99 protein-coding genes, 3 tRNA genes and 1 riboswitch (2 of these 103 cut by a window edge) are annotated in these 111,846 nt (G+C 72.6%); of the genes, 43 read left to right on the top strand and 59 right to left on the bottom strand.

Annotation, left to right across the window (positions count from 1 at the left end; translation table 11 throughout):
- The 4 genes from ACZ3ZD_RS12175 to ACZ3ZD_RS12160 all read right to left on the bottom strand — a co-directional run.
- Window positions 1-942, bottom strand: the 5' portion of a protein-coding gene (locus ACZ3ZD_RS12175; protein ID WP_467395723.1) for an amino acid ABC transporter permease. The gene continues 42 nt to the left of window position 1, outside the view; 942 of the gene's 984 nt are visible here — the first part of the coding sequence; the start codon lies at window positions 940-942; its stop codon lies off the left edge, out of view.
- Window positions 943-1,114: 172 nt separating this feature from the next.
- On the bottom strand, window positions 1,115-1,264 hold the full coding sequence (locus ACZ3ZD_RS12170; RefSeq protein WP_161297854.1) for a hypothetical protein: 150 nt from the start codon (window positions 1,262-1,264) through the stop codon (window positions 1,115-1,117).
- Window positions 1,265-1,296: 32 nt separating this feature from the next.
- Window positions 1,297-1,407, bottom strand: a riboswitch (SAM riboswitch).
- A 77-nt stretch (window positions 1,408-1,484) separates the two neighbouring features.
- Window positions 1,485-2,372 carry a glutathione S-transferase C-terminal domain-containing protein gene (locus ACZ3ZD_RS12165; protein WP_467395720.1) on the bottom strand — a complete coding sequence of 296 codons (888 nt, stop codon included), beginning with the start codon at window positions 2,370-2,372 and terminating at the stop codon, window positions 1,485-1,487.
- A gap of 79 nt (window positions 2,373-2,451) precedes the next feature.
- A complete protein-coding gene (locus ACZ3ZD_RS12160; RefSeq protein ID WP_467395718.1) occupies window positions 2,452-2,574 on the bottom strand; it encodes a putative leader peptide in 123 nt (40 codons plus the stop codon).
- Window positions 2,575-2,715: 141 nt separating this feature from the next.
- On the opposite strand from ACZ3ZD_RS12160, the gene ACZ3ZD_RS12155 reads away from it, so the two are divergent.
- From ACZ3ZD_RS12155 to ACZ3ZD_RS12125, 7 genes are all read left to right on the top strand, one after another.
- The gene (locus ACZ3ZD_RS12155) at window positions 2,716-3,876 is read left to right on the top strand and encodes an NAD(P)/FAD-dependent oxidoreductase (RefSeq protein ID WP_467395716.1); all 1,161 of its coding nucleotides are present in this window, start codon (window positions 2,716-2,718) and stop codon (window positions 3,874-3,876) included.
- On the top strand, window positions 3,873-4,175 hold the full coding sequence (locus tag ACZ3ZD_RS12150) for a (2Fe-2S)-binding protein (protein WP_467395714.1): 303 nt from the start codon (window positions 3,873-3,875) through the stop codon (window positions 4,173-4,175). Before ACZ3ZD_RS12155 ends, ACZ3ZD_RS12150 begins: the two co-directional genes overlap by 4 nt.
- Window positions 4,168-5,727 (top strand): FAD-dependent oxidoreductase, encoded by a 1,560-nt coding sequence (locus ACZ3ZD_RS12145; RefSeq protein WP_467395712.1) that lies wholly within the window; start codon window positions 4,168-4,170, stop codon window positions 5,725-5,727. Before ACZ3ZD_RS12150 ends, ACZ3ZD_RS12145 begins: the two co-directional genes overlap by 8 nt.
- 293 nt (window positions 5,728-6,020) lie before the next feature.
- Entirely contained in the window at window positions 6,021-6,920 is a 900-nt protein-coding gene (locus ACZ3ZD_RS12140; RefSeq protein WP_467395710.1) for a dihydrodipicolinate synthase family protein, read from the top strand.
- A gap of 12 nt (window positions 6,921-6,932) precedes the next feature.
- Window positions 6,933-7,934, top strand: coding sequence for a proline racemase family protein (locus tag ACZ3ZD_RS12135; protein ID WP_467395708.1), 1,002 nt, complete (start codon window positions 6,933-6,935; stop codon window positions 7,932-7,934).
- Window positions 7,935-7,964: 30 nt separating this feature from the next.
- Window positions 7,965-8,663 (top strand): GntR family transcriptional regulator, encoded by a 699-nt coding sequence (locus ACZ3ZD_RS12130; RefSeq protein WP_467395706.1) that lies wholly within the window; start codon window positions 7,965-7,967, stop codon window positions 8,661-8,663.
- Window positions 8,664-8,816: 153 nt separating this feature from the next.
- Window positions 8,817-10,235, top strand: coding sequence for an amino acid permease (locus ACZ3ZD_RS12125; protein ID WP_467395704.1), 1,419 nt, complete (start codon window positions 8,817-8,819; stop codon window positions 10,233-10,235).
- 27 nt (window positions 10,236-10,262) lie between these two features.
- On the opposite strand, the gene ACZ3ZD_RS12120 is transcribed toward ACZ3ZD_RS12125, so the two are convergent.
- The 15 genes from ACZ3ZD_RS12120 to ACZ3ZD_RS12050 all read right to left on the bottom strand — a co-directional run bounded on the left by ACZ3ZD_RS12120 (window position 10,263) and on the right by ACZ3ZD_RS12050 (window position 33,107).
- Window positions 10,263-11,504, bottom strand: a complete 1,242-nt coding sequence (locus ACZ3ZD_RS12120; protein WP_467395702.1) for a sensor histidine kinase — start codon at window positions 11,502-11,504, stop codon at window positions 10,263-10,265.
- 25 nt (window positions 11,505-11,529) lie between these two features.
- On the bottom strand, window positions 11,530-13,284 hold the full coding sequence (locus tag ACZ3ZD_RS12115; protein WP_467395700.1) for a sodium/solute symporter: 1,755 nt from the start codon (window positions 13,282-13,284) through the stop codon (window positions 11,530-11,532).
- A gap of 52 nt (window positions 13,285-13,336) precedes the next feature.
- Window positions 13,337-13,705: a hypothetical protein gene (locus ACZ3ZD_RS12110; protein ID WP_467395699.1), complete on the bottom strand. Its 369-nt coding sequence runs from the start codon at window positions 13,703-13,705 to the stop codon at window positions 13,337-13,339.
- An 87-nt stretch (window positions 13,706-13,792) separates the two neighbouring features.
- Window positions 13,793-14,299 carry a flavin reductase family protein gene (locus ACZ3ZD_RS12105; protein WP_467395698.1) on the bottom strand — a complete coding sequence of 169 codons (507 nt, stop codon included), beginning with the start codon at window positions 14,297-14,299 and terminating at the stop codon, window positions 13,793-13,795.
- Window positions 14,300-14,390: 91 nt separating this feature from the next.
- Complete coding sequence (locus tag ACZ3ZD_RS12100; RefSeq protein ID WP_467395696.1) at window positions 14,391-16,814, bottom strand: non-ribosomal peptide synthetase; 2,424 nt, start codon at window positions 16,812-16,814, stop codon at window positions 14,391-14,393.
- On the bottom strand, window positions 16,811-18,226 hold the full coding sequence (locus ACZ3ZD_RS12095; protein ID WP_467395694.1) for a serine hydroxymethyltransferase: 1,416 nt from the start codon (window positions 18,224-18,226) through the stop codon (window positions 16,811-16,813). The genes ACZ3ZD_RS12100 and ACZ3ZD_RS12095 overlap by 4 nt, the downstream gene beginning before the upstream one ends.
- Complete coding sequence (locus tag ACZ3ZD_RS12090; protein WP_467395692.1) at window positions 18,223-18,915, bottom strand: thioesterase II family protein; 693 nt, start codon at window positions 18,913-18,915, stop codon at window positions 18,223-18,225. The genes ACZ3ZD_RS12095 and ACZ3ZD_RS12090 overlap by 4 nt, the downstream gene beginning before the upstream one ends.
- Complete coding sequence (locus ACZ3ZD_RS12085; RefSeq protein ID WP_467395690.1) at window positions 18,906-20,189, bottom strand: condensation domain-containing protein; 1,284 nt, start codon at window positions 20,187-20,189, stop codon at window positions 18,906-18,908. The genes ACZ3ZD_RS12090 and ACZ3ZD_RS12085 overlap by 10 nt, the downstream gene beginning before the upstream one ends.
- Window positions 20,190-20,194: 5 nt before the next feature.
- Window positions 20,195-21,043 (bottom strand): SDR family oxidoreductase, encoded by an 849-nt coding sequence (locus tag ACZ3ZD_RS12080; RefSeq protein ID WP_467395688.1) that lies wholly within the window; start codon window positions 21,041-21,043, stop codon window positions 20,195-20,197.
- On the bottom strand, window positions 21,040-22,365 hold the full coding sequence (locus tag ACZ3ZD_RS12075; protein WP_467395686.1) for an MFS transporter: 1,326 nt from the start codon (window positions 22,363-22,365) through the stop codon (window positions 21,040-21,042). The genes ACZ3ZD_RS12080 and ACZ3ZD_RS12075 overlap by 4 nt, the downstream gene beginning before the upstream one ends.
- Window positions 22,362-25,475, bottom strand: a complete 3,114-nt coding sequence (locus tag ACZ3ZD_RS12070) for a condensation domain-containing protein (protein ID WP_467395684.1) — start codon at window positions 25,473-25,475, stop codon at window positions 22,362-22,364. Before ACZ3ZD_RS12070 ends, ACZ3ZD_RS12075 begins: the two co-directional genes overlap by 4 nt.
- Window positions 25,472-26,593, bottom strand: a complete 1,122-nt coding sequence (locus ACZ3ZD_RS12065) for a MupA/Atu3671 family FMN-dependent luciferase-like monooxygenase (RefSeq protein WP_467395682.1) — start codon at window positions 26,591-26,593, stop codon at window positions 25,472-25,474. The genes ACZ3ZD_RS12070 and ACZ3ZD_RS12065 overlap by 4 nt, the downstream gene beginning before the upstream one ends.
- On the bottom strand, window positions 26,586-29,678 hold the full coding sequence (locus tag ACZ3ZD_RS12060; protein WP_467395680.1) for a type I polyketide synthase: 3,093 nt from the start codon (window positions 29,676-29,678) through the stop codon (window positions 26,586-26,588). The genes ACZ3ZD_RS12065 and ACZ3ZD_RS12060 overlap by 8 nt, the downstream gene beginning before the upstream one ends.
- The gene (locus ACZ3ZD_RS12055) at window positions 29,675-32,875 is read right to left on the bottom strand and encodes a non-ribosomal peptide synthetase (RefSeq protein ID WP_467395679.1); all 3,201 of its coding nucleotides are present in this window, start codon (window positions 32,873-32,875) and stop codon (window positions 29,675-29,677) included. The genes ACZ3ZD_RS12060 and ACZ3ZD_RS12055 overlap by 4 nt, the downstream gene beginning before the upstream one ends.
- A gap of 10 nt (window positions 32,876-32,885) precedes the next feature.
- Window positions 32,886-33,107, bottom strand: coding sequence for a phosphopantetheine-binding protein (locus ACZ3ZD_RS12050; RefSeq protein ID WP_467395677.1), 222 nt, complete (start codon window positions 33,105-33,107; stop codon window positions 32,886-32,888).
- 450 nt (window positions 33,108-33,557) lie between these two features.
- Here ACZ3ZD_RS12050 and ACZ3ZD_RS12045 point away from each other — a divergent pair, with 450 nt between their 5' ends.
- Window positions 33,558-36,710: a non-ribosomal peptide synthetase gene (locus ACZ3ZD_RS12045; RefSeq protein ID WP_467395675.1), complete on the top strand. Its 3,153-nt coding sequence runs from the start codon at window positions 33,558-33,560 to the stop codon at window positions 36,708-36,710.
- 34 nt (window positions 36,711-36,744) lie between these two features.
- The gene (locus tag ACZ3ZD_RS12040; RefSeq protein ID WP_467395674.1) at window positions 36,745-37,449 is read left to right on the top strand and encodes a thioesterase II family protein; all 705 of its coding nucleotides are present in this window, start codon (window positions 36,745-36,747) and stop codon (window positions 37,447-37,449) included.
- A 73-nt stretch (window positions 37,450-37,522) separates the two neighbouring features.
- Here the strand turns inward: ACZ3ZD_RS12040 and ACZ3ZD_RS12035 are convergent, their stop codons facing one another.
- From ACZ3ZD_RS12035 to ACZ3ZD_RS12020, 4 genes are all read right to left on the bottom strand, one after another.
- Window positions 37,523-39,094: an amino acid adenylation domain-containing protein gene (locus ACZ3ZD_RS12035; RefSeq protein WP_467395672.1), complete on the bottom strand. Its 1,572-nt coding sequence runs from the start codon at window positions 39,092-39,094 to the stop codon at window positions 37,523-37,525.
- Window positions 39,091-40,113: an NAD-dependent epimerase/dehydratase family protein gene (locus ACZ3ZD_RS12030; RefSeq protein WP_467395670.1), complete on the bottom strand. Its 1,023-nt coding sequence runs from the start codon at window positions 40,111-40,113 to the stop codon at window positions 39,091-39,093. The genes ACZ3ZD_RS12035 and ACZ3ZD_RS12030 overlap by 4 nt, the downstream gene beginning before the upstream one ends.
- 158 nt (window positions 40,114-40,271) lie before the next feature.
- Window positions 40,272-40,345, bottom strand: a tRNA-Pro gene (locus ACZ3ZD_RS12025).
- Between the two features lie 138 nt (window positions 40,346-40,483).
- The gene (locus tag ACZ3ZD_RS12020; protein ID WP_467395668.1) at window positions 40,484-41,002 is read right to left on the bottom strand and encodes a hypothetical protein; all 519 of its coding nucleotides are present in this window, start codon (window positions 41,000-41,002) and stop codon (window positions 40,484-40,486) included.
- A gap of 127 nt (window positions 41,003-41,129) precedes the next feature.
- Here ACZ3ZD_RS12020 and ACZ3ZD_RS12015 point away from each other — a divergent pair, with 127 nt between their 5' ends.
- A complete protein-coding gene (locus ACZ3ZD_RS12015) occupies window positions 41,130-41,474 on the top strand; it encodes a cupin domain-containing protein (RefSeq protein WP_467395666.1) in 345 nt (114 codons plus the stop codon).
- Here ACZ3ZD_RS12015 and ACZ3ZD_RS12010 read toward each other — a convergent pair.
- Window positions 41,464-42,471: a LacI family DNA-binding transcriptional regulator gene (locus ACZ3ZD_RS12010; RefSeq protein ID WP_467395664.1), complete on the bottom strand. Its 1,008-nt coding sequence runs from the start codon at window positions 42,469-42,471 to the stop codon at window positions 41,464-41,466. The genes ACZ3ZD_RS12015 and ACZ3ZD_RS12010 overlap by 11 nt on opposite strands.
- Window positions 42,472-42,589: 118 nt before the next feature.
- Here ACZ3ZD_RS12010 and ACZ3ZD_RS12005 point away from each other — a divergent pair, with 118 nt between their 5' ends.
- Window positions 42,590-43,741 (top strand): Gfo/Idh/MocA family protein, encoded by a 1,152-nt coding sequence (locus tag ACZ3ZD_RS12005; RefSeq protein ID WP_467395662.1) that lies wholly within the window; start codon window positions 42,590-42,592, stop codon window positions 43,739-43,741.
- On the opposite strand, the gene ACZ3ZD_RS12000 is transcribed toward ACZ3ZD_RS12005, so the two are convergent.
- Entirely contained in the window at window positions 43,716-44,753 is a 1,038-nt protein-coding gene (locus ACZ3ZD_RS12000; protein ID WP_467395661.1) for a LacI family DNA-binding transcriptional regulator, read from the bottom strand. The two genes, ACZ3ZD_RS12005 and ACZ3ZD_RS12000, sit on opposite strands and share 26 nt — an antisense overlap.
- Window positions 44,754-44,906: 153 nt before the next feature.
- On the opposite strand from ACZ3ZD_RS12000, the gene ACZ3ZD_RS11995 reads away from it, so the two are divergent.
- Window positions 44,907-45,911 (top strand): Gfo/Idh/MocA family protein, encoded by a 1,005-nt coding sequence (locus tag ACZ3ZD_RS11995; RefSeq protein WP_467395659.1) that lies wholly within the window; start codon window positions 44,907-44,909, stop codon window positions 45,909-45,911.
- Window positions 45,912-45,986: 75 nt separating this feature from the next.
- Here ACZ3ZD_RS11995 and ACZ3ZD_RS11990 read toward each other — a convergent pair whose 3' ends face one another.
- From ACZ3ZD_RS11990 to ACZ3ZD_RS11970, 5 genes are all read right to left on the bottom strand, one after another.
- Window positions 45,987-46,181: a hypothetical protein gene (locus ACZ3ZD_RS11990; RefSeq protein ID WP_467395658.1), complete on the bottom strand. Its 195-nt coding sequence runs from the start codon at window positions 46,179-46,181 to the stop codon at window positions 45,987-45,989.
- A gap of 171 nt (window positions 46,182-46,352) precedes the next feature.
- Window positions 46,353-47,261: a sugar phosphate isomerase/epimerase family protein gene (locus ACZ3ZD_RS11985; RefSeq protein ID WP_467395657.1), complete on the bottom strand. Its 909-nt coding sequence runs from the start codon at window positions 47,259-47,261 to the stop codon at window positions 46,353-46,355.
- A 2-nt stretch (window positions 47,262-47,263) separates the two neighbouring features.
- A complete protein-coding gene (locus ACZ3ZD_RS11980) occupies window positions 47,264-48,169 on the bottom strand; it encodes an ATP-binding cassette domain-containing protein (RefSeq protein ID WP_467395655.1) in 906 nt (301 codons plus the stop codon).
- A gap of 4 nt (window positions 48,170-48,173) precedes the next feature.
- A complete protein-coding gene (locus ACZ3ZD_RS11975) occupies window positions 48,174-49,250 on the bottom strand; it encodes an ABC transporter permease (protein ID WP_467395653.1) in 1,077 nt (358 codons plus the stop codon).
- Window positions 49,250-50,269 carry a sugar ABC transporter substrate-binding protein gene (locus tag ACZ3ZD_RS11970; protein WP_467395651.1) on the bottom strand — a complete coding sequence of 340 codons (1,020 nt, stop codon included), beginning with the start codon at window positions 50,267-50,269 and terminating at the stop codon, window positions 49,250-49,252. Before ACZ3ZD_RS11970 ends, ACZ3ZD_RS11975 begins: the two co-directional genes overlap by 1 nt.
- 422 nt (window positions 50,270-50,691) lie before the next feature.
- Here ACZ3ZD_RS11970 and ACZ3ZD_RS11965 point away from each other — a divergent pair, with 422 nt between their 5' ends.
- From ACZ3ZD_RS11965 to ACZ3ZD_RS11945, 5 genes are all read left to right on the top strand, one after another.
- Window positions 50,692-52,005, top strand: a complete 1,314-nt coding sequence (locus ACZ3ZD_RS11965; RefSeq protein WP_467395649.1) for an ABC transporter substrate-binding protein — start codon at window positions 50,692-50,694, stop codon at window positions 52,003-52,005.
- Between the two features lie 8 nt (window positions 52,006-52,013).
- Entirely contained in the window at window positions 52,014-52,991 is a 978-nt protein-coding gene (locus tag ACZ3ZD_RS11960; protein ID WP_467395646.1) for a carbohydrate ABC transporter permease, read from the top strand.
- On the top strand, window positions 52,988-53,875 hold the full coding sequence (locus ACZ3ZD_RS11955) for a carbohydrate ABC transporter permease (protein ID WP_467395644.1): 888 nt from the start codon (window positions 52,988-52,990) through the stop codon (window positions 53,873-53,875). Before ACZ3ZD_RS11960 ends, ACZ3ZD_RS11955 begins: the two co-directional genes overlap by 4 nt.
- A gap of 26 nt (window positions 53,876-53,901) precedes the next feature.
- On the top strand, window positions 53,902-55,917 hold the full coding sequence (locus ACZ3ZD_RS11950) for a beta-galactosidase (protein WP_467395642.1): 2,016 nt from the start codon (window positions 53,902-53,904) through the stop codon (window positions 55,915-55,917).
- A 151-nt stretch (window positions 55,918-56,068) separates the two neighbouring features.
- Window positions 56,069-57,448, top strand: coding sequence for a glycoside hydrolase family 5 protein (locus tag ACZ3ZD_RS11945; protein WP_467395830.1), 1,380 nt, complete (start codon window positions 56,069-56,071; stop codon window positions 57,446-57,448).
- Between the two features lie 198 nt (window positions 57,449-57,646).
- Here ACZ3ZD_RS11945 and ACZ3ZD_RS11940 read toward each other — a convergent pair whose 3' ends face one another.
- From ACZ3ZD_RS11940 to ACZ3ZD_RS11915, 6 genes are all read right to left on the bottom strand, one after another.
- Window positions 57,647-60,400, bottom strand: coding sequence for an alkaline phosphatase family protein (locus tag ACZ3ZD_RS11940; RefSeq protein ID WP_467395640.1), 2,754 nt, complete (start codon window positions 60,398-60,400; stop codon window positions 57,647-57,649).
- Window positions 60,401-60,413: 13 nt separating this feature from the next.
- Window positions 60,414-61,763 (bottom strand): ABC transporter permease, encoded by a 1,350-nt coding sequence (locus tag ACZ3ZD_RS11935; protein WP_467395639.1) that lies wholly within the window; start codon window positions 61,761-61,763, stop codon window positions 60,414-60,416.
- On the bottom strand, window positions 61,760-62,701 hold the full coding sequence (locus tag ACZ3ZD_RS11930) for an ABC transporter ATP-binding protein (RefSeq protein WP_467395638.1): 942 nt from the start codon (window positions 62,699-62,701) through the stop codon (window positions 61,760-61,762). Before ACZ3ZD_RS11930 ends, ACZ3ZD_RS11935 begins: the two co-directional genes overlap by 4 nt.
- Before the next feature lie 347 nt (window positions 62,702-63,048).
- A complete protein-coding gene (locus ACZ3ZD_RS11925; RefSeq protein ID WP_467395637.1) occupies window positions 63,049-63,849 on the bottom strand; it encodes a COG4705 family protein in 801 nt (266 codons plus the stop codon).
- A 335-nt stretch (window positions 63,850-64,184) separates the two neighbouring features.
- Window positions 64,185-65,399, bottom strand: coding sequence for an NAD(P)/FAD-dependent oxidoreductase (locus ACZ3ZD_RS11920; RefSeq protein WP_467395635.1), 1,215 nt, complete (start codon window positions 65,397-65,399; stop codon window positions 64,185-64,187).
- Window positions 65,400-65,407: 8 nt separating this feature from the next.
- On the bottom strand, window positions 65,408-65,596 hold the full coding sequence (locus ACZ3ZD_RS11915; RefSeq protein WP_467395633.1) for a ferredoxin: 189 nt from the start codon (window positions 65,594-65,596) through the stop codon (window positions 65,408-65,410).
- A 310-nt stretch (window positions 65,597-65,906) separates the two neighbouring features.
- Between ACZ3ZD_RS11915 and ACZ3ZD_RS11910 the strand changes: the two genes are divergently transcribed.
- From ACZ3ZD_RS11910 to ACZ3ZD_RS11860, 11 genes are all read left to right on the top strand, one after another.
- Window positions 65,907-66,482 carry a CGNR zinc finger domain-containing protein gene (locus ACZ3ZD_RS11910; RefSeq protein WP_467395632.1) on the top strand — a complete coding sequence of 192 codons (576 nt, stop codon included), beginning with the start codon at window positions 65,907-65,909 and terminating at the stop codon, window positions 66,480-66,482.
- 98 nt (window positions 66,483-66,580) lie between these two features.
- Entirely contained in the window at window positions 66,581-67,558 is a 978-nt protein-coding gene (locus ACZ3ZD_RS11905; protein WP_467395631.1) for a LuxR C-terminal-related transcriptional regulator, read from the top strand.
- Between the two features lie 67 nt (window positions 67,559-67,625).
- Entirely contained in the window at window positions 67,626-67,913 is a 288-nt protein-coding gene (locus ACZ3ZD_RS11900; RefSeq protein WP_467395629.1) for a hypothetical protein, read from the top strand.
- A gap of 386 nt (window positions 67,914-68,299) precedes the next feature.
- Window positions 68,300-69,586: a type III PLP-dependent enzyme domain-containing protein gene (locus ACZ3ZD_RS11895; protein WP_467395627.1), complete on the top strand. Its 1,287-nt coding sequence runs from the start codon at window positions 68,300-68,302 to the stop codon at window positions 69,584-69,586.
- Window positions 69,583-70,518, top strand: coding sequence for a 4'-phosphopantetheinyl transferase superfamily protein (locus tag ACZ3ZD_RS11890; RefSeq protein WP_467395625.1), 936 nt, complete (start codon window positions 69,583-69,585; stop codon window positions 70,516-70,518). The genes ACZ3ZD_RS11895 and ACZ3ZD_RS11890 overlap by 4 nt, the downstream gene beginning before the upstream one ends.
- Window positions 70,518-72,068 (top strand): class I adenylate-forming enzyme family protein, encoded by a 1,551-nt coding sequence (locus tag ACZ3ZD_RS11885; RefSeq protein WP_467395623.1) that lies wholly within the window; start codon window positions 70,518-70,520, stop codon window positions 72,066-72,068. The genes ACZ3ZD_RS11890 and ACZ3ZD_RS11885 overlap by 1 nt, the downstream gene beginning before the upstream one ends.
- Before the next feature lie 53 nt (window positions 72,069-72,121).
- A complete protein-coding gene (locus ACZ3ZD_RS11880) occupies window positions 72,122-72,385 on the top strand; it encodes an acyl carrier protein (protein ID WP_467395622.1) in 264 nt (87 codons plus the stop codon).
- Entirely contained in the window at window positions 72,382-73,644 is a 1,263-nt protein-coding gene (gene ectB / locus ACZ3ZD_RS11875; RefSeq protein ID WP_467395621.1) for a diaminobutyrate--2-oxoglutarate transaminase, read from the top strand. Before ACZ3ZD_RS11880 ends, ectB begins: the two co-directional genes overlap by 4 nt.
- Window positions 73,645-73,729: 85 nt before the next feature.
- Window positions 73,730-74,269 carry a diaminobutyrate acetyltransferase gene (gene ectA, locus ACZ3ZD_RS11870; RefSeq protein WP_467395620.1) on the top strand — a complete coding sequence of 180 codons (540 nt, stop codon included), beginning with the start codon at window positions 73,730-73,732 and terminating at the stop codon, window positions 74,267-74,269.
- A gap of 16 nt (window positions 74,270-74,285) precedes the next feature.
- Window positions 74,286-75,578: a cytochrome P450 gene (locus tag ACZ3ZD_RS11865; RefSeq protein ID WP_467395619.1), complete on the top strand. Its 1,293-nt coding sequence runs from the start codon at window positions 74,286-74,288 to the stop codon at window positions 75,576-75,578.
- Window positions 75,579-75,895: 317 nt separating this feature from the next.
- Window positions 75,896-76,519, top strand: coding sequence for a LysE family translocator (locus ACZ3ZD_RS11860; protein ID WP_467395618.1), 624 nt, complete (start codon window positions 75,896-75,898; stop codon window positions 76,517-76,519).
- A 109-nt stretch (window positions 76,520-76,628) separates the two neighbouring features.
- Here ACZ3ZD_RS11860 and ACZ3ZD_RS11855 read toward each other — a convergent pair whose 3' ends face one another.
- Complete coding sequence (locus tag ACZ3ZD_RS11855) at window positions 76,629-77,498, bottom strand: alpha/beta fold hydrolase (RefSeq protein ID WP_467395617.1); 870 nt, start codon at window positions 77,496-77,498, stop codon at window positions 76,629-76,631.
- A gap of 85 nt (window positions 77,499-77,583) precedes the next feature.
- On the opposite strand from ACZ3ZD_RS11855, the gene ACZ3ZD_RS11850 reads away from it, so the two are divergent.
- Entirely contained in the window at window positions 77,584-78,087 is a 504-nt protein-coding gene (locus ACZ3ZD_RS11850; protein WP_467395828.1) for a MarR family winged helix-turn-helix transcriptional regulator, read from the top strand.
- A 304-nt stretch (window positions 78,088-78,391) separates the two neighbouring features.
- Here ACZ3ZD_RS11850 and ACZ3ZD_RS11845 read toward each other — a convergent pair.
- Window positions 78,392-78,465: transfer RNA gene (locus ACZ3ZD_RS11845), tRNA-Pro, on the bottom strand.
- A gap of 105 nt (window positions 78,466-78,570) precedes the next feature.
- On the opposite strand from ACZ3ZD_RS11845, the gene ACZ3ZD_RS11840 reads away from it, so the two are divergent.
- From ACZ3ZD_RS11840 to ACZ3ZD_RS11830, 3 genes are all read left to right on the top strand, one after another.
- Entirely contained in the window at window positions 78,571-79,077 is a 507-nt protein-coding gene (locus tag ACZ3ZD_RS11840; protein WP_467395616.1) for a DUF309 domain-containing protein, read from the top strand.
- 99 nt (window positions 79,078-79,176) lie between these two features.
- Entirely contained in the window at window positions 79,177-79,965 is a 789-nt protein-coding gene (cobF, locus tag ACZ3ZD_RS11835; protein ID WP_467395615.1) for a precorrin-6A synthase (deacetylating), read from the top strand.
- 26 nt (window positions 79,966-79,991) lie between these two features.
- Window positions 79,992-80,798: an HAD-IIA family hydrolase gene (locus ACZ3ZD_RS11830; RefSeq protein ID WP_467395614.1), complete on the top strand. Its 807-nt coding sequence runs from the start codon at window positions 79,992-79,994 to the stop codon at window positions 80,796-80,798.
- Here ACZ3ZD_RS11830 and ACZ3ZD_RS11825 read toward each other — a convergent pair.
- The 3 genes from ACZ3ZD_RS11825 to ACZ3ZD_RS11815 form a co-directional block, all read right to left on the bottom strand.
- On the bottom strand, window positions 80,787-81,560 hold the full coding sequence (locus ACZ3ZD_RS11825) for a sulfite exporter TauE/SafE family protein (RefSeq protein WP_467395613.1): 774 nt from the start codon (window positions 81,558-81,560) through the stop codon (window positions 80,787-80,789). The two genes, ACZ3ZD_RS11830 and ACZ3ZD_RS11825, sit on opposite strands and share 12 nt — an antisense overlap.
- Window positions 81,561-81,658: 98 nt before the next feature.
- A complete protein-coding gene (locus ACZ3ZD_RS11820; RefSeq protein WP_467395612.1) occupies window positions 81,659-83,170 on the bottom strand; it encodes a long-chain-fatty-acid--CoA ligase in 1,512 nt (503 codons plus the stop codon).
- Window positions 83,171-83,322: 152 nt separating this feature from the next.
- Window positions 83,323-84,510 carry a thiolase family protein gene (locus ACZ3ZD_RS11815; RefSeq protein WP_467395611.1) on the bottom strand — a complete coding sequence of 396 codons (1,188 nt, stop codon included), beginning with the start codon at window positions 84,508-84,510 and terminating at the stop codon, window positions 83,323-83,325.
- 155 nt (window positions 84,511-84,665) lie between these two features.
- Here ACZ3ZD_RS11815 and ACZ3ZD_RS11810 point away from each other — a divergent pair, with 155 nt between their 5' ends.
- The 5 genes from ACZ3ZD_RS11810 to ACZ3ZD_RS11790 all read left to right on the top strand — a co-directional run bounded on the left by ACZ3ZD_RS11810 (window position 84,666) and on the right by ACZ3ZD_RS11790 (window position 87,952).
- Window positions 84,666-85,475: an alpha/beta hydrolase gene (locus ACZ3ZD_RS11810; RefSeq protein WP_467395610.1), complete on the top strand. Its 810-nt coding sequence runs from the start codon at window positions 84,666-84,668 to the stop codon at window positions 85,473-85,475.
- 84 nt (window positions 85,476-85,559) lie between these two features.
- Window positions 85,560-86,051 (top strand): Dps family protein, encoded by a 492-nt coding sequence (locus ACZ3ZD_RS11805; protein WP_467395609.1) that lies wholly within the window; start codon window positions 85,560-85,562, stop codon window positions 86,049-86,051.
- Window positions 86,052-86,083: 32 nt separating this feature from the next.
- Entirely contained in the window at window positions 86,084-86,428 is a 345-nt protein-coding gene (locus tag ACZ3ZD_RS11800; RefSeq protein WP_467395608.1) for a DUF3140 domain-containing protein, read from the top strand.
- An 11-nt stretch (window positions 86,429-86,439) separates the two neighbouring features.
- On the top strand, window positions 86,440-87,087 hold the full coding sequence (locus ACZ3ZD_RS11795; protein WP_467395607.1) for an endonuclease: 648 nt from the start codon (window positions 86,440-86,442) through the stop codon (window positions 87,085-87,087).
- A 67-nt stretch (window positions 87,088-87,154) separates the two neighbouring features.
- A complete protein-coding gene (locus ACZ3ZD_RS11790) occupies window positions 87,155-87,952 on the top strand; it encodes an SAM-dependent methyltransferase (protein WP_467395606.1) in 798 nt (265 codons plus the stop codon).
- Window positions 87,953-87,965: 13 nt separating this feature from the next.
- Here ACZ3ZD_RS11790 and ACZ3ZD_RS11785 read toward each other — a convergent pair whose 3' ends face one another.
- Complete coding sequence (locus ACZ3ZD_RS11785) at window positions 87,966-88,838, bottom strand: Cof-type HAD-IIB family hydrolase (protein ID WP_467395605.1); 873 nt, start codon at window positions 88,836-88,838, stop codon at window positions 87,966-87,968.
- A gap of 238 nt (window positions 88,839-89,076) precedes the next feature.
- On the opposite strand from ACZ3ZD_RS11785, the gene ACZ3ZD_RS11780 reads away from it, so the two are divergent.
- Together ACZ3ZD_RS11780 and ACZ3ZD_RS11775 are read left to right on the top strand one after the other, a co-directional pair.
- The gene (locus ACZ3ZD_RS11780) at window positions 89,077-90,480 is read left to right on the top strand and encodes a type I glutamate--ammonia ligase (protein WP_467395604.1); all 1,404 of its coding nucleotides are present in this window, start codon (window positions 89,077-89,079) and stop codon (window positions 90,478-90,480) included.
- Window positions 90,481-90,596: 116 nt separating this feature from the next.
- Window positions 90,597-91,124 carry an NUDIX hydrolase family protein gene (locus ACZ3ZD_RS11775; RefSeq protein WP_467395826.1) on the top strand — a complete coding sequence of 176 codons (528 nt, stop codon included), beginning with the start codon at window positions 90,597-90,599 and terminating at the stop codon, window positions 91,122-91,124.
- Between the two features lie 136 nt (window positions 91,125-91,260).
- Here ACZ3ZD_RS11775 and ACZ3ZD_RS11770 read toward each other — a convergent pair.
- Window positions 91,261-91,334 (bottom strand) — tRNA-Pro (locus ACZ3ZD_RS11770).
- A 125-nt stretch (window positions 91,335-91,459) separates the two neighbouring features.
- On the opposite strand from ACZ3ZD_RS11770, the gene ACZ3ZD_RS11765 reads away from it, so the two are divergent.
- Together ACZ3ZD_RS11765 and ACZ3ZD_RS11760 are read left to right on the top strand one after the other, a co-directional pair.
- Window positions 91,460-92,167 (top strand): transketolase, encoded by a 708-nt coding sequence (locus tag ACZ3ZD_RS11765; RefSeq protein WP_467395603.1) that lies wholly within the window; start codon window positions 91,460-91,462, stop codon window positions 92,165-92,167.
- Between the two features lie 53 nt (window positions 92,168-92,220).
- Window positions 92,221-93,144 carry a transketolase family protein gene (locus ACZ3ZD_RS11760; RefSeq protein WP_467395602.1) on the top strand — a complete coding sequence of 308 codons (924 nt, stop codon included), beginning with the start codon at window positions 92,221-92,223 and terminating at the stop codon, window positions 93,142-93,144.
- 289 nt (window positions 93,145-93,433) lie between these two features.
- On the opposite strand, the gene ACZ3ZD_RS11755 is transcribed toward ACZ3ZD_RS11760, so the two are convergent.
- The 10 genes from ACZ3ZD_RS11755 to ACZ3ZD_RS11710 all read right to left on the bottom strand — a co-directional run bounded on the left by ACZ3ZD_RS11755 (window position 93,434) and on the right by ACZ3ZD_RS11710 (window position 103,182).
- Entirely contained in the window at window positions 93,434-93,793 is a 360-nt protein-coding gene (locus tag ACZ3ZD_RS11755; RefSeq protein ID WP_467395601.1) for an MmcQ/YjbR family DNA-binding protein, read from the bottom strand.
- A 60-nt stretch (window positions 93,794-93,853) separates the two neighbouring features.
- A complete protein-coding gene (locus tag ACZ3ZD_RS11750) occupies window positions 93,854-94,756 on the bottom strand; it encodes a LysR family transcriptional regulator (protein ID WP_467395600.1) in 903 nt (300 codons plus the stop codon).
- A gap of 30 nt (window positions 94,757-94,786) precedes the next feature.
- Window positions 94,787-95,980 (bottom strand): glycine C-acetyltransferase, encoded by a 1,194-nt coding sequence (locus tag ACZ3ZD_RS11745; RefSeq protein WP_467395599.1) that lies wholly within the window; start codon window positions 95,978-95,980, stop codon window positions 94,787-94,789.
- 36 nt (window positions 95,981-96,016) lie between these two features.
- Complete coding sequence (gene tdh / locus ACZ3ZD_RS11740) at window positions 96,017-97,045, bottom strand: L-threonine 3-dehydrogenase (protein ID WP_467395598.1); 1,029 nt, start codon at window positions 97,043-97,045, stop codon at window positions 96,017-96,019.
- Window positions 97,046-97,209: 164 nt separating this feature from the next.
- Window positions 97,210-97,785: a GAF domain-containing protein gene (locus ACZ3ZD_RS11735; RefSeq protein WP_467395597.1), complete on the bottom strand. Its 576-nt coding sequence runs from the start codon at window positions 97,783-97,785 to the stop codon at window positions 97,210-97,212.
- 61 nt (window positions 97,786-97,846) lie between these two features.
- Window positions 97,847-98,446: a GTP-binding protein gene (locus ACZ3ZD_RS11730; protein ID WP_467395596.1), complete on the bottom strand. Its 600-nt coding sequence runs from the start codon at window positions 98,444-98,446 to the stop codon at window positions 97,847-97,849.
- Window positions 98,424-98,795, bottom strand: coding sequence for a DUF742 domain-containing protein (locus tag ACZ3ZD_RS11725; protein ID WP_467395595.1), 372 nt, complete (start codon window positions 98,793-98,795; stop codon window positions 98,424-98,426). The genes ACZ3ZD_RS11730 and ACZ3ZD_RS11725 overlap by 23 nt, the downstream gene beginning before the upstream one ends.
- A 2-nt stretch (window positions 98,796-98,797) precedes the next feature.
- The gene (locus ACZ3ZD_RS11720; RefSeq protein ID WP_467395594.1) at window positions 98,798-99,232 is read right to left on the bottom strand and encodes a roadblock/LC7 domain-containing protein; all 435 of its coding nucleotides are present in this window, start codon (window positions 99,230-99,232) and stop codon (window positions 98,798-98,800) included.
- Between the two features lie 89 nt (window positions 99,233-99,321).
- Complete coding sequence (locus ACZ3ZD_RS11715) at window positions 99,322-101,484, bottom strand: sensor histidine kinase (protein WP_467395593.1); 2,163 nt, start codon at window positions 101,482-101,484, stop codon at window positions 99,322-99,324.
- A 513-nt stretch (window positions 101,485-101,997) separates the two neighbouring features.
- Window positions 101,998-103,182, bottom strand: coding sequence for an MBL fold metallo-hydrolase (locus tag ACZ3ZD_RS11710; protein ID WP_467395592.1), 1,185 nt, complete (start codon window positions 103,180-103,182; stop codon window positions 101,998-102,000).
- A 250-nt stretch (window positions 103,183-103,432) separates the two neighbouring features.
- Here ACZ3ZD_RS11710 and ACZ3ZD_RS11705 point away from each other — a divergent pair, with 250 nt between their 5' ends.
- Window positions 103,433-104,053, top strand: a complete 621-nt coding sequence (locus ACZ3ZD_RS11705) for a TetR/AcrR family transcriptional regulator (protein WP_467395591.1) — start codon at window positions 103,433-103,435, stop codon at window positions 104,051-104,053.
- Window positions 104,054-104,245: 192 nt separating this feature from the next.
- On the opposite strand, the gene ACZ3ZD_RS11700 is transcribed toward ACZ3ZD_RS11705, so the two are convergent.
- Together ACZ3ZD_RS11700 and ACZ3ZD_RS11695 are read right to left on the bottom strand one after the other, a co-directional pair.
- The gene (locus ACZ3ZD_RS11700; protein ID WP_467395825.1) at window positions 104,246-105,031 is read right to left on the bottom strand and encodes an SGNH/GDSL hydrolase family protein; all 786 of its coding nucleotides are present in this window, start codon (window positions 105,029-105,031) and stop codon (window positions 104,246-104,248) included.
- Between the two features lie 152 nt (window positions 105,032-105,183).
- Window positions 105,184-107,256, bottom strand: coding sequence for an alpha-galactosidase (locus ACZ3ZD_RS11695; protein WP_467395590.1), 2,073 nt, complete (start codon window positions 107,254-107,256; stop codon window positions 105,184-105,186).
- A gap of 171 nt (window positions 107,257-107,427) precedes the next feature.
- Here ACZ3ZD_RS11695 and ACZ3ZD_RS11690 point away from each other — a divergent pair, with 171 nt between their 5' ends.
- The gene (locus ACZ3ZD_RS11690) at window positions 107,428-108,225 is read left to right on the top strand and encodes a tyrosine-protein phosphatase (RefSeq protein ID WP_467395589.1); all 798 of its coding nucleotides are present in this window, start codon (window positions 107,428-107,430) and stop codon (window positions 108,223-108,225) included.
- A gap of 4 nt (window positions 108,226-108,229) precedes the next feature.
- Here ACZ3ZD_RS11690 and ACZ3ZD_RS11685 read toward each other — a convergent pair whose 3' ends face one another.
- The 4 genes in view from ACZ3ZD_RS11685 to dxs are tightly spaced (at most 59 nt apart) and all read right to left on the bottom strand, a layout consistent with a single transcriptional unit that may run on beyond the window.
- Window positions 108,230-108,352: a DUF6126 family protein gene (locus ACZ3ZD_RS11685; protein WP_467395588.1), complete on the bottom strand. Its 123-nt coding sequence runs from the start codon at window positions 108,350-108,352 to the stop codon at window positions 108,230-108,232.
- A complete protein-coding gene (locus ACZ3ZD_RS11680; protein WP_467395587.1) occupies window positions 108,349-108,978 on the bottom strand; it encodes a helix-turn-helix domain-containing protein in 630 nt (209 codons plus the stop codon). The genes ACZ3ZD_RS11685 and ACZ3ZD_RS11680 overlap by 4 nt, the downstream gene beginning before the upstream one ends.
- A gap of 59 nt (window positions 108,979-109,037) precedes the next feature.
- The gene (locus ACZ3ZD_RS11675; protein WP_467395586.1) at window positions 109,038-110,423 is read right to left on the bottom strand and encodes an aspartate aminotransferase family protein; all 1,386 of its coding nucleotides are present in this window, start codon (window positions 110,421-110,423) and stop codon (window positions 109,038-109,040) included.
- A protein-coding gene (gene dxs / locus ACZ3ZD_RS11670; RefSeq protein WP_467395585.1) for a 1-deoxy-D-xylulose-5-phosphate synthase crosses the window boundary here: on the bottom strand, window positions 110,420-111,846 show its 3' portion. It continues 472 nt past the right edge of the window; the window shows 1,427 of its 1,899 coding nt (coding positions 473-1,899); its start codon lies beyond the right edge, outside the window — the gene reads right to left on this strand; the stop codon is at window positions 110,420-110,422. Before dxs ends, ACZ3ZD_RS11675 begins: the two co-directional genes overlap by 4 nt.

The raw sequence follows: 111,846 nt of genomic DNA, 5'->3' as shown, positions 1-111,846 counted from the left end.
CAGGCCGGCCCGGGCCTTCTGCAACGGGGTCGGCGGCAGGGTGCGCGTGGCGCCCCGGGCGTAGTACCGCTCGACGTAGAACTGGACGACGGACACGGCGCTGGTCAGGATCAGGTACCAGACGGTGGCGACCACCAGCAGCGGTACGACGTCGCCGGGGTAGGTGCTGCCCATCGACTGCACGGTGCCGAACAGGTCGAGCAGGGACACGTAGAACACCAGGGACGTGCTCTTGATCAGGCCGATCAGCTGGTTGACGTAGTTCGGGGTGATGGACCTGAGGGCCTGCGGGAAGACGATCCGGCGGAACTGGTAGCCCTTGGGCAGACCGAGCGCGGCGGACGCCTCGTGCTGTCCCTGGTCCACGGAGAGGATGCCGCCGCGGACCACCTCGGCCGCGTACGCCGCCTCGTTGAGGCTGAGGCCGATGACGGCGATCGTCATGTCGGTGGCCAGTCGTGACTCGTCGAAGGTGACGAAGGCGGGGCCGAAGGGCACTCCGAGGCTCAACGTCTTGTACAGGGCGCTGAAGTTGTACAGGAAGATCAGCACCACGATGAGCGGTACGGAGCGGAACAGCCAGGTGTACGTCCAGCTGGCCGCGCGCAGCACCGGGCTCCGGGAGAGCCGGGCGACGGCGAGCAGGATCCCGCCGAGAAGTCCCAGCACCGCGCTGAGAGCGGTGACTTCGAGGGTGACGAGGAGGCCGTCGAGGACGGTGGGGCGCAGGAACCAGTAGCGGAAGCGGTCCCACTGGTAGAAGGGGTTCGTGACCAGTCCGTGCAGGATCTGCGCGACGAGCACGAGGACGACGGCGGTGACGATCCACCGGCCGGGCCGGGGCAGCGGCTGAACCCGCTGGGGGCTGACAGGTTTTGACGGTGTGTCGGCGCGTGTGGGCGGCTCGGCGGTCGAGACGGCGGCGCCTGGGGGTTGGCTCATGGCGGGCTCCGGCGGAGTCGGACACCCGGGGTCCGCGCACGGGCGGGCGTGGGCTGCCGTCGGCACGGGGGCGGAGGGCGGCGCACGGGCGGGCGCGGAACCGGGGGCTGGGCGGACAACGGCACACCGGGCGGTGGGCGTGCGGCGGGAACGCGGGGGCTGGGAGGAGACGTCAGCCCTGACGGCGGGCGGAGCCCGGTGCGGTACACAGTGCGCTGTTCACGCGGAGCAGATCGACGGCACGGTCCGCGACGAGGAGACCGGCGTACGACGGTACGCAGCCCTGGGGGCGGCTCGCGGCCGTCCTGGGAGCTGCGTCCATGGCGTCACCTGTCACTGTTCCGGCCCCGGGGGGCCTCGCGCTTACCGACAACGTCGTCCGGTCCGGTCGTCACCTGGGGCACCCCACCGCGATGCGAGGGTTGCCGGTCAGCGAGCCAGGGCTTGGCGCTGACGCTCATGACCGTTCTGAGCCGTAAGTAAGGCAGTTGCCCGTTCGAATGTCAACGGCTGTCCGTTACTTGGACGTCGGGCAACCGCTCTCACCTGCGGGAAGCCTCCGAGCCGTCGGCGGCGTGACCTGCCCAGTCCAGGATCTGGACGGCGGCTCCGGCGGCCTCCAGGCCCTGGCAGCGGCCGTGGTGGCGGCGGGCGATGCCGTCGAGGTCGAGGTGGCGGCCGAACGGGGGACGCGCGGCCAGGCGGCGGGCGTAGGCCCACAGGGCGCGGTGGCCGGCGATGCGGTGCACGGCGGAGGCGTCGAGGTGGCAGCGGTGGACGGTGTCCAACTGCACCAGGGTCACCCACAGTTCGACGTCGGCGGCGGTGAGCCGGTCGTCGGCCAGGTACTCCTCCGCGCTCAGCCGCCGTTCCAGTCGGCCCAGCGTGTCGAGCAGCACGTCGAGGGCGGCGGCCCGCTCGGCCGGGTCGGCGCCGGCCCGTCCGGCGCGCTGCGCGGCCTCCTCGATGCCCTCGGCGCACATCCGCTCGACGGCCTCGATCACGGACTCCAGCCCGCTGGGGTACAGCCGGGTGCGGCCGGACGGTCCGAAGCGGTCCAGGTCGCGCAGGATGTCGGGGGCGTGGGTGCTGACGATGCGTCCGGACCAGTCGTCGCTCAGCACGGGGGCGAGCGCCGGGCCGGTGTAGTGGTGGGCGCTGGCCTCGTACAGCGGGCGCAGCGCCGAGTGGCCGCCGCCGGGACAGTCCGGGACGGGGGGCAGGAGGGTGACCGGACAACTCGCGTCCAGGCCGAGCAGGCTGTGGCCGACGGCGAGCCGCAGTCCGTCGGGGCCGGCGGTGGACAGATGGAGCCGGTAGCGGTGCGGCACGGCGTAGTGGCCGCTGCGCGCGTCCCGGCCGATGCGGCCGCGGAAGACGGGGGCGGTACGGCGGGTGGGCGGGACGGCGGCCAGCGGAGTGATGGACATGGGTCTCCCCGGGTGGTGGGCGTGCGGAGGGCGCGCCGGCGCGGGCACGGCCGGTCGGTGGTGGCGGGCGGGGCCCGGTTCAGCGAAGGCGGCCGATCGCGCTGCAGACGCGCTGCAGGTCGATGTGGCGGCGGGAGGTGAGCAGGGGGGCGCGCAACGGCGTCCGGCTCGTGCAGCCGGTACCCGTCCTGAGGCGCGTCATGATTCCCTACCTGTTCACTAGGATTTCCTCCCTGGAGTGTCGATCGGGCTCCGCACGACGTCAAGGGGGCGTCCACGCCTGGGGACGCGGGCCGGCGCCAAGTACTCCTCAGGATCTGGAACATGTGACATAGTACTGCCCGTGACGAAGCGACTGACCTGTGATGTCGTGGTCGTCGGGGCCGGGATGGTGGGCGCGGCCTGCGCCCTGTACGCCGCACGGGCCGGCCTCGACGTGCGGCTGGTGGACCGGGGCCCGGTGTCCGCCGGCACCACCGGCTCCGGCGAGGGCAACCTGCTCGTCTCCGACAAGGAGCCGGGCCCCGAACTCGCCCTCGCCCTGCTGTCGGCGCGGTTGTGGGCCGAGCTGGCCCAGGAGCACGGCAGCGCCGTCGAGTACGAGCCCAAGGGCGGCCTGGTGGTCGCCTCGACGCCCGAGACACTGGCCGCGCTGCGGGAGTTCGCAGGGGGGCAGGCCGAGGCCGGCGTCACCGCCGTACCGGTCGAGGCCGGGCAACTGGCCGAACTGGAACCGCACTTGGCGCCCGGAATGGCGGGCGGGGTGCACTATCCGCAGGACGCCCAGGTCATGCCCGCGCTGGCCGCCGCCCACCTGGTCCGCGCCTCCGGTGCCGCCCTGCACACCGGGTGGGCCGTGACCGGGGTGCTGCGCGCGGCGGACGGCACGGTGTACGGCGTCCGCACCGGCCGGGGCGACATCCACGCCCCGGCCGTGGTGAACGCGGCGGGCACCTGGGGCGGCGAGGTCGCGGCGCTCGCCGGCGTCCGGCTGCCGGTGCTCCCGCGGCGCGGCTTCGTGCTGGTCACCGAGCCGCTGCCGCGGCGGGTCCGGCACAAGGTGTACGCCGCGGACTACGTGGCCGACGTGGCCAGCGACTCGGCCGCGCTGCGCGCTTCGCCGGTCGTGGAGGGCACGGCGGCCGGTCCGGTGCTGATCGGCGCCACCCGGGAACGGGTGGGCTTCGACCGTTCGCTGTCGCTGCCCGCGGTACGGGCGCTGGCCGCCGGGGCGATCGCGCTGTTCCCGTTCCTGGAGCGGGTCCGCGCCCTGCGGACGTACGCGGGCTTCCGGCCGTACCTGCCCGACCACCTGCCGGCCATCGGCGCCGACCCGCGCGCGCCCGGCCTGTTCCACGCCTGCGGGCACGAGGGCGCCGGCATCGGACTCGCCCCCGGCACCGGGTGGCTGGTCGCGCAGGCGCTCACCGGGAGGACACCCGGACTGGATCCCACACCGTTCCGTCCGGAGCGGTTCGACACCGAGGGAGGCGACGCCCGGTGAATCCGCTGGAGTTGGCCCGGGCCCGGCCGGGCGAGGCCCTCACCGCCACGTTCGACGGGCGGCCTCTGACGGTGCTGCCGGGCCAGACGGTCGCGGCGGCCCTGTGGGCGGCGGGCGTGACGGCCTGGCGCGGCACGCGCGGCACCGGCCGGCCCCGCGGGGTGTTCTGCGGGATCGGGGTGTGCTTCGACTGCCTGGTGACGGTCAACGACCGCCCCAACCAGCGGGCCTGCCTGGTGCCGGTACGACCGGGAGACGTGATCCGCACGCAGGAGGGGACGGGCCGGGACGATGACTGAACGACCGCGACTCGCCGTCGTCGGCGCGGGGCCGGCCGGACTCGCCGGGGCACTGGCGGCGGCCGCACGAGGCGTCCGGGTGATCCTCGTCGACGCGGCCGAGCAGGCCGGCGGCCAGTTCTACCGGCAGCCCGCCCCGGCCCTCGGCACCCGTCGGCCGCAGGCCCTGCACCACCAGTGGCGCACCTGGGAACGGCTGCGGGACGGTCTGGACCGGCACCGATCGGCCGGCCGCGTCACGCATCTGACGGATCATCATGTGTGGTGTGTGGAACGGGACTCCGCCACCGCGTCCGGAGCGTTCGTCGTGCACGCGCTGCGCGGGCCCGAAGAGGAGGGCGTCGCCGTCCGCGCCGATGCCGTCCTGCTCGCCACCGGCGGGTACGAGCAGGTGCTGCCCTTCCCGGGCTGGACGCTGCCCGGGGTCGTCACGGCGGGCGGCGCGCAGGCCATGCTCAAGGGCGGCCTGGTGCTGCCCGGCCGGACGGCCGTGGTCGCCGGGACCGGGCCGCTGCTGCTGCCGGTGGCCACCGGGCTCGCCGCGGCCGGTGCCCGGGTCGCCGCGCTGGTCGAGTCCGCCGGTCCCGCCGCGCTGCTGCGCCGGGCGCCCGCCCTGGCCGCACAGCCCGGCAAACTCGCCGAGGGCGCCGGATACGCGGCCCGGCTGCTGCGGCACGGGGTGCGCGCGCTGTCCCGGCACACGGTCGTGGCGGCGCACGGCACCGGGCGGCTGGAGGCGGTGACGGTGGCCGCGCTCGACCCGGACGGACACCTCCGGCCCGGCAGCGCCCGCCGCATCCCCTGCGACACCCTCGCCGTCGGCCACGGCATGCTGCCGCACACCGACCTCGCCGAGACCCTCGGCTGCACCCTGGCCGGCACCGCCGTACAGGTCGACGAGGAGCAGCGCACGGACGTGCCCGGTGTCTGGGCCGCCGGGGAGGCCACCGGGATCGGCGGCGCGGCGCTCGCACTCGCCGAGGGGCACATCGCCGGCCGCTCGGCCGCCGCCCGGCTGCACGGCACCGCCCCCGATCCGCGCCGCTGGGCCGTCGCCGCCCGGTCCCGGACCCGGCTGCGGGGGTTCGCGGCGACCCTGGAGGCGGTGTACGCCCCGCCGCCGGGCTGGGCGGACCGGGTCCCGGACGGCACGGTGGTGTGCCGCTGCGAGGAGGTCACCGCCGGTCAGGTGCGCGCGTCGGTCGACACGCTGGGCGCCGGCGACCTGCGCACCGTGAAGCTGCTCACCCGGGCCGGAATGGGCTGGTGCCAGGGCCGGATGTGCGCCCCCGCGGTAGCGGGCCTGACCGGCTGCCCGCTCACCCCCGGCCGCCGCCCGTTCGCCCGGCCGGTACCGCTCGGAGTGCTGGCCGCGCTGCCGGACCCGGCGGGGGCATCGCCGACGGGGCCGCCCGAGCCGGCCCCGCCGGGACGGGCCGAGTCGTCGCCGACGGAGCCGATCGGGTCGCCCCGGCCAGAACCGGCCGAGCCGGCCCCGCCGGAGCCGGTCGAAGCGAGCCCGCCGGGACGGCCAGAGTCGTCACCGCCGTAGCCGGGCTGGATCCGTCCGCCGGAGCAGGGACCGGACCGGACCCGCCCCGCGGGCGCAGTAGCCGGGCCGAGCCCGCCCCGCCGGAACCGGCCGACTCGGACCCGCCAGAACCGGCCCGAGTCGACCCGCCGGGACGGCCCGAGTCGTCACCGCCGTAGCCGGGCGGCATCCGTCCCGCCACACCCGACCGCCCCCGCCCCCGCCCCGCCGGACAAGGCCTCAACCGCCCCTCCTCCACCCCCACCGCCCCTCCCCCGCAGTACCATGTCACACCCTACTCACCGGGAGATCCCATGACCGTCGAGCCCCAGCACCGCCCCTGGCGCGGCATCCTCGTCGCCACCGCCCTCCCCCTGCGTGACGATCTCTCCGTCGATCACGATCGGTACGCCGAGCACTGCGCCTGGCTGGTCGCGAGCGGGTGTGACGGCGTCGTGCCGAACGGATCGCTCGGCGAGTACCAGGTGCTGACCCCCGAGGAGCGGGCCCGGGTGGTGGAGACCGCCGTGGCCGCGGTCGGCGGTGAGCGGGTGATGCCGGGCGTCTCCGCGTACGGCTCCGCCGAGGCCCGCCGGTGGGCCGAGCAGGCGGGTGAGGCCGGCTGCGCCTCGGTGATGCTGCTGCCGCCCAACGCCTACCGCGCCGACGAGCGGTCCGTACTCGCCCACTACGCCGAGGTCGCGAAGGCCGGCCTGCCGGTGGTGGCGTACAACAACCCGATCGACACGAAGGTCGACCTGCAGCCCGAGCTCCTCGCCCGGCTGCACGGCGAGGGGCTCGTGCACGCCGTCAAGGAGTTCTCCGGCGATGTCCGCCGCGCCTACCGCATCGCCGAACTCGCGCCGGATCTTGACCTGTTGATCGGCGCCGACGACGTGCTGCTGGAGCTGGCGGTGGCCGGCGCCAAGGGCTGGGTGGCCGGCTACCCCAACGCGCTGCCCCGCGCCTCGGCGGAGCTGTACCGCGCCGCGCTCGCCGGAGACCTCACCACCGCACTCCCCCTGTACCGGCAGCTGCACCCGCTGCTGCGCTGGGACTCGCGGACGGAGTTCGTCCAGGCGATCAAGCTCTCGATGGACGTCGTCGGACGGTACGGCGGACCGGTGCGCCCGCCGCGGGTCCCGCTGCCGCCCGAGCAGGAGGCCGCGGTGCGCGCGGCCACCGAGAAGGCCGTCGCCGCCGGCCTCGCGTGAAGGAGCCGTCCCATGCGCAGCAAGCTCGTCCTGCACGCCGTCGACTCGCACACCGAGGGCATGCCGACCCGCGTCGTCACCGGCGGGATCGGTACCGTCCCGGGCGCGACCATGAACGAACGGCGGCTGTGGTTCCGTGAACACCGCGACGCCGTCAAGCAGTTGCTGATGAACGAGCCGCGGGGCCACTCCGCGATGAGCGGCGCGATCCTGCAGCCGCCGACCCGCCCCGACTGCGACTGGGGCGTCCTCTACATCGAGGTCTCCGGCTATCTGCCGATGTGCGGGCACGGCACGATCGGGGTGGCCACCGTGCTGGTGGAGACCGGCATGGTGGAGGTCACGGAGCCGGTGACCACCATCCGGCTCGACACCCCGGCGGGCCTGGTGGTCGCCGAGGTCGCCGTGGAGGACGGCGCCGCCCGGAACGTCACGCTCAGGAACGTGCCGTCGTTCGCGGCCGCCCTGGACCGCGAGATCACCCTGCCGGACGGCCGTACCGTCGCCTACGACCTGGCCTACGGCGGCAACTTCTACGCGATCCTGCCGCTGGACGCGTTCGGGCTGCCCTTCGACCGCGCCCGCAAGGACGACATCCTGACGGCCGGCCTGTCCCTGATGGCGGCGGTCAACGCGGAGGCGGAGCCGGTGCACCCCGAGGACCCGTCCATCCGGGGCTGCCACCACGTCCACCTGTACGCGCCCGGTGCCACGGCCCGGCACTCCCGGCACGCCATGGTCATCCATCCGGGTTGGTTCGACCGCTCGCCGTGCGGCACGGGCACCAGCGCGCGCATGGCGCAACTGCACGCGCGCGGCGAACTCCCGCTGCACGCCGAGTTCGTGAACGAGTCCTTCATCGGCACCCGGTTCACCGGCCGGCTGCTCGGGGCCACGGAGGTCGCCAGGGTACCGGCCGTGCTGCCCAGCTTCACCGGCCGCGCCTGGATCACGGGCACCGCGCAGTACCTGCTGGACCCGACCGACCCGTTCCCGGAGGGCTTCGTGCTCTAGTCCTCTACACTCGGCCCGGTGATGCGTGACATGGCACAGGGTCCACAGAATCCCGCCGGCACCGAGATGCCCGCGCTCCCCCGGCTGGGCGGCCGGCGGAGCAGCTACCGCGAGCGGGTCGCGGACGCCCTGCGCGCCGCACTGATCGCGGGCGAGCTGCGGCCCGGGGAGATCTATTCGGCGCCCTCGCTGGCCACCCGGTTCGGTGTCTCGGCGACACCGGTGCGGGAGGCCATGCTCGACCTGGCCAAGGAGGGGCTGGTCGACACCGTGCCGAACAAGGGCTTCCGGGTCACCGCCGTCTCCGACCGCCAGCTGGACGAGTACACGCACATCCGGGCGCTCATCGAGATCCCCACCGTGGCGGGGCTGGCCCGCACGGCCGACCGGGTCTCGCTGGAGGCGCTGCGCCCGGCGGCCCGGGAGATCGTCACCGCGGCGGTGGCGGGCGACCTGATCGCCTACGTCGAGGCCGACACCCGCTTCCATCTCGGTCTGCTCGCCCTGGCGGGCAACGCCCACCTGGTCGAGGTCGTGGCCGACCTGCGCAAACGTTCCCGTCTGTACGGGCTGACCGCGCTGGTGGAGGCGGGCCGGCTGCTCGCCTCCGCCGAGGAGCACCTGGAACTGCTGGACGCCCTGCTGGAGCGCGACGAGAAGGCCGTACACGCGATCATGACCCGGCACCTCGGGCATGTGCGCGGCCTGTGGGCGGCGACGGACATCTGACGGTGCAGGGTCCCCGCCACGACGTATTTTCCGCGCTCGGGGGGCCCGCACGGGACAACAAACGGCGATTTTGAGTCAGAACGGCGCATCCCCGACCATGGCCCGGTCCCCGGCGATCCCGGGAACGTCAGGTCCATGAGAGGCGCACCACCCATGCACAGCACCGGAACCGTCCCGGCTCCGGCCCCCGCGGGGGTCCCCGCCGAGTCCCCCACGGCTCCGACCGGGGACCGGCACGGCGACTCCGGCCGGCACGCCCGCCGGTTCGGCCTGCCCGTCGCCACCGCGCTGGTCATGGGCAACATCATCGGCGGCGGCATCTTCCTGCTCCCCGCCTCCATCGCCCCGTACGGCACGGTCAGCCTGGTCGCCTTCGGTGTGCTGACCGTCGGCGCGATCGCGCTCGCCCTGGTCTTCGGCCGGCTCTCCGCACGCGACCCGCGCACCGGCGGCCCCTACGTCTACGCCCGCGAGGCGTTCGGCGACTTCGCGGGGTTCCTCGCGGCCTGGTCGTACTGGATCACCACCTGGGTGTCGAACGCCGCGCTCGCCGTCGCCGCCGTCGGATACCTGGACGTGCTGGTCCCGGTCGGCGGCCACCGCTGGACCGCCTGCCTGGCCGCGCTGGCCCTGCAGTGGCTGCCCGCCCTCGCCAACTTCGCCGGCACCCGGTACGTGGGCGCCGTCCAGCTGGTGTCCACGGTGCTGAAGTTCGTCCCGCTGCTGCTCGTCGCGGTCGGCGGACTGTTCTTCTTCGACCCCGACCGGCTCGGGCCGTTCAACGCCAGCGGCCACGGCGCGGTCGGCGCGGTGTCCGCCTCCGCCGCCCTGCTGCTCTTCTCCTACCTCGGGGTGGAGTCCGCCGCCGTCAGCGCGGGCGAGGTCGACAACCCCCGGCGCAACGTGGGGCGCGCGACCGTCATCGGCACCGCGGGCGCCGCGCTGGTGTACCTGCTGGGCACGCTGTCCGTGTTCGGCACGGTCGCGCACGACCGCCTGGTGACCTCCACCGCGCCGTTCTCGGACGCCGTGAACACGATGTTCGGGGGCAGCTGGGGCGGTACGGCCGTGGCGCTCGCCGCCCTGGTGTCGATGACCGGCTGCCTCAACGGCTGGACCCTGCTGAGTGCCCAGACGCCGTACGCGGCGGCCCGCGACGGCCTGTTCCCGAGCGCCTTCGCGCGCCGCCGGCGAGGCGTGCCCACGGTCGGGGTCGGTGTGACGGTCGTCCTCGCCTCGCTGCTCACCGTCTACAACTACCTCTCGGGTTCGGGCCGGGTCTTCGACGTGCTGGTCCTGGTCACCACGTTCACCGCGACCGTGCCGTACCTGCTGGCCGCCGCCGCGCAGATCTTCCACCTCGTGGCCGGCCGGCCGGAGCAGGTCGACCGGGCCCGGCTGGTGCGGGACTGCGTGGTCACCGCGGTGGCCGCCGTCTTCTCGCTCTGGCTGATGGCGGGCGCCGGCTACGCGGCGGTCTACCAGGGCGCGCTGTTCCTGTTCGCCGGGGTCATCGTCTACGCGATCATGGCGGCCCGCCGGCAGCGGAAGCAGGGCACGGCGGCGGCCTGAGGGAGGACGCCGTACGGCGGGGACCCGTCAGACGCTCCCGGACCCGGACCCCCCTCCGGGTCCGGACGCGGTGCGCGGGGGCGTGCTGTGCACTCCGGGGCGGTATTTGGGGACGCGGATCGTGACCTTCATCCCGGCCGCGACGCCGGTCTCGATCACCAGCCCGTGGTCGTCGCCGTAGACCTGGCGCAGGCGCTCGTCCACGTTGCGCAGCCCGATGCCCGCCGAGGGGTCGTCCTCGCCGCGCAGGATCCGGCGGAGCCTGTCCGGTTCCATGCCGACCCCGTCGTCCTCGATGACGATCCGGGCCGTCGCCCCCTCGTCCTGCGCGGTGATGCCGATACGGCCGCGCTCGACGCCCTCCTCCAGCCCGTGCTTGACGGCGTTCTCCACCAGGGGCTGCAGACACAGGAACGGCACCGCCACGGGCAGCACCTCGGGGGCGATCTGCAGGGTCACCTGAAGGCGCTGCCCGAACCGGGCGCGGACCAGTTCGAGGAACTGCTCGACGGAGCGCAGCTCCTCGGCCAGAGTGGTGTACTCGCCGTGCCGGCGGAACGAGTAGCGGGTGAAGTCGGCGAACTCCAGCAGCAGGTCACGGGCCCGTTCCGGGTCGGTGCGGACGAACGAGGCGATCGCGGCGAGGGAGTTGTAGACGAAGTGCGGGGAGATCTGGGCGCGCAGGGCCCGGATCTCCGCCTCGACGAGGCCCGTGCGGGTGCGGTCGAGTTCGGCGAGTTCGAGCTGGACGGAGACCCAGCGCGCCACCTCCTCGGTGGCCCGGACCGCGGACGCCGACCCCCCGGCGCCCAGCACGACGAGGGTGCCGAGCACCCGCCCGTCGACGGTGAGCGGTGAGACGGCGCCCCGGCGCACGGGGCAGCCGGGGTCCGGGCAGCGGACGGTGAAGGTCTGGGTACGACCGCTCCCCAGGGCGTGGCGGACCCGCTCCAGGGCGGTGTCCGCGTGGTGCCGGCCCGGCCCGTCCCAGGCCAGCAGCCGGTCCTCGGCGGTGAGACCGAGCGCGGCCGTGCCGAACAGCGGTCGCAGCCGTCGTACCGCCTTGCGGGCCGCGTCCTCGGTGAGTCCGGCGCGCAGCGGGGGCGCGGCGGCGGCCGCGGTGTGCAGGGTGTGGAAGGTGGCGCGTTCCACGGGGCCGCCGTGGTCCGTACCGTCCCGGCCGGGCCGGCGGGCCAGCAGGTGTCCCGCGGTGAGGCCGGCGGCGAACAGCACGGGGGACGCGGCGGCGAGCAGGGCGAGCCCGGTCATGGGCGGACACCGGTCCGGCGGATCGTCATGGCGTGGGCACTCCTCGGCGGGTGGCGGGTGCGTCCTGGCCGGCCGGGCGTTCGGGCAGGTGGAGGCGGGCCATGGCGGCCTCGGTTCCGGCCGGGACCCGGTCCCGGGTGGCCAGGGACACCAGGATCATGGTCAGGAAGCCGAGCGGTACGGACCACACGGCCGGCCAGGCCAGCAGGGTGTGCGCCCAGCCGTCGGTGAGCGGCCCGGCGATGGTCAGGGCGACCGCGGTGAGGGCACTGCCGCCGCCGGTGAGGAGCCCCGCGACCGCGCCGGGCGCGGTGAGGCCGCGCCACCAGATGCCGAGCAGCAGCAGCGGGCAGAATGAGGAGGCGGCCACCGCGAAGGCGAGCCCGACGGCGTTGGCGACGGGCAGTTTGCCCGCGGCCACACTCACCGTGACCGGTACGGCGACCGCCAGGAGGGTGGCCGCCCGGAAGTGGCGGACGCCGAGCGAGGGCAGCACGTCCTGGCTGAGCACGCCGGCGACGGACAGGGTGAGCCCGGAGGCGGTGGACAGGAACGCGGCGCAGGCGCCGGCGGCGATCAGGGCGCCGAGCAGATCGCCGCCCGCGCCGCCGACGAGGCGTTCCGGCAGGACGAGGACGGCGGCGTCCGTGGTGCCGGTGAGCAGCAGGTCGGGGGCGTAGATCCGGCCGAGCAGGCCGTACAGCGGAGGCAGCAGGTAGAAGCCGCCGACCAGGGCGAGCACGATCACGGTGGTGCGCCGGGCGGCCCGGCCGTCGGGGTTGGTGTAGAAGCGGACGAGGACGTGGGGCAGCCCCATGGTGCCGAGGAAGGTGGCGAAGATCAGCCCGTACGTCGTGTACAGCGGGTGTTCGTCCCGGCCGCCGGACAGCGGCGCCGCCCAGCTGGAGGCTCCGGCGCGCCGGCCGTCGTCCGGCTCCCGTCGGGGCACCGGGGCCCCCGGCGGGAAGCGGAGGGTCGTACCGGCCCGGACCTCGTGCACGCCGGGGTCCAGCAGCAGCCGGTCGCGGTCGTGGTCGCGGCCGTCCACGGCGCCGGTCACGACGGCCGGCAGCGGCGCCTCGATCCGGATGCGGACGGTGGTCTCGACGGTGACCTGGGTGTGCCGGCGGAAGGCGGGCGGCTCGTCCAGGGCGTCGGCGGGGCGCGGGTCGCCGTGCCAGGCGAGGAGCAGGAAGACGGCGGGCACGAGGAGCGCGGTCAGCTTCAGGCAGTACTGGAAGGCCTGGACGAAGGTGATGCCGCGCATGCCGCCGGCGGCCACGGCCAGGGTGACGACGACGGCGACGAGCAGCCCGCCGAACCAGTGCGGCGCGCCGGTGACCAGGCCGAGGGTGAGGCCCGCGCCCTGGAGCTGGGGCAGCAGGTAGAGCCAGCCGACGCCGACGACGAGCACGCCGGCGACGCGCCGGGCGGCCCGGGACTCCAGCCGCGACTCGGCGAAGTCGGGCAGCGTGTAGGCGCCGGAGCGGCGCAGCGGGGCGGCGACGAACAGGAGCAGGACGAGGTGGCCGGCGGCGTAGCCGACGGGGAACCAGAGCATCTCCACGCCCTGGGCGGCGACGAGTCCGGCGATGCCGAGGAACGAGGCCGCCGAGAGGTACTCGCCGCTGATGGCCATGGCGTTGAGGTACGGCGGTACGGTGCGTGAGGCGACGTAGAAGTCGGACGTGGTGCGGGAGATGCGCAGTCCCGTCGCGCCGATCACCAGGGTCACGACGACCGCCGCGGACACGGCCACGATGCCGTACGTCTGGTTCACCCGGCGGCTCCGGGCGCACGGCCGGACGGGTGCGGCTGGGCGTCGCTCACCGTCAGACCCCTTCGGCGCGGTCCGCGGCGTCCCGTTCGTTGCGCTCGGCGCGTACGACGTACCACCGGCCGATGAGGACGAGCGCGGGGTAGGCGGCGACCCCGAGGACGGCCCACACGAGCAGTGCGCTGCCCGGCCGCGCCGCGGGGTCCGGCAGGGCCGCGAAGACGAGGGGCAGCAGCCCCAGCAGGACGACGAGCATCCCGAACCCGGTGAGCCCCAGCCTGAGTTGACGGCGCATCAGGTCACGGAGGGCAAGGGAGTCGACGGCCGGGCCGGGCCGCGCGGTCCCGTGCGCGCCCCGGCCCGCGCGGGCCACGCGCGGAACCCCCGTGACCACTTCACGACGGGGAGCCCCGGGTGCACTCATGCCGCGTCCTCCGACCGCGATGATCACACGTCGCAGTGGAGTGTACGCACCGGAAAACGGGAGCGACAGGGTCCGCGGCCGCTCGGGTCACTCGTCGCCGAGCCGGGCGTAGGCGCGATCGTGGTACAGCAGGGGGCGGCCGCCGGAGCGGGGCTCCACCGCGACGGCACGTGCGACGATCAGCCGGTGCTCGCCCGCGGGTACGGTCGCCTCGACCCGGCACACCAGCCACGCCAGCACCCCGTCGAGCACCGGGACGCCGTGCGGACCCCTCCGCCAGCGGGTCGGCGCGGCGAAGCGGTCCGGTCCGGTGGCGGCGAAGGTCGCCGCGAGGTCCCGCTGGCTCTCGGCGAGGATGTGCACCCCGACGTGGGAGGCGTCCCGGAAGACGGGCCAGCTCGACGAGGACGTGCTCATGGAGAACGAGACGGTGGGCGGGACGGCGGCCACGGACGAGAGCGAGGTGGCGGTGAAGCCGGCCGGCCTGCCGACGTGCGCCGTCACCACGGCGACACCCGCCGCGTGGTGGCGGAAGACGGACCGGAACGCCTCGGCGGTGACCGGCAGCGCGTCGGTGCCGGTGTGAACCCTCACGGTTGTGCCTCCATTGCTCCTCCAGGGGCGGGTGCGGGGACGCGGACGCGTACCGGCCCGGATCCCGGGGCGGGAACCGGGCCGGTACGCGTCAGGCGGGCGGCGGTGTGGAACCGGTGGCGGTGAGGTGGCCGGCGAGGCCGCGGACCGTCGGGTGACGGAACAGGTCGGGCCAGCGCAGGCCGTTGCCGATCCGGGTCAGGCAGCGCAGGGCGGACATGGAGTCACCCCCCAGTGCGAAGAAGTCGTCGTCGCGGCCGACCGCGTCGGTGCGCAGGACGTCCCGCCACACCGCGGCTATGTACTCCTCCCAGGCACCGACCGGAGCCTCGGTGGCCGCGGCGCCGGGGCCCGGTTCGTCCGGGTTCGGGGCGAGGTAGCCGAGGGCCTTGCGGTCGAGCTTGCCGTTGACGTTGAGGGGCAGCTCGTCCAGGACGAGCACCGCGGCGGGCACCATGTACGAGGGCAGCGCCTTGGCCAGGTGCGCGCGCAGTTCGTCGGGGCGCGGCGCCGTACCGGGGTGGGCGACGGCGTGCCCGACCAGTTGCCGGCCGCCGCCGGCGTCCTCCCGGGCCGTGACGACGGCCTCCCGCACCGCGGGGTGAGCCCGCAACACGGCCTCGATCTCGCCCAGTTCGACCCGCAACCCGTGCAGCTTGACCTGGAAGTCCTTGCGGCCGAGGAGTTCCAGGACACCGTCCGCGCGCCAGCGGGCGAGGTCCCCGGTCCGGTAGACGCGGTCGCGCACCTCGCCGTACGACCAGTCCAGGAACCGTTCGGCCGTCAGGTCCGGGCGTTCCAGGTATCCGCGGGCCAACCCGGTTCCGGCCAGGTGGAGTTCGCCGACGACGCCGGGCGGAACCGGCTGCCCCGCGTCATCGAGGACGTAGGCGCGCTGGTTGGCCATCGGCCGGCCGTAGGGGATGCTCGTCCAGGTGGGGTCGGTCTCCACGACCTCGTAGAGGGTGGAGTGGATCGATGCCTCGGTGGCGCCGCCGAGGACGATGAAGCGGACGTCGGGGGCGAGCGCCCGGACCCGGTCGGGCAGGGACACCGGGACCCAGTCGCCGCCGAGCATGACCAGCCGCAGCCGGGCCAGGTCCGCGCCACCGGTGTGCTCCAGGTGCTCCGTGAGCAGTTCCAGCAGGGCCGGGGCGGAATTCCAGACGGTGACGTCGTGCTCGGCGAAGAGCTGGGCCCAGTACGCCACGTCCTTGGCCCGGTCCGCCTCGGGTACGACCACCGTCCCGCCTGCCGCGGTGATGCCGAGGAACTCGTAGACCGACATGTCGAAGCTCGGCGAGGACAGGGCGAGGACCCTGTCCGAAGGGCCGACGGAATAGCGGGAGTTGAGGTCGGCCAGGTTGTTCACGACTCCGCGGTGGCGCAGCGCGATGGGCTTGGGCAGGCCCGTCGAGCCGGAGGTGTGGATGACGTAGCACAGGTCGTCCGGGCCCGCGGTGGCACCGGGGTCGGTCTCCGGAAGGCCGGCGAGGTCCGACGCCGTGCCGTCGAGGAGTCCGTCGGTCAGGACGACCAGCCGTTCGGTGCCGGGCGCCGGTGCGGGCAGCACCGTGGCCCTCAGCCGGTCGGTGACGACGACGTGGCAGGAGGTGCCCTCCAGCATGGTGGCCAGCCGTCGGCCGGGGTAGTCCGGGTCGAGGGGCACATAGGCGCCGCCGGCCTTGAGGATGCCCAGGACGGCGCAGAGCAGGGTGGCGGAGCGCTCCAGGCACAGTCCGACGCGGACGTCGGGACCCACCCCGGCCTGCCGGAGACGGTGGGCCAGCCGGTTGGCGGCGGCGTTGACCTCCCCGTAGGACCAGGTGCGGGCGTCGTGGACGACGGCGGGCGCACCGGGGTCGGCCGCGGCCCGCTCCTCGAACGCCGTGTGCAGGCAGGTGCCGTGGGGCAGGTCGGCCGCGGTGTCGTTCCACTCGGTCAGGACCCGGTGCGTCTCCTCGGCGGTGAGCAGGGCGAGCCGGGAAACCGGTGTGTGCGGTTCCTGGAGGGCGCTCTGCGTGAGGGTGCGCAGGTGGGAGAGGACGCGACGGGCCGTGTCGGCGAGGAACAGCCCCTCGTCGTACCGCAGTTCGGCGGTCCATGCGCCGTCCCGCCGGTCCAGGGCGAGGTGCAGCTCGTACGGCGGGGCGTCCTGCGGTCCGGCGCCGTGGGCGACCGCCACCGCGGGTGTGCCCTCGTCGGCGGTGGGGGTCAAGGGGGTGCGGCCGGCCACCAGGTCGGCCGTGGTGGAGTCCGCGGCGACGGCGTGTCCGGTGATGCCCTCGGGGGTGGCGAGCGCGATCCGGTCCTGGCCGGTGAGGCGGTGCAGCAGTGCCGCGAAGCAGGCGACGAGCAGGTCGTGGTCCGCCGCCGCGTCTCCCCGCACGGCGAGGGCTTCCCGGACCAGGCCGGTCGCGCGGGGCTCGGCACCGGCGCGGCGCGGCCGGTCGGCCGGGACGAGCATGGCGGGCCAGGCGGCCGGGGCGTCGGCGGTCACGATGTCGGGGCTCACAGGGAGTCTCCTGTCGGAAGGGCACCGGCGCCGCCGGTCCGGGCGATCGCGTGCGGCAGGGGGTGGCGAGCGCACAACGCCCGCACTCGCTCGCGGAGTTGGACGCGCTGGTGCGGGTCGAGGCGGTACTCGGTGTCGCTCAGCGGTGTGGTGGCGGCCAGGACGGCGTGCATGAGTTCCGCGCACTCCCGCATGTGTTCCGGCCCCATACCGCGCTGGGCGAGGATGTTGCAGCCCAGCCGGACGCCGCTGGTGACCAGGGGCGGCCGGGTGTCGTCCGGTATGCGGTTGCGGTTGACGAGGATGCCGCACTCCTCCAGGGCCCGTTCGGCGACCACTCCGGTGAGCCGGCTGTCGCGGAGGTCGAGCAGGACCATGTGGTTGTCGGTGCCGCCGGTGAGCACCCGGTGGCCCAGGCGTGCCAGTTCGGCGGCGAGCGCGCGGGCCCCGGAGACGGTCAGCCGCGCGGTGCGGGTGAACAGGGGTTCGGCGGCGAGCGCGAGCGCGCGGGCCTTGGCGGCGATCGACGCGGGAGCGGGGGTGCCCTGGGTCTGCGGGAAGACGGCCCGCTGCATCAGCCGCTCCAGCGGAGTGCGCCCGTCGGCCCCCGGGGCGCGGTGGTCGCGACCGCTGAGGATGATTCCGCCGCGCGGGCCGCCGAGCTGCTTGTAGGTGCTGGTCGTGGTGATGTGCGCGTGGTCGATGGGGCTGGGGTGCTCACCGGCCACGACCAGGCCCGCGATGTGCGAGATGTCGGCCAGCAGATAGGCGCCGACCGAGTCGGCGATCTCCCGGAAGCGGGCGAAGTCCAGGATCCGGGGGTAGGCGCTGGCACCCGCGATCAGCACGGTGGGGCGGTGTTCCCGGGCGAGTTCGGCGACCTGCTCGAAGTCGATCAGGCCGTTGGCGTCGAGGCCGTAGGACACGGCCCGGTAGTGCCGTCCGGTCACCGAGGCCGGGGAGCCGTGCGTGAGGTGACCGCCGGCGTCGAGGCCGAGTCCCAGCAGGGTGCCGCCGGGCGGCATGAGGGCGGCGAGCACGGCGAGGTTGGCGGAGGAGCACGAGTGCGGCTGGACGTTGGCATACCGCGCCCCGAACAGGTCCTTGGCACGGCGCACCGCCAGCCGTTCGACCTCGTCGAAGTTGGCCGCGCCGGGGTGGTACCGGGCGCCGGGATAGCCCTCGGCGGTGACGTTGGACAGCGCGGAGCCACTCGTGGCGAGGACCGACGGGGCGGCGATACTGGCCGACGCGACCATCGCCAGGGTGGTGTCCTGGTCGCGCACCTCCGCGTCGAGCAGGTCCGCGAGTTCCGGGTCCTCCCGGCGCAGTTCGGCAAGCCCCGCGTCGGCGAGTTCGGCCTGCCCGTACTCCTGCGCGGCCGGAAGCGGGGGCAGGGGTGCGACGGTCATAGCTGCTCCTCGATCAGGTGCCACAGTTCCGGCATGCAGTCCAGCAGGTAGAGATGGCCGCCGGGCATCTCGTACTCCGCGTAGTCCCTGGTGGTGAAGGTCTTCCAGTCGGCGACCCCCTCGGGGGTGGCCAGCGTGTCCGACGCGCCGCGCAGCGCGGTGAGCGGGATGGGCAGCGGGTCGCACTCCCCGGGCCGGTAGTCGCCGTACTGCTCCAGCAGCCGGGCGTCGGAGCGGAGCGTGGGCAGCAGGATGGCGCGCAGTTCCGGGTGGTCGAGTGCCTCGAAGCCGCGCAGGCTGTCCTGCTTCAGCCGGTCGACGGCCTCGTCGTCGTCGTCGCTGAGGGCCGCGTAGCCGCGGTAGCGGGGGCTGCGCGTGCCGCTGACGATCAGCCGCTCGGGCAGCGGTCCGCCGGTCTCGTACAGGTGGCGCGTGACCTCGTAGGCGATCAGTCCGCCGAAACTGTGGCCGAAGACGGCGAAGGGTTCGCCGGCCGCGGCCTCGGTGATGCGGCGGGTGACGTCGGTGACGCACTCGGGGAACGAGGTGTACCGGGGCCGGGAGAACTCCTCCTCGCGGCCGGGGAGTTGAATGGGCACGGCGCGGGCGCGGTCGGTGGCCATGGTCTTCCAGGAGCGGTAGACACCGGCACCGGCACCCGCGTACGGCAGACACATCACTAGTGCCATCTGGCGATCTCCTCGGTGGTGTTCGTGAGCAGGGCGAGCCGGCGCCCGACGGCGTCCGACAGCTTCGCGAGGCGTCCCGCCCAGAGCCCGCCGGCGGGGGCCTGGAGCATGCCCTCCAGGCGGTGGCCGGGCAGCTCGTTCACCTGGAGCAGGACCTCGGCCTGGGTGCCGAGCGGGGTCACGGGCTCGGTGCGCATCCGGACCGTGCCCGCGTCGTGCACGGGACGCGGCCAGCTCTCGTACGCGAACAGGGCCTGGTAGAGGGGCATACGGCGGCCGGGGCGGGTGCGTACGGCACGGATCAGGTCGTCCTGCGGGAGGTCCATGTGGAACAGGCCGTCGGTGAACGTCGCCCACGTGCGCTCGCAGGCGTCCGCCGCGTCGGGCAGCCGGACGCGCACCGGCAGGGTGGTCAGCAGGCAGCCGATCGCGTCCGCGAGGTCCGGGGTCCGGGTCGACACCGGGGTGCCGATGCAGAAGTCCTCGGCGCCGCACAGGTCGTACAGGGCCTGGGCGTACGCCGTGAGCAGCACGGCGAACGGCGGGCAGGCCAGGCGCCGGGCCGCCTCCCGCACCACGGCGCCCGCCTGGCCGGGGAACCGGACGGGGTGGCCGTGCGGCTCGGTCCGGGCCAGCTCCCGCTGGGTCGGGCCGTCGCTGTCACCCGGCAGATCGGGCATGCCGTCGAGCGCCGTCCGCCAGTAGGCGGAGAGTTCGGCGCGGCGTTCGGCGTCCGGCGGCCGTGGCACGGTGGAGGTGAGCGGGGCGGGTTCGGGTTCCCCGGCGACGACGCGGGCGTGGGCCCGGGCGAGGTCTGCGGTGAACACCTCGTGGGACAGGCCGTCGTACACGAGGTGGTGGGTGAGGACGTACAGGGTGGCGCCGGGCTCGTCACCGGTGTCCTCGGCGAGCGCGAGGACCACGTGCCGGCCGGTGGCGGGGTCGAGGAGCTCGCTGCGGGCCAGTTCGCGGGCGGCGCCGGTGAAGGCGGTGCCCGGGGGGAGTTCGAGCAGCGGCGGAGCGACGGGCGGTACCGTCGCGCACCACAGCTCGCCGTCCGCCGGGGCGAAGACCGACCGGAGCGCGGGGTGCCGGGCGACGACCCGCGCCGCCGCTGCGGCGAGGGCCGCCCGGTCCGGAGGGCCTTCGACGCGCACGGTGCTGAGCACGCGCCAGGCGGGTGAGCCCGGGGCGATCCGCTCGGCGAACCAGAACTGGCGCTCGGTCGCGGAGGCGCGGCGCCGTCCGGCGTGCTGCGCGGTGGAGGTGTCCATGGGCGTCACCGGGCCGAGTAGCCGGCGTCGACGCTCAGGGTGGTGCCGGTGACGCGGCGGGAGCCGTCACCGGCGAGCCAGAGCGCGGCGGCCGCCACGTCGGCCGGGTCGACCAGGGTGTTCATCGGCTGGTCGGCGGTGAACAGGTCCTCGTGCTCGGCCGCCGGTACGTCGAGCGCCCGGGCCACCTCGGAGAGCATCCGGCCGTCCATGGCGGGTTCGTCCCGGATGTTGCCGGGGCACACCGCGTTGACGCGCACGCCGTACGAGGCGTAGTCGAGGGCGCTGGCCTTGGTGAGGCCGACCAGTCCGTGCTTGGCCGCGACGTATCCGGCGAAGTTGCGGTAACCCACCAGGCCCGCGGTGGAGGCGATGTTGACGATCGAACCGGAGCGGCGTTCGACCATGGCGGGAGCGAACACCTTGGTGGCGCGCCAGGCGCCCCCCAGGTCGATGTCCACCATGAGCTGCCAGTCCCCTTCCGCCGTCTCGTGCACCGGCAGCCCGGAAGGCGCCACGACGCCCGCGTTGTTGACGAGCACGTGCGGCGCGCCGAAGCGGTCGTGCGTCCGCTCGCGCAGCTCGGTCAGGGCCGCGAGGTCCCGGACGTCGACGGCGGCGGTGAGCACGTCGGCCCCCAGGCGGCGGCAGGCGTCGGCGGTGTGGGCGAGCTGGCTCTCGGAGCCCATCGGGTAGGGGACGCCGGGAATCGGGGCAGCCACGTCGAGCAGGACCAGGTCGGCGCCCTGGGCGGCGAAGGCCAGCGCACAGGCCCGTCCGACACCGCGCGCGGCGCCCGTGATCACGGCCGTGCGCCCTTCGAGGGTGCCGTCGTCCGGGTGTGCCGTGGTCATCGGGCGTTCGCCTCCTCGTCCATCCGGGGCCCCGGGTCCGTGCCGGGCGCGGCCTCGTCCGCCGCGTCGCCGGTGCCGGGCCGCTCGTCCATGGCGCGCAGCGCGGGCCACCGCCAGCTGACGGCGATCAGGACGAGGTAGACGAGGCAGAAGCAGAGCATCGGGACGCGCAGGCCGGCCAGGTCCACGAGCCATCCGGCGGTCAGCACGCCGAGCGGGGCGGAGGTGAGGGCCATGGCGCCGGTGAGGCCGAAGACGCGGCCGCGCAGGTCCTCGGGAACCCGCTCCAGCATGACCGTCGAGAGCATCGGGTTGAGCGGTCCGCCGGCCACACCGACCAGGAAGCAGATCACCGTCACGCCGATGGCGCCGGGTTCGAGGTAGAGCGCCATGCGCAGTACGGCGACCACCGCGAAACAGCCGAACAGGGTGTAGCGGCGGTTGGACAGGACGCTCCGGCTGGCGGGGCCGTACAGGAGGGTGCCGACGATGGCACCGGTGCCGACCGCGCCGAGGAACCAGCCCATGGCGGCGCTGCTGTGCAGCACCTCCTGGGCGTACACGGGCAGGAAGAGCGGGGTGAAGGCGTCGTCGAGGAAGTTGGTGACGACGACGAAGGCGGTCATCGCGCCGATCACCGGCATCGTCCTGACCAGTGCCGCGCCCTCGCGGAGCTGGCCGAGGAAGCCGGGCCCGGCCGCCGCGTCGCCCCGGGGCCTCCTGGGCTCGGCGGCCGGCACCGCGAAGGCGACGAGCGCGGCGGCGGCGAGGAACGTCGCGGCGTCGACGTACATGCCGACGGCCGAACCGGTCGCCGCGATCAGCACGCCGGCCAGGGGCGCGCCGGCCACCAGGCCGAGCCGGGGGGCCGCCTGGTACCAGGAGTTCACGCTCTCCAGCCGCGCCCCGGCGCCTTCGATGACGGGCTTGAGCAGCGTCATCCGGGCGGCGGTGGCGGGGGTCGCCACGACCGTGCGGGCGAACAGCAGGCCGAGCAGCAGCGCAATGGGCAGCCCGGTCGTGGCGTCCAGCAGCGGTACGAGCAGGACCAGGATTCCGGCCGCGAGGTCGGACAGCACGCTCAGCCTGCGTCCTCCGAACCGGTCGACCAGGACACCGCCGACGGCGCCGGCGAAGATCAGCGGCAGTGCGCCGATGAACCCGGCGAGACCGGTGGTGGCGGTCGAACCGGTGGTGTGCAGGACGAACAGCGGCACCGTCACGATCGTGATGGCGTTGCCGAAGGCCGAGAGGTACTGGGCCGTCAGCAGGGCCACGAGGGGCCTGCGGCGCGGCGGGGCCGTGGTGGCGGGCTCGGTCATGACTGTTCCCCCTGCCGGTCCCGGCGCTCCCGGCTGAGCCGCGCGAAGAGACGTTCCATGCTTTCCTCCGTCACTCCGGTCACCCCTGGCAGGCCGTCCGGGAGTCGGTTCCGCCGCTCCCCCGCGAGCAGGTCGCGCAGTTCACGGACCGCGGCCCCGGCGGCCTCGCGGACGGCGCCGCCGTCCACCGCGTCGGGGTTGAACAGCCAGCGCAGGACGGCGTGGCCGTCGCGCACGCCGACCGCGATGTCCACGTCCACCTCGCGCTCGGCCTCGGCGTTGCCGGTGGCGGCGGTCTGCGCCGAGGCGACGAACGGGCCGGCCGAGCCGTCGACCGGATCCGTCAGCTCACCGAGGTGGTTCACGATGACCCGCGGCCGTGGCAGGGCCGCGAACTCCGCGCGCAGGCCGGGGTCGGCGGCGCAGGCCAGCAGCCCGAACGTCTTGCCGGAGTCGGGGATGCCGCGCAGCGCGGTGACCGTGGCGCGCAGGTCGTCCTCGGCCGGGCCGCCGGTGAGGGGCACCCGGAAGGGGTGGGCGGCCGAGTAGAACCCGACGGCCCGGTCCGGATCCCAGTCGGGCAGCGCGGCCAGCGGGTCGCGGCCCAGGCCGATCAGCCACACCGACGGCTGGTCGTGGGGCGCCCAGGGGCGCAGCGCCCGGGCCACGGCGGTGAGGGCCGCCGCCTGCAGGGTGCCGTAACCGTCCGGGGGCAGGGGCAGCGACACCTCGAACGACTGCTCACCGGCGTAGGTGTTGGGGCCGTCCAGGCGCCAGCGGTACGGTCCCGCGCCGCCCGACTGCGCCCGCCAGTACGCGGCGTGCGGTGCCGGGTCCAGACCCCTGACGACGGCCGCGTGTTCGGCGTAGCCGGCGCGTTCGGCGGCCGGCGGCTCACCGCGGTAGGCGGCGGCCAGGTCGGCGATGACGATGCCCCAGGACATCCCGTCGATGACGAGGTGGCTCGCGCCGACGATGACGCGGTCGGCCTCGCCGGGGGCGCCGGGCAGGTGGCTGACGGCGAACAGCGGTCCGGTGGCGCGGTCGAAGCGGGCCCGCTGCGCGGCCACCACCTCCCGCGGGTCGGTGCCGGCGGGTTCCACCGACCAGTGCCAGTCCGCGCCGGGCACGAGCCGGGCGCCGAGGGTGTCGTCGGGGCGCACGGCGGTGGTCAGCGCCGGATGGGAGCGCACCACGTCCTCGGCCGCCCGTCGCAGCCGCTCGGGGTCCAGCGGGCCGGCCGCGGTGAGCACGTGGCTGTGCGAGAGGTCCTCCACCCGGGACAGGCCCCGGCTGAGGAGCATCTCCTGCTCCGGGCCGAGCGGCCCGAGGGGCGGGAGCGGCGCACGGTCCGCGGGAGTGTCGCGGCGGGAGGCGAGGACCTGGGCGATGCCGGCCGGGGTGGGGTGGGCGAAGACGTCCTTGAGGGTGACGGTGAAGCCGTCGCCGCGCAGTTTGTGCGCGAGCCGGACGGCGAGCAGCGAGGTCCCGCCGCTCGTGAAGAACACCGCCTCGGGACCGGCCGGTTCGGCGCCCAGCACCTCGCGCCAGGCCTCGTGGACCCGGGCGAGGGTCTCGGCGGCGACCGGGCCGGCCGCGGCCTCGCCGGGCGCGGTGCCGGCGCCGAGCAGGGGTGCGGGCGGCACGGGCAGGGCCGGGGCGGGCCGTCGCAGCGGCGCGTCGGGGTGCCGCGTGAACTGCTCGATGAGCTGGAGCAGGCGGTCGGCCATGGCGGCGACGGTGGCGTGCTCGAACAGTGCCGTGCGGTACTCGATGCGTCCGTAGACGGTCGCCCCGACCCGCCACCAGGCCGTCGTCAGGTCCATGGTGGAGATGCCCTCGGGCACGGCGTTGGCGTACACCTCGGCGCCCGGGAGTTCGAGGGTCTGCGAGTCGTCCAGGTCGAGTTGCACCAGCATGGTCTGCAGCAGCGGGTACTGGTTGGTGGAGCGGTCCGGGGCGACGGCCTCGACGATCTCCCCGAAGGGCACTTCGCGGTGGTCGGCCACGGCCGCGGCGGAGGCCGCGACGGCCGCGAGCACGTCCTTGGGCGCCGGGTTCTCCGGCAGCCTGATCCGCAGGGGGACGCTGGTCAGCAGGAATCCGATCAGCGGTTCCGCCTCCGGCTCGTTCCGGGTCGAGGTGGGGATGCCGATGATGAGGTCGCGCTGGCCGGTGACCTCGTACAGCAGCGCGGCGTAGACGGCGGTCATCGCCGTGGCGGGGGTGGTGCGTGCCTCCCTCGCGTGCCGGAAGAACGCCTCGGCGACCGTGCCGTCGAGCGTGAAGTTGTAGTGCTCGCCGCTGTGGTCGGTGGTGTCGGGGCTGTGGTCGTAGGGCAGGGCGAGGCGCTGGGGCACGCCGTCCAAGAAGGTCCGCCAGAACTCCCGGTGGCGGTCTCCGTGCGGGCCCGCGAAGCGTTCCCGCTGCCAGTGCGCCCAGTCGCCGAACTGGACCGGCATCGCGGCCAGGCGCGGCGGCCGTCCCTCGGCCAGCGCCCGGTAGTGTTCGAGGAGTTCCTCGTTGAGACGCACGTACGACCACTGGTCGACGAAGGAGTGCGGCATGGTCTCGACGATCTGGTGGTCGTCCTCGGCCACCTTGGCGACCGCGAGCCGCAGGACCGGGTCGGCGGCCAGGTCGAAGGGGCGGCGGACCTGCTCCGCGATGAACCTCTGCCGGCGCGCCTCGATCTCGTCGGCCGGTATCTCGGTGGTGTCGTCACGGGTCAGGTCGGTGAAGCTCAGGTCCGCCCGCCGGTCGGGGTGCACCCGCAGGAAGGGGCGGCCGTCCTCGGCCTCGGCACCGGAGCGCAGCAGCTCGTGACGGCTCACCAGGCCGTCCGCGGCGCGCCGGAAGAGGTCCGGGTCGAAGGCGCCGCGCACGCGGAGCCCGTAGCCGAGGGTGTAGGTGGTGGTTCCCGGGTGGAGCTGGTCGAGGATCCAGAGGCGTTCCTGGTCCATGCCGAGCGGGAACCGGTCCCGGGGGCCCGGCCTCGGGCGCAGTACGGGGCCGTTGCGGGCGGCGAGCCGGCTGGTGAGCGCGGCGCGCTGGGCGGGGCTGAGCCGGGCGAGCCGGGCCGTCAGCCGCTGGTCTGCGGGGATGCTCATGCGGTCCTCTCGACGGCCGGGGCACCGAGGTGGAAGAGGGTGGGCAGTGCCTCCAGGACGTCGGAGGCCGGCAGCCCGAAGTCGACCAGGCAGCCCACCTCGTCGGCGCCCGCCTCGGCCAGGTCGGCGAGGACGGCGCGGGCCTTGGCCGGGCTGCCGAGGAGCGAGGGGCCGGTCAGGAAGTCGAGGTAGGCGCTCTCCAGCAGGACGAGTTCGTCGCTGCTGCGGGTCTGGTTGCGGAAGGAGCGCAGGTAGGAGTGCATGGCCGGGCGGAGGAAGTCCTCCAGGTCCGGCCGGTCGCTGACGTACGCGTGTGTCATGACGACGACGTCGCCGTCGCCGGGATGACCGGCGTCCTTCCAGGCCTGTCGGTAGCGGGCGATGTTCTCGCGCAGGGCGGGCATCGTCTGCCCGAGGAGCGCGGTCGCCACCCCGTATCCGGCCTGGGCTGCGGTGACGAACGTCTGGGGGGTGCCGGTGGCGGTGAGCCAGACGGGCAGTTCGGGCTGGACGGGCCGGGGGCGGGTCAGCACCTGGGTGGTGGTGCCCGCGGTGGACGGGTACGGCACGGTCTCACCGCGCCAGAGGGCGCGGATGTCCTCGATGGTGCGGCCGGTGACCTCGCGCCGGTCCTGGTAGTCCTCGCGGGCCAAGGCGAAGTCGTCCGGGTGCCAGCCGCTGCCGAAGGAGAGGCCGACGCGTCCGCCGGAGAGGCCGTCCACGACCGCCCACTCCTCGGCCACGCGGGCGGCGTGGTGCAGCGGGGCGGCCACGCTGCCGGCGCGGATGCGGATGGTGCTGGTGCGGGCGGCGACCGCGGCGGCCAGGACCGACGGGTTCGGTGAGAAGCCGCCGAACTCGACGAAGTGCCGCTCCGGGAACCAGACGGCGTGCTGGCCCGCGGCGTCGGCGGCGGCCGCCGCCTCCAGGACGAACGCGTAGTAGGCGGCGGCGTCGGCGTGGTCGGCGCTGGCGAAGAAGTAGAGACTGCGGCGCAGTTTCCCGGACAGTTCCACCGGGCCCCGCCGCTGTCCGGCTCGCCGGGCGCGCAGGCCCGCGCTCAGCTGGCGTCGCTGCTCGGGGGTCAGCGCGTCGAGGCGCGCGGAGAGATCACTCATGGCTGGTCCGCCCCTCCTCGCTCTCGATCTCCTCCAGCAGTCGCAGCAGGGCGACGTCGTCGCGTTCGGCGGCGAGTTGCTCGGCCCGTGCGATGAACGCGGCGAGGGAGGAGTTCTCGTACAGGTCCTGGAGCCGGATCTCCACGAGGAGGGCGTCGTTGATGACGCTGACCAGGTGGGCGGCGTGCAGGGACGTGCCGCCGAGGTCGAAGAAGTTGTCCTCGGGCCGCAGTTCGGCGATGCCGAAGGTGTCCTGCCAGAGGGCTCGGACGGCTTCGGCCGTCCCCGCCTCCTCGACCGGTTCCACCGTGGCCGGTGCCTCCGGGGCCGGTGCCTCGGTGCCGGGTTCCCCGGCGGCCGCGGTGACGGGGCCGGCCGCGGAGGCCGCGCCCGGTGCGGGCGTGTCGGCCGGGCGGCGGGCGTCGAGGGGCTCGGGTTCCGGGGCCGCGATCCAGTGGCGGTCGTCGGCGAAGGGGTAGGCCGGCACCGGCACGACACGGGCGGGCCGTGCGGGGCCGGTCAGGGTGTGACCCGCGGTCCACAGCGCGGCCAGGGCGCCGTACCAGGCGGTGGTCTCGTCCGAGCCGGTACGGTCCGCCGCGTCGACGACCTGGATGTCGCGCCGTGCGGCGAGGGCCGCCCGGCGGACCTCCGCGGTGGCCGCGTGCGACCGGTGCAGCCCGAGGACGCTGTCCGGGGCGGCTTCGAGCAGTGCGGTGACCGCGTCGGCGAAGCGGACCGGTCTGCTCAACTGGCTTCCCCAGTAGGCCGGGTCGACCGCCTGGGCGTCGGTGAGCAGCGCGCCGGTGAGTCCGGAGACGAGGGGCACGGCGGGTGCCGACAGCGTCAGGGTGGCGACGAACGCCTCGAACTCCTTGGCCGCACCGGCCATCGCACGCGAGTGACCGGCGCGGGTGACCGGCAGGCGCGTGGTACGGACACCCGCGTCGGCGCAGCGTTCCTCGAAGGCGGCGAGCGCCTCGTCGGGGCCGCCGCAGACGGTGTTGTCCGGCCCGTTGAGCACGCAGACGTCGACCTCCAGCCCGGCGGCGAGCCGTACGGCGGTCTCCTCTCCGGCGCGCACGGCGGTCATGCTGCCGGGCTCCGCCGAGGCCATCAGCCTCCCGCGCAGCACGGCGGCGGCCACCGCGTCGGGCACGGAGAAGACACCCGCGTGCGCGGCCGCGGTCAGCTCTCCGACGCTGTGTCCGAGCAGCAGCCCCGGGACGAGGCCGTGCCGCTCGGCGTGGCGCAGGCCCGCGAGGCCGAGGATCAGCAGCAGCGGCTGGACCACGGCGGTGTCGAGCAGGCGGGGGTCGTCGGCCGGCCAGTTCCGGGCGTCGGAGAGGTCGGGGCCGCCGGCCCGGCTCACCTCGGCGGCGAGTTCGGCCAGGTCCGCCGCGAAGCCGTCGTCCGTGGAGGCGAGCCCGGCTCCGGCGCCGGCGAGCGGGACGCCCTGGCCGGGCAGTACGACGGCGAGCCGCGGCGCGGTCAGGGCGCGTCGGCTGTTCCCGGCCGGGGCGGTCGGGCCGGACAGCGCGGTCAGTGCGGTGACGAGGCGGTCGCGGGCCTCGACGGGGTCGGCGGGCAGGGGGGCCGCCCACCGCTCGGGCAGCGCCCTGCGGTGGTGCCACAGCGTTCCGGTGACCTCGCCCACGGGGATGTCGGCGCCCTCGCCGGCGAGCCATGCGGCCAGGTCGCGGGCCTTGCGCCGGAGGGCTTCGGGGGTGGCCGCGGACAGCGCGGCGAGGTGGGGCTCCCGGCGTGTCGCCGGCGCCTGCTCGTCGGGGCCGGCGGGCCGGGGCGCGGCGGTCAGCAGGACGTGGCAGTTGGCGCCGCCGAGGCCGAACGAGCTGACGCCCGCGGTGCGGGGCCGGCCGGCGGGCCAGGGACGGGAGACACGGGGCAGTGCGAAGGACGCGGAGCCCAGGTCCACATCGGGGCCGTCGCCGGGCTGGGACGGGGTCGGCGGCACCACGCCCGACTCGACCGCGAGGACCGCCTTGATCAGGCCGATGACGCCGGCCGCCGAGTCGCAGTGCCCGATGTTCGGCTTCACCGAGCCCAGGGCCAGCCCCGAGTCCGCGGGCCGTCGGCCGTACACCTCGGCCAGGGCGGCGAGTTCGACCTGGTCGCCCAGGGTCGTGCCGGTGCCGTGCGTCTCGACGTAGGCGACGTCGGCGGGTTCCAGCCCCGCGACGGCGAGGGCCTCGCGCAGGACGTCGGCCTGGCCCTGCGGGCTGGGCGCGGTGGGGCTCATGCGGGCGGCACCGTCGTTGTTGACGGCGCTGCCCAGCAGGTAGGCGCGGGCGTTCTCCCCGGTTCCGGGCAGGTCGGAGGCCCGGCGCAGCACCACGATCCCGGCGCCGCTGGAGGGTACGGTCCCGGCCGCGCCCTCGGTGAAGGCACGGCACCGGCCGTCGGGCGAGGTGATGCCGCCCTCGGTGTGGACGTAGCCCTGTTCCTCGTCGAGGTGGACCGTGGCCCCGCCCGCGATCACGATGTCGCACTCGTAGGTGAGCAGGCTGCGGATCGCCTGGTGGACGGCGACGAGGGACGTGGAGCAGGCGGTCTGCACCGTGACGGCGGGCCCGGTCAGGCCGAGCCGGTACGCCAGGCCGGTGGCGAGGAAGTCGCGTGAGTTGCCCAGGGCGAGCTGTTCGGTGCCGAGGACGCGGACCGTCTTCTCGTCCTTGAGCACGTGCTCGCGGTAGTAGGTCTCGCTGCCGCACCCGACGAACACTCCGATGCGGCCCGTGGTGCGCTCGGGGTCGATGCCGGCGTCCTCCAGGGCCTGCCAGGCCACTTCGGTGAGGACGCGGTGCTGCGGGTCGGTCGCCGCCGCCTGGGCCGGCAGCATGCCGAACAGGTCGGCGTCGAACCGGTCGAACCGGTCGATCTGTCCCGCGCGCAGACCACTCGCGGGCCCGGCGGCCGGCAGGGAGACGACACCGTCGGTGATCGACTTCCAGAAGCCGTCGGGATCGGTGCTGCCGGGCACGCGCAGGGACATGCCGATGACGGCCACGGCGTCCGCGCCCTCCGGGACCGTACCGGGGTCGTGGTCCTGGCTGTACTCGCTCACGCTTCCTCCTGGTTGGCCCGGCCGCCGGCGGGCGGGCCGATGATCGCCGCGAGGCGGCGCGGGGTCGGGTTACGGAATATGTGCTTGAGCTGGGAGCCCGGGAACCCGGTCGTGCGCTGAAGGGTGTTGAGCCGGACCGCGAGCAGTGAGTTGCCGCCCAGCTCGAAGAAGTTGTCGTCGACTCCCACCGGGATACCGAAGAGCTCCTGCCACACCCGGGCGAGCCGGTCGGCGGCCGTGGACCCGCCGGGGGCGGCCGGCCGGCCGGTGCCCCGGGTCTCCCGTGGCGCGGCGGTGTCGTTGCCGCGCGCCGGTTCGGGCAACCGGCTCGTGTCGAGTTTCCCGTTGACGGTCAGCGGCAGCGACGGCACCGGGGTGAGGGTCGCGGGCAGCATGTGCGAGGGCAGCCTGGCGGCGAGCCACTGGCGCAGCTCGGCGAGGTCCGGCGCGGCGTCGGTGCCGACGAGGTAGGCGTCGATCCGCGCCGTGGCCGCGTCGTGGGCGTCCCGGACGACGGCTGCGGCTCCGGTGACGGCGGGGTGCGCCAGGAGCGCTCCGCTGATCTCGCCGAGCTCGATGCGGTGGCCCCGGATCTTGACCTGCCCGTCGAGCCGTCCCAGGTGCTCCAGTTGGCCGTCCGGCAGGAGCCGGCCCCGGTCGCCCGACCGGTAGAGCACCTCCTCCGGGAGGCCGGCCGTGCTGCCGGGCACGAAGCGTTCGGCGGTCAGTTCGGGCCGGTTGAGGTACCCGGCGCTGACGCCGCTGCCCGCGACGTGGATCTCGCCGGGGACCCCGGGAGCCACCGGGCGGCCCTCCTCGTCCAGCACGTACAGCCGCCACCCGGGCAGGGCGGGCCCCACCGAGCGCGTCCCGGAGAGGGCGTCGGCCCGGGTCAGGTCGCGCCACGTGCAGTGCACCGTGGTCTCGGTGATGCCGTACATGTTGACCACCCGGCAGGTCCGCTCCGGGTAGCGGTCCATCCAGGGCAGCAGCATCCGCGGGTCGAGCGGTTCACCGCCGAAGATCAGCAGACGGACGGACAGGTCGTCTGCCGAGGCCGCGTCCGCGGCCAGGAGCTGGGCGAACGCCGACGGGGTCTGGTTGAGCACCGTGACGCGTTCGGCGGCGAGGAGGGCGTGGAAGCCGTCCGGGTCGCGGGCGATCCAGTGCGGTACGACGACCAGGCGGCCGCCGGTCAGCAGGCAGCCCCAGATCTCCCAGACGGAGAAGTCGAACGCGAAGGAGTGGAAGAGGGACCAGACGTCCTCGGCGCCGAATCCGAATCCTTCCGGACCGGCCGTCGCGGCCAGCAGAGCGGCGACGTTGCGGTGCCGTACCAGGACCCCCTTGGGCGTGCCGGTCGAGCCGGAGGTGTGGATGACGTAGGCCACCCGTTCCGGGTCGGGTCCGGGCAGCGGGGTGTCGGCCCGGGCGGGCGTGGCGTCGGCGGGCAGCAGGGTGAGGTGCGGTGGCAGCAGTTCCGGGTCGGCGTCGGTCACCGCCGTGGTGAGGCCGGTGTCCTCGGCCACGAAGGCGAGCCGTTCGCGCGGATAGTCCGGGTTGAGGGGGACGTAGGCGGCGCCGGCCTTGAGCACCGCGAGCAGGGCGACGACCAGGTCCGTGCCGCGGTGCAGGCACACGCCGACCCGGTCCCCCTCGCGCACGCCCGCTTCGGCCAGGGACCGGGCGAGAGCGGTGGCGCGGTCGTCCAGCTCGCGATAGGTCAGGCGCTGCTTGTCGCAACCGACGGCGACGTGGTCCGGCAGCCGGTCGGCCTGCCTGGCGAAGAGCGAGACGAGGTCGGCACCTGCCGGAACGGCGTCGGCGGACGACGGCGCGGCGGGTTCGGTGGGACCGGTGCCGGTGGACGACGGCACGGCGGGCTCGGCCGCTTCGGTTTCGGCCGGTTCGGTTTCGGCGGTCGACGGCACGGCGGGCTCCGCCGGTTCGGTCGCGGGGACGGTGGAGAGGCGGGCGAGGGGGGTGTTCGGGTTCTCGGTCATGGCAGCGAGGGTGGTCTCCAGCTGGCGGCAGAAGAGGGTGGCCGCCGCGGCGTCCACCTCGGTCGCCCGGTGGCGCAGCAGGCCGCGCCGCTCACCGCCGAGGTCCTGCCGGACGTAGAGGGCGAGGGGGAACTGGGCCGGGCCGAAGCCGGGGTCCGGCAGCGGGGTCGCCGTCGACTCGGGCGTGACGATGTCGGGCAGGGTGCGGCAGGGGACGACGACCAGGGAGAAACCGGCGCGGTCCGCGGCCGGCAGTACCGTCGACAGGGGCAGGTCGGCGTCCCGGTAGGCGGTCATGGCCCGGCGGTGGGAGCGGCGCAGGTAGTCGCTCACGCTCTGGTCGCCGTCGGTCTCCAGCGGCACCGGCACCGTGGCACTGAAGTAGCCGACGGCGGTCGCGTGGCGCGGGGTGCGGCGGGAGACGGTGGTGCCGAGCACGGGGCGGCCGGTGCCGCTGTTCCGGCCCAGGACCAGGCCGGCGACGGCGAGGATCATCGAGTGCCGGGTGATGCCGAGTTCGGCCGCCAGTGTGCCCGCGGCGTCCCACACGGCGTCGCGGACCAGCAGGGGCACCGCGCCCAAACGTCCTTCGGTGCCCGGTCCGGTGGTGCGGGCCCAGTCCAGTGCGGCGGACACACCGGGCTGGAGCCGGCGGGCGAGTTCGGCGGCCCGCTCCCGCCGCTCGGGCGGCAGTTCGTGCTGGTCGAGGGACCACTGGGCGAAGGATTCGGCCGGGAGGCCGGGCGCGTCACCGAGCAGCCACTGGGCGAGCACCGCCATGGACGTCTCGTCCACGACCAGGTGGTGGGCCGTCAGGCAGAGGTGGGCGGTACGAGGGCCGTGGCGGACCAGGACGACGCGCAGCAGGGGGCCGTCGTCGAGGTCGAAGGGGCGCAGCGCTTCCCGGCGCAGGCGGGCCCGGGCGAGCGGTCCGTCGGGGTCGACGGGTGCGTCGGCGAGGAACAGCTTCGGGGGGCGGCGGCTCGGGGCGAACACCAGCCGGCCTTGGTCCTCCGTCACCCGTGAGCCCAGGAGCGGGTGGGCGGCGAGCAGCGCCGCGAACCGGGCCTGGAGGGCGTCCTGGTCGAGGGTGCCGTCGACACGCAGAAACAGCGCGGAGTTGTACGTGGCCGGGTCCTGCGCACTGCGGTCCGCCGCGTACAGGTCGCACTGTCCCGGGGTGAGGGGCAGCACCACCGCCCCTCTAGTCACGGCCGCCGACGGCCCGGAAGAGGGTGTCCGCGTCCGGGGCTTCCAGGATTTCCAGGTAGTCGAGCTCCCGCCCGGTCAACCTGAATACCCGGTCGGCGAACAGCACCGCCTTCAGCGAGTCACCGCCATTGGCTATAAACCCTGTGTCCATGTCGGCTTCATCACCGAGCATTTCTTTCCAGAGTGCGGCGAGCTCTTCCGTTGATACGCGCATCGCAGATCCTCCCGTTGCGTCCTCGAATAGCGCTTCTCCCGACACGGAACATCACCAACCAATGACTCTCGACGGTGACTGCAGCCCGGAGGCCGCGAGAACGAAAAAGATCATTGCCGTATCAGAACGGAGCTGTCAACCAAGATCTTCAGGAAACAAAACGACGAGAACCGGCCATCGTCCGGATTCCACAGGTGTTTTTGTCGGCCCGGACGGGTAACGCGGATAAAGGGGGCGAAAATCGAACATTCCCGCAGGCTCCGCCCGTATTTTTTCGACATTGCGGCCGGGTCACATCACAGGTTTGGTGGCATCTTCAACTAAAATCGCCGCGCCTTCTGCTGCATATGCCGCCCGAATCGACCAATTGCGCCCTGATCGATCTTGACGACTCCGGCGGCCCCACCTACGATCCGGAATTTCTTGCAGTCGACCGAATAAGGACGCCGAATGCAGAATCCTGCGACTCCCGGGCAACTCCGTTTCTTCGTACTCGACATGCAGCAGCCGCGGCCGGCCATCGTGCATCCCCTGACCGTTTCCGGCGCGGTGGACGTCGACCGGTTGCTCGCGGCGGTGAGAGCCGTTCTGCGCGCGCAACCGGCCCTGCGCGTCTCCCTGCACATGGAGCCCGAGGGTCTGGTCCAGCGCCTCCACCCGGTGTCCGAGGTGCCGGTCGACGTGCATGCCCTGCCGGAGGACGAGGAGGCGGCACGCGCGACCCTCGAACGCCATCTGGCCGCGCTCGCCGTGCCGTTCGACCACGATGGCGCGCCGCTGTGCCGTGTCACCGTGCTGCACCGCGCCGACCGGGCCCACCTGCTCTTCTCGGTGCACCACGGCGTCTTCGACGACGGTTCCGCCCCGGCCCTGCTGGCCTCGCTGACCACCGCCCACGGGACGGGCCCGGACAGCCTCGCCGACGCCGAGGCACCGGGGGGCGCCCTCTCCCCCGAACGGCTGGACGTCCTGCGGAAGTTCTGGGCCACCACGCTCGGACAGGCACCGGAGAACTGCACCCTTCCGCAGCTCGCGCCCGGCGCGGACCGGGCCCGCGCGTCGGTCGCCGCACGCTTGCCCGACGCCCTCGTGGACGGCATGCGCCGACGCGCGGCGGAGACCGGGGCGAGCCCCTTCACCCAGGTGATGAGCGCGCTGGCCTGGGTCGCGGGGTGGTACGGCGACACCGACGACATGGTGGTCGCCACGGTGAGCGGGGCCGAGCGGGACACCCAGGGCATCTCGGCCGTCGGCTGTCTGCAGAACACCATCCCGGTCCGCGTCGACCTGGCCGGCGCCACCACCGAGAGCCTGCTCGACCGGACCCTGGAAGCCCTCCTCGACGCGGTCGAGCACGCGGAACTGCCGCTGGAGGAGATCCTGGCCGTGACCGGTGCGCCACGGCACCCCGACCGCAAGCCCTTCACCCAACTGATGTGCACACAGGGCGAGTTGTTCACCGAGACGGTCGACGCGTCGGGCCTGCGCTGGCGGATGGACCCGCCCGGCTCCGAGCAGGTCGAGTACGACCTGAGCGTCACCCTGCTGCACGCTCCCGACGGCGGCGAGCACCTGGTCGTGGCCCATCCCCGCACGGCCCTCGACGCGGGCACCGCGCAACGCTTCCTCGACCACCTCGTCACCGCCCTCGGCGCCCTGACCGCGTCGGATGCCCGGCCACTGACCTCGTGCGACCTCCTGAGCGCGCCCGAACGCGCCGAACTCGCGGCGCTCACCGGCACTCCGGTCGGCGTCGCCGCCGATCCGGTGCACCGCGTCATCCAGAGCCGGGCGGACCAGGCCCCGGCGGCCCCGGCCGTCCGCGCCGGCGGAGCCGAGCTGGACTACGCCACCGTGACCAGCCGCGCCCGGGACCTGGGGGCGGCCCTCCTCGCGGCGGGTGTGGGCCCGGGCGACCGGGTCGCCATCCACCTGGACCGGTCACCGGACCTGGTCACCGCCGTCCTGGCCACCTGGTGGGCGGGCGCCGCGTACGTGCCGCTCGACCCCGACCACCCGGCCGAACGGCTGCGCTACGTCCTGCGGGACGCCGAACCCGCCGCGTTGATCGCCCGGGCGCCCCTGCTGCCGGACCTGCCGACGCTGGCCCCGGACTCCGCCGCACCCGCACCGGCGAGCTGGCCGGAGGTCGCCGCCGACGCCCCCGCGTACGTCATGTACACCTCCGGCTCCACCGGCCACCCCAAGGGCGCCGTCATCCGCCACGACAACCTGTGCGCCCTGTTCGCGGCCTTCGACGCCGAGTTCGCCGAGGGCCCGGCAGTCGTCCTGGCGGGCACCAGCTCGTCCTTCGACATCAGCCTCATCGAGCTGGTCTGGCCCCTGACCGGCGGCCGCACCCTGCACCTGACCAGCCACCGCACGGTGCTCCAGGACGTGCCGGACCCCGACGGCGCGTTCTACCAGTGCACCCCGTCCGCCGCCCGGCTGCACACCGCCTCCCCGGAGGGCCGCGCGTTCCTCGGCCGGCTCGGCGCCCTCCTGGTCGGGGGCGAGCCGCTCGCCTCCGACCTCGCCGACGACCTCGCCGGTCTCGTCCCCGGTCCGGTCCTGAACGGGTACGGCCCGACCGAGGCCACGGTGTACACCACGCTGTGGCGGGTCACCCCGGGCGCCCGCGTGCACATCGGCCTGCCCCTGCCGGGCGTGCGCTGCCACGTCGTGGACGCGCACGGCCGCGATCTGCCCCCGGGTTGCCCCGGCGAGCTGCTGATCTCCGGTACCGGCGTGGGCGACGGCTACTGGCAGCGTCCGGACCTGACCGCCGAGCGCTTCCCCGCGCTGCCCCGGGCCGGTGGTACCACCGGCTACCGCAGCGGCGACGTGGTGTCCTTCACCCCCGGCGTCGGGCTCAGGTTCCTGCACCGGGCGGACGAGCAGGTCAAGGTGCTCGGCCAGCGCATCGAGGCCGGGGAGATCGAGACCACGCTGCGCCGGCGTCCCGGCATCCAGGACGCCGCCGTCGCCCCCCTGCCGGACCGCACCGGAGTCGTCGCCTTCCTGGTACGGGACGACGACCCCGCGGCGGGCCCCCAGCCCTCCCCACTGCCCGCCGCCGTCGCGGCGGAACTGCGGCGCGGCACGGCCGACTGGCTCACCGGGGCCATGCTGCCCACCGCGTGGTACCGGGTGGCCGGCCTGCCCCGCTCCCCCAACGGCAAGCTGGACCGGCGGGTTCTCGCCGACTGGGCCGCCGCGAGCGCCGAGGCGGGGACGTCCGCGGCGCCGTCGCTGCCCGGGACGGCGGCCGCCGCGGTCGTGGACGTGTGGGAGCGCGTCCTGGGCGAACCCGTCACCGACACCGGGGCCACCTTCTTCGAACTCGGCGGCACGTCCTCCGGCATCCTGCGGGTGCTGGCCCTGCTGCGGGAACGCCATCCCCGGCTGCACGCGGCGGACCTGTTCCGGCACACGACCGCACGCGGGCTGGCCGGGTTCCTCGACACCCTCGACCACGCCGGCCCGGACGACGCCCCGGCCCCCGCCGGCGCGGCCCGGCCCCCGGCCCCGGCCGAGGTGCCGGCCGGTGCGCAGCGCGGTGCGCGCCGCGCGCAGGCGCTGCGCCGCTGGGCCCGCCGGTGACCCCCGCCCCCGTTCCGCGCCCCTGGAGGCCACGATGACGCTCTCCCTCATGTGCCTGCCCTACGCCGGAGGCGGGGCGGGAGTCTTCCGCCCCTGGCAGAACCAGCCCGACCTGCCGTTCCGCGTCGTCCCGGTACAGCTTCCCGGACGCGACGAATGGTTCGTCCAGGAACCCTGCACCACCATGGCGGACGCCGCCCGCGTCTGCGCCGACCAGATCCGCGAGGCGGCTGGGACCGGTCCGTTCGCCGTCTTCGGGCACAGCTTCGGCGCACTGCTCGCCTACGAGACGGTCCGGTTGCTCGCCTCCGACGGTGCACCGCTGCCGGAACACCTGGTGGTCAGCGGGGCGGCGGCGCCCGACGTCGACCGTCCCCGCATGGACGGCGCCCTGCTGGACGACGACGCGTTCGTCGCCCGCCTGCGTGAGCTGGTCGGATACGACCACGAGGCCTGGCACGAACCGGAGTTGAGGGAACTGCTGCTGCCCGCGCTCCGTGCCGACCTGGCGGTCCAGGACGCCTACGTACCCGTTCCCGGGCCCCCGTTGCCGATGCCGGTGACGGTCCTGCGCGGCACGCGGGACGACCTGGTGCGTCACGAGGACGCGGCCCGCTGGGTGGCGTACGCCTCCCGGGGAGCGCGGGTGGTGGACATGCCGGGCGGTCACATGTACTTCACCGAGGACTGGCCGCTGCTGTGGAAGACGCTCGGCACACTGCTGGCCGCCCCCGAGTGACGGTCCGCGACAAGCGGAAGAGCCGATGGGTCCCGTCCGGGTTCCCATCGGCTCTTTCCGTGTGCCGCCCGGTTCAGTCCCGGATCGCGGCCAGTTGCTCGGCCAGCACCCGGCGGTCCAGCTTTCCGTTGTGGTTCAGCGGCAGCTCGGGCCGGTGCGTGAACCGGTGCGGCACCATGTACCGCGGCAGGCGTGCCGAGAGCGCCTGCCTAAGGTCCGCGGCCGGCCGGACCGTACCGGTGTACGCGGCCTCCAGACGGGTCTGCCCGTCCTCGTCGCGCAGGGCCACGACCGCCACCTGGCCGATGTCCTCCTGTTCCCGCAGCACCGCCTCGGTCTCGCCGATCTCCACCCGCTGACCCATGATCTTGACCTGATGGTCGAGCCGCCCGAGGTGCACCAGGGTCCCGCCCTCCAGCACCTGGACCAGGTCACCGGTGCGGTACCAGTGCTTCTCGTCCGGCACGTACCGCCCGGCGGTCTCCACCGGGCGCCCCGAGGCGTCCAGGAACCGCCCCCGGTTGTCCTTCTCGTCGAGGTAACCGGCGAACCGCTGGACACCGCGCAGCCACAGCTCGCCCACGTCGGAGGGCCGGCCCTCCTCGTCCACCACCTGATGGTCGAGGTGGGGGTAGACCTCGCCGATGGGAAGGGTGCCGTTGGCCGTGTCCGGCCAGTCCTCGGTCCGTTCCGGCAGCCGGTACTGCGACGAGAGGATGGTCAGCTCGGTCGGCCCGTACACGTTCTCGATGACGCTGTGCGGTGCGGCGGCACGCCAGGCTCTCGCCTGCTGCACCGTGAGCTGCTCGCCGCCGAAGAGGGTCCAGCGCAGCGACGGCATCGCACCCGGGACGAGCCCTCCGGTCAGGTCGGCCATCGTGATCACGGACGGTACCGAGAACCAGTGCGTGATCTGTTCGCGCGTCACGAACCGTGCGGGCTTGGGGAGTTCGGACCGTGGCGGCACGACCAGCGTGGCACCCGAGCCCCAGGCGCCGAACATCTCGAGGACGGACGCGTCGAAGGCCAGTCCGCTGTTCTGGGCCATCCGGCAGCCCGGCCCGAGCGCGTAGCGGTCGATGACGTACCGCAGGAAGGCGTCCATGCCGCGGTGCGCGATCGGTACGCCCTTGGGGGTTCCGGTGGAGCCCGAGGTGAACAGCACGTAGGCGATGTCCCCTGCCTGCACCTCGGCCGCGGGCAGCGGGGCCGGCGCCGTGTTCCCGGCGCGCAGCCGGGCCAGGAGGTCCTCGGACAGCAGCAGGGCCGGGATCTCGGGATCCCCGGGAACCGGGGCGCGGTCGGTCAGGTGCAGCTCCAGACCGGCGGTCCGTGCGATGGTGGCCCGCCGGGCCGGGGGGAAGGACGTGTGGAGCGGGACCACGGCCGCGCCCAGGCGCAGCACCGCCAGAACTCCCGCGTACGTCAGCACGTTCGGCGCGGTCGTCAGGCCCACCCGGCGCGGGGCGGAGCCGCCGCACAGGGTGAGGATCTCTCCGGCCAGGGCCGTGGCCAGGTCCTCCAGTTCCCGGTAGGTGAGCCGCTCGCCGCCGGCCTCCAGGGCGACGAGACCGCCGTGTTCGCGTGCCGACGCGGCGAACCAGTCGTACAGGGCGCGCGGCGTGTCGTGCTCTCGTCCGGTCATCGGCTGCCCGCCTTCGTCTGCCACGCGCGAAGTACTTCGCGCTCCTTCTCCGGATCGATGCCGAGCACGATGTCGCCCTGCCGGTAGGGCGTCTCGGACGGACCGCGCTCGCGCAGCCACTGCCAGGTGTCCGCGACCGTCCTGCCGAGCGGGCGGCAGCGCAGTCCGGCGCCGGTCGCCTTGGCGGGGTAAGCGGCCCAGGCGCCCGCCATGGCGGGCTGCTCGGTCGCCCAGAACGGCAGCTCGGTCCAGGCTCCCACCTCGTGGTCGGCGAGGAACTCCTCGTCGACCCAGACGGGTTGGGCTCCGGCCCCGGTCACCTGGGCGCACAGGTCCAGCAGTTCGCCGAGTGTCGTGGTGTCCTTGGGGCCGGCGACCAGGTAACGCCCGGCGGCGCCCGCCTCCAGCAGGTCCAGACCGAACGCCGCGATGTCCCGGGCGTCGATGAGCTGGATCGTCTGGTCGGGCCGACCCGGCGCGAGGACCTCACCGCCGCGCGCCATGCGCTCCAGCCACCACAGCAGCCGTCCGGGAGTCTCGCGCGGGCCCACGATCAGCCCGGGGTTGAGGATGAGGACGTCGCCCTCGAAGTACTTCTCGACGGCCCGCTCACACCCCGCCTTCAGCGCATTGCCCGGTACGTCGTCCACGGCCGCGTCCGGCGGACACGCATGGCGCGTCGAATCCTCGCTGACGGGCCCGGCGGGCCAGTCGAGATAGGCGTGGAAGGACGATACGAACAGATAGGTCTCCGCGTGCGCGCTGAGCGCCTTGGCCGATCGTCCGACGGTACGGGGATGGAAACCGCTGGTGTCGATGACCGCGTCCCAGGGGCCCTTCGCGGCCAACGCCTCCAGATCGGCGGAATTCTCCCGGTCGCCGCGAAGGTTGTCCGCTCCCTCTGTGTCCGGTCCGGATTTTCCCCGGTTGAAGACGGTTAAGGCATGACCACGGCCGATTGCCTCCTGCACAAAGGCTTGTCCCAGGAATACCGAGCCGCCTATGACGAGAATCCTCATCGTGACATGATCACGCAACTGCCGTCGCTTGACAAGGAATCCCGGTGCCGGCGACTTCCCGGGAAAGCGACGGGAGTCCGGCTCCGCGCACCCGGAATGGACCAAGGGCCGGTTTCGGATGCCTCCGAAACCGGCCCTTGCCTTGCGACTGTCTCCAGTCGGGACGACAGGATTTGAACCTGCGACCCCTTGACCCCCAGTCAAGTGCGCTACCAAGCTGCGCCACGTCCCGCCGCGATCCCCCGCGGGTTTCCCGCGTGATCACGCACGTCAACCCTACCGCACGCGCGCGGGTGCCCAGGTCGGGTCCGGGTCGGACGGAGGAGACCCGGGCGTGGGGGCGGCGGCGGGCGCACGGCGGGCCCGGCCCCTACTTGATCAGCGCGTTCGCCCCCACCACGACCAGGCCCAGCAGCGCGTCGCCCAGGCCCATCAGGACGGCGATCGGCCAGCTGCGGGCGGACCAGCGGGCGGTGACGAGACCGAGGGCGAACAGGATCGCGATGTTGAGGGCGAACGCCGCGTACTCGACCCCCTTCGCGGGCCACCAGCCCCAGCGCGCGCCCGCCAGCAGCAGGACCGTGGGCAGGACGGCCGTGACGAGCGGCCACTCGTCGCGCAGGGCGCGCAGGATGTCCCAGCGGCGGTGCGGGGTGCGCTCGGCGATGTAGTGGGCGTAGCCGTGGGCGAGGGCGGAGGCGCACGCGGTCACCAGCACCCATGCGGCGTCGTAGCCGCGGACGTCGGCGGAGGTGTGCCCGTACTGGGTGAGCGCCGCCACCATCGAACTGGCGAGGACGGCGCCGTACACCCCGCCGAACAGGACGATCTCGCGGGTGCCCTGGTGCCGGGGCGGCGGTGCCGTGCCGACCGCCGTGGAGTCAGCCATGTCCCCACGATCACGCGCGGCGGGCGCCCCCGCCACCGCGCGGCCGACGAAGTGTCCGCTGACCGGACCCGATCCCACACAGTCTGTCGACGGCTGCCCGGCCCCGGCGCCGACTAGGGTCGGCCGTATGACGCCCAGCTTCGCGCTCCACATCCCCGACGCCGACCTCGAACCCGAGCCCCTGGACCCGGAGCAGATCGTCTCCGGGAACCCGGAGGTCACCGGGAAGGTGGTCTGGGAGTCGGCGGACGGCCGGCAGGTCCGCGGCATCTGGCAGATCACCCCGGGCGTGGTCACCGACACGGAGGCGGACGAGCTGTTCGTGGTGGTCAGCGGATCCGCGACGATCGAGGTGGCCGGCGGGCCGACGCTGACGGTGGGGCCCGGCGACATGGCGGTGCTCCGCGCGGGCGACCGTACGACCTGGACGGTGCACGAGACGCTGCGCAAGGCGTACGCGATCAGCCTGTGAGACCGGCTGCGGGCGGGCCCGTCGTCCCCCGGATCTCCAGTGCCGGCACGGCCAGCCGCACCCGGCCCTCCTGCCCCGGTCGTTCGAAGCGGTCCAGCAGGCAGTGGGCGGCGCGCCGGCCCACCTCGTGCGGGGCGGCGTCGACGGTGGTCAGCCAGAGGTGCCGCAGCCGGGAGACGCTGGTGTTGTCGTACCCGGCCACCGACAGGTCGTGGGGCACTCGCCGGCCCAGTTCCCCGGCCGCCGACAGGGCGCCCACCGCGGCCATGTCGTTGACGGCGAAGAGCGCGGTGGGCGGTTCCGGGCGGCTGAGCAGCCGTACGGTCCCGCGGTAGCCGCCCTCCTCGGTGAGGTCGCCGGGTTCGACCAGCGGCTCGGCGCCGTGCTCCCGCATCGCCGCCTCGAAGCCGCGCCGGCGCAGCGCGCCGACGGCGCCGTGGCCCGCGAGGTGCGCGATCCGGCGGTGGCCGAGCCCGAGCAGGTGCTCGGTGGCGAGCCGGGCGCCCCGCTCGTCGTCGCCGGCGACCAGGTCCACGCCCGGCGGCGGCGCCTCGCGCGCGCCCGCCACGACGACCGGCATCCGCCGCGCGAGCGCCCCGAGGCCGCCCGCGTCCGGCACCGTGCCGACCACCACCAGGCCGTCGACACCCAGGTCCAGGAAGGGTTCGGCGAGGTCGTGGCCGATGCGCCGGTTCAGGCGCGCGTCGGCGAGGAGCATGCGCAGGCCGGCCGCGTGCAGCGGAGGGTTCAGGCCGTCGAGCAGGTCGACGAACCAGGGATTGCGCAGGTCGTCGAGGAGGACGCCGACCGTGCGGGTGCGCTGCTCGCTCAGGCTGCGGGCCGCCGCGTTCGGCCGGTAGCCCAGCTCGCGCGCGGCCCGCAGGACCGCGTCCCGTTTCTCCGGGCGCACCGGTCCCGAGCCGCGCAGCACCAGCGAGACCAGCGACTTCGACACGCCGGCCCGTTCGGCCACGTCGCGGATCGTCGGCGGTCTCATGGCATGGACCGTTCCATGCGGCCCACCGTGCTGTCAAAGGGTTGACACGCTGGCCATGTCCGAACAAAGGTGGCGTGGGTCGCGTGTGGACCGGTCCAACAAAGGGAGGCTGGCTGTCATGGTGGACGCGCTCGGTGTCGCCGTCGTCGGGTTCGGCTGGATGGGCCGGGTGCACACCCAGGCGTACGCCCGCCTCCCGCACCACTACCCCCGGCTCCCGCTGCGGCCCCGGCTGGTCGCGGTCGCCGAGGAGGTGCCGGGGCGGGCCGAGGAGGCCGCCGAGCGGTTCGGGTTCGCCTCGGCGACCAGGGACTGGCGGGAGGTGGCGGCCGACCCGCGGGTGCAGGCGGTGAGCGTCACCGCGCCGAACTTCCTGCACCGGGAGATCGGCGTGGCGATGGCCGAGGCCGGCAAGCACCTGTGGATCGAGAAGCCGGTGGGCCTGACCGCCGGGGACGCCCGCGCGGTCGCCGACGCCGTCGCCGGGGCCGGCGTCCAGGGCACGGTCGGCTTCAACTACCGCAACGCGCCCGCCGTGGAGGCGGCCCGCGAGCTGATCGCGTCCGGCGAGCTCGGCGCGGTCACCCATGTCCGCGTCCGCTTCCTCAGCGACTACGCGGCCCACCCGGACGGCGCCCTGACCTGGCGGTACGAGCGGGCGCGCGGCGGCAGCGGGGTGCTCGGCGACCTGGCCTCGCACGGCGCCGACCTGGCCCGCTTCCTGCTCGGCGACATCGCCGCGCTCACCGCGGACACGGCGGTCTTCGTGCCGGAACGGGCCCGTCCGAGCGGTGCGACGGCCGGTCACGCCCTGGCCGCCGGCGGCGAGCGCGGCCCGGTGGAGAACGAGGACTACGTCGGCTGCCTGCTGCGTTTCGCCTCCGGCGCCCGCGGGGTCCTGGAGGCCTGCCGGGTGTCGGTCGGCGAGCAGAACAACTACGGCTTCGAGGTGCACGGCACCCGGGGCGCGGTCTTCTGGGACTTCCGCCGGATGAACGAGCTGAGGGTCAGCCGCGGTACGAGCTACCAGGACCAGCCGGTGAGCACGGTGTACGTCGGCCCGGGCGCCGGCGAGTTCGCCGCGTTCCAGCCGGGCGCGGCCAACGCGATGGGCTACGACGACCTGAAGGTGATCGAGGCGTACCGCTTCGTCCGCTCCATCGCCGAGGGCAGGCCGTACGGCGCCACCCTCGCGGACGCGGTGCGCAGCGCGACCGTGCTGGACGCCATGGCGGAGTCGGCGCTCAGCGGCCGGTGGGTCGGACTGTAGGCATGTTGTACGGGGTGACCACCTGTATCGCCGACGGCGGCACCGGCCCGGCGGGCGGCAGCGCGCCGTGGAAGCGCATGACCTCGTGACAGGCCTCGCGCAGGTCGTGCCGCAGGTCGTGGTGGAGCACGGCGGACAGGCGGTGCTCACGCAGCAGGCGGGTGTTGTCGTGGTCCAGGTCGTGCGCGACGAACACGGCGCAGTCGCGGCCGAGGTCGGCGAAGGCCCGCAGGGTGGCGATGTTGCCGCCGCCGATGGAGTACACCGCCCGGATCTCCGGGTCGCGGTCCAGGGCGGCGCGGACCAGGTCGTACTGGGTGGCGTCCAGGCCCTGCCCCTCGGTGATCTCCACCAGCGCGCGCCGCGGCTGCCGGGCCCGCATCACGCTCCGGAACCCCATCTCGCGTTCCTCCTCGTTGCGGAAGAAGCCGCTGCTGAGGCTGGTGAGGACGTTGCCGGGCCGGTCGCCGAGCCACTGGCCCATCAGGTAGGCGGCGGTCGCGCCGGCCGCCCGGTTGTCGATGCCGACGTAGCCGACGCGGCCGCTCGCGGGGAGGTCGGTGACGAGGGTGACGACCGGGACGCCGGCGGCGGCGAGCCGGCCGACCGCGGCGGTGACCTCGGGGACGTCCGGTGCCTTGAGGATCACGCCCTGCGAGCCGCGCCGGGCGATCCGGTCCAGCGTGCCGGCCAGTTCCCGGGCCGGGCCGGTCTCGCGGAAGTGGAAGCGGGAGCGGACGACGGCCGGGTGCAGCGCGGGCAGTTCGGCCTCCAGGGCGGCGCGTACGGCGGTGGTGAACCGCTCGGGGGCCTGCGCCACGATGTCGACCATGAAGGTACGGCCGACCAGCCGGACCTGAGTGCGCTGCCGGTCGAGGTCGGCGATGGCCCGGTGCACCTCCCGGGCGGTGCTCTCCCGCACCCCTCCCCTGCCGTTCAGCACGCGGTCCACGGTGGCCTCGCTCAGCCCGGCCTGAAGTGCGATCTCCCGGATCGGGAACGGGTGGCCCATGGACCGGCTCCTTGAGGGGTTTTTGATGGATCTCTGCTGGTTGTTCGAGGGGTTTGTACTGACAAGAATGACAGAGCCGCGGCCGACTGCGGACTCGACCGGCCTGCCCCGCAACCGGCCTTCCCCGCGGCCCTTTCGCACTCCAGGAGCACCATGCGTATCGGAATCCTCGGCCTCGGCCGTATCGGCGCCTTCCACGCCGAGACCCTCTTCGGACTCGACGCCGTCGAGTCGCTCGTCGTCGCCGACCCGTTCGCGGACGCGGCCAAGGCCGCCGCCGAGCGGTTCGGTGCCGAGGTCGCGGACTCGCCCGAGGCGCTGCTGGCGGCCGGCGTGGACGGCCTCGTCGTCGCGGCGGCCACCGACGCCCACCCCGCCCTGATCCTGGCCGGTGTCGAGGCCGGTGTCCCGGTCTTCTGCGAGAAGCCCGTGGCCCGGACGATGGGTGAGGGCGTCGAGGTCCTCCGGGGCGTCCAGGGCAGCGGCGTGCCGGTCCAGATCGGCTTCAACCGGCGCTTCGACGCGGGCTTCGCCGCCGCGCGGGCCGCCGTACGGGCCGGCGAGCTGGGTCCGCTGCACACGGTCCGCTCCACGACCCTGGACCCGGCGCCGCCGCCGGCCGCCTACGTCGCCGCGTCCGGCGGTATCTTCCGCGACTGCTCCGTGCACGACTTCGACGTCATCCGCTGGGTGACGGGCCGTGAGGTCACCGAGGTGTACGCGGTGGGCGGCAACCGGGGCGCCGACTACATCGCGGCGGCGGGTGACGCCGACACCACCGGCGCGGTGCTGACCCTGGACGACGGTACGATCGCGGTGGTGTCCAACTCCCGGCACAACGGGCGCGGTTACGACGTGCGCATGGAGCTTCACGGCTTCGCCGACTCCCTCGCCGTCGGCCTGGACGACAAGCTGCCGCTGCGCTCGGTCGAGCCCGGTGCGACCTTCCCGTCCGGGACGCCGCACGACTTCTTCATGGACCGCTTCGCCGCCGCCTACCGCGCCGAACTGGCCGCGTTCACCGAGGTCGTGGCCGGCGCCCGGCCCTCCCCGTGCACCGTCGAGGACGCCTTGGAGGCCGGCTGGATCGCCGAGGCGTGCACGCTGTCCCTGCGCGAGCACCGGCCGGTGACGCTCGCCGAGGTGCGGCGGGGCTGAGCCCCCCTGGGCGGGCCGCAACCCCGCGGGGGCGGCGCCGGGCTACCGCCCGGCGCCGCCTCGCTCCGTTCCGCGTCAGCCGCAGTACCGGATCAGCCACTCGTCGGGGTTGTAGGTGTCCCGCGCCGGGTCCGGCACGGTCGCCGGCCTGGTCTCGACCGTGTCCTGCGGACGTATCCGCTCGGGCAGCGTGCCGAAGCGGTCGCGGCGCAGGGCCGCGGCGTCGGCCGGGTCCTGGGGCGTGGTGGGGGCTTCCGTACGGTGTGTCATCTCGTCCTCCCGTCCCGCGCGGGCGTTCCCCGTTGAAAGTCTGAACGGCCGCGTGCCCCCGTTGGTTCCCGGCCACTCGCTGACCGAATCCATCGGGACAGCGCAGGAACCGGGCCGCGGTGGCGCGACACCGCGGCCCGGTCCGGTGCGACTGCCCGCCCCCCGGGTCTCTCAGGCCCCGCAGGACCGCAGGAAGCGCCGGGTGCGTACCGCGATGGGCAGGGGCTTGTCCGGCTCGCACGGGTACATGTCCTGCTCGACGATCGCGAACAGCTCCACGCCCAGCTTCTGCGCCGCCTCCAGCACCGGCCCCAGCTCCGGGACGCCGGACGGCGGTTCGCACATCACCCCGCGCTGCACCGCCGGCCCGAACGGCACCCCGCCCGCGACGACCTCGGCGAGGATGTCCGGGTCGACCTGCTTGAGGTGCAGGTATCCGACGCGCTCGCCGTAGGTCTCGATCAGCTTGACGCTGTCCCCGCCGCAGTAGGCGTAGTGCCCGGTGTCCAGGCAGAGGTTGACCAGCTCGGAGTCGGTCGAGTCCAGGAAGCGCTCGACGTGTTCCTCGGTGTCGATGTGGGTGTCGGCGTGCGGGTGCACCACGATGTCCAGGCCGTAGGTCTCCTTGACCTCGTGGCCGAGCCGCTCCATGCCCTTGGTCAGGTGCGCCCACTGCCCGGCGGTCAGCTCGGGGGGCTCCAGGATCTCGGCGGTCTTGTCGTCCCGCCAGAAGGAGGGGATGACCACGAGGTGCCGGGCGCCCATCGCCTGGGTGAGCGCGGCGACCTGGCTGACGTGCGCCCAGGTCTTCTCCCAGACGGCGGGGCCGCGGTGCATGCCGGTGAAGACCGTGCCCGCCGAGACCTTCAGGTTCCGCCTGGCCACCTCGTCGGTGAGCCGTGCCGGGTCGGTGGGCAGGTAGCCGTAGGGGCCCAGTTCGATCCACTCGTAGCCGGCCTCGGCGACCTCGTCCAGGAAGCGTTCCCAGGGCACCTGCCGTGGGTCGTCGGGGAACCAGACGCCCCAGGAGTCCGGGGCCGAGCCGACCCGGATGCGGTCGAGCGGGGTGGGGTGCGCCATGATCAGGGGGTTCCTTCCGGGGAGGTGGCCACGGGTGTGCTGAGGTCGCCCTCCTCGGGCAGTCCGGCCACGTCGACGCCGCGTACCTGGGCCAGCTCGTGCTTGAGCGCGGCGAGTTCGGTGCCGCCGGCCATGTGGTGGGTCAGCTCTTCGAGGCCGATCCCGCTGCGTGCGGCGCTCAGTTCGAGGGTGCCGAGGCGCAGGACGCTGAAGTGGTCGCCGACCATGTAGGCGTGGTGGGGGTTGTGGGTGATGAAGATGACGCCGAGGCCGCGGTCGCGGGCGGCGGCGATGTACTTCAGGACCACGCCGGACTGCTTGACGCCGAGGGCGGCCGTCGGCTCGTCCAGGATGAGGACGCGGGCGCCGAAGTGGACGGCGCGGGCGATGGCCACGCACTGGCGCTGGCCGCCGGAGAGGGTGCCGATGGGTTGGTCCAGGTCGTCCAGGACGATGCCCATGTTGCGCAGTTCCCGGTCCGCGGTCCGCTTCATGCGGGCGATGTCGAGCCGGCGCACCGGCCAGGGGCCCTTGGTCAGCTCGGAGCCGAGGAAGAAGTTCCGCCACACCGGCATCAGCGGGACGGTGGCCAGGTCCTGGTAGACGGTGGCGATGCCCCGGTCGAGGGCCTCGCGCGGGGTGCTGAACCGCACCGGCTCTCCGTCGACCAGGAACTCGCCCTCGGTGTGCTGGTGCAGCCCCGAGATGATCTTGATGAGGGTGGACTTGCCGGCACCGTTGTCGCCGAGCACACAGGTGACCTGACCGGCGTGGACCTCCAGGTCGACGCCGTGCAGGGCGCGGATGTTGCCGTAGGACTTGCCCGCGCCGCGCAGTTCGACGAGGGGGCCGTCGACGGTGGGCGGGGTGTCCTTCACGACGGTGCCGTGGGTCGTGGGGTCGGTCATCGCTTCACCTCCGGGTCGCCGTGCGCTGGACCCACAGATTGATCAGGACGGCGCCGAGCAGCATCACGCCGAGGAAGGCCTTGAACCAGTCGGGGTTCCAGCCGGCGTAGACGATGCCCTGCTGCACCATGCCGAACATGAACGCGCCGAAGACCGGGCCGATCGCGGAGCCGTAGCCGCCGGTGAGCAGGCAGCCGCCGATGACGGCCGCGGCGATGTAGATCAGCTCCTGGCCGACGCCCTCGCCGGACTGCACGGTGTTGAACGAGAACAGGTTGTGCATGCCGACGAACCAGGCGCCGAAGCCGACCAGCATGAACAGGCTGATCTTGGTGAACGTCACCGGGACGCCGACCGCGCGGGCGCTGTCCTTGTTGCCGCCGACGGCGAAGATCCAGTTGCCGTACTTGGTGCGCAGCAGCACCCAGGTGGCGAGGGCCGCGAAGACCAGCCACCAGATGACGGTGATCTTCACCTGGACCCCGGCCACGTCGAAGGTGGAGGCGAAGATCCTCCTGGCCTGGGCGAAGCCGTCCATGTCGCTGATGTCGTCGGTGGCGACGTTGCCGGTGACCAGCTTGGTCACGGCGAGGTTGGCGCCCTGGAGGATCAGGAAGGTGCCGAGGGTGACCAGGAAGCTGGGCAGTCCGGTCTTCACGACCATCCAGCCGTTGAAGGCGCCGATCCCGAGGGAGACGACCAGGGCGACGAGGACGCCGGTCCACACGTTCACGGTGAGCTGGTAGCTGAGCATGCTCGCGGTGAGCGCGGAGGAGATCACCGCGACGCCGGCGGAGAGGTCGAACTCGCCGCCGATCATCAGCAGGGCCACCGGGAGGGCCATGATGCCGATGGTCGAGGACTGGTACAGGATGTTCGCCATCGAGCTGCCGTCGCGTACCGGTGGCGCCGTGATCAGGAAGAAGACCAGGACGGCGGCGGCGCCGAGGAAGACGCCCACCTCGGGCCGGGCCAGCAGCCTGAGGGCCAGGGGGCGCCGGGCGGTGCGACCGTCGGACTGCTTCGGTCCGGGCGCGGGCGGAACGTCCACCGCCGGTTCAGCCTGCCGGGCCATGCTCATCACCGGGTGCCCTTCGCGGCGAACTCGGCGACCTTGTCGACGTTGGACCTGTCGACGAAGGCCGGGCCGGTGAGCACCGGCTCCTCACCGCCGCCGCTGTAGTTGCCGTTGTTCTTGTAGAGCCACAGCGAGTCGACCGCCAGGTAGCCCTGCAGGTAGGGCTGCTGGTCGACGGCGAACTCGACCGTGTCGTTCTGCACCGCCTTGACCAGGTCCTTGTTGAGGTCGAAGGTGGCCACCTTCGCCTTGCTGCCGGCGTCGCCCACCGCCTGCGCCGCGGTCAGCGCGAACGGGGCGCCGAGGGTGACGACCGTGTCGACGGACTTGTCCTGCTTCAGCTTGGCCGTGATGGTCGACTTCACGGACGGCATGTCGGTGCCATTCACGTACAGGGTCTCAGCGGTGCCCCGGAACGTCTTCTTCACGCCGTCGCAGCGCTGGGTGAGGCCCACGTTGCCCTGTTCCTGGATCACGCACACGATCTTCTTGGCGCCGGTGGTGTTGAGCTTCTTGCCGAACGCCTCGCCCGCCACGCTCTCGTCCTGCCCGAAGAACTCCAGCAGGCCGAGCTTCTTCCAGTCGCTCAGTCCCGAGTTGAGGCCGACCACCGGTATGCCGGCCTGCCGCGCCTTGCCGAGCACGCCCTTCATGGCGTCGGGCTTGGCGAGGGTGACGGCGATGCCGTCGACCTTCTGGTCGATCGCGTTCTGCACGTAGTTGGCCTGGTTGCCCGCGTTGGGGTCGGCGGAGTAGACCAGCTTGATGTTGTCCTTGGCCGCCGCGGCCTCGGCGCCCTTGCGGACGGTGTCCCAGAAGGTGTCGCCGGGCGCCTGGTGGGTGACCAGCGCGACGGTCATACGGGGGGTGTCGGCCTTGCCAGCGGAGGCGTTCGCCGCTTCCTCCTCGGCCTTCTTGCCGCCGGAACTGCTGGAGCAGCCGGCGAGGGTGAGGGCTGCCGCGGCGGCCATGGCCACCACGGGGGCCAGTCCCCGGGAGCGGGGGCGAGAAGAGCGGTCCATCGTTTCCTGCACCTCACTGTGCGTGCGACGGGGCAAGGGACGCGAGTGCGTTGGGACGGGATACAAGCCTCTGCCGGGCCCGCTGTCAATACTTTGTTAAGACATCATTTCACGAGCAGGTCCGAATGTCTGTACATATCGCCGACACCCACGGGAGCGGGACCTGCGCCCGAGGGCATGAGCCCAGTACACCGCACCGCCGACGGTTCGACCTCCGACCGCCGGCGGAACCTGGTGACGGTGACGATTACGTTTCGGGCAAGAGACCCTGCCGTGGGCACCGGAGCTATTGACGCATGAGCGGACATGCGGCTGTTATTACGCCCACGATGTTCGGTCGAGTTGGTTTCTGAGCGGTTTCGAAGACCTTTCGGTGATCAACTCATCCCCTTGGCCGAACCCTGCATTCCTCAGGAGCCGCCATGCGCCCCTCCCCCTCCGGTCTGTCCCTGACCGGTCCCAGCCGTCGTTCCCTGCTCCGCGGAGCGGGCGGTGCCGCCCTGGTCGCCGGAGCCGGCATACCCCTGCTGTCCGCCTGCGGTGGCAGCGGGTCCGGCTCCGACCCGAAGACCGTCACCCTCGGCTCCAACCAGTCCGACGCCGTGCCGAAGAAGGCCTACGGCGACATCTACACGGCCTTCACCAAGCAGTCCGGCATCAAGGTCGATGTCAACACCAAGGACCACAACACCTTCCAGGAGCAGATCAACTCGTATCTGCAGGGCACGCCGGATGACGTGTTCAACTGGTTCGCCGGCTACCGCATGCAGTTCTTCGCGGCCAAGGGCCTCGCCAGCCCGGTCGACGACGTGTGGGAGAAGATCGGGGGCAACTTCCCCGACGCGATGAAGAAGCTCAGCAAGGGCGCGGACGGCAAGTACTACTTCGTGCCGCTGACCACGTACCCCTGGGCGGTCTTCTACCGCAAGAGCGTGTTCCGGCAGCACGGCTACGAGGTCCCCACCACCTGGGACCAACTGGTCGCCCTGTGCAAGCAGATGAAGAAGGACGGCCTGGTCCCGATCGCCTTCGGCGACAAGGACGCCTGGCCCGCGATGGGCACCTTCGACCAGCTCAACTTCCGCCTCAACGGCTACGACTTCCACGTCCAGCTGATGGCCGGCAAGGCCTCCTGGACCGACGCGAAGGTCAAGGCCGTCTTCGACCACTGGTCCGAGCTGCTCCCCTACCACCAGGACGGCTTCATGGGCCGTACCTGGCAGGACGCGGCGCAGACGCTGGTGGCGAAGAAGGCCGGCATGTACCTCCTCGGCTCCTTCGTCGGCCAGCAGTTCACCAACAAGGCCGACCTGGACGACCTCGACTTCTTCCCCTTCCCGGAGATCAACCCCGCGTACGGCCAGGACACCGTCGAGGCGCCCACCGACGGCTTCATGGTCTCCAAGTCGCCGAAGAACCACGCCGGTGTGGTGAAGCTGCTGGAGTACCTCGGCACCCCGGCGGCCGAGGAGATCTACCTCAAGAGCGACCCGACCGTGGTGGCCGCCTCGACCAAGGCCTCCACCGCGTCGTACTCGGCGCTGCAGAAGAAGGCGTTCGAGATGATCTCCGGCGCCAAGAGCCTCACCCAGTTCATGGACCGCGACTCCCGGCCCGACTTCACCGCCACGGTGATGCAGCCCGGCCTGCAGAAGTTCCTGCAGAACCCCAAGGGCGTGGACGGCCTGCTGTCGTCCATCGAACGCCAGAAGAAGACGATCTTCGCTTCGTCGTGAGCGCCCCGATGAGCACTGACACGACGACGAAGACCCCGGAGCCGGCCGCGCCGCCGGCTCCGGGGACCGCGCCCGACAAGAAGCGGGTCACGGGCCACCGGCGCCTGCTGACCCGCCGTGACCGGTTCACGCTCGCCCTGATGGCGGGCGTGCCGACGGTCCTGCACGTGATCCTCGTCTGGGTCACCGCCCTAGCCTCCATCCTCCTCGCCTTCACCACCTGGGACGGCATCGGGTTCGACTCGATCAAGTGGGTCGGCCTGGACAACTTCCACCAGCTGTTCGCCGACAACCCGCAGTTCTGGCCGGCCGTCCAGCACAACGTGATCTGGTTCGTCGTACTGATCCTGATCCCGACGCCGTTCGGCCTGTTCCTCGCCGTGCAGCTGGACAAGAGGATCCGCTTCACCCGGGTCTACCAGACCGCCTTCTTCCTGCCGGTCGTCATCTCGATGGCCTGCATCGGGTTCGTCTGGCAGCTGATCTACAACCCGGACACGGGACTGATCAACAGCATCATCGGCGCCAACAAGCCGGGCCACTACATCGACTGGATCGGCGACCCGCACCTGAACCTGTGGGCCGTCCTGATCGCCGCGTCCTGGCGGCACGCCGGTTACATGATGATCCTGTACCTGGCCGGTCTGAAGAGCGTCGACCCGTCGCTCAGGGAGGCCTCCGCGCTGGACGGCGCGGGCGAGTGGCAGACGTTCAAGAACGTCATCTTCCCGACCCTGCGCCCGACCAACACGGTCGTCCTCGTCGTCACCATCATCGAGGCACTGCGCGCCTTCGACCTGGTCTTCGTCTTCAACAAGGGCGCCCAGGGCACCGAGTTGCTGTCGATCCTGGTCACCAACAACATCATCGGCGAGTCCAGCCGCATCGGTTACGGCTCCGCCATCGCCGTCGTCCTGCTGGTGATCTCCCTCGCCGTCATCATCCCCTACCTGATCGCCACCTTCCGGAAGGAGCGGCGCGCATGAGCGGCACCACTCTCCCGCTGAAGCGGCGCGCCCCGATCCGCCCCGCCCGCGTCCTGCTGCACGTCTTCCTCGCGGGCACCGCGCTGGCCTGGCTCGCCCCGCTGCTGTGGGCGGTCTTCTCGGCGCTGCGCCCCTACAGCGAGACCAGCACCAAGGGGTACGTGTCCTGGCCGGACAAGCTGAGCCTGGACAACTTCACCCACGCGTTCCAGCAGTCGGACATGCTGCACTACTTCGGCAACACGCTGCTCATCGCGATCCCCGCGGTGCTGCTGACGCTGTTCCTGTCCTCCTGTGTCGCGTTCTACGTCAGCCGGTTCGACTTCCGGGTCAACCTCGCGCTGCTGCTGGTGTTCACGGCCGGCAACCTGCTGCCGCAGCAGGTCATCATCACCCCGCTGTACCGGCTGTACCTGCTCACGGACCTGCCGGGCATCACCGCGAGCGGCAAGCTGTACGACTCCGCGCTCGGCCTGGTGCTCATCCACGTGGCGTTCCAGTCCGGGTTCTGCGCGTTCGTGCTGAGCAACTACATGCGCTCGCTGCCGCACGAGCTGACCGAGGCCGCGCTGGTCGACGGCGCCTCGGTGTGGCGGCTGTACTGGCAGATCACCCTGCCGCTGTGCAGGCCGGCGATGGCCGCCCTGGCGACCCTGCTGTCCATCTGGATCTACAACGACTTCTTCTGGGCGCTGGTGCTGATCTCCACCGGTGAGAACATGCCGATCACCTCGGCGCTGAACAACCTCTCCGGGCAGTACTTCACCGACCCGAACCTGGTCGCCGCCGGCTCCCTGCTGACCGCGATCCCCACCCTGGTCGTGTACTTCGTGCTCCAGCGCCAGTTCGTCAGCGGCCTGACCCTGGGCTCCAACAAGGGCTGAGGCGCCCGAACCCGAAAGAGAACGACGTGAAGCGCACCCTGTCCGTCCCCGGCATCGCGTACGGCGGCGACTACAACCCCGAGCAGTGGCCCGAGGAGGTGTGGGCCGAGGACATGCGCCTGATGCGCGAGGCCGGGGTGAACCTGGTCAGCGTCGGCATCTTCTCCTGGGCGCTGCTGGAACCGGCCGAGGGCGTGTACGACTTCTCGCGCCTGGACACCGTCCTGGACCTGCTGCACGAGAACGGCATCGCCGCCGACCTGGCCACGCCCACGGCGGCACCGCCGGCCTGGTTCTTCCGGGCCCACCCCGAGGCGCTGCCGGTGGACCGGGAGGGCCGCGGGCTCTCCTACGGCAGCCGCCAGACGTTCTGCCCGTCCTCGCCCGCCTACCGGGAGGCCGCGCTGCGCATCGCGGGCGCGCTCGCCGAGCGGTACGCGGACCATCCGGCGGTGAGCATGTGGCACGTGCACAACGAGTACGGCTGCCACAACGCGGCCTGCTACTGCGACACCAGCGCGGTCGCCTTCCGGCGCTGGCTGCGCGCACGGTACGGCGACGACCTGGCGGCCCTCAACGCCGCCTGGGGCACGGCCTTCTGGTCCCAGTGGTACCACGACTGGGAGGAGGTCCTGCCGCCGCGCGCCACCGGTGCCGTACCCAACCCGACGCACCAGCTGGACTGGCGCCGCTTCTGCTCCGACGAACTGCTGTCCCTGTACCGGGCGGAGCGGGACCTGCTGCGTACGGCGGCCCCGTCGGTCCCCGCCACCACCAACTTCATGGTGAACTTCAGCTTCGAGGCGCTGGACTACTGGCGGTGGGCCCCCGAGCTGGACGTCGTCTCGAACGACCACTACCTGCGGTCCACGGACCCCGAGTCGGAGATCGACATCGCGCTGAGCGGCGACCTGGTGCGCTCGCTCGCGGGCGGCCCGTGGCTGCTGATGGAGCACTCCACCGGCGCGGTCAACTGGCAGCCCGTCAACCGCGCCAAGGATCCGGGCCAGTTGCGCCGCAACGCGCTCGCGCACGTGGCGCGCGGCGCGGACGGCATCGCGTTCTTCCAGTGGCGCCAGTCGAAGGCGGGCGCCGAGCAGTGGCACTCGGCGATGGTGCCGCACGCCGGGACGGACAGCCGGATCTGGCAGGACGTGGTGCGGCTCGGGGCCGACCTGAAGGCGCTGGCCGAGGTGCGCGGCAGCACCAACCCCGCCGAGGTGGCGGTCGTCTGGGACTGGGACGCCTCCTGGGCCCTGGAACTCCCGGCCCAGCCGAGCGGCGAGCTGCGCCACCTGGACCTGGTCAGGTCCTGGTACGAGCCGCTGTGGCGCGCGGGGGTCGCCGTGGACTTCGTCCGGCCGGACGCGGACCTGTCCGCGTACCGCCTGGTGCTCGCGCCGAGCCTCTACCTCGTCGACGACGCCGGCGCGGCGAACCTGGCCGCGTTCGCCGAGCGCGGCGGCACGCTCGCCGTGGGCTTCCACAGCGGGGCGGTGGACGAGAACTGCCATGTCCGCCTGGGCGGTTACCCGGGGGCCTTCCGCGACGTGCTGGGTGTGCGCTCCGACGAACCGTTCCCGCTGCTGCCGGGCGCGCCCGTCGCCCTGGGAGGCGCGGTGCCGGAGGGCGCGTCGGGCACGCTGTGGTCGGAGCGGCTGCGGCTGGAGGGCGCCGAAGCGGTCGCCTCGTTCACCGACGGCCCGCTGGCGGGTGTCCCGGCGGTGACCCGGCACGGCTACGGCACCGGTGCCGCCTGGTACCTGGCGACGCTGCCCGACCCGGACACGCTGGCCGCCCTGCTGGACCGCGTCCGCGCCGAGGCGGGCGTGGAACCGGTGCGCTCCGCGCCGCCCGGCGTGGAGGTGGTCCGCAGGCGCGGTCCGGAGGCGGACTTCCTCTTCGTCATCGACCACACCGGCCGGGGTGCGTCGGTGCCGGTCGCGCGGAACGCCACGGAACTGCTCACCGGCAGGCCGGCCCCCGGCTCGGTCACCGTGGCACCCGGTGACGTGGCGGTCGTACGGGAGCCACGCGACTGAGGCGGCCGTGCTCGTCACGGGGCACGGCAGAGGTACTTCACGCTGGCCTTCCCGGCTGGGAGCTGGTAGTACGGGAGGGCCCGGCGTGAAGTGCCCCCGAGACAGGGGGACATGAGGCCGGGCCGCCGGAGGTTTTCCCGTGCTGCGAGCGATGCTGACCGCGGGCGCGGTCCTCGCCGCGCTGCTGGCCCCCGCCACCGCCCACGCCGAGGACAGGGGGCAGGACGTCCCCCGGCTCACCGACGGGCGCGGGCGGGTGCTCACCCTGCGCGGCTGGAACATCGAGGACAAGACGCACCGGGGCGAGGCGGCCCTGACCGGCATCACCGAACGCCACCTGCGCGACCTGCGCGCCCGGGGCTTCGACTTCGCCCGACTACTGGTCTTCTGGGACGACCTGGAGCCGGCACCGGGACGGTACAGCCGCGGATACCTCCGCAGGATCGAGCGCGTCCTGGACTGGGCACAGCGCCATGACGTGAAGGTCGTCCTCGACGCCCACCAGGACGTGTTCGGGCCCGCGTTCGGCCACCGCGGGATACCCGGGTGGGCGACCAGGACCGACGGACTGCCGTTCACCGCGCACCCCGACGACTGGTTCGCCGAGTACTTCGAGCCCGCCGTGCAGCGCGCCTTCACCCATCTGTACGAGGACGCGGACCTGCGGCGCGCCCAGGCCGCGATGTGGCACACCCTCGCCGCCCGCTTCGCCCACCACCCGGCCGTCCTCGGCTACGACCTGATCAACGAGCCGATGGGCGAGCCGAGGCCGGGCGAGGACCTGGCGACGGCCGCGCGCCGGGTCGAACGCGAGCAGCTCACCCCGATGTACAACCGCCTAGCCCGCGCCGTCCGTTCGGCCGACCCGGACGCCTGGCTGTTCGTCGAGCCGACCCCGGTCGTCGGCAAGGGCGTACCCACCGGACTCGGCCGGGTGGACGACCCCCGGGTCGTGTACGCGCCGCACTTCTACAACGCCGCCATGGAGGCGGGCGCCGACTACGACCCCGGGGCCGGCTGGATCGAGGCGTACGAGCGGGCCGTCACCGAGTACCCCAGGCGCTACCGGGTCCCGGTGGTCGTCGGCGAGTGGGGGCCGCCGGACAGCACGCTGCCGCACATGGGCGCCTTCTACCGCGACGCCCTGGCCTCGCTGGGCCGGTACGCCTCCGGCTGGGCGGGCTACGTCTGGTGCTACGGCGGCGGCTACTGCGCGGTGGACGGCACCGGCGCCTTCCGCCCGCACAAGGAGCTGACCGCCGAGCCGTACGCGGAGGCGGTGGCGGGCACGGTCCGCTCCGCCGGATACGACCCCGGCCCGGACGCCTACCGGCTCACCTACCGCCCCTTCCCGCACGGCCCCCGGACGACCACCCTCTCCCTCCCCCTGGGCACCTGGCACATCACGACCACCGGCGACGCACGCGTCCTGCCCGGCCCGGCGAACCGGCCCCGCGTCCTGGCCGACGGGGCCGCCGAGGTGACCGTCACCGTGACCCGCGTCCGACCCCGGCCACCACGACCGGGGTAACAGCCGCCCGGACGTTCTCGTGCCGCCCCCCGCCTGGAGGATCGGGGCCAGCGAGCGGTACTCGGCGAGCAGGCGCCGCAGCCGCGGTCGGCCGCCTCCGGGACGCGGTGGAGGAGTGCCGCTGAGGGCGGTCACCTGGTCGGTCAGGGTGGCGTCCGCTCGCTCCTCACCCCGGCACCCCGACGCGATCAGCCCGCGTCAGCCGTCGTTCTCCGCGGACGGGAGGTAGGCGCCCGGAACGTCGTCGGGCGTGTAGATCTTCTTGTCGCCGGGGTACGGCTTGGCCCAGTTGTGGGTCTGGTACCAGGTGTAGCGGTTCATCTGGGCGGGGTTGGCGTAGTCCGGCACCGCGTTCCTGCCGGTCAGCCGCTGGTGCGAGGCCCAGGTCTGCCACTGCGCCGCGACCGTCCTCTCGGCCGCCGCCACCGAGACGGTCGTGGGTGCTGCCGCCGCCTTGGGGTCCTGGGCGGCCGGGGTGTCCGAGCCGCAGGACGGCTGGGGGTTCACGCCGAGGGTCAGCGAGGTCCGGTTGGGCACCGCCGTGAACGGCGTGTCGTCCGCCTTCGGCGTGAACGCCCCGTACATCGGGGTGGCCGCGCTGTCGAGCTGGTTCATCGGGTGGATCCCGAGGATCTGCTCGATGGTGCGGATCATGGTGATCTGCGAGTAGTAGTGGTCGTCGACCGTGCCGTGCCGGGCGTACGGGCTGATGACCTGGACCGGGGCGCGGTGACCGTCGACGTGGTCGAGGCCCGCCTGGGAGTCGTCCTCGACGACGAAGATCGCCGAGTCCTTCCAGTACGTGCTGTGCGTGATCTCGTCGACCATCCGTCCGACCGCGAGGTCGTTGTCGGCGACCTCGGCGGCCGCGTTCGCGGGGCCGCCGGTGTGGTCGTTGGAGAACCAGAACATGTTCAGGTTCGCCGGGCCGTTCTTCTCGAAGTCCTGCTTCCAGATCTGTTCCTTGTAGATGTCCGGGACGTCGAGGTCGAACAGCGGGAAGCCCTGTACCGACACGTCGTTGAGGGAGGGGATCGCCGAGCCCGTCCTGATGGGATAGGCGGTGCCGGCGCCGGTCGCGGCCATGTTCCTGCTGTCGCAGTAGAGGTTCTGCCAGGTCGCGCCGGCCGGCTTGCTCTCGTACGACTGGAACTCGCCGAAGTCCTTGACGGACCTGCCGGCCGCCTGCGCACCGGTCCAGATGAACCCGGTCTTCTGGTGGCCGAGGGCGTCGTTCTCGGTGTCGTAACTGCGCTTGTACTCGCCGGCCGACGACTCGGTGTACTCCGGGTTGTCCGACTGCATCAGCCAGTTGTGGCCCTCGGCGGAGTTGGTGCCGATGTCGTAGAAGTTGTCGTACAGCCCGAACTGCCGGGCCAGCGCGTGCTGGTTGGGTGTCACGTTCTCGCCGAACTGGGTGAGCGAGGAGTCGCCGTTGCCCTGCGGGAGGTCGCCGAGGACCTGGTCGTAGGTGCGGTTCTCCTTGACGAGCAGGAAGACGTGCTTGATCGTCGAGGGGTCGCCGATGCGCGCCGGGACCGGGACGGCCTTCCTGTGGCGGTCGCCGTCGGCGGTCCTGACCGAGTGGGACGTCCAGCCGTTCTGCTGGAAGACGTCGGCCGTACGGGACCTGATCACCTGGTCGCTCGGCAGGGTGAACCGGGTGAGGCTGGACGTGGTGTCGTGGGTGTTGTGGCCGGCGGCGTCGGGGCGCAGGGCGTCGACACCACGGGTGTTGGAGACGACGATCTTCCCGCCGGCGGTGGCGATCTCGGACGGGAAGTAGTCGGTGGGCAGCAGGCCGACATAGCGGACCGGCATGTGCGGGGACGTGTAACGGTAGACGGCGACGGCGTTGGCGCGGCCGAGCGTGACCAGGAGCCGGCCGTCGCCGGTGAGGGTGACCGCGTTGGGCTCGTAGCCTACGGACGCCTCCGGCCACGGCTGGGTCGAGATCGTCTGCACGACCCGGTCCTTGCGGCTGTCGATGACCGACACGCTGTTGTCGGCGGTGTTGGTGACGAACACCGCGCCCTTGCTCGCGTAGACCGCGGTCGGGTGCAGACCGACCGCGATGGTGCCGACGGCGGCGGCCGGGTCCGCGGTGTCGATGACGCTGACCGTGCCGGTGGTGCTGGCGCCGGTCCTCGGGTTCGCCACCACGTCGGTGCCGTAGGAGTTGATGGTGGTGTCGCCGGCCGAGGCCGGGCGGCCGCCCTCGTTACCGACGTAGAGCTTGCCGCCTGCCAGGGCGAGGCCGCGCGGGGCGTTGCCGACGGCCCAGGTCCGCTCGATGGTTCCGGTCGCCGCGTCGATGGCGACCACCTTGTTCTGACCGTTGACCGCGGCGTACACGGTGGAGCCGTCGGCGGAGAACACGGCCGCGCCCACCAGCGCCTGCCGGGAGCCGTCGGCCGCGATCGGAACGGCCGTCGGGTGGGAGAGGGTGCCGTCCGCGTTGACGGTGAACCGGGTGTAGCCGCCCGCCTGGCCCAGCCACAGGTACTTGCCGTCGGGCGAGTAGGCCGGGCCTTCCTGGCCGACCGCGCCGCTGGCGATGCGCAGGTCGTCCGCCGCGTTGGTGCCGACCTTCTGCTCGACCTGCCCGGTGGCCGGGTCGATGACGACCAGGGACGCGTCACCGTCGGCGAGGGAGGCCGCGAGGTGGGTGCCGTCCGGGCTGACCGTCGACGACATGATCTTGCCGTCGTTGATGACGGTGCGGCTGCCGTAGGGCTTGATGTACTGGTCGGCGGAGACCACTTGGCCGTTGGCGGTCATCTGGCCGACCTTCTCGGTGCCGAACCGGTGGGTCGAGGCGACCGCGGTGCCCGTGATGCCGAGGGCGACGGCGATGCCCGCCGTCACCAGGAGGGTGCGGCGGCCGACGTGTCTGCCGAAGAGCTCGACCTGTTTCTTCTCGCTGGTCCGGCGCCGGCGGGTTACCTGCACGGAATTGTTCCCTTCAGTGGGTGTCGAGCAGATCGACGTTGCCGTCGAACTGCCACAGCGGATTCGGGGCGTCGCCGGTCGAAGTCCGCACCAGGAAGTAGCCGTTGACTTCCTTGGGACCGTCGCCGTCGGCCACGAACCGCCCGTCCGAGGTGATGTCGAGCTGGTACACGGCCGTCCCCGTGACCGCGGCACCGGGGAGATGCCAGCTCACCACGCACCGCCAGTCGTTGCCCGCGCCCTCCTGGACGGCCTGGCCGTCGCTCTTGGTGCACGCCGCCGTGGCCCGTAGCCGGGCCTCTGTGACGGCGGGGCGGTGGAGTTGTCGCGTCTGCAGGCGGTAGAGGTGGGCGAACACGGTGGCGAGGGACCGCTGTACCTTGTCCTGTTCGATGCCGGAGCCCGTCGACGGCGTCGTCACGGTGACCGCCCCGACGGTGACGGCGGTCAGCGCGGCCAGCGGCAGCACGCCGAGGGTGATCACGCGGTGCCCGGAACCGTCGTAGGCCGGATTCGTGAAGTCGCGCCGCACGAACAGCGCGTAGGCCAGGACGGTCGCGAGCACCGCCCACGCCAGGCTGACCGCGACGGCGACCAGGATGGGGGCGAGCTGGGACGGGCTGGTGAACAGGCCGTTCCAGGAGATGAAGGCGTAGGTGGGCAGGGCGAGGCGCAGGGAGACGGGCAGCGGCAGCATCTGGGCGACCGACATCGCGAGCGCGACGAGCGGGGGCGACAGCAGCCCCATCGGGGAGCGGCCCAGCGCGACCGAGCCGAGCAGACCGGTCGCGGCGAGGGCGAGGGTCGGGGCGAGTGCCGCGGTCCAGGAGAGCAGGACGTGGCCGGCCGCGTCACCCGGGGTCAACAGGTGCCCGTCCAGTCCGACCAGGGGCTGGTTGCCGACCGCCACCAGTCCGCCGACGGCGCTGGAGACGGCGAGGCCGGCCACCAGCAGCAGGATGACGGTGAGGCCGGCCAGCGACTTCGCCACGAAGATCCGCGCGGGCGAGCGGACCGCCACCAGCAGATGACGCCAGGTGCCGAGCCGGTCCTCGGCGGCGAACACGTCACCGGCGACCACCGGCGTCAGCAGCGGCAACGCCCAGGTGCCCGCGAATCCGAGCGTCACCAGCGGTCCGGCCCAGCCCGTGGCGTGCATCCAGCGGCCGAAGAGCGTGTCGGAGGGCAGGGCGCTCTGCCGGCTCACCCCGGCGACGAAGAGCGCCGGCGCGGTCCAGCAGGCGAGTACCAGCAGCCGGATCCGCCACTGCGAGACCAGCTTGACCAGTTCGAACCGGTAGCCCCGCGACACCGGGACACGGCGGGTGGGAGCGACGCCGGCTTCGGCCGTGCCCACGGTCATCGGGCGGCCTCCGTCTGCTCGGTGAGGGCGAGGAACGCGGCCTCCAGCGGCGAGACGACGGGGGCGAGTTCGCGCACCGCGACATCCGACCGCACGACCTTGGCGACGAGTTCGTCGAGGGCGGGCACCCGTGCGCGGACGACGAGTACGCCGGCGTCCTGCCGTACGCCGCTGTCGTCGACGATCCGGATGCCGACCGTGTCGGCGACGACCCGGCGCGTGGCCTCGGGGTCGGAGGTGCGCAGTCGGTAGTCGAGTTCACGGCTCTCCGCGGCCAGCTCGCTCAGCGGCCCGGAGAAGACGACCCGTCCGGTGGCGAGGATCGTGACCTCGGAGCACAGGGTCTCCAGGTCGTCCATGCGGTGGCTGGAGAGCACCACGCTGGTGCCGTCCGCGGCGAGCCGGGTGAGGACACGGTGCACGTGTCTCTTGCCGGCCGGGTCCAGGCCGTTGGCCGGTTCGTCGAGCACGAGCAGCCGGGGCCGGGTGAGCAGGGCGGCGGCGAGCCCGAGCCGTTGGCGCATGCCCAGGGAGAAGCCGCGGGTCCTGTCGTCGGCGACGTCGGTGAGGCCGACCTCGCCGAGCGCGTCGGCGATGCCCGCCGTCCCCGTGTCCAGGCCGCGGAGCGCGGCCAGCGCGGCCAGGTTCTGCCGGGCGGTGAGCGAGGGGTAGAGACCTGGCGCGTCCACGAAGCCGGCGACACCGTCGGGAGCGGTGAGCGCTCGCTCGACCGGTGTTCCCAGGATCTCCAGCCGGCCGCCGTCGGCGACCGCCAGCCCCAGCAGAAGACCCAGCAGCGTCGTCTTTCCGGCACCGTTAGGGCCGACCAGGCCGTGGATCCGCCCCTGCGTCACCTCCAGTTCGACGCCGTCGAGCGCGACGACGTCGCCGAAGTGCTTGGTGATCCCGCGAGCCCGGACCGCGCGGAGTGCGTCCATGAGTCCCTTTCCTCGAAGCCCCCAGGGACCTTAGGGACGGGACACGACGCGGGCGTGGGCGGCCGGTTGAACGGGCAGAGAACGGATCGTCAAGGCGCCGGCAAGTCCGTGCGCGCAAAACGGCCGTCATCCTGCCGGATTCGGGCAACTCCTGGAATCGCGGCTGCGGAAGGACCCTTCGGGCCCGGCCGGCGTGCGGATCCCGGCGACCGGCACGCCGGTGCGGGTCTGGGGCTGCCGCTCCGCCGGTGGCGAAACGGCGAACGGCCCCGGGCACGCGCCCGGGGCACCCTTCGGGTCCAGCCTGCCTGCCGGGTGACGGTGCAACGGCTCGTCGCCTCGCCGTGTCACTTCGTGGTGTCGTACGGGACGTACTGGACGTCCTTGCGGGAGACGGCCAGATAGCCCACGAAGCCGAGGATGGCCACCGTCCAGGCCAGCGTGACCGGCCCCAGTCCGAGGGCGAGCCCGCCCCGGCTCCGGCCGACCGCCATCCAGTCGGCGACGGAGGCGCCGAGCGGACGCGTGATGACGTAGGCGGCCCAGAAGGCGGCCACCGCGTTCAGGCCGCCGAAGCGGTGAGCGATCGCGGGGACGGCGATCGCGACGCCGTACACGACGGCGGACCCCAGGTAGCCGAGGCCGATCGTCGCGGTCAGATCCCCCGCGGCGGTGCCCAGCGCGAACGTGGCGAGCACGGTCGCCCAGTAGAAGGTCTCCCGGCGCCGGGTGTGGATGCTGTGGATGGACAGCGTGCCTTCACTGCGGTACCAGAGCAGGAAGACGGCGGCCAGCGCGACCATGAAGAACGGCGTCGAAAGCGTGTACGGCACCCCGAGGGCCACGTGCAGGACATCGGCGGCCATCGTGCCGAACACGCTGACCATGACGATCGCCGTCCAGTAGATCCAGGCCACGTACCGCCTGACGGCGAACTGCACCGCCAGGGCCACCACCAGGGCGACGCCCCCGAGGCCGACGGCGGGAACGGGGCCGAGCAGATGGGCCAGGAAGTCGGAGGCGGTTTCTCCCATGCCGGTCGTCAGGACCTTGATGATCCAGAAATAGACGGTCACCTCCGGCACCTTGCTCGCCGCGTGACGGATGTGGCCCACGGGCCGGTTGTGCATGAGGTGATCAGTCGTCATGCAGGGACGATGCCATGGCGCCCGGCGCTTCCCCCAGACCCCTTTGCCGGACTTTTGACGCTTCTGGTGGTGGAGTTGCCCAAGGACCCTCCGAACCTGAACACAACCTGAACGCGACGGCGAATGCTCTGGTCAGCGACGCACGCTTCCGCTAGAAACGCCAGGCAGGACGCCATGGAACGTTCGCCGGGGCCCGCTGACCCCGGGCCCGCTGATCCCGGTCCGGGGCGCCGGTCCGCGACCGGTCCCCGGGAATGACCGAGGGCCGGTTCCGGAGTCGTCCGGAACCGGCCCTCGGCGGTCCGGGGCCGTCGAGGGGTGCCCCGTCCGCCCGTTCAGCGCTCCCGCAACGACTTCAGGAGCTTGATGTAGGCGCTGTTGAACCGAGCGCCCGTGTCCAGGCAGGCGGCCCCGACCGTGACGCCTTCACGGAGGTACGCGACGAGCACTCCCTGGTCCAGCCGGTCCGGATCACCGCAGACGATCTTCGTTGTGTCCGAGATCTTCGGGTTGCCGGCGATCTGGATACGCAGTCCGAGTACTTCCGTGGACATGCTGGGGAAGTATCCGACCGGCGAGGTCACCGCATCGTGGCCGAAGGACGACGCCAGGGACCTTCCCGCGAGATCACCGGTGTCGATCGCGTTCTTCCAGAACTCCCTGCGCGTGTGACTTCCGGCCGTCCACGGGTCCGGGTAGCGCGCGACGTCCCCGGCCGCGAACACGTTCGTCCACGGCGACACGCGCATGTACGCGTCGACGGGCACCCCGTCGGACAGGTCCAGGCCGTTTCCGTGCAGCCACTCCACATTGGGAACACTGCCGATCGCCTCGATGAAAAGGGACCGGTCGGGCGAGGGCTCCGCCTCCGGCGGTTCCGCGTCACAGAGCAGTTCCCTCGCTGAATCGCCGGTGAGGAACGTGATGCCGTGCCGGACCAGCCAGCGGCCGAGCGACATCGCGATGCGCTCGCCCAGGAGGCTCTCGAAGGGCCCGCGGCCCAGCGCTTCCAGTACGAGGACTTCACAACCGTACTGCCTGGCCAGTGAGGCGACCTCACACGCGACGAAACCGGCGCCCGCGATCGTCACCTTCCCGCTCGCCTGAAGACGCTGGTGGATGTACCGCGCATCGCCCAGACCCCGCACGGTTCTGTGCGTATGAAGCCCGCACTCCCCGCCGCCCCGGACCGAGGTACGTGGGCGCACGCCCGTGGCGATCACCAGGCCGTCGTACGCGAACGTCTCGCCGGTACTCAGGCGCAGCGTCCCGTTCCGCAGGTCGGCGGACTCGACTCCGGTACCGAGGCGCCAGGTCAGAGCGTCGTCGTCGGCGCCATTGACCTGCACATCCTCGGCGATGGTCTTCTCGAGGGCACCCGACAGGGGATACCGCCTCTTCGTCAGACCGGGCCGGTTGTAGGTGCGGTACGTCTCGTCTCCGAAGACGACGACCTCGGCGTCGGCCTTGCGTGTGAGGATCGCCTTGGCCGCTCGCAGTCCGGCTATTCCGGATCCGACTATGCCGACACGCGGCCTCCTGCCGGCCACCGCCGCCCTCACGGTTTCAGGGCGATCGCCTGCAGAGGGCAGGAGTCGACGGCGTCCTCGATATCACCGATGTTCTCTTCGTCGAACGCTTCCCGGTACCGAAGCTCCCCGCCCGCGTCGAGCTCGAAGTTGGTCGGGGCCGAGATCGCGCACTGTCCGTGGTTCTGGCACTTGACCTTGTCGACGAATATCTTCATGGTCCCTGGTCTTCCGTCGCTCGTCCCTTTCGCCGGTGCATTCTCCGGCGATCACGACCCTACGAGCGGGGGTGCGGGGAAGGAAGGATCGACGGATGGCCTGAAGCGGTCCTGGCCTGTTCAGGCCCGTCGCGGACGGTCCACGATCCGGTCCGCCGCAGCCGGCGTTCCGTACCGGGTTTCCCCAACGGGCCTTCGGGCACCCGTCGTTGACCTTGGACGGGGGGCGCGGCGATCCGGGTCGCGCGCGACCGTCCGCACAGGTTCCCGTGTGCTTGCACGGCAGGGGGCAACCGGCTAAGGTGGTTCCATGGCGGTAGTGTATTTTCCCGAGTTCCGTCTGGGCAAAGTGCTGGCGACCAGCTTCACGGGGACCCGGACGGAGCGATACGGCGAGGCGCTGGAACGCATTCCGGTGCCGTCGCGCTTCATGGACTGGCTGGCGCTCCACGGACTCGCCGTGGACTCCTGCAGCCAGTCCGAACTCGACCACGCGCGGGAACTCAGGGAATCGATTCACGCAGCCGCCACCGCCGTCGCGAACCGGGACCCTATTCCCCGTCCGGCCCTCCAGGTCATCAATGACTGCAGTACGCACGGCCGGGCTTCGGCGATCCTGACGCCTGAGGGCGGCCGGGAGTGGCGGCTGGGTTCCGCTTCCACGGAAGACGCGCTCAGCGTGATCGCCGCCGACGCGATCAGCCTCCTTTCGGGAGAACGGGAAGGAAAGATCTCGCTGTGCGCGTCGCCGACGTGCCAAGCCGCGTTCGTCGACACCAGCCGCGGTCACACCCGCAGATGGTGCGACATGAACACGTGTGGGAACCGCGAGAAAAAGGCACGCTTCCTCGCCAACAAGCGCAAGAAGTCGAGCCTCGCCGACTGACCGTGCCGTCCGGCCGCCGGCCGTCGTGACCTTCCCGGTACCGGGACTCCCGCCCTGCGCGGTCTCGCTACCGCACGCTGCTCACAAGGGGGAATCGCATGTTCGATGTTCTGGGAATGGACGCCACGGCGGAAGTCGTCTACCGCGAGATGCTGGCGCACCCGCAGGACGGTGTGGCCGACCTGATGCGCCGCCTCCGGCTCACCGAGCGGGCGGTGCTGACGGCACTCGACACCCTCAGCGAACTGGCCCTGATACGCAGTTCCACCGAGGACCCCCGCAGCTTCCACGCGGTCGACCCGCACCTGGCCGCGGACATCCTGCTGGCGAGGCAACGGGCCGAGCTCGCCGCGCAGCAGCAACGCGTGCAGGAGGCGCAGGCTGCCGCCGTACGCCTCAAATCAGAGTTCACGCAGGACAGGGAGGAGCTGTTGCGCCTGAACGGGGTCGACTGCGTCCGCGATTACCTGGCGACCCTGTACGACAGGGTCGAGGACGAGCTGCTGACGTTCGCTCCGGGCGGAGCCCAGACGGCGGCCAACGTACGCAGTTCGCGGCCGCTCGCCGAGAACCTGCTGGAGCGCGGCGTGCGGCTGCGCACCGTCTATCTGGACAGCGCCCGTAACGACCCCGCCACGGTGGCGCACGCGGAGTGGCTGGCCACGCTCGGCGGCCGCATCCGGACCGTCCCCTCCTTACCGAACCGCATGATCATCTGCGACCGCAGGATCGCCGTCGTCGCCGCCGACTGCGACGACACCGCTGCCGGGGCAGTGGTCCTGCACACGCCGGGAGTGGTCTCGTCGCTCCAGGCGCTGTTCGACTGCGTCTGGCAGTGCGCCCGGCCGATGGGTGCCGCCGGCCTGCCCGCGGACACGCAGCGGCTCAGTCCGCAGCAGACGGAGGTCCTGCGGCTGCTGTCGCAGGGGCACACCGACGAATCCGTCGCCGCACGGCTGGGCGTGTCGGCTCGGACGGCACGCCGCATCGCCACGAAACTCATGGACCACCTCGGCGCGCGCAGCCGCTTCCAGGCGGGTGTGCACGCGGTCGCGAGGGGGCTCATCCGGCCGTGACGGTCCGTAGGGCCGCTGGTCGACAAGCAGTGGAAGGGATTGACGATTCGAATAGGACAGTCGCCTCATGTACCTCGTCCATCTCGCTGTCTCCCCTCCCGGCGACGCCCCCCTGCCCGCTGAGATCAGGCAGATGCTGGAAGCCGCCGCACCGGACGTCCTCGAACACGTCAGCGTGCACCACCAGTCACGGCCGCACCCCGTCATCGGTCTCTTCCTCCGCGTCGCGTCCTTGAACGAGGCCGAGTCGACCGCGGAGCAGATCTGGGTGCGCGCCGCCGCCGCATGCCCGCAGCTGGCCGAATGGTGTCTGCGGCGCGCCGAAGCGCCGCTCATGTACTACGAGTTGGACTGAGCCGCTCGCACCCGAGCCGGTCCGGACCAGGTGCCCTCGCCCCTCATGGCCGGGGGCCGGCCCGGCTGTGCGGGAAGATTGCCGCCACTGCGGGATTCAGGCGTTTTCCATAAGTTTGATTCAGCCTACACGGGGAATATCGCGGCCGCCTGCAGCCCTTGGGCGGACACGCGCTCGGAACAGGGGGCCTGAATAGGTCAGGACCGATTCAGTCCACCCGTCAGTCCTTCCTTCGCCGTACGACAGCTCGCAGAATCGTGATTGCTGGAGAACACACCAGTGAGAGAGGCGAGCGATGAAAGAACGGACATCCACCCCAGGCAGTTCACCCATGAAGGAGCGGACCGTAATCCGCCGGCCCGACGACGGCGGATGGCAGTGATTGCATGGCTACCTCGAATGACCACATCCAGGGCAATACGATGGCGGCACTGGCCGAGGAGTTCGGCACTCCGCTGTTCGTCTACGACGCGGACATCCTGGAAAGCACATACCGCGCACTGCGTGGCGTGCTCCCCGACGGTGTCGATGTTTTCTACTCGCTCAAAGCCAACCCGAACATCAGCGTCTGTGCACTGCTGAACTCGTTCGGTGCCGGCGCCGAGGTCTCCTCCCATGCCGAACTGGTCACCAGCCTGCGCGCCGGGGTCGCGGCCCACGACATCATCTTCCTCGGCCCCGGCAAGGACGCACGGGAACTCAGCGCGTGCATCGACGCCGGCATCCACGCGATCGTCTGCGAATCGCTGGACGAACTCGACCTGCTGGACTCGCTGCTGGCAAGCGCCGGCCGCGACGAGTTCCCGGTGCTCCTGCGGGTAAACCCCGCCTTCGGCAGCAAGGGGTCGGGACTGGCCATGGGCGGCAAGCCCCGGCAGTTCGGCATCGACGAAGCCGAACTGCGCGAGGCCAAGCACCGGCTCGCGGCCCTGCGCCACATCCGGGTGAAGGGGGTGCACGCCTACATGGGGACACGGTTCCTGAAACACGAGGACGTCGTCCACAACACCCGGCGGATCCTCGCCACCGCGGAGGACCTGGCCGGACGGCTCGGTTTCCCCCTGGAGACCGTGGACTTCGGCGGCGGACTCGGCGTCGCCTACTTCGAGAACGAGGAAGACCTCGACCTCGCCGCGCTGGGAACCGGACTGGCGGACGTTCTCTCCTCCTTCTCCGCGCGCAACCCGCACTGCCGGATGATCATGGAGTTGGGCCGTTTCCTGACCGCCATGGCCGGCATCTACCTCGTCCGGGCCCGGTATGTGAAGAACTCCATGGGGGAGAGCTTCGTCGTCGCCGACGGCGGCACCAACCACCACATGGCCGCCGTCGGTGTCGGGAGCTTCGTCAAGCGCAACTTCCCGGTCCGCCACGTGGGGGACCGTCCCGCCGGAGCGCCGCGGCCCTACAGCGTGACCGGCCCGCTGTGCACGCCCAACGACGTCATCGCCAAGAAGGTCCGGCTGCCGGAGGTGCGGCCGGGGGACCTGCTGGCGGTGGAGCGGTCCGGAGCCTACGGTCCCACCGCCTCCCCCGGGCTCTTCCTCAGTCACGGCTTCCCGGCCGAGGTGCTGGTGCACGGCGGCCGGGCCCATCTGGTCCGGGAGCGCGACACCACGGAGGACCTGCTGGCCAAGCAGCACCTCGTCGACGTCCGCACGGCATCCGGATGACCACCGCGCCCAGCCGGACCGCCCGGGTCGGGGTGGACGTCCTCGACTGCTCGGAACTCGGCCGCCTGGTCGAGCGCCCCTGGTTCCTCCGCTTCAGCTTCGCCCCGGAGGAACTGGCCCATGCCGACACCCTCGGCGGCCACCGGCGCCTGGAGTTCCTCGCGGGCCGCTTCGCGGCCAAGGAGGCCGTCCTCAAGGTCCTGGGCATGGGTCTCCTCCAGGGAGTGGCGCCGCGGGAGATATGCGTGGAGCACACACCGCACGGCGCCCCCGTCGTCCGCTTCCGAGGGCGAGCCGCCCGAGTGGCCCCGCCCTCGGTGTCCGTGTCCATCACCCACAAACAGAACGTCGTAGCCGCAGTCGCCATCGGCGTCCCCTGCGCCGTCGGCGCGGCAGCCGAAAACGGACGAACAGCATCCAAGGAACCGAAGGAGCCTGACGCCGTGTCGCCGCCCAGCACCCGCACCACCGCCCCCGCCCCCGCCCAGCGAAGCGCCGGCGGTGAACCGACCCCGCAGACCACGGCCTTCCTCCGCGTACGAGTCGGCCAGGAGGAAGCCCACTACGGCGGTGACCTGGTGGACGGCGCCCGCATCCTGCGGCTGTTCGGCGACCTGGTCACCGAGATCACCATCCGCACGGACGGCGACGAGGGGCTGCTGGCCCAGTACAGCGAGGTCCGCTTCGCCGCACCCGTGAAGCCGGGCGACTACATCGAGGCGCGCGGGCGGCTGGTGCGGCAGACCAGGCTGCGCCGGGTGGTCGAACTCGAGGCGCACAAAGTCCTCGGCGCCCGGCCCGGAGCGGAAGGCAGTGCCGCCGAAGTCCTCGACGCACCCCAGCTCGTGTGCTCCGCCACCGCCACCACTGTCGTCCCCTTCCGCAGGACGGACGCGGCGAACGCCCCCGACCCCGTTGCCGAGGAGACCTGATGGCCCGTACGCCACAGCTGCTGCACGAACTGCTGGAGGCGGCCGCCGACCGCAGCCCCCGCTCCCCCGCGCTCAGTTCGCACAGCCGCAGCCTGACCTACGGAGAACTCGCCGCCGCCTCCACCGGAATGGCCGCACTCCTGCGACGCGAAGGACTGCGGCGCGGCGACCGGATCGTGGTCACCGCGACCGACGGGATCGGCATCACCGTGCTGCTGTACGCGGCCTCCCGCCTGGGCGCCGTCTTCAGCGTGCTGCACGAACAGGTACGCGGCGGCCCTCTCGCCCATGTGCTGCGGGACTGCGAACCCGGGCTGCTGGTCTCCGACGATCCTGGTGCGGGACGGACCGCCGCCGAGCACGGCGTGCGCTTCCTCGGGCTCGACGAACTCCTCCGGGCGGCGCTCGACGCAGGCACCGGCGGGTCACCCGCCCCCGGTGGCCACGGCGCCCTGACCGTGGACCCCGTCAGCCTGATCTACACCTCGGGTACCACCTCGCTGCCCAAGGCCGTGGTCAGCACCCACCAGCAGGTGCTCTTCGCCGTCTCCGCGATCCAGGAGTGCCTGCGGTACCGCAGCGACGACGTCGTGTACTGCCCGCTGCCGCTCTCCTTCGACTACGGCCTCTACCAGGTCTACCTCGCGGCACTGAGCGGCGCCCGACTGCACCTGGGCACGGTCGCCGAGGTCGGTCCCCCGCTGCTGCGCAGCCTGGAGGAATCCGGGGCGACCGTGCTGCCCGCCGTACCCTCCGTCGCCGACCGGCTCGCCTGGCTGCTCCGCCGCAGCAGCGGGGGGCCGAGCCGGCTGCGGCTGCTGACCAACACCGGAGCGGCCCTGTCCGACACCACCATGTCCGCGCTGCGCGCCGCACTGCCCGGGCTGCGGATCCAGGTCATGTACGGCCTCACGGAGTGCAAGCGCACGGCCATCATGCCGCCGGACGGAGACCTCGACCATCCGGGATCCTGCGGACTGCCGCTGCCGGGCACCGAGGTCTTCGTCATCGACGACGACGGGAACCGGCTGCCGCCCGGACAGATCGGCCAGTTCGTCGTGCGCGGCCCGCACGTCATGGCGGGCTACTGGAAACGCCCCGAGCTGACCGCCGAGCGCTTCCCCCGCGTGGAGGGACTCTTCCCCGAGCTGCGCACCGGCGACTACGGCCGGCTGGACGAGGAGGGCTACCTCTACTTCTCCGGCCGCCGGGACGACCTGTACAAGGAGCGGGGATTCCGTCTGAGCGCCACCGAGGTGGAAGCCGCCGCGACCCGCGTCGACGGGGTGACCTCGGCCGCCGTCCTGCCGCCCCAGGGCAAGCGGGGCGCGCTCCTCGCGGTGGTCGCCGACATCACCGCGGACGAGGTGCGCGAGGGCATGCGCGACCACATCGAGCCCTTCAAGATCCCGCGGCGCTGCATCCGCCTCGACGCCCTGCCCACCAACGGCAACGGAAAGGTCGACCGCAAGGAGCTGGCCGCTCTGATCGAACAGACCGCGGCCGCCCCGGGCACCGCCGAGGCCCCGCGAGCCGGTCTCGCCCGCTGATCCTCTTCCCACCCGGACCGCAGCAACCCCTCACCCCACACAAGGACATCACCATGGATCGCCAGAACGTCGTCACCGCCCTGGAGAACGCCCTCACCGACGTCCTCGAACGCCCCGTCACCGGTCTGACCGGCGAGGTGAAGCTCTTCGACGACCTGCACCTCGACTCGACCACCATGCTGGAGATGCTGATGGCCCTGGAGGACTCCATCGGCCTGGTCGTCGACCCGGAGGACCTGGACGCCGACGACTTCGTCTCGGTGGACACCTTCACCGACTTCGTCCTGCGCACCCGGCCCGAGCAGGTATCGGCATGACACTGATCCAGCCCGACCTGAGCGTCTTCACGACCCTGGAGTCAGAGGTACGCAGCTACTGCCGCAGCTGGCCGACCGTGTTCGACCGGGCGCAGGGCAGCAGGATGTACGACGAGGACGGGCACGAGTACCTGGACTTCTTCGCCGGCGCCGGGTCCCTCAACTACGGCCACAACAATCCGGTGTTGAAGCGCGCCCTGCTCGACTACCTGGAGCGCGACGGCGTCACCCACGGTCTGGACATGTCGACCACGGCCAAGCGCGCGTTCCTCGAGTTCTTCCAGAACATGATCCTGCGCCCGCGTGACCTGCCCTACAAGGTCATGTTCCCCGGCCCGACGGGCACCAACGCCGTCGAAGCCGCCCTCAAGCTGGCGCGCAAGGTCAAGGGGCGCGAGACGGTCGTCTCCTTCACCAACGCCTTCCACGGCATGTCGCTGGGGTCGCTGGCCGTGACGGGCAACGCCTTCAAGCGGGCCGGCGCCGGCGTACCGCTCGTGCACGCCACTCCCATGCCCTACGACCACTACATGGGCGACAAGACACCCGACTTCCTGTGGTTCGAGCACCTGCTCGGGGACCACGGATCGGGGCTGGACAAGCCGGCCGCGGTGATCGTGGAGACGATCCAGGGCGAGGGCGGCATCAACGTGGCGCGCCCGCAGTGGCTGCGCGGCCTCGCCGAGCTCTGCCGGCAGCACGACATGCTGCTGATCGTCGACGACATCCAGATGGGCTGCGGCCGCACCGGGGCGTTCTTCTCCTTCGAGGAGGCCGGCATCACCCCGGACATCGTGACCGTCTCCAAATCGATCAGCGGGTACGGACTGCCCATGTCGCTCTGCCTGTTCCGCCCGGAGCTGGACGTCTGGGAGCCGGGCGAACACAACGGCACGTTCCGCGGCAACAATCCCGCGTTCGTCACCGCCGCCGCCGCCCTCAACGCCTACTGGGCCGACGACAAGCTGAAGCAGCAGACCCTGGCACACGCCCAGACCATCGAGGCGGCGCTGCGCGACACCGCCGCGCACCACAGCGGATCCGCCTACCGCGGCCGCGGAATGGTGTGGGGCCTGGAGCTTTCCGACCCCCGGCACGCCGGCCGCGCCGCACGCCGGGCCTTCGAACTCGGAGTGCTCGTCGAGACCTCCGGTGCGTACGGCCAGGTCGTCAAGCTGCTGCCCCCGCTGACCATCACCGGCGACGAACTCGATCAGGGGCTGCGCCTCGTACAACGCGCCGTCTACGACACGGCATGACCGCGCCCGGTACCCCCCACGCAGAAGGGATCCACCCCGCCATGACGGCCCACCCGCTGCCGACAGAGACCGAGGCGGTCTGACCATGACGACCAGCACCAACCCCGCAGCCGGCGCAGACCAGCGCACCACCGCGACGAAGCAGGCGGTCTTCCGGGCACCGTCGCCCCAGGACGCCACCGCCGTGTGGAAACTGGTGGAGAACACCCCCGGCCTGGACTCCAACAGCATCTACTACTACACGCTGTGGTTCCGGGACTTCACCGACGGGTCGCTGATCGCGACCGTGAACGACGAAATCGTCGGCTTCCTCACCGGCTACCGGCGCCCCGACGAGCCCGACACCTACTTCGTCTGGCAGACCGCCGTCAATCCGCGCCACGGCATCCCCTTCCTCGGGGTGAAGCTCTTCCAGGCCGCGGCCGACCGGCAGGTGGCCCGGGGCGCCCGTTACGTCGAGGCCACGGTCTCCGCCGAGAACAAGGCGATCCTGATGGTGCTCAAGCAGTTCGCCAAGAAGCACTCGGCCCACGTCGAGACGCGCGTGCTGTTCCCCAGCAGCCTCTTCCCCGACAGCCATCACGACGAGGTCCTCTACCGCATCGGCCCGTTGACCGCCGGTTGATCCCTTGCCCGCCCCCGTGGCCGCTGTTTCGGTGCGGGGGCGGGCATCGGCGACCGACGCGGCCTTGACGGGCACCTTGTTTCACGATTGGGAGACGTTAGCCATGGTGCAGCAATCCGCCCCTGTGTACATCGACATGAACGACGACAGTTTCCGCATGGACTCCGAGGAGATGCGGAAGGCACGAGCCGCGGACTGGTACGCGCAGACCGACTGGGGTATCGCCGTCCTCTCCTACGAGGACAGCAACTTCCTGCTGAAGAACCCGCACCTGACGCAGGGGTCGGCCAAGTGGCCCTCGCAGCACGGAGTGACGGACGGGCTCTTCGCCGACTGGTGGCGCAAGACGCTGCTCGTGCTGGAGGGCGACGAGCATCACAGGATCCGGCGCCTGGTCAATCCCGCGTTCTCGCCGCGCCGGATCGAGCCTTTGCGTCCGCGCTTCCGCGCCCTGGCGGACAACCTGATAGACGAATGGATCGACGAGGGGCGAACGGAGTTCACCAGTGGATTCGCGGCACCGTACTCGACCAGGATCCTGTGCATGATGCTGGGCGTGGACGAGCGTGACTGGGACAAGATCCACCAGCTGGCCTCCACGATCGGGCTCAGTATCGGCATTTCCATCAAGGAGAACATCGCGCGCATCGACGAGGCCGTCGCCGAACTGACCCGGTATGCGGAGTTCCTGGTGAGGAGCAGGAGGGAGTCGCCGCGCAACGACATTCTCGGCACCCTGGTGGAAACGAGGGACGAGGACGACGGCAAGCTGTCGGACCAGGAGCTGATCAACCTCATCCTCCTGCTGATATTCGCCGGGATCGACACGACACGCAATCAGCTGGCCCTGGCCGTGCAGTCGTTCGCGAAGCAGCCGGACCAGTGGGAGAAACTGGCCGCCGACCCCGACCGCTACGCCGTCAAGGCGGTCGAGGAAGTCCTACGCGTCAACCCGATCGGCCGATGGGTCTCGCGCGAGGCGGCCGAGACGTTCCAGCACAAGGGGTGCACGATCGAAAAGGGCACCACAGTCCATCTGTTCACCCTTTCCTCGGGCACCGATCCGGCCGAGTACGAAAATCCGGACCGTATCGACCTCGACGCCGACCGTTCGCCCCATTTCGCGTTCGGCGGCGGCATACACCATTGCCTGGGGCATTTCGTCGCCAGGGCCGACATGAACGTCGCCCTGACGGCACTGGCCACGCGGATGACCGATCTGCGCATAGGTGAGGGCGCCGAGTGGCTGCCCGACTCCGGGAACACGGGGGCGAAGCGGTTGCCCCTCACCTTCACCCCGCGTTCCTGAACGGTCCGGGGAAGCGGCGAAGCTCCTGGTGGGCGGGTTTGCGACCAGTATCACCCGCGCCCACCAGGGGCTTCGCGTGCAACCAAGCCACACCGGACAACCATGACCGAACCCGGAACCGGCTCAGCCGGTTGCTCCCGGCATGCGGCCATGGTAGAACCGGCTAAGGTGGTTCTACGTCGACTCGGAGATCTCATGACACCCTCCAAGGCCAGCATCAGGTGCCCGGCCGCCGGCCGCCGCACATCGTCCCGGAGTGATCACGGCCGGCACCTGGGAGCCCCCGCACCCCACGCCAGGTCCGGAGGTCGTTGACGATGGTGGACGTGACGGTACTGCCGGGCTACATCGCGGTGATCCTGCTTTTCCTCGGTCCGCCCGGGCCGGATATGGCCTACATGCTGGCAGTGGGTCTCGAAGGGGGGCGCCGGGCCGCGGTCAAAGCCATCCTCGGCATCGGTACGGGCATGAGCATCTATGCCGCCGCCGTCGTCGCCGGGATGGGATCGATCGCCCGGTCGCACCCTTCAGTACTCGACGCGGTCAGGGTGCTGGGCGCCGCCTACCTTTTGTGGCTGGCATACGTGACGATGCGTCACGCGCGCAGTGCGATCAGTGGACACGGGGGTGTCACGGCGGGCCGGTGGTACCTGCGAGGTGTCGTCGTCTGCCTGACGAATCCGAAAATCATCCTCTTCTTCCTCGCGGTGCTCCCGCAGTTCATCGGAAGTGCGGACAACCCCGAAGTGCAGATGGCCATGCTCGGGGCGATCGACGTCGTGATGGAGGTCATCCTCTACGGATCCATCGGAGTGCTGTCGGGATTTTTCCATGCTCGCCTCGTCGACTCGACCAAGGCGACGGCCACGCTGAACTACGTCGCCTGCGCCGTGTACGTCGTGCTGGCCGGGACGATCTTCGGCGAGGTCCTGCTGGCTTAGGGCTCGCGCACGACTCGCCGCTGCTATGAACGCCGGATCGAGGTCGTTGACGCCTTCTTCGACCGAGCTGCTGAATGGCCTCAGTGCAGTCCGCTCCGCTTCATATCCTTCACACCGCGCCTGGGGCGGCTTGCTTCTCCTGGCCGTCTGCCAGGAAGTCGGCGATCCGGTGGTTCGTCTCGGTGGGCAAGGCGGTGGGCATGGCGAAGTGGGTGAGTTCGGCGAGGATCTCGATCCGGGCGTCCGGTACGGCTTTGCGGGCGCAGGCTGCGACTTTGGCGGCGTCATGGGCGTCGCTGCGGCCGGCGAGAAGGACCAGGAGCGGAACGCTCAGTGCCGTGGGGTCCGGGCGGCGGCCGACGACCAGTTTCCGGTTCGCGAAGCCCGAGACCGCCAAGGCGTAGAGCCGCTTCCAGCCGAGGTCGGTGTCGGTCCCTGCGGTCTCGCGGTCCAGGTAGGCGTGTGCGCGGGCTCGCGTCGGACGGAGCAGTACCGGCAGCGAGCGCAGCAGGAAACCCGGGCGGAAGCCGGCGAAGCACTGGGTCGGGTCGAGCAGTACCAGCCGATCGACCCGTCGCGCTGCGTGCAGGGCATAGGTCAGGGCGATCCAGCCGCCGTAGGAGTGGCCCAGCAGGTGCGTGCGGGGGACGGAGAGGCCGTCGAGCAGCGCGTCCAACCAAGCCATCAGGTCGTTGGTTGTGCGCAGGGGGCGCCCGCCGGGGACGCTGTGTCCCGCGTCGCCCAGGATGTCGACGGCCAGCACCCGGTGGTGCGTGCCAAGAGCCGGGGCATTGGCGAACCAGACCGCGCCGGTGGAACCGCCGCCGTGCAGAAGGAGGACCGGAGTGGCGTCGGCGGGGCCGTAGGCGTGGACCCGGGTTGTCCCGTACGGGGTGGGAACGTCGATCTCGGCGGTACCGGTGGGCCAGCGGGCGAGCAGTGCGTCGTAAGCGGCGAAGAACTCCTGGGATGAGGACACGGTGAACCCCCGGGGAATCGTCTCGTTGACCAAGTATCTCGCTTGGCGAGATACTAGCCCGGTGAGTGATGACATCGACCCCGCGATGCGGCTGGTCCATCTACTGCGCGCAGTGACCGTGGAACTCGATCTGCGCGGCGCCGAGTTCGCCGCGCGAAACGGTCTGCACCCGACCGATCTGCGGGCCCTCATCCATCTGCTTGACGCCGACCGGGCGGGTACCGACCTCACCCCGGGACGACTCGGTGCGGCGCTGCGGCTGAACTCGGCCGGCACCACTGCCCTGCTCGACCGGCTGGAGCGCCCGGGGCTCGTCCGCCGCAGGCGTGATGAGAACGACCGACGACGCGTCGTACTGACGGTGGAGCAGAAAGCCGTGGAACTGGGCCGGTCCTTCTTCGGCCCGCTCATCGCCAACCTGGTCGAGGCGGCCGAGGACTTCACCCCGGGCGAACTGGACATCGTTCACCGCTACCTGACCACCGCCCTCCGAGCAGCCGCTCCCGGCTACGAAGCGTCGACGCCCGCAGTCACCGCCGGGATACCGCCAACACCACAGCCGTCCCCACAGCGGTTCGGTCAGCCATGACGGCAGCACAGGCACGCAGCCTCCGGTGGTCACAGCACGTCACAACTTGGTGATCACGGAACCGTGCCTGTCCCCGTCTGCCGACCGCCTGTCTGCGCGACCTCTTAGCCGTCGCGGACGTCGTAGACGATCAGGCCGTCGGGCGAGTAAATCCAGGTGGGCGGGAAGTCGCCGCCCATCCACTCCATCATCGAGGTGCCCGCTTCGAGGGCGAAGGCGGCGATATAGACGAGCTCCGCAGGAATGCGCGAGGGCCAGTTTCGGATGCCTCCGAAAACCGGCCCTGATCTGCGACTGTCTCCAGTCGGGACGACAGGATTTGAACCTGCGACCCCTTGACCCCCAGTCAAGTGCGCTACCAAGCTGCGCCACGTCCCGTTGCCCTCACCCGCGGTGTCCCGCGTGATCGCGCGGACAGCACTTTACCCCACGCCGAGGGGTGCGCCGAAGAAGGCCCGGGCCGGGCGGGGCACAATCGGCGGTATGACGAACACGGGCGCATCGGATGCCAGGGACCGGGACACGGCCGGGCGGGCCCGGAACGCGCGGCCCCGGGACGGGCTGGGACGCCCGCTGCCGTACGGTGCCGAAGGGGTGCCGCGGCAGCCGGAGGGGGTCGTACGGGCCCCGGAGGAGACGGTCGCCGAGGCGCAGGCGCTGCTGGCCGAGGGACGGCCGTTCCACGCGCACGAGGTGTTCGAGGACGCCTGGAAGTCGGGTCCGCCGGACGAGCGCCCGCTGTGGCGGGGCCTGGCCCAGCTGGCGGTGGGCCTCACCCACGCGGCCCGCGGGAACGCCGTCGGCGGGGCCCGGCTGCTGCGGCGTGGAGCCGACGCGGTCGAGGAGTGGGAGACCGGCCGGGGCGAGGACCGCCCGTACGGCCTCGACCTGCCGGGCCTCACCCGCTGGGCACGCCGACTGGCCGACCGGGTGGAGCAGGGGGTGCCCCCGCTGGACCCGCGAGCCGAGGCCCCTCGACTGGGCCCCTGATCCGAGGGCGCCCGCGGCATCCCCGAGGCCCCCGGGCCGCGCCCTCCTGGGTCCCTCCCTGCCCGAGGGCGGTAGCCCGGCGTACGGCAGACTCGGGGGGTGCGAAAGATTCATGTCATCGGTATCGGCGCGGGCGACCCCGACCAGCTGACCCTGCAGGCGGTCAAGGCGCTGCGGAGCACCGACGTGTTCTTCCTGCTCGACAAGGGCGAGGTGAAGAGCGACCTGACCCGGCTCCGCCGGGACATCCTCGACGCGCATCTGCCCGAGGGGTCGTACCGGGTGGTGGAGGCCCGGGATCCGGAGCGGGACCGGAAGGCGGGCGGGGCGGCCTATTCGCCGGCCGTCGGGGACTGGCGCAGCGCCCGCGCCGGGATCTACGAGCGGCTGATCGCCGAGGAGCTGGACGAGGACGGCACCGGTGCCTTCCTGGTGTGGGGGGATCCGTCGCTGTACGACAGCACGCTGGCCATCCTGGAGGAGGTGCGGGAGCGGGGCGCGGTGGAGTTCGCGCACGACGTGGTGCCCGGTATCAGCAGTGTCTCCGCGCTGGTGGCCCGGCACCGTACGGGCCTGAACCGGGTCGCCCGGCCGGTGCAGATCACCACCGGGCGGCGGCTGGCCGAGGGCTTCCCCGAGGGCGTGGACGACGTGGTCGTGATGCTCGACGCGCACCAGGCCTTCCGGCGGTACGCCGGGGAGGACATGGACATCTACTGGGGCGCCTACATCGGCACCCCGGACGAGATCCTCGTCTCCGGCCCGATCGCCGAGGCCGGCCCCCGTATCGAGCGCCTGCGCGCGGAGGCCCGCGATCGCAAGGGCTGGATCATGGACACGTACCTGCTGCGCCGGCGTCCCGCACGCGACGAGCGGTCACAGCACTGAACGAGCCCGGACGGTACCGTCGGGTCATGGAGGACAGGACGCCCGTACGGGCCGTGCTGGTCGACATCGACGGGGTTCTCACCGTGTCGTGGAAGCCGCTGCCCGGCGCGGTGGCGGCGCTGCGTGCCCTCCGGGCGGCCGGGCTCGGGGTGGTGCTGGTGACCAACACGACGTCACGGACCCGGGCGTCGATCGCCGAGTCGCTGGCGGACGCCGGTTTCCAGGTCGGCGCGGAGGACGTGCTGACCGCGCCCGCGATCACCGCCGCCCATCTCGCCGCGCACTTCCCGGGCGCCCGCTGCATGCTCCTGAACAGCGGGGACATCGCCGCCGACCTGGGTGACGTCATGCTGGTCGAGGAGGGCGCCGACGTGGTCGTGATCGGCGGTGCCGGGCCCGGGTTCGACTACGCGGCGCTGAACCGGGCCTTCGCCGAGTTGCAGCGGGGCGCGCGGCTGGTCGCCATGCACCGCAACCTGTACTGGCGGACCGAGGCCGGGCTCCAGCTGGACTCGGGTGCCTTCCTGCCCGGGCTGGAGCAGGCGGCGCGCGTGGCGGCGGAGGTCACGGGCAAGCCGTCCCGGGCGTTCTTCGAGGCGGCGCTGGCCCGGCTGGGGGTGGGCGCCGGGCAGGCGCTGATGGTGGGCGACGACATCGAGTCGGACGTGCTCGCGGCGCAGCGGGCCGGGCTCACGGGGGTGCTGGTGCGGACGGGCAAGTACCGGCCGGAGACGCACGAGCAGGCGACCGGCATCCCGGACCATGTCGTGGACTCCTTCGCGGACGTCCCGGCGCTCCTGGGGCCGGGTCCGGCAGCGGGCCTACCGCAGTAGCAGTTGCAGGCCGCCCACGACCGTCGCCGCGATCACGAGTTGTTCGAAGAGCCGCTGGTCGATCCGGTGCACGGCCCACTTGCCGAGCAGCGCGCCGGGCACGACGAACACCACGAGCGCGGCGTCGAGGAGCAGTGAGCGCCCGTCGATCAGTCCGAGGCCCGCGCTGAACGGCACCTTCGAGACGTTCACGATGAGGAAGAAGAACGCGGACGTGCCGAGGAAGCCGAGCTTGCGGAAGCCCGCGGACAGCAGGTACATCGACATCACCGGCCCGCCCGCGTTGGCGACCATCGTCGTGAACCCGCCGAGTACGCCGTACGAGCGGGCCTTCATCCGGCCCGCCCGGCTCGTCAGCGCCTCCGGCGCCCGCGGGGCCTCGGCGGTGCGCCGGCGCCACACGGTCACCCCGGCCATCAGCAGCAGGATCGCGCCGATCGAGGTCCGTACGATCCCGTCGTCGGCCCACACCAGGAACAGCGTGCCGGCCACCACGCCCGCCGCCACGGCCGGGAACAGCCGCCACAGCGTGGGCCAGTGGGCGTGCCGCCGGTAGGTGAGCACGGCGAGCACGTCACCGGCGATCAGCACGGGCAGCAGTACGCCGGTGGAGGCACGGGCGGGCAGGACCGCGGCGAAGACCGCGAGGCTGACCGTGTTGGCCCCGCTGACCGCGGTCTTCGAGAAGCCGACGAGCAGGGCCGCGCAGGCGAGCGCGGCGAACCCCCAGCCGGATACGTGCCAGAGCGTCATCGTGTTCATGGAGAAACCGATGCTATGCGCATGCATGGTTCCGGCGTAACCGGCGTCTCACCGGCGGGCCCCGCGGCCCGTGAACCGCTCGGCGCCCCGGGAACCGCCTAGCAGCCCGTGTACCGCGTCCGCAGTTCCCGCTTGAGGACCTTCATGCTCGGCCCGAGCGGCAGCGCGTCCGCGATCTCCACGCGCCGCGGGTATTTGTGCCTGCCCAGGTGCTGCTTGGACCACTCGGTGAGCGCGGCGGGGTCGAGGGCGGCGCCCGGCGCGGGGACGACGACGGCGCACACCTCCTCGCCGTGCAGGTCGTCGGGGAGGCCGATGACGGCGACCTGGGCGATCTCCGGATGGCGCATCAGGACCTCCTCGACCTCCCGGGGGTAGACGTTGTAGCCGCCTCGGATGATGACGTCCTTCTTGCGGTCGACGATCCGCAGGAACCCCTCGTCGTCCTTGGTGCCGAGGTCTCCGGTGCGGAACCAGCCGTCCACCAGGGCCTCGGCGGTGGCCTCGGGGCGGCCGAGGTAGCCGGAGAAGACGTTGTGGCCGCGGATGACGACCTCGCCCAGCTCGCCGGGTGGCAGCAGCTCGATCCGGCCCTCCAGCTCGGCGCGGGCGATCTCCACGTCGATGCCCCACAGCGGGTGGCCGATGGTGCCGGGCTTCGTGCCGAACACCGGCTGGTTGACGGTGGCGGTCGGCGAGGTCTCCGACAGCCCGTACCCCTCGTAGATCTTCGCGCCGAACGCGGCCTCGAACCGCTCCAGCACGGCGACCGGGAGCGAGGCCCCGCCGGAGACGCACACCCGCAGCGCGGGGAGCCGGTCGGCGTCGGCGGCGGCGGCCGTGAGGGCGACGAACATGGTCGGCACGCCCTGGAAGGTGTTCACGCCCTCGCGCACCATCAGCTCGATGGCCCGGGCCGCGTCGAAGCGGGGCAGCAGCACGAGCGTGGCACCGGCCCGCCAGGTGGAGTTGAGCGACACCGTCTGGCCGAAGGCGTGGAACAGCGGCAGCGCGCCGAGCGCGATGTCGTCGGGGCGGATGTCGTTGGCGTCGAAGGCGTTGACGGTCGCGTTCATCACCAGGTTGAAGTGGCTGAGGACGGCGCCCTTGGGGACACCGGTCGTACCGCTGGTGTAGAAGACGACGGCGGGGTCGTCCACGGCCCGGGTGACGTACGACGGGAGGGGCTCGGCGTCGGCCGCGAGCTTCTCGAACTCGGCGCCCAGGGTGACCACTCGGGTGCCCGTGGCGTGGGCGGCGGCCGCGCCGGTCTCCGCCTGCGCCGGGTGGACCAGCAGCAGCGTGGCCCCGCTGTCCCGCAGGACGTGTTCGACCTCGCCGGCCGAGAGCAGCAGGTGCACGGGGACGACGACACCGCCCGCCGCCGCGATCGCGTAGTAGGCCACCGGGAACTCGGCGGTGTTGGGCGCCATGAGGGCGACCCGGTCGCCGGGCCGTACGCCGAGACCGGTGAGCGCGCCGGCCTGCGCCAGCGCCCGCCGCCACACCTCGGCGAAGGTGAGCCGCAGGTCGCCCTCGACGAGGGCGGTCCTGCCGGGGCGGCGCCGGGCGTTCTCAGCGAGGATGGTGGCGACGGACAGGGTGGCCATGCGGTGGTGCTCCGTTTCCCTTGCTGCGGCTCGTGTGATCCCCTTGCGGGGCCCCCGTTGCGGCCCCCCGGGCCCTCTTTCGGATCCTGCCGGCGTCGCGGTCGGCCGAAAGGCACCGCCTCCCGAAGCCGGCCTGATCCGAGAGAGAGGACCTAGTGCCGCTCGACCAGCACCGCGCTCCCCTGCCCCACGCCCACGCACATGGTGGCGAGCCCGCGTTCCGCGCCCGTGCGCCGCATCCGGTGCAGCAGGGTGGTGAGGATGCGGGCGCCGGAGCAGCCGAGGGGGTGGCCGAGGGCGATGGCGCCGCCGGTGGGGTTCACCCGTTCGGGGTCGATGCCCAGTTGGTCGACGCAGGCGAGGGCCTGCGCGGCGAACGCCTCGTTGAACTCGGCCTCCTGGAGGTCGGCGGTCTCCCAGCCGGCCCGGGCCAGCACCTTGCGGGTGGCGGGGACCGGGCCGATGCCCATGACGTCGGGGTGGACGCCGGCGGAGGCGCCGGCGACATAGCGGCCGAGGGACTCCAGGCCCAGCTCGTTCAACGCCTCCTCGCCGACCAGCAGGAGGCCGGCCGCGCCGTCGTTCATCGGCGAGGCGTTCCCCGCGGTCACGGTGCCGTCGGCGCGGAAGACCGGCTTGAGGCGGGACAGCTTCTCCAGGGAGGTGTCCTCGCGGACGCACTCGTCCTGTTCGACCACGACGCCGTCGGGCCGCTCGACGGGCAGGAGTTCGTCGTCGAAGTGGCCGTTCTTGCGTGCGGCGGCGGCGAGTTGGTGGCTGCGCAGGGCGAACTCGTCCTGCCGGGCGCGGGAGATGCCGTACCGCCCGGCGACCTCCTCGGCGGTCTCGCCCATGGAGAGCAGGCCGTGCAGCTCCTTCATGGCGGGGTTGACCAGCCGCCAGCCGAGCCGGGTGTCGTGGGTCTCGACGCGCTGCGGCAGGGCCTCGTCGGGGCGGGGCAGGACGAAGGGGGCGCGGCTCATCGACTCCGAGCCGCCGGCGATCACGATGTCGGCCTCGCCGGCGGCGATGGCGCGGGCGGCGGCGGTGACCGCTTCGAGTCCGGAGGCACACAGCCGGTTGACGGTGGCGCCGGGCACGGAGTCGGGCAGCCCGGCGAGCAGGGCGGCCATGCGGGCGACGTTGCGGTTGTCCTCGCCGGCCTGGTTGGCGGCGCCCCAGTAGACGTCGTCCACGCGGGCCGGGTCGAGCGCGGGCACGTCGGCCACCAGGTGGCGGATCACGGTCGCGGCCAGATCGTCGGGGCGCACGGAGGACAGTGCTCCGCGCAGCTTGCCGATGGGGGTGCGGCGGGCGGCCGCGAAGTGGACGGGACGCACGGCTGGTACTCCTGACCTACGACGCTGTGGATCACGGACCTGCGCAGCGCCGGTGGAACTCCCTTTAATTAGCACTGCTAGTTTTCGACTATAGACCCCCGACCGCCCCCCTGGGAAGATCCTCCGGGACCTTCACCGAGGCAACTGGAGGAGAGATGCCCCACGCCCGCGAGCACACCCTCGACGGCACCCACGGCCCCCTCGTCGTCCACGAGTGGCCGCACCCGGCCCCCCGCCGGCTGGCCCTCCTGGTGCACGGCTACGGCGAGCACGCCGGCCGGTACGCGGAACTGGCCGGCGTGCTCACCGAGCACGGCGCCGCCGTGTACGCGCCCGACCACGCCGGCCACGGCCGCTCGGCCGGCGAGCGGGTGCTGATCGAGGACTTCGAGGACGTGGTCACGGACGTGCACGCGGCGGCGGAACTGGCCCGCGCCGCCCACCCCGGCCTGCCCCTGGTCATGGTGGGTCACTCCATGGGCGGACTGGTCGCGGCCCGCTACGCGCAGCGGTACGGCGACGAGCTGAGCGCGCTGGTCCTGTCCGGCCCGGTGATCGGCGCCTGGGAGCTGCCCGGGCGACTGCTCGGGATGGAGGAGATCCCGGACGTGCCGATCAGCCCGGCCGCGCTGTCCCGGGACCCCGCCGTGGGCGCCGCGTACGCCGCCGATCCGCTGGTCTGGCACGGCCCCATGAAGCGGCCGACGCTGGAGGCGTTCGCCCGGACCCTCGACACCGTGGCCCGGGGCGGTGAGGTCGGCCGGCTGCCGCTGCTGTGGCTGCACGGCGACGACGACCAGCTGGTGCCACTGGCGGGAAGCCGGGTGGGGGTGGAGCGGCTGGGCGGCGGGCGGCACACGGAGCGGATCTTCGCGGGGGCGCGGCACGAGGTGTTCCACGAGACGTGCAAGGCGGACGTCCTCGCCGTGACGCTGGCCTTCCTGGACCGGGTGCTGCCCCGCTGATCAGCCGGTTTGCCCCTCAGGGCAGCGGGCACCCGCTCCGACGGACATGACCGTGCACAGCTCACGAAAGGGGACGTACGCACCATGACCGTGGTCAAGAGCACGCTGCCCGAGGAGGCGCTCGGCGTCACCGGGACCGCCCTGCAGGAGACCCTGGTCGACCTGCTCGGCCTGTCGCTGATCGGCAAGCAGGCGCACTGGAACATCGTCGGACCCCGGTTCCGGTCGATCCACCTCCAGCTGGACGAGGTGGTCGCGACGGCCCGGGACCACTCGGACACAGTGGCCGAGCGCGCCGCCGCGCTGGGCGTTTCGCCGGACGGCCGGCCGGAGACCGTCGCCGCCACCTTCGCGCTGCCCGGCACCAAGGACGGCTGGCTGCGCGACACCGAGGTGGTCGAGCTGATGGTGTCGACGCTGGAGCAGGCCGTCCACCGGCTGCGCGAGCGGATCGAGGCGACCGAGAAGGCCGACCCGGTCACCCAGGACCTGCTGATCTCGATCACCGCCGACCTGGAGAAGCAGCGCTGGATGTTCCAGGCCGAGAACCACGCGCGCGACGACGCCGCGCGCTAGGACACCCACTCCCGCACGAAAGGGGCAGAGCCATGCCCGACGCCCTGGAGATCGAGGCGCTGTGGGAGGACTTCCACCGCGCGGTGAACATGACCTCGGCCGAACTCGCCGCCTGGCTGCGGGTCCGGGACGCCGACGAGGACGCGGAACCGCTGCCGCAGGAGGCGGGCACGCCCACCGGGCAGCACGTCCTCGCCATCCTGCAGAAGCGCCGTACCGACCTCACCGACGACGACGTCCGGGTGATGTACAGGGTCGTCGACACCGTCGACGAGCTGGCCGACCCGGAGAACGAGCCCGAGCCGGAGTCCACGCCCGAGGACACCCGCCGGCGGCACCGGCTGATGACGCTGGGCCACGACCCGCTCAAGCCGTAGCCGGTGCGGACATGAACCGCGACGAACGGGTCGTGCACGAGCTGGTGTCCGGGTACGGGCGGACGTACGCCGAGGAGGCGGGCATCCGCCTGAAGGACACCCCCCAGCCGCTGTACCGACTGCTGGTGCTGTCACTGCTGCTGAGCGCCCGGATCCGGGCCTCGGTCGCGGTGGCCGCCGCCCGGGCCCTGCACGAGGACCACCTGGACAGCCCCCGCCGGATGGCCGAGGCCGGCTGGCAGCGGCGGGTGGACGCGCTCGGCCGGGGCGGCTACCGCCGGTACGACGAGCGTACGGCCACCCAACTCGGTGAGGGCGCCCAGTTGTTGACCGAGCGCTGGGGCGGGGACCTGCGCCGGCTGCACCGGGAGGCGGAGGGCGACCCCGGCACGCTCGGGCAGCTGCTCCAGGAGGAGCCGGGCATCGGACCGGCCGGCGCCGACATCTTCCTGCGCGAGGCGCAGGGGGTGTGGCCCGACATCGCGCCCTACCTGGACGGCAAGGCCCTCTCCGGCGCCGGGCGGCTCGGCCTGCCCGAGGACCCCCGCACCCTGGCCGGGCTGGCCGGGGACACCGAACCGGCCGTGCTGGCCGCCGCGTTGGTGCGGGCGGCGCTCGACAAACAGGTGGCCGAAGACTGCCTGCGACGCGCCGCGTGATCGTGTCAGACTGCTCCCCGCACGTCCCGGACCGACCGCCGGGACCGGACGGGTGGAGGAGCAGCACGTGACGGGGACGGGCCGGCAGATCCAGGACACCATCGACACCACGCGGCCGCATCCGGCCCGGGTGTACGACTGGTTCCTCGGCGGCAAGGACAACTACCCGGTCGACGAGGAACTGGGCCGGCGGATCGCCGGCATCGACGCGGGCGCGCAGAAGGCCGCCCGCGCCAACCGGGCCTTCATGCACCGCACCACCCGGGCGTTGGCCGGGGAGCGGGGCATCCGCCAGTTCCTGGACATCGGCACCGGCATCCCGACCGAACCGAACCTGCACCAGATCGCCCAGTCGGTGGCCCCGGACGCCCGCGTCGTCTACGTCGACAACGACCCCATCGTGCTGGCCCACGCCGGCGCGCTGCTGCGCGGCACCCCCGAGGGCGTCACGGAGTACGTCCAGGCCGACGCCCGCGATCCGCAGCGCATCCTGGAACAGGCCGCCCGCGTCCTGGACCTCGAGCGCCCGGTGGCCCTCTCCCTCATCGCCCTGCTCCACTTCATCGCCGACGAGGACGGCGCCCACGACCTGGTGGACACCCTCGTCGGCGCGCTGGCACCGGGCAGTTGCCTGGTGCTGTCCACGATGACCGCCGACTTCGAACCCGAGAACGTCGAGAAGGGCATCGCGGCCTACGCGGCCGGCGGGGTCACCCTGGTCGCCCGCTCGCACGCCGAAGTGGGCACGTTCTTCGAGGGGCTGGAGCTGCTGGAGCCCGGGATCGTCTCCGTGGCACGGTGGCGGCCCGAGAGCACGCCCGACGAGCCGATCTCGCTGTACGGCGGGGTCGCGCTGAAGCCCTGAGCCGGGCCGCCACTCAGCTCTCCGGGCCGCCCCGCAGGCCGAGCACGTGGGCTATGGTGCGCAGCACGCCCGCGTCGTTGTTGGACGGGGCCAGGTGGCGGGCCCTGCGGATCACCTCGGGGTGCGCGCCGGCCATGGCGAAGGACCACTCGGCGGCGTCGAGCATCTCCAGGTCGTTCAGGTAGTCACCGAAGACCATGGTCTGCGCCGGGGTGATGCCGAGCGTCCGCTGGAGGCCGCGCAGGGCGGCGCCCTTGTCGGCGGTGCGGTTCATCACGTCCACCCAGTGCGCGCCGGAGACCACGACCTGGTGGGTGCCGGCGAACTCCGCGAGGGCCGGGGCGGTGCTGTGCTCGGCGGAGCCGAAGTCGAACAGCGCGACCTTGATCACGTCGTCGTCGACCGCGGTGACGTCCTCGACGATCCGGTGCTCGACGTAGTACGTGCGCACCTCCGACAGGAACGCCTCGTCGGTCCGCTCGACGTACGCCGCCCGCTTGCCGCAGACCACGGCGCCGACGTCCGCGCCGTCCGCCACCAGCCGCCGTACCGTCCGGACCAGCCCGGCGACGGCGGACCCGTCGAGCGGGTCCGAGCTGAGCTCCACGCCGTCGCGGACCACGTACGTGCCGTTCTCCGCGATGAACACCATGCCCTCGGCGACCCGCGCGAACTGCCGGTGCAGGGTCGCGTACTGGCGTCCGCTCGCCGGGCTGAACAGCACCCCTCGCCGGCGCAGTTCGGCGAGCATCGGCCACAGGCCGTCGGGGATCCGCTTGTGGTCGTCCAGCAGTGTGCCGTCCATGTCGGTGACGATCAGCCGGATGTCTGCGGGGCCGGCGGGCAGTCCGGCGGTGTCCAGGAGGGTGGCGGGCGTGACGGGCATGTCCTGCTTCCGGTCGGGGGCGGGGATACCGGTCCAGTGTTCCTCATGCGTCCCACGTGCCCGGAACCGCCCACGGTGCCCGGTTGCCGGGACAGCGCGACCGGCGGGCGGCACAATGACGGCGGACGCGTGAGAAGGGCGGACCGCCTCGCCGGGCGGGCGGCCGGAAGCGTGCGCGAGGGCCCCGGCGGCCGGACGGGGCGGCCGGGCGCCCGCGCGGCCACGCCGAGGAGGACGTATGACGACTTTCGCCGACCCGGTGCCCGGCGGCCGTCCCGGCGACCTGCGCCGGGTCGCCGCCCTCACCGCCGACCTGTCCGCGCGGGGCGTCCACGGGATCGTGCTGGCGTACGTCGACACGGCGGGTGTCGGCCGGATCAAGACGATCCCCCCGGCCCGGCTGGAGGCGGCCGTGTCCCGGGGCGTCGGCATGTCCCCGGTGTTCGACACCTTCCTCGCCCACGACTCCGTCGTCACCACCGACGTCCTCGGCTCCCCCGACGGCGACCTGCGACTCTACCCGGACCTCGACCAGCTGGTGGTGCTGGCCGCGCAGCCCGGCTGGGCCTGGGCGCCGGTGGACCGGATCACCCAGGAGGGTGCCCGGCATCCCGGCTGCGCCCGGACCTTCCTGCGCCGGACCGTCACCGACGCCGCCGAACGGCACGGCCTCGCCTTCAAGGCCGCGATCGAGATCGAGTGGTCCGTCGGACTCGGTTCGGCGCCCGCCGGGGAGTTCGTCCCGGCGGTCTCCGGTCCGGCGTACGGCGCGATCCGGCAGGTCGGGCTGAGCGACTACACCGCCGATCTGCTGGCCGCGTGCGCCGCGCAGGGCGTGGACGTCGACCAGCTGCACCCCGAGTACGCGCCCGGGCAGTTCGAGATCTCGGTGGGCGCGCGGGACCCGGTGGCCGCCGCCGACCTCAGTGTGCTGGTCCGCCAGACCGTCCGGGCGGTGACCCAGCGGCACGGCCTCAGGGTGTCGTTCGCGCCCGCGGTGACCGCCGAGGGCGTCGGCAACGGCGGACACCTGCACCTGTCCTGCTGGCGCGACGGGGTGAACCTGCACGCGGGCGGCGAGCGCCGGTACGGCATGACGGCGGACGCGGAATCCTTCGCGGCCGGTGTCCTCGCCCGCCTCCCGGCGCTGACGGCGGTCACCGCCCCCAGCCCGGCCAGCTATCTGCGGCTGCGGCCCGCCCAGTGGGCCGGGGTGTTCACCGCCTGGGGCCACGAGACCCGCGAGGCCGCCCTGCGCATGATCACGGGCACGGCCGGCCGGCACGACCAGGACGCCAACATGGAGGTCAAACCCGTCGACCTGGCCGCCAACCCGTATCTCGCCCTCGGCTGTGTGATCGCCGCGGGAGTCGACGGCCTCACGGCGGCCCGCGTCCTGCCCGAGGAGATCACCGGCGACCCGGCGCGCTACGGCCCCGACGAGGCGGCGGCCCGGGGCGTACGCCGGCTGCCGCGGTCCCTGCCCGAGGCCGTCGAGGAATTCCGCGCCGACCCTGTGCTGCGGGCCGCGCTGGGCCCGGTCCTCGCCGACGCGGTGACCGCCGTACGGCTCGGCGAGGCGGCGGCCGTCGCCGGCCTGGACCCCGACCGGGTCGCGGCGGCCTACCGCTGGACGTACTGACCGATGCGCGGGGCGTCGGCCGGGCTCGACTCGTCGGCGTCCACGCGGCCCTGCCCGAACGTGCCCGCGACCCGGCGGGCGCCCCACCCGGAAAGTATGATCAAGCAATGTCTGACATGACCGAAACCACGCCCGGCTGGCTGACCACGGACGAACTGGACATGGCCAGGGCCCGGATGCCGATCCTGTACGTCGAGGCCGTGCCCGTGCGCGTGGACGACAGCGGTGAAGTCACCAGCGTCGGCCTGCTGCTGCGCATCGGCCCGGACGGCACCGTCAGCCGGACCCTGGTCTCCGGCCGCGTCCTGCACCACGAGCGGGTCCGCGACGCGCTGCTGCGCCACCTGGAGAAGGACCTCGGCCCGGTCGCCCTGCCCCGGGTCCCCGCCTCACTCCAGCCGTTCACGGTCGCCGAGTACTTCCCGACCGCCGGCGTCACGCCGTACCACGACCCGCGCCAGCACGCCGTCTCCCTCGCCTACGTCGTGCCGGTGACCGGGGACTGCCGGCCCCGCCAGGACGCGCTGGACCTCGTCTGGTTCAGCCCCCAGGAGGCCGCCTCCGCGGCCGTGCAGAGCGAGATGCCGGGCGGCCACGGGGTGCTGCTGAAGCAGGCCCTGGCCCATGTCGGCGTGGTGATCTGACGCCCCCCCGGGGGGCACGGCCGGCGCGACCGCCGCGGGCGGAGTTCCTCACCGCTCGGGGAACGGCCTCCCGGAGAACGATCGAGGGCCGGTTTCGGAAGCTCCGAAACCGGCCCTGATCTGCGACTGTCTCCAGTCGGGACGACAGGATTTGAACCTGCGACCCCTTGACCCCCAGTCAAGTGCGCTACCAAGCTGCGCCACGTCCCGTTGCCGTGTGACCTGGGGTTTCCCCGGTCGCAACGCGCAGGGAAACAATACCGCACTCGGATCGGTGGTCGCGCGCGCCTTCCGGTGTTGACCTCAAGTCCGGTTGAGGTTGCATGATCATCGGCATGACGATCGCAACGGACCAGGGCCGCACGTACGGCTATGACGACCTGCCCCGGCTGATGGGCATGATGACCGGCGACGAGAAGCACGGCCCGGCGGCCACCTCCACGCTCGACGCGCTGTGGGTGCTCTACGACCGGGTGCTCAGGGTCGCTCCGGAGCTGCGGGAGGACCCGGCCCGGGACCGGTTCCTGCTGAGCAAGGGGCACGGCCCCATGGCGTACTACGCGGTGCTCGCCGCGAAGGGGTTCCTGCCGGTGGACTGGCTGCCCGGCTTCGGGTCGTACGACTCCCCGCTCGGGCACCACCCGGACCGGGTGCTGGTGCCGGGGGCCGAGATCGGCAGCGGGTCGCTCGGGCACGGGCTGCCGATCGCCGTGGGCACCGCGCTGGGCCTGCGGGCGCAGGGCCGGCCCGACCCGGCGGTGTGGGTGCTGATCGGGGACGCCGAGCTGGACGAGGGCAGCAACCACGAGGCGATCGCCTTCGCCGGCCCGGCCGGTCTCGACCGGCTGCACACCGTCGTGATCGACAACTCCTCCGCGAGCCACGCGCTGCCCGGCGGGATCGCCGCCCGGTTCGAGGCGGCGGGCTGGTCCGCGGCCACCGTCGACGGGCGCGACCACGAGGCGCTGTACGACGCGTTCACCGCGCCGCACCCCGGCCGGCCGCGGGTCGTCGTGGCCCGCGTCGAGCCGAAGAACGCCTGACCCGCCCCTGTCTTCGTATTTCCCTACGTTCCGATATGAAAGGGCACACCGCCATGGACACCATGCGTGACCGTCTCGCCCCCGTCGTCTCCCGGCTGCTGGACGAGGATCCACGGGTCGCGGTCGTCCTGGCCGAGATCGGCCGGGACGGCTTCCGCGAGGCCGAGCGCCGGCACCCCGACCGTGTGATCAACGTCGGCATCCGCGAGCAGCTGCTGGTGGGCACGGCGGCGGGCCTCGCGCTCACCGGGCTGCGACCGGTCGTGCACACCTTCGCCAGCTTCCTCGTGGAGCGGCCGTTCGAGCAGCTCAAGCTGGATCTGGGGCACCAGGACACGGGCGCGGTGCTGGTCAGCGCAGCCGCCTCCTTCGACTGGCCGGCCGGTGGCTTCACGCACATGTCCCCGGGTGACGTGGCCCTCCTCGACACGCTGGACGGCTGGACCGTGCACGTGCCCGGGCATCCGGACGAGGCCGAGACGCTGCTGCGGCACGCGGTCGCCGCGGGGGACGACCGGGTGTACGTGCGGCTGTCCGTGCAGTCCAACCGGCAGGGCCGGGCGGTGGACGGGCAGCGCTTCCACCCGGTCCGCGAGGGCCGCTCCGGTGTGGTCGTCGCCGTCGGGCCGATGCTGGAGACGGTCCTCGCCGCCACGGAGGGCCTGGACGTGACCGTGCTGTACGCGACGACCGTACGGCCCTTCGACGCGGCCGGGCTGCGCCGGGCGACGGAGGCGGCGGGCACGGACGTCGTGCTGGTCGAGCCGTACCTGGCGGGGACGTCGACAGGCGCGGTGAGCGAGGTGCTGGCCGATGTGCCGCACCGGGTGCTCGGGCTCGGCGTCGGCCGCCGCGAGCTGCGCCGCTACGGCACGATCGAGGAGCACGTGGCCGCGCACGGACTGGACGCGGCGAGCCTGCGGGAGCGGATCGGCCGGTTCCTCACCGCCGGGAGGACGACGGCGGGGCGCGGGTGATTCCCGCGGCTGCCCAGCGGCCGGCGGACGGTGGCCTCATCGGCCCGGACCAGGTCGCGTACCGGCGGGACGGCGAGCGGGGTCGCCGCCCCGAGCAGGCTCAGGGCGCCGGCGGCCGGCCGCACGTGGCCGGCCCCGAGCGCCCCGGCCAGGTCCTGGCCGACCGGCATCCTGGCGAGGGAGCCGGTCACGTCGCAGACGCGGATGCGGTGGAGGACGTCGGCGGGACCTGGATCAGCACGGTGGTCGCCCCCCTCACGTCCCGGAACGACACCGCCCACCGGGGTGCTCAGAGCCCGGGCGGGACGCCCAACCCGGGGTGGGATTCCAGGAGTCGGGCCGGAGCGGCCTGGCGCCAGGAGTCGGCGAGGATGTCCCGCAGCTCCTCCTCGCCCTCCAGCGCGGCCAGTCTCGCTCTCACCCAGGCGAACTGGGCCTCGTGGTCGGCGATCCAGAACTTCTCCGGTTCGGCCAGCACCAGTTCGTCGCGCTCGTCCTTCGGGCAGCGCACGGCGATGGACGTCTCGTCCTCGGGCAGGGTCGCGAACATCTTTCCGGCGACCCGGAACGTGGGCATGCTCCAGGCGATCTTCTCCGTGGTGTCCGGCAGGGACAGGGCGAGGCGGCGTACGTCTTCTGCATCCGGCATGCCACGCAAGGTAACCCCTGCCACTGACAGTCACCCTGCGCGGCCCCCGTCACGGACGCCTCACGCCTGCGCCGCCTCGCCGAGCGCCTGGAGCACCGGGCGGATCAGCGGGTGTCCCTCGGCGCCCCGGCGGACGGCGGCGAACACCCGGCGGGTCGGGGCGACACCGTCGACAGGCCGTACGACCACACCGGCGAGGTCCATGCCGCGCAGCGCGGACCGCGGTACGAGCGCCACGCCGGCGTCGGCCGAAGCCAGGGCGACGACGGCCCGGAAGTCGTCGGAGGAGTGTTCCAGGCGGGGCTGGAAACCGGCGCTCTCGCAGGCCAGGACGACCACGTCGTGACAGGGGTTGCCGGGGTACGGGCCGATCCAGGGGTCCTTGGCCAGCTCGGCGAGCGGCACCTCGGGAGCGTCCGCCAGGCGGTGCCCCACCGGTACGACGGCGTCGAACGGCTCGGCGTACAGCGGCACATGGGTCAGACGGGGGTCGCCGACGGCCGGGGCGCCCCGGTACTCGACGGCGACCGCGACATCGACCTGCCGGTCCAGCACCATGGGCAGGCTGGCGTCGCCCTCCGCGTCCTGCACGCGGATCCTTATGCCGGGCGCGGTGTGGGCGAGGCGGGCCACGGCCGGGGCCACGACCTGGGCGATGCCGGTCGCGAAGGCCGCCACGGTGACCGTGCCCGCCTCGCCGGAGCCGTAGGCGGCCAGCTCGGCCTCGGCCCGCTCCAGCTGGGCGAGGACCGCGTTGGTGTGGCCGAGCAGGATCTCGCCGGCCGGGGTGAGCCGTACGCCCTTGGCGCCGCGCTCGACCAGGCGGTGGCCGGTCTCCTGCTCCAGTGCGGTCAGCTGCTGGGAGACGGCGGAGGGGGTGAGGTAGAGCGCGGCCGCCGCCGCCGTGACCGTGCGGTGGTCGGCCACCGCACGGAGGATGTGGAGCCGCCGCGCCTCGATCATGCCCCCATTATCCCAGGGTGTCCGCCCTGGTCAGGCCTCCAGTTCGGCGCGTGCCGCGATGAAGGCGTCGACCGCGCGGTCGACGTCGTCCGTGGAGTGCGCGGCGGACAGCTGGACGCGGATGCGGGCCTGGCCCTGCGGGACGACCGGGTAGGAGAAGCCGATCACGTAGACCCCGCGTTCCAGCAGCAGTTCGGCCATGCGGGCCGCCTCGGCCGCGTCACCGATCATGACGGGGGCGATGGCGTGGTCGCCGGGCAGGACGTCGAACCCCTCCTCGGTCATCCGGCGGCGGAACAGGGCGGTGTTCTCGGCGAGGCGGACCCGCAGGTCGTCGGCCGACTCCAGCAGGTCGAGGACCTTGAGGGAGGCGGCGGCGATGACCGGGGCGAGCGTGTTGGAGAACAGGTAGGGGCGGGAGCGCTGGCGCAGCAGGGCGACGATCTCGGCGCGGGCGGCGACATAGCCGCCGGAGGCGCCGCCGAGCGCCTTGCCGAGGGTGCCGGTGATGATGTCGACCCGGTCCATGACGCCGTGCAGTTCGGGCGTGCCCCGGCCGGTCGGGCCGACGAAGCCGACGGCGTGCGAGTCGTCGACCATGACCATCGCGTCGTAGCGGTCGGCGAGGTCGCAGATCTCCGCCAGGGGCGCCACATAGCCGTCCATGGAGAAGACGCCGTCGGTGACGATCAGGCGGCGCCGGGCGTCGGAGGCCTCCTTGAGCTTGGCCTCCAGGTCGGCGAGGTCGCGGTTGGCGTAGCGGAAACGGCGGGCCTTGGACAGCCGGATGCCGTCGATGATGGAGGCGTGGTTGAGGGCGTCGGAGATCACCGCGTCCTCCTCGCCGAGCAGGGTCTCGAAGACACCGCCGTTGGCGTCGAAGCAGGAGGAGTACAGGATCGTGTCCTCCTGGCCGAGGAACGCCGACAGCCGGCCCTCCAGCTCCTTGTGGACCTCCTGGGTGCCGCAGATGAAGCGGACGGAGGCCATGCCGTAACCCCAGCGGTCCAGCGCGGCGTGCGCGGCGGCGACCACCTCGGGGTGGTCGGCGAGGCCGAGGTAGTTGTTGGCGCAGAAGTTGAGGACCTCGCCGGGGCGGCCGCCGGCCGAGACGTTGACGGTCGCGGACTGCGGGGTGTCGATGACCCGCTCGGGCTTGTGCAGGCCGGCGGCGCGGATCTCGTCGAGGGTGGCGCGCAGGTCCTCGCGGACGGTGTCGAACATGGGGGCTCTCCTGAAGGTGCTCGCGGTCGAAGGGGGTTACACGGTCCAGTCGAGGATGACCTTGCCACCGGTGCCGCCGGCCGCGTCGGCGAAGGCCGCCTCGAAGTCGCGGTAGCCGTACCGGCCGGTGATCACCGGGGCGAGGTCCAGGCCGCCCTCCAGCAGCACCGACATCGCGTACCAGGTCTCGAACATCTCACGGCCGTAGATGCCCTTGATGGTGATCATCGAGGTGACGATCCGGGCCCAGTCGACCGGGAACTCCTGGGCGGGCAGGCCGAGCATGGCGATCTTGCCGCCATGGGTCATGTTGGCGATCATCTCCCGCATGGCCTCGGCCCGCCCGGACATCTCCAGGCCGACGTCGAAGCCCTCGCGCAGCCCCAGCTCGCGCTGTCCGTCGGCGATCGTCGTCCGGGCGACGTTCAGGGCGAGGCTCACCCCTATCTTGCGGGCGATGTCCAGGCGCTCCTCGCTGACGTCGGTGATGACGACGTTGCGGGCGCCCGCGTGCCGGGCCACGGCGGCGGCCATCAGGCCGATCGGGCCGGCACCGGTGATCAGCACGTCCTCGCCGACCAGCGGGAAGGAGAGCGCCGTGTGCACGGCGTTGCCGAACGGGTCGAAGATCGCGGCGACGTCGAGGTCGACGGGCACCCGGTGCACCCAGACGTTGGACGCGGGCAGGGCGACGTACTCGGCGAACGCGCCGTCGCGGCCGACGCCGAGGCCGACGGTGGCCCGGCACAGGTGGCGGCGGCCGGCCAGGCAGTTGCGGCACTTGCCGCACACCAGGTGGCCCTCGCCGCTGACCCGGTCCCCTATGCGGATGTCGGTCACGTCCCGGCCGGTCTCGACGACCTGCCCGACGAACTCGTGGCCGAGCACGAGGGGCGTGCGGATCGCCTGCTGGGCCCAGCCGTCCCAGGCCCGGATGTGCAGGTCGGTGCCGCAGATACCGGTCCGCATGACCTTGATCAGGACATCACCGGGGCCGATGGCGGGCTCCGGGACGTCCGTCAGCCACAGTCCCGGCTCCGCCTTCTCCTTGACGAGCGCCTTCAACGCTAGGGCTCCTGTGAGTCAGGCCCGGCCCACGGGCACGCCGAAGGAGCCCGCACCGGGTCAGAGGGGTGGAATCACCCTGCAATCTGCCGTATGCGCGGGCCGGGGTCCATCGAGCTTTTCTTAACCGGCGCCTCAGCTTTCCTACACGCCCTCCCGGCGTGTCAGATCGGCAGGCCGTCCTGCGCGCCGCGTTCCAGGCGTACGACGAGATCGGCGGCGAGCGCCTTGATGGTCTCCAGGCCCGGCCGGCCCCAGGCGCGGGCCGCTGTGTCGGCGGCACACACGGTGCCGAGCGCCATGCCGGAGCTGTCGATGAGGGGGGCGCCGAGATAGGAGCGGATGCCGTACTCGTCGACGACCGGGTTGCCCGCGAACCGGGGATAGTCGCGGACGTCCTCCAGAACCAGAGCCTTATGGCGGACCACCACATGGGGGCAGAAACCATGGTCGCGGGGCAGCACCCGGCCGATCTCGGCTCTGCTGCCGTCGTCCCGGACGACCGGCGCGATGGCGGGGGCGCTCAGGCCCGCGAAGAACTGGTGGTCCTCGCCGATGAAGTTGACCATGGCGTAGGGCGCGCCGGTGAGCTGGGCGAGGTGGCCGGCGAAGGCGTCGAGCGCCGGGTCGGGCCGGTCCGCGAGGCCGAGCCGGCGCAGCCGCTGGACGCGGGCCGGGGCCTCCTTGTCCTCGGGCGTGAGCAGCAGACCCCGGACCGGCCGGGGCGGCTCGTAGCTCATGACCGGGCTCCATGGCGGTGGGCGTACCTCATGTGGCGGCTCCGTGGGCGGTAGGGCGGGATCACCTGTGGGCGCCGTGGCTGGGCGCGGGCGCCGGGGCGTGGGCGAGGAGGTGGCGTACGAGGACGAGCAGGGTCTGGACGCCGGAGCTGGAGATCCGGGCGTCGCAGCGCACGACCGGGATCCGCGGGTCGAGGTCGATGGCGGCCCGCACCTCGTCGGGGTCGTAGCGGTGGGCGCCGTCGAACTCGTTGACGGCGACGACGAAGCCGAGCCCGCGCTCCTCGAAGAAGTCCACGGCGGCGAAGCAGTCCTGCAGGCGCCGGGTGTCGGCGAGGATCACCGCGCCGAGCGCGCCTTCGGACAGTTCGTCCCACATGAACCAGAACCGCTCCTGCCCGGGTGTGCCGAACAGGTACAGCACGTGCCCCGGATCGAGGGTGATCCGGCCGAAGTCCATGGCGACCGTGGTCTCCATCTTGTTCTCGACGCCGTCGAGACTGTCCGTGCCGACGCTGACCGTGGTGAGCAGCTCCTCCGTGCTGAGCGGCGCGATCTCGCTGACCGCGCCCACGAAGGTGGTCTTGCCGACCCCGAACCCGCCCGCGACCAGGATCTTGAGCGCGGTCGGGAACGGGTCACAGCTGTCGTCGTAGTCCATCGAGCACTGCCTCCAGCAGGGACCGGTCGGTGGGTGTGTGGTGGTACGCGGGCGGCTTGGTGGTCAGCGCGCCGCAGTCGACGAGGTCCGACAGGAGCACCTTGGTGACCACGGCGGGCAGTTTCAGCTGGGCGGCGATCTCGGCGACCGAGACGGGCGCGCGGCACAGGTCGAGTGCCTGGGCGTGCTCGGGGCCGAGGTAGCCGAGCGGGGTGACGCCGGTGGACATCACCTGCGACATCAGGTCGAGGGCGATGCTGGGTCTGGTCCGGCCGTTGCTGACCGTGAACGGCCGCACCAGCCGCCCCGCCGCGTCGTCCAGCCAGGGCCCGTCGCCGGCTGCGGCCACGCTCAAGGCCTCGCCGCGGTGGATTCGACGGCGTGCTGCCGGGGAGCGGTCACCAGGTAGGGGCGGACGCTCTTGACCAGCATCGCCATCTCGTAGCCGAGCACCGCCGCGTCGGCCTCGCGGCCGGCCAGCACGGCGAGGCAGGTTCCGGAGCCGGCCGTGGTCACGAACAGCAGCGTCGAGTCCAGTTCGACGACGACCTGGCGGACCTCGCCGCCGTCGCCGAACCGGACGCCCGCGCTGCGGCCGAGCGAGTACAGGCCGGAGGCCAGGGCCGCCATGTGGTCGGCGCTGTCGGCGTCCAGGCCGTGCACGGACTTCACCAGCCCGTCGCAGGACAGGAGCACCGCGCTGGAGGTGTGCGGTACGCGCTGCACGAGGCCGCTCAGCAGCCAGTCGAGGTCGGATGCGGGGACGGTCGGCGCGTCGCTCGCCATGGTGGATCGACTCCTTGGGGTACGAAGATCTGCGGGAGCGCTGGGGGTGGGGGTGGGGACGGGGGTACGGCGCGGGGCCACGGGAACGGTCATCCGGCGGGGGCTTGCGCCGGGGGTATGGGGGGCGGAGGGGTGCCTTCCGGGGCCGTGATGTGCGGGGCCGTGATGGACGGGGCCTGGTGGGGCGGTGCCGGGTGGCCCGGCACGGTGGGGTCCGCGCCTGTGTGGCCCACGCCCCTGTAGTCGGCGCCCATGTGGGCGGTGCCCATGTGGCCGGCACCCATGTCGTCAGCGTCCATATGGGCGGTGTCCATGTGGCCGGCACCCATGTGGCCGGTGCTCATGTGTTCCAGGCCGCCGCTGTGGTCGGGGCGTACGCGTGCCGGTTCGGTGGGGTCGGGAACAGCGGTCGGGAGGTGCACGCCCGAGATGTGCGCGGCCTCCATGGGGGCCGAGCCCATATGCCCGTACCCCGGCTGCTCCGGCTGCTCCGGCTGCTCCGGCTGTTCCGACTCCAGGTTCTGCTGGGCCTCGGCGAGTCCGATCCCGCGTTGGAAGGCGGCCATCAGGCCGGGGTCGTGGCCGGCGACGGTGTCGGAGTCCTGGCGGGGGGCGGGGCCGCCGCGCAGTTGGGGCACGATGTGCTCCTGAGCGCGCCGGCGCGGCAGTTGGGGCTTGTCCATGGTGCCGCGCACCGGTCCGACGCGCGGGGTGGACAGCACGCCCGCGTGGGCCTCCACCACCCGCCGGTCCTCGGCGCTGACGCCGGGCACGGCCTCGGCCGGAGTGGGCCGCGTCTCCTGGGCGCCGCGCACGGGCAGCGGGCCGGGGGCGGGGACGGCTCCGTGCCGTGCGTGCGCACCGCTCTCGGCGCCGCGCCGCCCGGGGCCGCGTTGGGCGTGTCGCCGCCGTCCAGGGCCGACCCCGGCTTGGGCGCCCCCGACTTCGGCCCCCCCGGCCTCGGCGCCCCCGGTCCCGCTCGCGGACGCACCCGCGCTCGCCGGTGCCTGCTGCGGCGCCCCGGCATCCGCCGCGGGCACGACCGGCGTGTTGCCCAGCAGCGCCTGCGGCACCACGAGTACGGCCTGCACACCGCCGTAGATGTTGGTCTGCAGCCGCACATGGATGTGGTGCCGGCGGGCGAGCTGGGAGACGACGTAGAGGCCGATGCGGCCGTCGGCCAGCAGGCTGGCGACGTTGACCTGGTCGGGGTCGGCGAGCAGGGCGTTCATCCGGCTCTGCTCGCCGACGGGCATGCCCAGTCCGCGGTCCTCGACCTCCACGGCGAGCCCGGAGGTGACGAGGTTGGCGCGCAGCAGCACCTGGGTGTGCGGGGCGGAGAAGACGGTGGCGTTCTCGATCAGTTCGGCGAGCAGGTGGATGACGTCGGCGACGGCGTGCCCGCGCAGTTCGCCGTCGACGGGGGGCACCAGCTTGACCCGGGAGTACTGCTCGACCTCGGCGATGGCGGAGCGCAGCACCTCGGTCATGCTGACCGGGTTGCTCCACTGCCGGCGGGAGACCGCGCCGCCGAGCACGGCGAGGTTCTCCGCGTGCCGCCGGATCCGGGTGGCCAGGTGGTCCACGTGGAAGAGGCCCTTGAGCAGGTCGGGGTCCTCGATCTCGTTCTCGAGGTCGTCGAGGATCGAGATCTCCCGGTGCACGAGCGACTGGAGGCGGCGCGCGAGGTTGACGAACACCTCCAGCTTCTGTTCGCTGCCGGCCCGGCTGGAGAGCTGGGCGGCCCGGACGACGGCGGTGACGGCGCCGTCGTACGCGCGGGCCAGGTCGGCGGCGAGCAGGTCGAAGTCGTCGGCGTCCGCGGGCGGCCGGCGGCGCTGCCCGGGCTGCGGCGGTTTCTCGCCCTGACGGAGGGCGTCGACCAGGGCGTGCAGGTCGGCCTCGCCGCGTGCGGCGGTGCGGCGGAGCGCGTCGACGCGGTCGGCGACCGAGCGGGCGGCGCGGTCGGCGGCCACGGCGGCGATGAGGATTCCGGCGACGGCCACGGTGACCGCCGCGGAGAGCACGGCCCACAGGACGGGGCCGGTGCGGGCGCCGGTGGAGCGGACGCTGAAGACGACCGCGGCGGTGGCGCTGAGCGCGACAGCGAGGGGCGGCAGCACGGCGAGCCGCATGAGCTGGGGCCGTATCGGGGCATCGGGCAGTGCGGGAGCGGGTCGGGCGACCGGCCGCCCGTGCCGGCCGCCCTCACGGCGGTCGGCGCGGGTGGCCGGTGCTCGGAGGTGAGACATCTGCGTCCTCGTACTGTCCGTCGGGCCTGTGTCCTCGTGCGGTGCGCGCGGGCATGCGTCGATGCGGGCATGCGTCACCACGGCGTCGGCCGAGGGCACCGGTGGTTCCGGCGGCGCGTCGCCCGACGGACACTCACAGTAGTTGCCCCAGCATCATGTGCGGTGGGCAGTTGACAAAGTCTCCCGAGGGGCGTCCCGCTCTGGTATGAGGTGTCGTACGAAAGTCCCATGACCACCGACGAGTGGGTGATCGAATTCTCGACATCATCGATCCGACCTGCTCACAAGCGGTCGCGAACGGAACGAGCGACGGAGCGCCCCGAGGCTCCGGGTGACGCGCGCGCACCCTCTCTCCGTGTCCGGATCGCCGCCGTCGGGACCCGGTGCACCCTCTCCGACCGCCCCGACCCGGGGCGGTCGTCACGCAACGTGCTCGCTTTGGCTATCGGTCGGCGAGGGCCGCGTCCGCGGTGGCGCGGGTGTCCGGGTGTCCCGCCGGCCTCCCGGCGAGGGTCAGTCCGCGTGGTTGCCGGCGGCGCGGGTGGGCGGCTCCGCGACGAAGGCGCCGACCGAGCGCCAGGTGCGCCGCACGTCCCCCGACACGCCTCGCCACCAGGCCTCGGCGGGCAGCTTGCCGGCCGGTTCGAAGGGCTCACCGGGCCGGGGCAGGGCCACCGCCTGGCCGGCCTCCTCGGCGGCCTCCTTCGTCCACTCCCCCGGCTCGGCCCACGGGTGCGGGGCGAGGTTGAAGGTGCCCCAGTGGATCGGCAGCAGCACGCCGTGCGGCGCCCCGCCCTGCAGGTCGAGGTGGGCGCGCAGGCCCTCCTCGGGGGTCATGTGGATGTCCCGCCAGAACTCGCTGTACGCGCCGATCTGGATCATGGTGGCGTCGAACGGGCCGTGCGCGGCGCCGATGTCCCTGAAGCCGTCGAAGTAGCCGGTGTCACCGCTGTGGTAGATCCGGTGTTCGTCACCGGCGACGGCCCAGGACGCCCAGAGGGTGTGCTGGGTGTTGCGCAGCCCGCGGCCGCAGAAGTGCCGGGCCGGGGTGGCGGTGAGGGTCAGCCCGCCGATCTTGGTGGACTCGTGCCAGTCCAGTTCGCGCAGCCGGTCCGCCGGGACGCCCCAGTGCTCCAGGTGGGCGCCGACGCCGAGCGGCACGGCGAACAGGGTGTCCGTGCCCGCCAGTGCCCTGATGCTGGGCAGGTCCAGGTGGTCGTAGTGGTCGTGGGAGATGACGACGACGTCGACCGGGCCGAGCGCGGCCAGCGGCAGCGGCACCGGGTGCAGCCGCTTGGGCCCGGCGAAGGGGAACGGGGAGCAGCGCTCGCCCCAGACGGGGTCGAACAGGACCCGGTGGCCGTCGATCTCGGCGAGCACGCTGGAGTGGCCCATCCAGGTCAGCCGCAGTCCCGTCGCGGGCGCTTTGGCCAGCTCGGCGAAGGTGGTGGGGTGCACGGGGACGGTGCCCTTGGGGGCGCGCAACGGCCGGGTGTCCTTGTCCAGGAACACCTTCGCGAGGTCCACGGTGGAGCCTGAGGGGCGGGTGCGGGCGGGGCCGCCGGGGTTCTGGAAGACACCGTTCGCGAAGTGGGGGGAGCGGCGGATGCGTGCCATGCGCTCACCGCCCGGGTCCGCGCCGAAGGCCGCGGGCCGCAGCGCGCGGAGCCCGGAGCTCAAGGAACGCAAACCGGTCACGGTACCTCCCGCTGGAGTGGGTGAGGCCCTCCATTATGGTCGGCCCGTCCGACAGTCCGGGCAGGCAGGGGTACGTCCGCGCCGCTTCCGGAGATCCGTTGCGCGCACGTCGGGCCGCCGAGGACCGGGCGGGGGCCGAACTCACCCGGGGTGGGGTGGTGTTGGGTGACAGCGGTGTGGCGGCCGACGGGATGGGATCGTCTGCGACCGGTGGCGCTCACTTGCGATCGACTGCGACTAGGGTGAGCGCGTGGCAAGAGTGCGGTTGAGTGTGGCCGAGCGGCGGGAGGAACTGCTGCGGGCAGCCATCGGGCAGATCGAGGCGCGGGGCGTGGCGGCGGTGCGGATCGCCGACGTGGCCGCGGCCCTCGGGGTGAGCAACGCGCTGGTGCTGTACCACTTCTCCACGAAGGAGAAACTGGTCGCGGCCGCGTTCGCGTACGCGGCCGAGGACGACCTCGCGCGGCTGCGCAAGGTCGTGGGCCGGCGGACCACCGCGCTGCGCCGGCTGCGGGCCGCGGTGCGCTGGTACGCGCCGACCGGGCAGGCCAAGGGCTGGCGGCTGTGGATCGAGGGCTGGGCCGTGGCCCTGCGCGAGCCCGCGCTGCGCGAGGTCACCCGGGAGCTGGACCGGCAGTGGAAGGCGGCGATCGCCGGGGTCATCGCCGAGGGTGTGGCGGCCGGCGAGTTCGCCTGCGCGGACCCGGCCGGTACGGCACTGCGGCTGACCGCCCTGCTGGACGGCCTCGCGGTACAGCTGACGTCCTACCCGGGCGCGGTGGCACGCTCCCGCGCCCAGGAGTGGGTGGACGACGCCCTGGCCCGTGAACTGGGCCTGGACCGGGAGACGTTGACGGAACAGAGCCGGTGACCGAACGCCCCCGGGGAACACCGGCCGCCCCGCCCCGAACGGTCCGCTGACCCGACCGCGGGCCGCCCCGAACGGGCACGGAGAACGCACCGGCCTCTCTCCCCCCGAGGGGCACGGCGACCGCACCGCCCGCATCGCGCCGCCGGGCCGACCGCGCCCCGCCACCCCACGGGTGCCAGGGCGCGCGCCGGGTCAGGCCACCGAGGCGATGCGCAGCTTGATGTCGTCCGGGGACAGGGTGCCCTTGGCGGTGATGTGGTCACCGGAGGACTCGCCGCGCAGGCGACGGCCGATCCAGGGGACGAGGTACTCGCGGGCCCAGTGGACGTCGTCGCGGCGGATGTCCAGCGTGCCCCGGGGCGGCAGCGGCGGCCACGGCTGCTCCGGGTCGGCCGGGATGTCGAGACCGAGGGCCTGTCCGGCGCGCAGCGCCACGCGGGTGTGGCCCTCGGGCGAGAGGTGCAGCCGGTCGTTGTCCCAGGCCCTGCGGTCCTGCACGGACTTCAGGGACCACAGGTCGAGGACGGGACAGCCGTACCGGTCGGCGATGGCCCGGACGTGCCCGTTGTAGGTGGCGATCTTGCCCCGCAGATGCTTGAGCACGGGCACGCCCCGGGTGTCGAAGCCGGTCGTCACCAGCACGGTGCCGGCGGCCTCGGCCAGCCGGGCCACGGCGCGTTCGAAGCGTTCGGCGACCTCGTCCGGGTCGGTGCCGGGACGGATGATGTCGTTGCCGCCCGCACAGAAGGAGACCAGGTCGGGGGCGAGTTCGACGGCCCGCGGAAGCTGGTCGGCCACGACCTGGTCCAGCAGCTTCCCGCGCACGGCGAGGTTGGTGTACTGGAAGTCGCCCTCGGGGCGCCGGTCGGCGAGCAGGACCGCGAAGCGGTCGGCCCAGCCCACGAACGCCCCGTCGGGGCCGGGGTCGCCGACGCCCTCGGTGAAGCTGTCCCCCACCGCCACGTACGACCCGATCACTGATGCGTTGTCATTCTCCGAATCGTCTGCCACGTCGGACCATGATTCACCTTTCGATGTGACCTACGCGACCGTAAGGAGGGGTTGACGAACGGTGAGATGAGCCACTGCGGAAAACTCGGCCAAACAGGAATAACCACGTCGGGACGCGATCAGAGGCGGCGCAGCCGGACGACCGTCGCGTCCAGGTCGCCCTTCAGCCCGGTGCGCAGCCCGTGGTGCAGCAGTACGGCACCTCGATGCACTTCGCCCGTTTCGCGGCATTCGTACGACGCGGTCGGGTCGAGTCCCCGCAGCCGTACCGCCGGGACCGGCTCGCCGTGGCTCTGCGCCTGGAGCCAGGCGAGGACGACGACCTCCCCGTCCCGGACGTACTGCACGGCACTCAGGCCGCCCGCCGGGGGCCGCAGCCGGTACAGCTCGCCGTGCTGCACGACCGGGCGGATCTCCTTGTACAGGTCCACCCACCGCCGGGCCTCCGCCAGTTCCTGCGCGCTCCACTCGGTCAGGTCTCCGCCGACCCCGAGCACGCCCGCCATGGCGCTGACGAACCGGAACCGCAGCGAGCTGACCCGCCCGTTGAGCTGGGTGTTGGGGCTGTCGGTGACCCAGGCCGCCATCACGCGCGCGGGGTGTATCTGGGTGAAGCCGTGCTGGATGGCGAGCCGGTCCAGCGGGTCGGTGTTGTCGGAGGTCCACACCTGGTCGGTGCGGCCGAGCACGCCGAGGTCGATCCGGCCGCCGCCGCCCGAGCAGGACTCGAAGGCGACACCGGGATGGGCCGCCCGCAGCCGGTCCAGCAGGGCGTACAGGCCGCGGACGTGGTCCACCCACAGGCGCTGCGGGTACGGCTCCCCGGGCCAGCCGGCGTCGGTGAAGCAGCGGTTGAAGTCCCACTTCACGTAGTCGATCGGGGCGCTGGACAGCAGGGTGTCCAGCCGCTCCCAGAGGTATTCCCGGACGTCCTCGCGGGCGAGGTTGAGGACGAGCTGGTTGCGCAGTTCCGTCCGCCGGCGTCCCGGTTGGTACTGCACCCAGTCGGGGTGGGCGCGGTACAGGTCGCTGTCGGGGTTGACCATCTCGGGCTCGACCCAGATGCCGAACCGCATGCCCAGGCCGTGCACCTGGTCGGCGAGGGGCTTCAGGCCCCCCGGGAAGCGGTCGGGGTTGGGCGTCCAGTCGCCGAGGCCGGCCCGGTCGCTGGTGCGGGCGCCGAACCAGCCGTCGTCGACGACGAACAGCTCGATCCCGATCTCGGCGGCCCGGCGGGCGAGCGCGAGCTGCTGCTCCTCGGAGATGTCGAAGAAGGTGGCCTCCCAGGAGTTGAACAGCACGGGCCGGTCCTGGTCGGCGTCCGGGATGACGTAGGCGCGCTGGTAGGCGTGCCAGGCGCGGCTCGCGCCGCCGAAGCCGCCGTCGCTCCACAGGCCCGCGAAGACCGGGGTGGTGTACGACTCCCCGGGCGCGAGGAGCAGCAGGCCCGAGTCGTCGTAGCCGGCGCCGCCGGTGATCTGCACGCGCGCGTCCGGGAGTTGGGCGACCGCGATGCGCCACGAGCCGGACCAGCCGAGCGCGCAGCCGTAGACCTCGCCGCGCTCCTCGGTGGCGTCGGTGTCGAGGGCGACCCAGGGCAGGTGCTGGTGGCCGGTGTGGCCGCGGCGGCTGCCGAGGACCTTCTCGCCGTAGGTGAGGGGGGCGGCGGTGAGCCGGGACTCGGCGGCCCAGCGGCCGTGCAGCTGGGACAGCCGCCAGCCCTCGCGGTCGGGCAGCGTCCAGGTGGCCGCGTCGGCCCTCAGCAGCTCCACGCGCGCAGGGCCGCCGTTCTCGACGGTGACCCAGCGCTCGACCACGTCACCGCGCATCCGGTAGTGCAGCGTGATCCCCACACCGTCGTCGTCGAAGCACAGCCGCAGCTCGTCGCCCTCCGTGTCGTACGACGTGAAGCGCCACTCGGTGCCGCGCCGCTCCTCGGTGCGCACGGACAGGGCGGGGCGGACGAAACGGGGGCCGCCCTCGACGGGGTACTCCTCGCGGCCGTCGAGGGGGGACTCGAAGGGCCAGTAGTCGGGCAGCGGGCGGACCGCGAGCGCCTCGGCGTCGGCGAGGGCGATCCGCGGCCCCCAGTGCAGGTGCAGCAGCTCGTCCGCGTCGGTGAGATGCAGGGCGTAGCTGCTGTGGGGGCCCGACAGGAGCCAGGTACGACCGTTTTTGGCGATGTCCACCATCGAGACCTCACAAGTGCCAACAGATCCGCGCAAGTGCCAACATCATCGGGGGCGAACCGCCTGCTGGCAATGCCTGTGGACAACTCATTGCCTCGGGAAATCGATGCCGTATGGTCGACAGAGCGCCCGCCGACGAGCCGCGACGGCGGCGACCGACCGGGAGGAGCCCCCGTGACGCAGCAGGTCCCGTCGACCGAGCCGGAGCTGGCCGGAGTGCGCAATTTCCGTGATGTGGGCGGCCTGCCGACCGTGGACGGACGGCGGGTGCGTCATGGAGTCCTCTTCCGCAGCGGCCATCTCGCGCACGCGACGCAGGAGGACGCGGCCTTCCTCGCCTCCCTGGGCCTGCACACGGTGTTCGACTTCCGCAACGCGGCCGACCAGAAGCTCGAGGGCCCCGACGTCGAACTGCCCGGCGTGCGGAACGTGAACCTGCCGCTGAGCGACCCGGCGGACGGCGCCGAGTTCTGGACGATGGTCCGCGAGGGCGACCTCGACCAGCTGCGCGCGATCCTGGACGGCGGCAAGGGCGCGGCCCGCATGATCGCCTCCTACCGCAGGATCGTCGTCGATCGCACCGCCGAGCACTCCCGTGTGCTGCACGCGCTGGCCGACGACAGCGTGCCCGCGCTGATGCACTGCGCGGCCGGCAAGGACCGCGCGGGCATCTCGATGGCGGTGACCCTGCTCGCCCTGGGGGTGGAGCGGGACGCGATCGTCGCCGACTACCTGCAGTCGGCCGCCGCGCACCGGCGCTACCGGGTGCGCCGCAGCGGCAGCGCCGACACCGCCTACAGCGCCGAGGTGATGGAGCTGCTCGACCCGCTCTTCGACGCCCGCGCCGAGTACCTGGAGGCGGCCTTCGCGAGCATCGAGGAGACCTGGGGTGACGTGGAGACGTACCTCGCGCGGGGCCTGGGCCTCTCGGCCGGGACCCGCGACCGGCTGCGCGAGCGCCTGCTGGACTGACCCGTCAGCTCTTGCCGCCCACCGTGAACAGCAGGTAGAGGAACGCGGCCAGGACGTGTCCGAGGGCGATGTAGATGATCAACCGGACCCACAGGGAGCGCGGGAAACCGGTCTCGTAGTCACTCATGGCAGCTCTCCGGTCGGCGGGCCCAGGCACATCGTGGCCGTGGGACTCTGCAGCAGGGTGTGGACGAACAGCAGCTCCACGCCGTCGTGGTCCTCGGCGGCGAGGCGGTGCGGGGTGAGGGAGTCGAAGTGCGCGCTGTCGCCGGGCCCGAGCAGGTGCCCGGTGTCGCCGAGCCGCAGCCGCAGCCGCCCGGTGAGGACGTAGAGCCACTCCTCGCCGGGGTGGACGCGCACGATGTCGCCCTGCGAGCCGTACGGCACCCGCACCCGCAGGGCCTGCATGCCCCGGCCGGACGCGCCGGCCTGGACGTACGTCCAGCCACCCGCGCGGGTCGGCTCCATGTCGGCGGCCCGCACGATCGCGTCCCGGTCGGCGACCGTCTCGCCGAGCAGCTCGGAGACGGTCGTACCGTAGATACGGGCGAGCGCGAGGAGCATCGGCAGCGACGGCTGGCGGTGTCCGGTCTCCAGACGGGACAGATGGGCCGGCGAGAGCCCGGCGGCGCGGGCCGCGGCCTCCAGCGTGAGACCGGCGCGCCGGCGCAGGGAGCGCAGCTGCGGAGCGACGGCGGGCAGGCCGCCGTCCTCGGCAGGGCCCGGCGCGGGCCCGGCGTCTGAGGCGTTCATGCCTCCATTGAGCCCCACCCTTGCCCGTGGGGCAATTTTCTTGCCCCACAGGCAAAAGGTCAGCGGTTGGCCACGGCCTGCTTGATGAGGGTCTTGCCGAAGTCCCACATCAGGCCGCCGCCGTTGTGCGCGTCGTCCATGACCGCGGTGAAGGCGGCCACGAAGCGCTCCACGTCCGCCTCGTCGACGACCAGCGGCGGGATCAGCTTGATCACCTCCAGGTGGTCACCGGAGACCTGGGTGAGGATCCGGTGTTTCTGCAGCAGCGGCACGACGACCATCTGCGCGAACAGGCCCTTGCGGGCCGCCTGGAGCATTGACCAGCGGCTGCGCAGCTTCAGCGAGGACGGCCTGCCGAACTCGATGCCGATCATCAGACCCCGGCCGCGCACGTCGGCGAGCAGCTCGTACCTGTCGACCAGCGCGGTGAGCCGGGACTTCAGCAGCTCGCCCGTCCGGCGCACACCGGCGACGATCTGCTCGTTCTCCATGACCGACAGCACGGCGAGCCCGCACGCCATCGCCTGGGCGTTGGAGCCGAAGCTCGCCGAGTGCACCAGCACCCGGTCCATGGACGAGTAGACCTTCTTGAAGATCCACTCCTTGCCGAGGGTGGCACCGACGGGCACATAGCCGCCGGACAGGGCCTTGGCCACGCACACCAGGTCCGGTTCGACGCCGTCCTCGTGCTGGTAGGCGTAGAAGTCGCCGGTGCGGCCGAGGCCGGTCTGCACCTCGTCGGCGATGAGCAGCGCCTTGTGCCGGTGCAGCAGTTCCTGCGCGGCCCGCAGATAGCCGGGCGGAGCCTCGTGTACGCCCTTGCCCTGGATCGGCTCCACGATCAGCGCGGCGACGTCGCCCTTGCCCAACTCGCGGGCGAGGGCGTCGAGATCGCCGAGCGGTACGGCGGTGTCGGGCAGCAGCGGGGCGAAACCGTCGCGGAAGCCGCGCTCGCCGTTGACCGACAGGGAGCCGGTGGTCAGGCCGTGGAAGGCGTGGTCGCAGTAGAGGACGCGGGGCCTGCCGGTGGCGTACCGGGCGAACTTCAGGGCCGTCTCGACCGCCTCCGTTCCGCTGTTGCCGAAGAACACCCGGTCCAGGTGCGGGCTGTGCGCGAGGAGCCGTTCGGCGAGCAGGCCGGGCAGCGGCTGGCAGTCGAAGCGGGTGAGGTCGGCGAGGTCCAGGTCCAGGACGTCGTGCAGCGCCTTGCGGACCACCGGGTGGTGGCGGCCCAGGCCCATCACGCCGAACCCGGCGAGCATGTCCAGGTAGTCGTTGCCCTCGGCGTCGAAGAAGTGGGCGCCCTCGGCGCGTTCGTAGACCTTGTCGAAGCCGATGGTGTGCAGCATGCGCGGCAGTTGCGGGTTGAGGTGCCTCGCGTGCAGCTCGTAGCGCTCGGCTCCGCGCTCGGCGAGCAGGGCGCCGAGGTCGAACTCGGTGGTCATTCACTCTCCTTGGCTGTGCCGTCCGCATCCTTGACGGCCAGGCTCCCACTGATCCGCCCGGCGATCTCCACCGGTGTGAGGCCGATGTCGGCCAGCACCTCGCCGCGTTTGGCGTGCGCGAGGAACTGCTCCGGGATCCCGAAGCGCCGTACCGGCACGTCCACGTCGGCGTCCCCGAGCGCCAGCGCGACCGCCGAACCGACGCCCGCGGCGCGGCTGTTGTCCTCGACCACGGCCACCAGGCGGTGCCGGGCGGCGAGGCCGGGCAACTCCGGGTCGACGGGTTTGACCCAGCGCGGGTCGATCACCGTGCAGCCGATGCCGCGGGCCTGGAGCAGCCCGGCGGCCTGGAGGCACACGGAGGCCATCACGCCGACGGCCACCAGCAGCACCTCGGGGTGTTCCGCGCGGTGCAGGACGTCCATGCCGCCGACCCGGTCGAGCGCCGGGACACCCGGTCCGACGGACTCCTTCGGGAACCGGACCAGGGTGGGCGCGTCGTCCACGGCGACCGCCTCGCGCAGCTGGGCGCGCAGCTGGTCGGCGTCGCGCGGGGCGGCGATCCTGAGGCCCGGGACGACCTGGAGGACGGACATGTCCCACATGCCGTTGTGCGAGGGGCCGTCGGTGCCGGTGACACCGGCCCGGTCCAGGACGAAGGTGACCCCGCAGCGGTGCAGGGCGACGTCCATCAGCAGCTGGTCGAAGGCGCGGTTGAGGAACGTGGCGTAGACGGCGACGACCGGGTGCAGCCCACCGGTGGCGAGGCCGGCCGCGGAGACGGTCGCGTGCTGCTCGGCGATGCCCACGTCCCACACCCGGTCCGGGAAGCGCTCGGCGAACTTTGCGAGGCCCACCGGGTGCAGCATGGCCGCCGTGATCGCCACGACGTCCGCGCGTTCCTCCCCGATCCGTACGATCTCCTCGCCGAACACCGAGGTCCAGGAGGGCCCGCTGGACGGGACGAGCGGTGCGCAGGTCAGCGGGTCCATCACGCCGACCGAGTGGAAGTGGTCCTCCTCGTGGGCGAGGGCAGGCTCGTAGCCGCGGCCCTTCTCGGTGAGGCAGTGCACCAGGACGGGGCCGTGGAAGCGTTTCGCGCGGCGCAGCGCGGACTCGACGGCCCGGACGTCGTGGCCGTCGATCGGGCCGACGTACTTCAGCCCCAGGTCCTCGAACATGCCCTGTGGGGCGAAGGCGTCCTTGAAGCCCTTCTTCGCGCCGTGCAGGGACTCGTAGAGGGTGGTGCCGACGAGCGGGGTGCGCTGGAGCATGTCCTTACCCCAGGCGAGGACCTTCTCGTAGCCGTCGGTGGTGCGCAGGGTGGCCAGGTGGTTGGCGAGGCCGCCGATGGTGGGCGCGTAGGAGCGCTCGTTGTCGTTGACGACGATGATCAGCGGCCGGTCCCGGGCCGCGGCGATGT

The organism is Streptomyces sp. NPDC023481 (assembly GCF_055560195.1).
Note: the sequence above shows the minus strand (reverse complement) of the source record. Positions and strands in the feature narration are given on the sequence as shown.

What these genes read in the sequence shown, in the direction of transcription:
- ACZ3ZD_RS12170 (WP_161297854.1), bottom strand. Translation starts at nt 1,264, where the DNA reads ATGGACGCAGCTCCCAGGACGGCCGCGAGCCGCCCCCAGGGCTGCGTA.
- ACZ3ZD_RS12165 (WP_467395720.1), bottom strand. Translation starts at nt 2,372, where the DNA reads ATGTCCATCACTCCGCTGGCCGCCGTCCCGCCCACCCGCCGTACCGCC.
- ACZ3ZD_RS12160 (WP_467395718.1), bottom strand. Translation starts at nt 2,574, where the DNA reads ATGACGCGCCTCAGGACGGGTACCGGCTGCACGAGCCGGACGCCGTTG.
- ACZ3ZD_RS12145 (WP_467395712.1), top strand. Translation starts at nt 4,168, where the DNA reads ATGACTGAACGACCGCGACTCGCCGTCGTCGGCGCGGGGCCGGCCGGA.
- ACZ3ZD_RS12140 (WP_467395710.1), top strand. Translation starts at nt 6,021, where the DNA reads ATGACCGTCGAGCCCCAGCACCGCCCCTGGCGCGGCATCCTCGTCGCC.
- ACZ3ZD_RS12135 (WP_467395708.1), top strand. Translation starts at nt 6,933, where the DNA reads ATGCGCAGCAAGCTCGTCCTGCACGCCGTCGACTCGCACACCGAGGGC.
- ACZ3ZD_RS12130 (WP_467395706.1), top strand. Translation starts at nt 7,965, where the DNA reads ATGGCACAGGGTCCACAGAATCCCGCCGGCACCGAGATGCCCGCGCTC.
- ACZ3ZD_RS12125 (WP_467395704.1), top strand. Translation starts at nt 8,817, where the DNA reads ATGCACAGCACCGGAACCGTCCCGGCTCCGGCCCCCGCGGGGGTCCCC.
- ACZ3ZD_RS12120 (WP_467395702.1), bottom strand. Translation starts at nt 11,504, where the DNA reads ATGACCGGGCTCGCCCTGCTCGCCGCCGCGTCCCCCGTGCTGTTCGCC.
- ACZ3ZD_RS12110 (WP_467395699.1), bottom strand. Translation starts at nt 13,705, where the DNA reads ATGAGTGCACCCGGGGCTCCCCGTCGTGAAGTGGTCACGGGGGTTCCG.
- ACZ3ZD_RS12095 (WP_467395694.1), bottom strand. Translation starts at nt 18,226, where the DNA reads ATGACCGTCGCACCCCTGCCCCCGCTTCCGGCCGCGCAGGAGTACGGG.
- ACZ3ZD_RS12090 (WP_467395692.1), bottom strand. Translation starts at nt 18,915, where the DNA reads ATGGCACTAGTGATGTGTCTGCCGTACGCGGGTGCCGGTGCCGGTGTC.
- ACZ3ZD_RS12085 (WP_467395690.1), bottom strand. Translation starts at nt 20,189, where the DNA reads ATGGACACCTCCACCGCGCAGCACGCCGGACGGCGCCGCGCCTCCGCG.
- ACZ3ZD_RS12080 (WP_467395688.1), bottom strand. Translation starts at nt 21,043, where the DNA reads ATGACCACGGCACACCCGGACGACGGCACCCTCGAAGGGCGCACGGCC.
- ACZ3ZD_RS12075 (WP_467395686.1), bottom strand. Translation starts at nt 22,365, where the DNA reads ATGACCGAGCCCGCCACCACGGCCCCGCCGCGCCGCAGGCCCCTCGTG.
- ACZ3ZD_RS12070 (WP_467395684.1), bottom strand. Translation starts at nt 25,475, where the DNA reads ATGAGCATCCCCGCAGACCAGCGGCTGACGGCCCGGCTCGCCCGGCTC.
- ACZ3ZD_RS12065 (WP_467395682.1), bottom strand. Translation starts at nt 26,593, where the DNA reads ATGAGTGATCTCTCCGCGCGCCTCGACGCGCTGACCCCCGAGCAGCGA.
- ACZ3ZD_RS12050 (WP_467395677.1), bottom strand. Translation starts at nt 33,107, where the DNA reads ATGCGCGTATCAACGGAAGAGCTCGCCGCACTCTGGAAAGAAATGCTC.
- ACZ3ZD_RS12045 (WP_467395675.1), top strand. Translation starts at nt 33,558, where the DNA reads ATGCAGAATCCTGCGACTCCCGGGCAACTCCGTTTCTTCGTACTCGAC.
- ACZ3ZD_RS12040 (WP_467395674.1), top strand. Translation starts at nt 36,745, where the DNA reads ATGACGCTCTCCCTCATGTGCCTGCCCTACGCCGGAGGCGGGGCGGGA.
- ACZ3ZD_RS12035 (WP_467395672.1), bottom strand. Translation starts at nt 39,094, where the DNA reads ATGACCGGACGAGAGCACGACACGCCGCGCGCCCTGTACGACTGGTTC.
- ACZ3ZD_RS12030 (WP_467395670.1), bottom strand. Translation starts at nt 40,113, where the DNA reads ATGAGGATTCTCGTCATAGGCGGCTCGGTATTCCTGGGACAAGCCTTT.
- ACZ3ZD_RS12020 (WP_467395668.1), bottom strand. Translation starts at nt 41,002, where the DNA reads ATGGCTGACTCCACGGCGGTCGGCACGGCACCGCCGCCCCGGCACCAG.
- ACZ3ZD_RS12015 (WP_467395666.1), top strand. Translation starts at nt 41,130, where the DNA reads ATGACGCCCAGCTTCGCGCTCCACATCCCCGACGCCGACCTCGAACCC.
- ACZ3ZD_RS12010 (WP_467395664.1), bottom strand. Translation starts at nt 42,471, where the DNA reads ATGAGACCGCCGACGATCCGCGACGTGGCCGAACGGGCCGGCGTGTCG.
- ACZ3ZD_RS12005 (WP_467395662.1), top strand. Translation starts at nt 42,590, where the DNA reads ATGGTGGACGCGCTCGGTGTCGCCGTCGTCGGGTTCGGCTGGATGGGC.
- ACZ3ZD_RS12000 (WP_467395661.1), bottom strand. Translation starts at nt 44,753, where the DNA reads ATGGGCCACCCGTTCCCGATCCGGGAGATCGCACTTCAGGCCGGGCTG.
- ACZ3ZD_RS11995 (WP_467395659.1), top strand. Translation starts at nt 44,907, where the DNA reads ATGCGTATCGGAATCCTCGGCCTCGGCCGTATCGGCGCCTTCCACGCC.
- ACZ3ZD_RS11990 (WP_467395658.1), bottom strand. Translation starts at nt 46,181, where the DNA reads ATGACACACCGTACGGAAGCCCCCACCACGCCCCAGGACCCGGCCGAC.
- ACZ3ZD_RS11985 (WP_467395657.1), bottom strand. Translation starts at nt 47,261, where the DNA reads ATGGCGCACCCCACCCCGCTCGACCGCATCCGGGTCGGCTCGGCCCCG.
- ACZ3ZD_RS11980 (WP_467395655.1), bottom strand. Translation starts at nt 48,169, where the DNA reads ATGACCGACCCCACGACCCACGGCACCGTCGTGAAGGACACCCCGCCC.
- ACZ3ZD_RS11975 (WP_467395653.1), bottom strand. Translation starts at nt 49,250, where the DNA reads ATGAGCATGGCCCGGCAGGCTGAACCGGCGGTGGACGTTCCGCCCGCG.
- ACZ3ZD_RS11970 (WP_467395651.1), bottom strand. Translation starts at nt 50,269, where the DNA reads ATGGACCGCTCTTCTCGCCCCCGCTCCCGGGGACTGGCCCCCGTGGTG.
- ACZ3ZD_RS11965 (WP_467395649.1), top strand. Translation starts at nt 50,692, where the DNA reads ATGCGCCCCTCCCCCTCCGGTCTGTCCCTGACCGGTCCCAGCCGTCGT.
- ACZ3ZD_RS11960 (WP_467395646.1), top strand. Translation starts at nt 52,014, where the DNA reads ATGAGCACTGACACGACGACGAAGACCCCGGAGCCGGCCGCGCCGCCG.
- ACZ3ZD_RS11955 (WP_467395644.1), top strand. Translation starts at nt 52,988, where the DNA reads ATGAGCGGCACCACTCTCCCGCTGAAGCGGCGCGCCCCGATCCGCCCC.
- ACZ3ZD_RS11945 (WP_467395830.1), top strand. Translation starts at nt 56,069, where the DNA reads ATGCTGACCGCGGGCGCGGTCCTCGCCGCGCTGCTGGCCCCCGCCACC.
- ACZ3ZD_RS11935 (WP_467395639.1), bottom strand. Translation starts at nt 61,763, where the DNA reads ATGACCGTGGGCACGGCCGAAGCCGGCGTCGCTCCCACCCGCCGTGTC.
- ACZ3ZD_RS11930 (WP_467395638.1), bottom strand. Translation starts at nt 62,701, where the DNA reads ATGGACGCACTCCGCGCGGTCCGGGCTCGCGGGATCACCAAGCACTTC.
- ACZ3ZD_RS11925 (WP_467395637.1), bottom strand. Translation starts at nt 63,849, where the DNA reads ATGACGACTGATCACCTCATGCACAACCGGCCCGTGGGCCACATCCGT.
- ACZ3ZD_RS11915 (WP_467395633.1), bottom strand. Translation starts at nt 65,596, where the DNA reads ATGAAGATATTCGTCGACAAGGTCAAGTGCCAGAACCACGGACAGTGC.
- ACZ3ZD_RS11910 (WP_467395632.1), top strand. Translation starts at nt 65,907, where the DNA reads ATGGCGGTAGTGTATTTTCCCGAGTTCCGTCTGGGCAAAGTGCTGGCG.
- ACZ3ZD_RS11905 (WP_467395631.1), top strand. Translation starts at nt 66,581, where the DNA reads ATGTTCGATGTTCTGGGAATGGACGCCACGGCGGAAGTCGTCTACCGC.
- ACZ3ZD_RS11900 (WP_467395629.1), top strand. Translation starts at nt 67,626, where the DNA reads ATGTACCTCGTCCATCTCGCTGTCTCCCCTCCCGGCGACGCCCCCCTG.
- ACZ3ZD_RS11895 (WP_467395627.1), top strand. Translation starts at nt 68,300, where the DNA reads ATGGCTACCTCGAATGACCACATCCAGGGCAATACGATGGCGGCACTG.
- ACZ3ZD_RS11890 (WP_467395625.1), top strand. Translation starts at nt 69,583, where the DNA reads ATGACCACCGCGCCCAGCCGGACCGCCCGGGTCGGGGTGGACGTCCTC.
- ACZ3ZD_RS11885 (WP_467395623.1), top strand. Translation starts at nt 70,518, where the DNA reads ATGGCCCGTACGCCACAGCTGCTGCACGAACTGCTGGAGGCGGCCGCC.
- ACZ3ZD_RS11880 (WP_467395622.1), top strand. Translation starts at nt 72,122, where the DNA reads ATGGATCGCCAGAACGTCGTCACCGCCCTGGAGAACGCCCTCACCGAC.
- ectB (WP_467395621.1), top strand. Translation starts at nt 72,382, where the DNA reads ATGACACTGATCCAGCCCGACCTGAGCGTCTTCACGACCCTGGAGTCA.
- ectA (WP_467395620.1), top strand. Translation starts at nt 73,730, where the DNA reads ATGACGACCAGCACCAACCCCGCAGCCGGCGCAGACCAGCGCACCACC.
- ACZ3ZD_RS11860 (WP_467395618.1), top strand. Translation starts at nt 75,896, where the DNA reads ATGGTGGACGTGACGGTACTGCCGGGCTACATCGCGGTGATCCTGCTT.
- ACZ3ZD_RS11850 (WP_467395828.1), top strand. Translation starts at nt 77,584, where the DNA reads ATGCGGCTGGTCCATCTACTGCGCGCAGTGACCGTGGAACTCGATCTG.
- ACZ3ZD_RS11840 (WP_467395616.1), top strand. Translation starts at nt 78,571, where the DNA reads ATGACGAACACGGGCGCATCGGATGCCAGGGACCGGGACACGGCCGGG.
- ACZ3ZD_RS11830 (WP_467395614.1), top strand. Translation starts at nt 79,992, where the DNA reads ATGGAGGACAGGACGCCCGTACGGGCCGTGCTGGTCGACATCGACGGG.
- ACZ3ZD_RS11825 (WP_467395613.1), bottom strand. Translation starts at nt 81,560, where the DNA reads ATGAACACGATGACGCTCTGGCACGTATCCGGCTGGGGGTTCGCCGCG.
- ACZ3ZD_RS11820 (WP_467395612.1), bottom strand. Translation starts at nt 83,170, where the DNA reads ATGGCCACCCTGTCCGTCGCCACCATCCTCGCTGAGAACGCCCGGCGC.
- ACZ3ZD_RS11810 (WP_467395610.1), top strand. Translation starts at nt 84,666, where the DNA reads ATGCCCCACGCCCGCGAGCACACCCTCGACGGCACCCACGGCCCCCTC.
- ACZ3ZD_RS11805 (WP_467395609.1), top strand. Translation starts at nt 85,560, where the DNA reads ATGACCGTGGTCAAGAGCACGCTGCCCGAGGAGGCGCTCGGCGTCACC.
- ACZ3ZD_RS11800 (WP_467395608.1), top strand. Translation starts at nt 86,084, where the DNA reads ATGCCCGACGCCCTGGAGATCGAGGCGCTGTGGGAGGACTTCCACCGC.
- ACZ3ZD_RS11795 (WP_467395607.1), top strand. Translation starts at nt 86,440, where the DNA reads ATGAACCGCGACGAACGGGTCGTGCACGAGCTGGTGTCCGGGTACGGG.
- ACZ3ZD_RS11785 (WP_467395605.1), bottom strand. Translation starts at nt 88,838, where the DNA reads ATGCCCGTCACGCCCGCCACCCTCCTGGACACCGCCGGACTGCCCGCC.
- ACZ3ZD_RS11780 (WP_467395604.1), top strand. Translation starts at nt 89,077, where the DNA reads ATGACGACTTTCGCCGACCCGGTGCCCGGCGGCCGTCCCGGCGACCTG.
- ACZ3ZD_RS11775 (WP_467395826.1), top strand. Translation starts at nt 90,597, where the DNA reads ATGACCGAAACCACGCCCGGCTGGCTGACCACGGACGAACTGGACATG.
- ACZ3ZD_RS11765 (WP_467395603.1), top strand. Translation starts at nt 91,460, where the DNA reads ATGACGATCGCAACGGACCAGGGCCGCACGTACGGCTATGACGACCTG.
- ACZ3ZD_RS11760 (WP_467395602.1), top strand. Translation starts at nt 92,221, where the DNA reads ATGGACACCATGCGTGACCGTCTCGCCCCCGTCGTCTCCCGGCTGCTG.
- ACZ3ZD_RS11755 (WP_467395601.1), bottom strand. Translation starts at nt 93,793, where the DNA reads ATGCCGGATGCAGAAGACGTACGCCGCCTCGCCCTGTCCCTGCCGGAC.
- ACZ3ZD_RS11750 (WP_467395600.1), bottom strand. Translation starts at nt 94,756, where the DNA reads ATGATCGAGGCGCGGCGGCTCCACATCCTCCGTGCGGTGGCCGACCAC.
- ACZ3ZD_RS11745 (WP_467395599.1), bottom strand. Translation starts at nt 95,980, where the DNA reads ATGTTCGACACCGTCCGCGAGGACCTGCGCGCCACCCTCGACGAGATC.
- ACZ3ZD_RS11735 (WP_467395597.1), bottom strand. Translation starts at nt 97,785, where the DNA reads ATGAGCTACGAGCCGCCCCGGCCGGTCCGGGGTCTGCTGCTCACGCCC.
- ACZ3ZD_RS11730 (WP_467395596.1), bottom strand. Translation starts at nt 98,446, where the DNA reads ATGGACTACGACGACAGCTGTGACCCGTTCCCGACCGCGCTCAAGATC.
- ACZ3ZD_RS11720 (WP_467395594.1), bottom strand. Translation starts at nt 99,232, where the DNA reads ATGGCGAGCGACGCGCCGACCGTCCCCGCATCCGACCTCGACTGGCTG.
- ACZ3ZD_RS11715 (WP_467395593.1), bottom strand. Translation starts at nt 101,484, where the DNA reads ATGTCTCACCTCCGAGCACCGGCCACCCGCGCCGACCGCCGTGAGGGC.
- ACZ3ZD_RS11695 (WP_467395590.1), bottom strand. Translation starts at nt 107,256, where the DNA reads ATGGTGGACATCGCCAAAAACGGTCGTACCTGGCTCCTGTCGGGCCCC.
- ACZ3ZD_RS11685 (WP_467395588.1), bottom strand. Translation starts at nt 108,352, where the DNA reads ATGAGTGACTACGAGACCGGTTTCCCGCGCTCCCTGTGGGTCCGGTTG.
- ACZ3ZD_RS11680 (WP_467395587.1), bottom strand. Translation starts at nt 108,978, where the DNA reads ATGAACGCCTCAGACGCCGGGCCCGCGCCGGGCCCTGCCGAGGACGGC.
- ACZ3ZD_RS11675 (WP_467395586.1), bottom strand. Translation starts at nt 110,423, where the DNA reads ATGACCACCGAGTTCGACCTCGGCGCCCTGCTCGCCGAGCGCGGAGCC.